General features: G+C 66.5%; 111 protein-coding genes and 3 riboswitches (1 of these 114 running past the window's edge). Of the genes, 58 read left to right on the top strand and 53 right to left on the bottom strand.

Features of this window, described 5'->3' with window-relative positions; translation table 11 throughout:
• The 3 genes from ACWF5H_RS09150 to ACWF5H_RS09140 form a co-directional block, all read left to right on the top strand.
• Window positions 1-354, top strand: partial view of an extracellular solute-binding protein gene (locus ACWF5H_RS09150; RefSeq protein WP_452036329.1) — the end only. The gene continues 843 nt to the left of window position 1, outside the view; 354 of the gene's 1197 nt are visible here — the last part of the coding sequence; its start codon lies beyond the left edge, outside the window; it ends in the stop codon at window positions 352-354.
• A 230-nt stretch (window positions 355-584) separates the two neighbouring features.
• Window positions 585-1514, top strand: a complete 930-nt coding sequence (locus ACWF5H_RS09145; RefSeq protein WP_452036327.1) for an ABC transporter permease — start codon at window positions 585-587, stop codon at window positions 1512-1514.
• A gap of 10 nt (window positions 1515-1524) precedes the next feature.
• Window positions 1525-2328: an ABC transporter permease gene (locus ACWF5H_RS09140; RefSeq protein WP_452036326.1), complete on the top strand. Its 804-nt coding sequence runs from the start codon at window positions 1525-1527 to the stop codon at window positions 2326-2328.
• 107 nt (window positions 2329-2435) lie between these two features.
• On the opposite strand, the gene ACWF5H_RS09135 is transcribed toward ACWF5H_RS09140, so the two are convergent.
• Entirely contained in the window at window positions 2436-3503 is a 1068-nt protein-coding gene (locus ACWF5H_RS09135) for an enoyl-CoA hydratase/isomerase family protein (protein ID WP_452036325.1), read from the bottom strand.
• A gap of 246 nt (window positions 3504-3749) precedes the next feature.
• On the opposite strand from ACWF5H_RS09135, the gene ACWF5H_RS09130 reads away from it, so the two are divergent.
• Both ACWF5H_RS09130 and ACWF5H_RS09125 read left to right on the top strand, forming a co-directional pair.
• Window positions 3750-3926: a DUF1059 domain-containing protein gene (locus tag ACWF5H_RS09130; protein ID WP_452036323.1), complete on the top strand. Its 177-nt coding sequence runs from the start codon at window positions 3750-3752 to the stop codon at window positions 3924-3926.
• A gap of 29 nt (window positions 3927-3955) precedes the next feature.
• Entirely contained in the window at window positions 3956-5083 is a 1128-nt protein-coding gene (locus ACWF5H_RS09125; protein WP_452036322.1) for an EAL domain-containing protein, read from the top strand.
• Here ACWF5H_RS09125 and ACWF5H_RS09120 read toward each other — a convergent pair.
• The 4 genes from ACWF5H_RS09120 to ACWF5H_RS09105 all read right to left on the bottom strand — a co-directional run bounded on the left by ACWF5H_RS09120 (window position 5080) and on the right by ACWF5H_RS09105 (window position 8687).
• A complete protein-coding gene (locus ACWF5H_RS09120) occupies window positions 5080-6933 on the bottom strand; it encodes a DUF4389 domain-containing protein (RefSeq protein WP_452036321.1) in 1854 nt (617 codons plus the stop codon). The genes ACWF5H_RS09125 and ACWF5H_RS09120 overlap by 4 nt on opposite strands.
• A 45-nt stretch (window positions 6934-6978) precedes the next feature.
• On the bottom strand, window positions 6979-7509 hold the full coding sequence (locus ACWF5H_RS09115; protein WP_452036320.1) for a flavodoxin family protein: 531 nt from the start codon (window positions 7507-7509) through the stop codon (window positions 6979-6981).
• A 32-nt stretch (window positions 7510-7541) separates the two neighbouring features.
• Window positions 7542-8078, bottom strand: a complete 537-nt coding sequence (locus tag ACWF5H_RS09110) for a flavodoxin domain-containing protein (protein ID WP_452036319.1) — start codon at window positions 8076-8078, stop codon at window positions 7542-7544.
• Window positions 8079-8249: 171 nt separating this feature from the next.
• Window positions 8250-8687 carry a glutaredoxin domain-containing protein gene (locus ACWF5H_RS09105; protein WP_452036318.1) on the bottom strand — a complete coding sequence of 146 codons (438 nt, stop codon included), beginning with the start codon at window positions 8685-8687 and terminating at the stop codon, window positions 8250-8252.
• A gap of 150 nt (window positions 8688-8837) precedes the next feature.
• On the opposite strand from ACWF5H_RS09105, the gene ACWF5H_RS09100 reads away from it, so the two are divergent.
• The 3 genes from ACWF5H_RS09100 to ACWF5H_RS09090 all read left to right on the top strand — a co-directional run bounded on the left by ACWF5H_RS09100 (window position 8838) and on the right by ACWF5H_RS09090 (window position 13041).
• Window positions 8838-9605, top strand: a complete 768-nt coding sequence (locus ACWF5H_RS09100; protein WP_452036317.1) for a SurA N-terminal domain-containing protein — start codon at window positions 8838-8840, stop codon at window positions 9603-9605.
• 314 nt (window positions 9606-9919) lie between these two features.
• On the top strand, window positions 9920-10612 hold the full coding sequence (locus ACWF5H_RS09095; protein ID WP_452036316.1) for a hypothetical protein: 693 nt from the start codon (window positions 9920-9922) through the stop codon (window positions 10610-10612).
• On the top strand, window positions 10609-13041 hold the full coding sequence (locus ACWF5H_RS09090) for a multicopper oxidase domain-containing protein (RefSeq protein ID WP_452036315.1): 2433 nt from the start codon (window positions 10609-10611) through the stop codon (window positions 13039-13041). Before ACWF5H_RS09095 ends, ACWF5H_RS09090 begins: the two co-directional genes overlap by 4 nt.
• Before the next feature lie 262 nt (window positions 13042-13303).
• Here ACWF5H_RS09090 and ACWF5H_RS09085 read toward each other — a convergent pair whose 3' ends face one another.
• The 11 genes from ACWF5H_RS09085 to ACWF5H_RS09035 all read right to left on the bottom strand — a co-directional run bounded on the left by ACWF5H_RS09085 (window position 13304) and on the right by ACWF5H_RS09035 (window position 24178).
• Window positions 13304-13873 carry a GNAT family N-acetyltransferase gene (locus tag ACWF5H_RS09085; protein ID WP_452036314.1) on the bottom strand — a complete coding sequence of 190 codons (570 nt, stop codon included), beginning with the start codon at window positions 13871-13873 and terminating at the stop codon, window positions 13304-13306.
• Window positions 13874-14063: 190 nt separating this feature from the next.
• A complete protein-coding gene (gene fmdA, locus ACWF5H_RS09080) occupies window positions 14064-15320 on the bottom strand; it encodes a formamidase (protein WP_364646198.1) in 1257 nt (418 codons plus the stop codon).
• 40 nt (window positions 15321-15360) lie between these two features.
• Entirely contained in the window at window positions 15361-15645 is a 285-nt protein-coding gene (locus tag ACWF5H_RS09075; protein ID WP_452036312.1) for an FmdB family zinc ribbon protein, read from the bottom strand.
• A gap of 31 nt (window positions 15646-15676) precedes the next feature.
• Window positions 15677-16312 (bottom strand): AmiS/UreI family transporter, encoded by a 636-nt coding sequence (locus tag ACWF5H_RS09070; RefSeq protein ID WP_452036311.1) that lies wholly within the window; start codon window positions 16310-16312, stop codon window positions 15677-15679.
• Window positions 16313-16516: 204 nt separating this feature from the next.
• Window positions 16517-16882, bottom strand: coding sequence for a fluoride efflux transporter CrcB (crcB, locus tag ACWF5H_RS09065; RefSeq protein ID WP_452036310.1), 366 nt, complete (start codon window positions 16880-16882; stop codon window positions 16517-16519).
• A complete protein-coding gene (locus ACWF5H_RS09060; RefSeq protein ID WP_452036309.1) occupies window positions 16879-17355 on the bottom strand; it encodes a fluoride efflux transporter FluC in 477 nt (158 codons plus the stop codon). Before ACWF5H_RS09060 ends, crcB begins: the two co-directional genes overlap by 4 nt.
• A 109-nt stretch (window positions 17356-17464) precedes the next feature.
• Complete coding sequence (locus ACWF5H_RS09055; RefSeq protein ID WP_452036308.1) at window positions 17465-18715, bottom strand: acyl-CoA dehydrogenase family protein; 1251 nt, start codon at window positions 18713-18715, stop codon at window positions 17465-17467.
• Entirely contained in the window at window positions 18712-20469 is a 1758-nt protein-coding gene (locus ACWF5H_RS09050; protein ID WP_452036307.1) for a dipeptide ABC transporter ATP-binding protein, read from the bottom strand. Before ACWF5H_RS09050 ends, ACWF5H_RS09055 begins: the two co-directional genes overlap by 4 nt.
• Window positions 20466-21332 (bottom strand): ABC transporter permease, encoded by an 867-nt coding sequence (locus ACWF5H_RS09045; protein WP_452036306.1) that lies wholly within the window; start codon window positions 21330-21332, stop codon window positions 20466-20468. Before ACWF5H_RS09045 ends, ACWF5H_RS09050 begins: the two co-directional genes overlap by 4 nt.
• Window positions 21329-22420, bottom strand: a complete 1092-nt coding sequence (locus ACWF5H_RS09040) for an ABC transporter permease (protein ID WP_452036305.1) — start codon at window positions 22418-22420, stop codon at window positions 21329-21331. Before ACWF5H_RS09040 ends, ACWF5H_RS09045 begins: the two co-directional genes overlap by 4 nt.
• Before the next feature lie 12 nt (window positions 22421-22432).
• Window positions 22433-24178 carry an ABC transporter substrate-binding protein gene (locus ACWF5H_RS09035; protein ID WP_452036303.1) on the bottom strand — a complete coding sequence of 582 codons (1746 nt, stop codon included), beginning with the start codon at window positions 24176-24178 and terminating at the stop codon, window positions 22433-22435.
• A 262-nt stretch (window positions 24179-24440) separates the two neighbouring features.
• Between ACWF5H_RS09035 and ACWF5H_RS09030 the strand changes: the two genes are divergently transcribed.
• Window positions 24441-25859, top strand: coding sequence for an NtaA/DmoA family FMN-dependent monooxygenase (locus tag ACWF5H_RS09030; RefSeq protein WP_452036302.1), 1419 nt, complete (start codon window positions 24441-24443; stop codon window positions 25857-25859).
• Between the two features lie 109 nt (window positions 25860-25968).
• Here the strand turns inward: ACWF5H_RS09030 and ACWF5H_RS09025 are convergent, their stop codons facing one another.
• Complete coding sequence (locus ACWF5H_RS09025; RefSeq protein ID WP_452036301.1) at window positions 25969-26529, bottom strand: type 1 glutamine amidotransferase domain-containing protein; 561 nt, start codon at window positions 26527-26529, stop codon at window positions 25969-25971.
• A gap of 200 nt (window positions 26530-26729) precedes the next feature.
• On the opposite strand from ACWF5H_RS09025, the gene ACWF5H_RS09020 reads away from it, so the two are divergent.
• The 9 genes from ACWF5H_RS09020 to ACWF5H_RS08980 all read left to right on the top strand — a co-directional run bounded on the left by ACWF5H_RS09020 (window position 26730) and on the right by ACWF5H_RS08980 (window position 34077).
• Window positions 26730-27788 carry an iron-containing redox enzyme family protein gene (locus tag ACWF5H_RS09020; RefSeq protein WP_452036300.1) on the top strand — a complete coding sequence of 353 codons (1059 nt, stop codon included), beginning with the start codon at window positions 26730-26732 and terminating at the stop codon, window positions 27786-27788.
• Window positions 27785-28753: a glycosyltransferase gene (locus ACWF5H_RS09015; protein WP_452036298.1), complete on the top strand. Its 969-nt coding sequence runs from the start codon at window positions 27785-27787 to the stop codon at window positions 28751-28753. The genes ACWF5H_RS09020 and ACWF5H_RS09015 overlap by 4 nt, the downstream gene beginning before the upstream one ends.
• Entirely contained in the window at window positions 28750-28959 is a 210-nt protein-coding gene (locus tag ACWF5H_RS09010) for a CDGSH iron-sulfur domain-containing protein (RefSeq protein ID WP_364646149.1), read from the top strand. The genes ACWF5H_RS09015 and ACWF5H_RS09010 overlap by 4 nt, the downstream gene beginning before the upstream one ends.
• Window positions 28960-29001: 42 nt before the next feature.
• The gene (locus tag ACWF5H_RS09005) at window positions 29002-29868 is read left to right on the top strand and encodes a phosphatase PAP2 family protein (RefSeq protein ID WP_452036297.1); all 867 of its coding nucleotides are present in this window, start codon (window positions 29002-29004) and stop codon (window positions 29866-29868) included.
• 86 nt (window positions 29869-29954) lie between these two features.
• Complete coding sequence (locus ACWF5H_RS09000; RefSeq protein WP_452036296.1) at window positions 29955-31703, top strand: pyruvate dehydrogenase; 1749 nt, start codon at window positions 29955-29957, stop codon at window positions 31701-31703.
• An 88-nt stretch (window positions 31704-31791) separates the two neighbouring features.
• The gene (locus ACWF5H_RS08995) at window positions 31792-32007 is read left to right on the top strand and encodes a GDCCVxC domain-containing (seleno)protein (RefSeq protein WP_452036295.1); all 216 of its coding nucleotides are present in this window, start codon (window positions 31792-31794) and stop codon (window positions 32005-32007) included.
• Between the two features lie 100 nt (window positions 32008-32107).
• Window positions 32108-33163, top strand: coding sequence for an ACR3 family arsenite efflux transporter (arsB, locus tag ACWF5H_RS08990; protein ID WP_452036719.1), 1056 nt, complete (start codon window positions 32108-32110; stop codon window positions 33161-33163).
• Between the two features lie 88 nt (window positions 33164-33251).
• Window positions 33252-33686, top strand: coding sequence for an arsenate reductase ArsC (locus ACWF5H_RS08985; RefSeq protein ID WP_452036293.1), 435 nt, complete (start codon window positions 33252-33254; stop codon window positions 33684-33686).
• A 91-nt stretch (window positions 33687-33777) separates the two neighbouring features.
• Window positions 33778-34077: a hypothetical protein gene (locus tag ACWF5H_RS08980; RefSeq protein WP_452036292.1), complete on the top strand. Its 300-nt coding sequence runs from the start codon at window positions 33778-33780 to the stop codon at window positions 34075-34077.
• Between the two features lie 6 nt (window positions 34078-34083).
• Here the strand turns inward: ACWF5H_RS08980 and ACWF5H_RS08975 are convergent, their stop codons facing one another.
• The 3 genes from ACWF5H_RS08975 to ACWF5H_RS08965 all read right to left on the bottom strand — a co-directional run bounded on the left by ACWF5H_RS08975 (window position 34084) and on the right by ACWF5H_RS08965 (window position 35994).
• On the bottom strand, window positions 34084-34632 hold the full coding sequence (locus ACWF5H_RS08975; protein ID WP_452036718.1) for a DUF488 domain-containing protein: 549 nt from the start codon (window positions 34630-34632) through the stop codon (window positions 34084-34086).
• Between the two features lie 13 nt (window positions 34633-34645).
• Window positions 34646-35077, bottom strand: a complete 432-nt coding sequence (locus ACWF5H_RS08970; protein ID WP_452036291.1) for a lipopolysaccharide assembly protein LapA domain-containing protein — start codon at window positions 35075-35077, stop codon at window positions 34646-34648.
• A 125-nt stretch (window positions 35078-35202) separates the two neighbouring features.
• The gene (locus tag ACWF5H_RS08965) at window positions 35203-35994 is read right to left on the bottom strand and encodes a hypothetical protein (protein ID WP_452036290.1); all 792 of its coding nucleotides are present in this window, start codon (window positions 35992-35994) and stop codon (window positions 35203-35205) included.
• A 118-nt stretch (window positions 35995-36112) separates the two neighbouring features.
• On the opposite strand from ACWF5H_RS08965, the gene glsA reads away from it, so the two are divergent.
• Complete coding sequence (gene glsA, locus ACWF5H_RS08960; protein WP_452036288.1) at window positions 36113-37927, top strand: glutaminase A; 1815 nt, start codon at window positions 36113-36115, stop codon at window positions 37925-37927.
• A 2-nt stretch (window positions 37928-37929) separates the two neighbouring features.
• Here the strand turns inward: glsA and ACWF5H_RS08955 are convergent, their stop codons facing one another.
• Window positions 37930-39393 carry an aldehyde dehydrogenase family protein gene (locus ACWF5H_RS08955; RefSeq protein WP_452036286.1) on the bottom strand — a complete coding sequence of 488 codons (1464 nt, stop codon included), beginning with the start codon at window positions 39391-39393 and terminating at the stop codon, window positions 37930-37932.
• Between the two features lie 426 nt (window positions 39394-39819).
• Window positions 39820-39985, top strand: a riboswitch (cyclic di-AMP (ydaO/yuaA leader).
• Between the two features lie 4 nt (window positions 39986-39989).
• Between ACWF5H_RS08955 and ACWF5H_RS08950 the strand changes: the two genes are divergently transcribed.
• From ACWF5H_RS08950 to ACWF5H_RS08940, 3 genes are all read left to right on the top strand, one after another.
• Complete coding sequence (locus ACWF5H_RS08950) at window positions 39990-40898, top strand: NlpC/P60 family protein (RefSeq protein WP_452036284.1); 909 nt, start codon at window positions 39990-39992, stop codon at window positions 40896-40898.
• A gap of 534 nt (window positions 40899-41432) precedes the next feature.
• Complete coding sequence (locus ACWF5H_RS08945) at window positions 41433-42962, top strand: MDR family MFS transporter (protein ID WP_452036282.1); 1530 nt, start codon at window positions 41433-41435, stop codon at window positions 42960-42962.
• 270 nt (window positions 42963-43232) lie between these two features.
• Entirely contained in the window at window positions 43233-45053 is a 1821-nt protein-coding gene (locus ACWF5H_RS08940) for a DUF222 domain-containing protein (RefSeq protein WP_452036280.1), read from the top strand.
• A 79-nt stretch (window positions 45054-45132) separates the two neighbouring features.
• Here ACWF5H_RS08940 and ACWF5H_RS08935 read toward each other — a convergent pair whose 3' ends face one another.
• Window positions 45133-45516, bottom strand: a complete 384-nt coding sequence (locus tag ACWF5H_RS08935) for a hypothetical protein (RefSeq protein ID WP_452036278.1) — start codon at window positions 45514-45516, stop codon at window positions 45133-45135.
• Between the two features lie 101 nt (window positions 45517-45617).
• Here ACWF5H_RS08935 and ACWF5H_RS08930 point away from each other — a divergent pair, with 101 nt between their 5' ends.
• From ACWF5H_RS08930 to ACWF5H_RS08915, 4 genes are all read left to right on the top strand, one after another.
• Window positions 45618-46241, top strand: coding sequence for a hypothetical protein (locus ACWF5H_RS08930; protein WP_452036277.1), 624 nt, complete (start codon window positions 45618-45620; stop codon window positions 46239-46241).
• A gap of 66 nt (window positions 46242-46307) precedes the next feature.
• On the top strand, window positions 46308-46691 hold the full coding sequence (locus tag ACWF5H_RS08925) for a hypothetical protein (RefSeq protein ID WP_452036276.1): 384 nt from the start codon (window positions 46308-46310) through the stop codon (window positions 46689-46691).
• A 31-nt stretch (window positions 46692-46722) separates the two neighbouring features.
• On the top strand, window positions 46723-47949 hold the full coding sequence (locus ACWF5H_RS08920; RefSeq protein ID WP_452036275.1) for a histidine kinase: 1227 nt from the start codon (window positions 46723-46725) through the stop codon (window positions 47947-47949).
• Window positions 47946-48602 carry a response regulator gene (locus ACWF5H_RS08915; protein WP_452036274.1) on the top strand — a complete coding sequence of 219 codons (657 nt, stop codon included), beginning with the start codon at window positions 47946-47948 and terminating at the stop codon, window positions 48600-48602. The genes ACWF5H_RS08920 and ACWF5H_RS08915 overlap by 4 nt, the downstream gene beginning before the upstream one ends.
• A gap of 47 nt (window positions 48603-48649) precedes the next feature.
• On the opposite strand, the gene ACWF5H_RS08910 is transcribed toward ACWF5H_RS08915, so the two are convergent.
• A complete protein-coding gene (locus tag ACWF5H_RS08910) occupies window positions 48650-49015 on the bottom strand; it encodes a DUF3040 domain-containing protein (RefSeq protein ID WP_452036272.1) in 366 nt (121 codons plus the stop codon).
• Between the two features lie 413 nt (window positions 49016-49428).
• On the opposite strand from ACWF5H_RS08910, the gene ACWF5H_RS08905 reads away from it, so the two are divergent.
• From ACWF5H_RS08905 to ACWF5H_RS08895, 3 genes are all read left to right on the top strand, one after another.
• Window positions 49429-49842, top strand: a complete 414-nt coding sequence (locus tag ACWF5H_RS08905) for a ferritin family protein (RefSeq protein ID WP_452036270.1) — start codon at window positions 49429-49431, stop codon at window positions 49840-49842.
• Window positions 49839-50660, top strand: a complete 822-nt coding sequence (locus tag ACWF5H_RS08900) for a family 1 encapsulin nanocompartment shell protein (RefSeq protein ID WP_364646099.1) — start codon at window positions 49839-49841, stop codon at window positions 50658-50660. Before ACWF5H_RS08905 ends, ACWF5H_RS08900 begins: the two co-directional genes overlap by 4 nt.
• Window positions 50661-50866: 206 nt before the next feature.
• Window positions 50867-51517, top strand: coding sequence for an SDR family oxidoreductase (locus tag ACWF5H_RS08895; RefSeq protein ID WP_452036268.1), 651 nt, complete (start codon window positions 50867-50869; stop codon window positions 51515-51517).
• A gap of 84 nt (window positions 51518-51601) precedes the next feature.
• Here the strand turns inward: ACWF5H_RS08895 and ACWF5H_RS08890 are convergent, their stop codons facing one another.
• On the bottom strand, window positions 51602-51904 hold the full coding sequence (locus ACWF5H_RS08890) for a DUF4193 domain-containing protein (RefSeq protein WP_127513562.1): 303 nt from the start codon (window positions 51902-51904) through the stop codon (window positions 51602-51604).
• Window positions 51905-52253: 349 nt separating this feature from the next.
• A complete protein-coding gene (locus ACWF5H_RS08885; RefSeq protein WP_452036266.1) occupies window positions 52254-53003 on the bottom strand; it encodes a M50 family metallopeptidase in 750 nt (249 codons plus the stop codon).
• Window positions 53004-53070: 67 nt separating this feature from the next.
• Between ACWF5H_RS08885 and ACWF5H_RS08880 the strand changes: the two genes are divergently transcribed.
• Entirely contained in the window at window positions 53071-53685 is a 615-nt protein-coding gene (locus tag ACWF5H_RS08880; protein WP_452036265.1) for a GyrI-like domain-containing protein, read from the top strand.
• 193 nt (window positions 53686-53878) lie between these two features.
• Window positions 53879-54307 carry a DoxX family protein gene (locus ACWF5H_RS08875; protein ID WP_452036264.1) on the top strand — a complete coding sequence of 143 codons (429 nt, stop codon included), beginning with the start codon at window positions 53879-53881 and terminating at the stop codon, window positions 54305-54307.
• Window positions 54308-54498: 191 nt separating this feature from the next.
• Here the strand turns inward: ACWF5H_RS08875 and ACWF5H_RS08870 are convergent, their stop codons facing one another.
• Window positions 54499-54954, bottom strand: a complete 456-nt coding sequence (locus ACWF5H_RS08870; protein ID WP_452036263.1) for a helix-turn-helix domain-containing protein — start codon at window positions 54952-54954, stop codon at window positions 54499-54501.
• 156 nt (window positions 54955-55110) lie between these two features.
• On the opposite strand from ACWF5H_RS08870, the gene ACWF5H_RS08865 reads away from it, so the two are divergent.
• The 3 genes from ACWF5H_RS08865 to ACWF5H_RS08855 are packed head-to-tail and all read left to right on the top strand — an operon-like array spanning window position 55111 to window position 56968.
• Window positions 55111-55530 carry a MarR family winged helix-turn-helix transcriptional regulator gene (locus ACWF5H_RS08865; RefSeq protein WP_364646081.1) on the top strand — a complete coding sequence of 140 codons (420 nt, stop codon included), beginning with the start codon at window positions 55111-55113 and terminating at the stop codon, window positions 55528-55530.
• A gap of 5 nt (window positions 55531-55535) precedes the next feature.
• Window positions 55536-56072 carry a hypothetical protein gene (locus ACWF5H_RS08860; RefSeq protein ID WP_452036262.1) on the top strand — a complete coding sequence of 179 codons (537 nt, stop codon included), beginning with the start codon at window positions 55536-55538 and terminating at the stop codon, window positions 56070-56072.
• 29 nt (window positions 56073-56101) lie between these two features.
• Window positions 56102-56968: a class II glutamine amidotransferase gene (locus ACWF5H_RS08855; protein WP_452036261.1), complete on the top strand. Its 867-nt coding sequence runs from the start codon at window positions 56102-56104 to the stop codon at window positions 56966-56968.
• 108 nt (window positions 56969-57076) lie between these two features.
• Here ACWF5H_RS08855 and ACWF5H_RS08850 read toward each other — a convergent pair whose 3' ends face one another.
• On the bottom strand, window positions 57077-57553 hold the full coding sequence (locus tag ACWF5H_RS08850; RefSeq protein ID WP_452036260.1) for an acyl-CoA thioesterase: 477 nt from the start codon (window positions 57551-57553) through the stop codon (window positions 57077-57079).
• A gap of 110 nt (window positions 57554-57663) precedes the next feature.
• Between ACWF5H_RS08850 and ACWF5H_RS08845 the strand changes: the two genes are divergently transcribed.
• From ACWF5H_RS08845 to ACWF5H_RS08835, 3 genes are all read left to right on the top strand, one after another.
• On the top strand, window positions 57664-57978 hold the full coding sequence (locus ACWF5H_RS08845; protein ID WP_452036259.1) for a hypothetical protein: 315 nt from the start codon (window positions 57664-57666) through the stop codon (window positions 57976-57978).
• A gap of 131 nt (window positions 57979-58109) precedes the next feature.
• On the top strand, window positions 58110-58508 hold the full coding sequence (locus ACWF5H_RS08840; protein ID WP_241913553.1) for a YidH family protein: 399 nt from the start codon (window positions 58110-58112) through the stop codon (window positions 58506-58508).
• The gene (locus ACWF5H_RS08835; RefSeq protein WP_452036258.1) at window positions 58508-58858 is read left to right on the top strand and encodes a DUF202 domain-containing protein; all 351 of its coding nucleotides are present in this window, start codon (window positions 58508-58510) and stop codon (window positions 58856-58858) included. Before ACWF5H_RS08840 ends, ACWF5H_RS08835 begins: the two co-directional genes overlap by 1 nt.
• 111 nt (window positions 58859-58969) lie before the next feature.
• On the opposite strand, the gene ACWF5H_RS08830 is transcribed toward ACWF5H_RS08835, so the two are convergent.
• Together ACWF5H_RS08830 and ACWF5H_RS08825 are read right to left on the bottom strand one after the other, a co-directional pair.
• Complete coding sequence (locus tag ACWF5H_RS08830; protein ID WP_452036257.1) at window positions 58970-59368, bottom strand: YchJ family protein; 399 nt, start codon at window positions 59366-59368, stop codon at window positions 58970-58972.
• A gap of 106 nt (window positions 59369-59474) precedes the next feature.
• Window positions 59475-60146, bottom strand: a complete 672-nt coding sequence (locus ACWF5H_RS08825; protein ID WP_452036255.1) for a TetR family transcriptional regulator — start codon at window positions 60144-60146, stop codon at window positions 59475-59477.
• 81 nt (window positions 60147-60227) lie between these two features.
• Between ACWF5H_RS08825 and ACWF5H_RS08820 the strand changes: the two genes are divergently transcribed.
• Entirely contained in the window at window positions 60228-60725 is a 498-nt protein-coding gene (locus ACWF5H_RS08820; protein WP_452036254.1) for a CarD family transcriptional regulator, read from the top strand.
• Between the two features lie 136 nt (window positions 60726-60861).
• Here ACWF5H_RS08820 and ACWF5H_RS08815 read toward each other — a convergent pair whose 3' ends face one another.
• Window positions 60862-61920 (bottom strand): App1 family protein, encoded by a 1059-nt coding sequence (locus tag ACWF5H_RS08815; protein WP_364646058.1) that lies wholly within the window; start codon window positions 61918-61920, stop codon window positions 60862-60864.
• Window positions 61921-62031: 111 nt separating this feature from the next.
• Between ACWF5H_RS08815 and ACWF5H_RS08810 the strand changes: the two genes are divergently transcribed.
• From ACWF5H_RS08810 to ACWF5H_RS08800, 3 genes are all read left to right on the top strand, one after another.
• The gene (locus ACWF5H_RS08810) at window positions 62032-62427 is read left to right on the top strand and encodes an SRPBCC family protein (RefSeq protein ID WP_452036253.1); all 396 of its coding nucleotides are present in this window, start codon (window positions 62032-62034) and stop codon (window positions 62425-62427) included.
• A gap of 205 nt (window positions 62428-62632) precedes the next feature.
• The gene (locus ACWF5H_RS08805) at window positions 62633-63103 is read left to right on the top strand and encodes a DUF4383 domain-containing protein (RefSeq protein ID WP_452036252.1); all 471 of its coding nucleotides are present in this window, start codon (window positions 62633-62635) and stop codon (window positions 63101-63103) included.
• Window positions 63104-63210: 107 nt separating this feature from the next.
• Window positions 63211-64401, top strand: a complete 1191-nt coding sequence (locus tag ACWF5H_RS08800) for a hypothetical protein (RefSeq protein ID WP_452036250.1) — start codon at window positions 63211-63213, stop codon at window positions 64399-64401.
• Between the two features lie 69 nt (window positions 64402-64470).
• Here ACWF5H_RS08800 and ACWF5H_RS08795 read toward each other — a convergent pair whose 3' ends face one another.
• Together ACWF5H_RS08795 and ACWF5H_RS08790 are read right to left on the bottom strand one after the other, a co-directional pair.
• The gene (locus tag ACWF5H_RS08795; protein ID WP_452036248.1) at window positions 64471-65202 is read right to left on the bottom strand and encodes an NADPH-dependent FMN reductase; all 732 of its coding nucleotides are present in this window, start codon (window positions 65200-65202) and stop codon (window positions 64471-64473) included.
• Window positions 65203-65435: 233 nt separating this feature from the next.
• Window positions 65436-65891 (bottom strand): Lrp/AsnC family transcriptional regulator, encoded by a 456-nt coding sequence (locus tag ACWF5H_RS08790; protein ID WP_452036246.1) that lies wholly within the window; start codon window positions 65889-65891, stop codon window positions 65436-65438.
• Between the two features lie 185 nt (window positions 65892-66076).
• Between ACWF5H_RS08790 and ACWF5H_RS08785 the strand changes: the two genes are divergently transcribed.
• Window positions 66077-67324 carry an NAD(P)/FAD-dependent oxidoreductase gene (locus ACWF5H_RS08785; RefSeq protein ID WP_452036244.1) on the top strand — a complete coding sequence of 416 codons (1248 nt, stop codon included), beginning with the start codon at window positions 66077-66079 and terminating at the stop codon, window positions 67322-67324.
• Window positions 67325-67427: 103 nt separating this feature from the next.
• Window positions 67428-67640, top strand: a complete 213-nt coding sequence (locus ACWF5H_RS08780) for a FitA-like ribbon-helix-helix domain-containing protein (protein ID WP_452036243.1) — start codon at window positions 67428-67430, stop codon at window positions 67638-67640.
• Window positions 67641-67790: 150 nt separating this feature from the next.
• Here ACWF5H_RS08780 and ACWF5H_RS08775 read toward each other — a convergent pair whose 3' ends face one another.
• From ACWF5H_RS08775 to ACWF5H_RS08765, 3 genes are all read right to left on the bottom strand, one after another.
• Window positions 67791-69101 carry an Nramp family divalent metal transporter gene (locus ACWF5H_RS08775; protein ID WP_452036241.1) on the bottom strand — a complete coding sequence of 437 codons (1311 nt, stop codon included), beginning with the start codon at window positions 69099-69101 and terminating at the stop codon, window positions 67791-67793.
• 356 nt (window positions 69102-69457) lie between these two features.
• A complete protein-coding gene (locus tag ACWF5H_RS08770; RefSeq protein WP_452036240.1) occupies window positions 69458-69946 on the bottom strand; it encodes a PIN domain-containing protein in 489 nt (162 codons plus the stop codon).
• Complete coding sequence (locus ACWF5H_RS08765) at window positions 69943-70089, bottom strand: hypothetical protein (protein ID WP_452036238.1); 147 nt, start codon at window positions 70087-70089, stop codon at window positions 69943-69945. Before ACWF5H_RS08765 ends, ACWF5H_RS08770 begins: the two co-directional genes overlap by 4 nt.
• Before the next feature lie 29 nt (window positions 70090-70118).
• Window positions 70119-70242: riboswitch (SAM riboswitch) on the bottom strand.
• A gap of 277 nt (window positions 70243-70519) precedes the next feature.
• Here ACWF5H_RS08765 and ACWF5H_RS08760 point away from each other — a divergent pair.
• The 3 genes from ACWF5H_RS08760 (at window position 70520) to ACWF5H_RS08750 (ending at window position 75609) form a co-directional block, all read left to right on the top strand.
• A complete protein-coding gene (locus ACWF5H_RS08760; protein WP_452036237.1) occupies window positions 70520-74095 on the top strand; it encodes a TM0106 family RecB-like putative nuclease in 3576 nt (1191 codons plus the stop codon).
• A 250-nt stretch (window positions 74096-74345) separates the two neighbouring features.
• Window positions 74346-74975, top strand: a complete 630-nt coding sequence (locus ACWF5H_RS08755) for a superoxide dismutase (protein WP_452036235.1) — start codon at window positions 74346-74348, stop codon at window positions 74973-74975.
• Window positions 74976-75183: 208 nt separating this feature from the next.
• Window positions 75184-75609 (top strand): pyridoxamine 5'-phosphate oxidase family protein, encoded by a 426-nt coding sequence (locus ACWF5H_RS08750; RefSeq protein WP_364652456.1) that lies wholly within the window; start codon window positions 75184-75186, stop codon window positions 75607-75609.
• Between the two features lie 96 nt (window positions 75610-75705).
• On the opposite strand, the gene ACWF5H_RS08745 is transcribed toward ACWF5H_RS08750, so the two are convergent.
• Together ACWF5H_RS08745 and ACWF5H_RS08740 are read right to left on the bottom strand one after the other, a co-directional pair.
• A complete protein-coding gene (locus tag ACWF5H_RS08745) occupies window positions 75706-76329 on the bottom strand; it encodes an FMN reductase (protein ID WP_452036233.1) in 624 nt (207 codons plus the stop codon).
• A 276-nt stretch (window positions 76330-76605) separates the two neighbouring features.
• Window positions 76606-78393, bottom strand: a complete 1788-nt coding sequence (locus ACWF5H_RS08740; RefSeq protein WP_452036232.1) for an FAD-binding dehydrogenase — start codon at window positions 78391-78393, stop codon at window positions 76606-76608.
• 159 nt (window positions 78394-78552) lie between these two features.
• Between ACWF5H_RS08740 and ACWF5H_RS08735 the strand changes: the two genes are divergently transcribed.
• From ACWF5H_RS08735 to ACWF5H_RS08720, 4 genes are all read left to right on the top strand, one after another.
• Window positions 78553-78744, top strand: coding sequence for a hypothetical protein (locus ACWF5H_RS08735; protein ID WP_452036230.1), 192 nt, complete (start codon window positions 78553-78555; stop codon window positions 78742-78744).
• A gap of 32 nt (window positions 78745-78776) precedes the next feature.
• Complete coding sequence (locus tag ACWF5H_RS08730; protein WP_364652453.1) at window positions 78777-79178, top strand: GlcG/HbpS family heme-binding protein; 402 nt, start codon at window positions 78777-78779, stop codon at window positions 79176-79178.
• Between the two features lie 103 nt (window positions 79179-79281).
• A complete protein-coding gene (locus ACWF5H_RS08725; protein ID WP_452036229.1) occupies window positions 79282-79896 on the top strand; it encodes an HNH endonuclease in 615 nt (204 codons plus the stop codon).
• Between the two features lie 204 nt (window positions 79897-80100).
• Window positions 80101-80274: riboswitch (cyclic di-AMP (ydaO/yuaA leader) on the top strand.
• Window positions 80275-80277: 3 nt separating this feature from the next.
• The gene (locus tag ACWF5H_RS08720) at window positions 80278-81186 is read left to right on the top strand and encodes a M23 family metallopeptidase (protein ID WP_452036228.1); all 909 of its coding nucleotides are present in this window, start codon (window positions 80278-80280) and stop codon (window positions 81184-81186) included.
• Between the two features lie 162 nt (window positions 81187-81348).
• Here the strand turns inward: ACWF5H_RS08720 and ACWF5H_RS08715 are convergent, their stop codons facing one another.
• Window positions 81349-82293 carry an aldo/keto reductase gene (locus ACWF5H_RS08715; protein ID WP_452036717.1) on the bottom strand — a complete coding sequence of 315 codons (945 nt, stop codon included), beginning with the start codon at window positions 82291-82293 and terminating at the stop codon, window positions 81349-81351.
• A gap of 207 nt (window positions 82294-82500) precedes the next feature.
• Here ACWF5H_RS08715 and ACWF5H_RS08710 point away from each other — a divergent pair, with 207 nt between their 5' ends.
• Window positions 82501-82929, top strand: a complete 429-nt coding sequence (locus ACWF5H_RS08710; protein ID WP_452036227.1) for a very short patch repair endonuclease — start codon at window positions 82501-82503, stop codon at window positions 82927-82929.
• A 96-nt stretch (window positions 82930-83025) separates the two neighbouring features.
• Here ACWF5H_RS08710 and ACWF5H_RS08705 read toward each other — a convergent pair whose 3' ends face one another.
• The 5 genes from ACWF5H_RS08705 to ACWF5H_RS08685 all read right to left on the bottom strand — a co-directional run bounded on the left by ACWF5H_RS08705 (window position 83026) and on the right by ACWF5H_RS08685 (window position 89143).
• On the bottom strand, window positions 83026-84837 hold the full coding sequence (locus ACWF5H_RS08705) for an MFS transporter (protein WP_452036226.1): 1812 nt from the start codon (window positions 84835-84837) through the stop codon (window positions 83026-83028).
• Between the two features lie 4 nt (window positions 84838-84841).
• Complete coding sequence (locus tag ACWF5H_RS08700; protein WP_452036224.1) at window positions 84842-85327, bottom strand: MarR family winged helix-turn-helix transcriptional regulator; 486 nt, start codon at window positions 85325-85327, stop codon at window positions 84842-84844.
• Between the two features lie 195 nt (window positions 85328-85522).
• Entirely contained in the window at window positions 85523-87169 is a 1647-nt protein-coding gene (locus ACWF5H_RS08695) for a thiamine pyrophosphate-binding protein (RefSeq protein ID WP_452036716.1), read from the bottom strand.
• A gap of 65 nt (window positions 87170-87234) precedes the next feature.
• Window positions 87235-88299 carry an agmatinase gene (speB, locus tag ACWF5H_RS08690; protein ID WP_452036223.1) on the bottom strand — a complete coding sequence of 355 codons (1065 nt, stop codon included), beginning with the start codon at window positions 88297-88299 and terminating at the stop codon, window positions 87235-87237.
• 268 nt (window positions 88300-88567) lie between these two features.
• Window positions 88568-89143 (bottom strand): helix-turn-helix domain-containing protein, encoded by a 576-nt coding sequence (locus ACWF5H_RS08685; RefSeq protein WP_452036221.1) that lies wholly within the window; start codon window positions 89141-89143, stop codon window positions 88568-88570.
• Between the two features lie 234 nt (window positions 89144-89377).
• On the opposite strand from ACWF5H_RS08685, the gene ACWF5H_RS08680 reads away from it, so the two are divergent.
• The 4 genes from ACWF5H_RS08680 to ACWF5H_RS08665 all read left to right on the top strand — a co-directional run bounded on the left by ACWF5H_RS08680 (window position 89378) and on the right by ACWF5H_RS08665 (window position 93691).
• Window positions 89378-89869 (top strand): cation:proton antiporter regulatory subunit, encoded by a 492-nt coding sequence (locus ACWF5H_RS08680; protein ID WP_452036219.1) that lies wholly within the window; start codon window positions 89378-89380, stop codon window positions 89867-89869.
• 12 nt (window positions 89870-89881) lie between these two features.
• Entirely contained in the window at window positions 89882-91045 is a 1164-nt protein-coding gene (locus ACWF5H_RS08675) for a cation:proton antiporter (RefSeq protein ID WP_452036217.1), read from the top strand.
• A 273-nt stretch (window positions 91046-91318) separates the two neighbouring features.
• Entirely contained in the window at window positions 91319-92458 is a 1140-nt protein-coding gene (locus tag ACWF5H_RS08670; RefSeq protein WP_452036216.1) for a VIT1/CCC1 transporter family protein, read from the top strand.
• Between the two features lie 129 nt (window positions 92459-92587).
• The gene (locus ACWF5H_RS08665; protein ID WP_452036214.1) at window positions 92588-93691 is read left to right on the top strand and encodes a matrixin family metalloprotease; all 1104 of its coding nucleotides are present in this window, start codon (window positions 92588-92590) and stop codon (window positions 93689-93691) included.
• Window positions 93692-93839: 148 nt separating this feature from the next.
• Here ACWF5H_RS08665 and ACWF5H_RS08660 read toward each other — a convergent pair whose 3' ends face one another.
• From ACWF5H_RS08660 to glyA, 9 genes are all read right to left on the bottom strand, one after another.
• Window positions 93840-95507 carry an MDR family MFS transporter gene (locus ACWF5H_RS08660; protein WP_452036212.1) on the bottom strand — a complete coding sequence of 556 codons (1668 nt, stop codon included), beginning with the start codon at window positions 95505-95507 and terminating at the stop codon, window positions 93840-93842.
• Window positions 95504-96130 (bottom strand): TetR/AcrR family transcriptional regulator, encoded by a 627-nt coding sequence (locus ACWF5H_RS08655; RefSeq protein ID WP_452036211.1) that lies wholly within the window; start codon window positions 96128-96130, stop codon window positions 95504-95506. Before ACWF5H_RS08655 ends, ACWF5H_RS08660 begins: the two co-directional genes overlap by 4 nt.
• A 491-nt stretch (window positions 96131-96621) precedes the next feature.
• Window positions 96622-97485, bottom strand: a complete 864-nt coding sequence (gene purU / locus ACWF5H_RS08650) for a formyltetrahydrofolate deformylase (RefSeq protein WP_364652347.1) — start codon at window positions 97483-97485, stop codon at window positions 96622-96624.
• A 16-nt stretch (window positions 97486-97501) separates the two neighbouring features.
• A complete protein-coding gene (locus ACWF5H_RS08645; protein ID WP_452036209.1) occupies window positions 97502-98995 on the bottom strand; it encodes an L-serine ammonia-lyase in 1494 nt (497 codons plus the stop codon).
• A gap of 1 nt (window position 98996) precedes the next feature.
• The gene (locus ACWF5H_RS08640) at window positions 98997-99656 is read right to left on the bottom strand and encodes a sarcosine oxidase subunit gamma (protein ID WP_452036207.1); all 660 of its coding nucleotides are present in this window, start codon (window positions 99654-99656) and stop codon (window positions 98997-98999) included.
• On the bottom strand, window positions 99649-102597 hold the full coding sequence (locus ACWF5H_RS08635) for a sarcosine oxidase subunit alpha family protein (RefSeq protein WP_452036206.1): 2949 nt from the start codon (window positions 102595-102597) through the stop codon (window positions 99649-99651). The genes ACWF5H_RS08640 and ACWF5H_RS08635 overlap by 8 nt, the downstream gene beginning before the upstream one ends.
• Window positions 102594-102947, bottom strand: coding sequence for a sarcosine oxidase subunit delta (locus ACWF5H_RS08630; protein WP_452036204.1), 354 nt, complete (start codon window positions 102945-102947; stop codon window positions 102594-102596). Before ACWF5H_RS08630 ends, ACWF5H_RS08635 begins: the two co-directional genes overlap by 4 nt.
• Window positions 102948-102961: 14 nt before the next feature.
• The gene (locus tag ACWF5H_RS08625) at window positions 102962-104179 is read right to left on the bottom strand and encodes a sarcosine oxidase subunit beta family protein (RefSeq protein ID WP_452036203.1); all 1218 of its coding nucleotides are present in this window, start codon (window positions 104177-104179) and stop codon (window positions 102962-102964) included.
• Window positions 104179-105474: a serine hydroxymethyltransferase gene (glyA, locus tag ACWF5H_RS08620; protein WP_452036201.1), complete on the bottom strand. Its 1296-nt coding sequence runs from the start codon at window positions 105472-105474 to the stop codon at window positions 104179-104181. The genes ACWF5H_RS08625 and glyA overlap by 1 nt, the downstream gene beginning before the upstream one ends.
• Before the next feature lie 170 nt (window positions 105475-105644).
• On the opposite strand from glyA, the gene ACWF5H_RS08615 reads away from it, so the two are divergent.
• Complete coding sequence (locus tag ACWF5H_RS08615) at window positions 105645-106313, top strand: GntR family transcriptional regulator (RefSeq protein WP_452036199.1); 669 nt, start codon at window positions 105645-105647, stop codon at window positions 106311-106313.
• A 25-nt stretch (window positions 106314-106338) separates the two neighbouring features.
• Here the strand turns inward: ACWF5H_RS08615 and ACWF5H_RS08610 are convergent, their stop codons facing one another.
• Window positions 106339-107844 carry a PucR family transcriptional regulator gene (locus tag ACWF5H_RS08610; protein WP_452036198.1) on the bottom strand — a complete coding sequence of 502 codons (1506 nt, stop codon included), beginning with the start codon at window positions 107842-107844 and terminating at the stop codon, window positions 106339-106341.
• 160 nt (window positions 107845-108004) lie between these two features.
• Between ACWF5H_RS08610 and ACWF5H_RS08605 the strand changes: the two genes are divergently transcribed.
• Both ACWF5H_RS08605 and ACWF5H_RS08600 read left to right on the top strand, forming a co-directional pair.
• On the top strand, window positions 108005-109591 hold the full coding sequence (locus ACWF5H_RS08605) for a purine-cytosine permease family protein (RefSeq protein ID WP_364652461.1): 1587 nt from the start codon (window positions 108005-108007) through the stop codon (window positions 109589-109591).
• Window positions 109592-109634: 43 nt separating this feature from the next.
• On the top strand, window positions 109635-110888 hold the full coding sequence (locus ACWF5H_RS08600) for a M24 family metallopeptidase (RefSeq protein WP_452036197.1): 1254 nt from the start codon (window positions 109635-109637) through the stop codon (window positions 110886-110888).
• Window positions 110889-111021 lie beyond the last annotated feature (133 nt).

Raw genomic sequence — 111021 nt, 5'->3', positions numbered from 1 at the left:
GTCGAGTCCGTGCTGCCGAAGGAAGGCGCCACCGGCTGGTCCGACACCTGGATGCTCTCCGCAAAGTCCAAGAACCCCAACTGCGCCTACCAGTGGATGGACTGGGCGTCCTCCGCCGAGGTGAACGCCAAGATCTCGCAGAACTTCGGCATGGCCCCGGCCAACGCGCTGGCGTGCGAAGGCTCCAAGGAGAACGAGGAGCACTGCGCCACCTACCACGCCACGGACGAGGACTACTACAAGCAGGTGTGGATGTGGACCACCCCGGTGGAGCAGTGCATTGACGGCCGCACCGACGTCACCTGCACCAACTATCAGGAGTGGACCAAGGCCTGGACCGAGGTCAAGGGCTAGCCCACCCCCAGCAGTCCACCCAGAGGCAGGGGCACGGCGCGCGGTGAGCACCGCCGTCGTACCCCTGCCCTGGGTGGCACTCCCCAGCACGACGCCGGTGCCCCGCCGGCCGTGCGCACCGCATCTAAGTCAGCACCGGCACCGCGAGATGCAGCACCGCGTTGACGAACACCGCACCTGATGAACACCGCACCTGAAGGAGGATCGGCGGCGAGCCCGCCGGAACCACCATGGCAGCACCCACGATCGAACCGGAGGCCGAAGCCGGCAGCGTCCCCGCGCCCGGCAGCACGCGCAGCGGATTGGGCGACAGGCTCTCCCGGCTGCTCTACGCGCGGCCCAAACTGCGGCTGACCGCGCTCCTGACCCTGCCGCTGGCCTGGCTGGGCGTGCTGTACATCGGATCCCTGATCCTGCTGTTCATCACCGCGTTCTGGACCACCGACTCCTTCACCTCCAAGGTGATCCCGGCGTTCACGCTGGAAAACTTCATCGAGATCCTCACCGTGCCGGCTTACCAACTGACCGCGCTGCGGACCATCGGCATCGCGCTGGCAGTGACCGTGCTCTGCGCGGTGCTGGCCCTGCCGCTGGGGTTCTACATGGCCAAGGTGGCCTCGCCGCGGATGCGGGCCGTGCTGGCCATCGGCATCACGCTGCCACTGTGGGCCGGCTACTTGGTCAAGGTGTTTTCCTGGCGCATCACGTTCATGAGCGGCGGCCCGCTGGACTGGCTGCTGGCGCCGCTGGGCATGACTGGGCCGGGCTACGGCACCACGGCGCTGGTGATCACGCTGGCCTACCTGTGGTTCCCGTACATGGCGGTGCCGGTGTACTCGGCGTTCCGCCAGATTCCGGACAACCTGTTCGACGCGTCCTCCGACCTGGGCGCCAAGGCGTGGTCCACGGTGCGGACCGTGGCCGTCCCGCTGCTGAAGCCGGCGTTCATTGCCGGCTCCATCTTCACCTTTTCGCTGAGCCTGGGCGACTACATCGCCGCCCAGTTCGTGGGCGGGAAAACACAGGTGATCGGCACCGTGATCGCGTCCAACATCAACCTCAACCCGCCGCTGGCCGCCGCGTTCGGCACCGTGCCCATTGTGGTGGTTGTCCTGTACCTCTTCCTGGCCCGCAAATCCGGCGCCCTCAAGCAGCTTTAGGAACCGACCGATGAGACTTTCTTCCTCCGCCAAGGTCACCTTGCGCGTTTTCGCCGGGCTCGTGATGGCCGCCATCTACCTGCCGTTGCTGCTAGTAATCCTCAACTCCTTCAACGCCACCACCTCCGGCGCCTTCCCGATCACCGAGTTCACCACCCGCTGGTGGGAGGCCGCCTTCCACAACGAGGGCGTGCGCGAGGCCCTCTGGACCTCGCTGCGGGTGGCCGCGGTGGCCACCGTGATTGCGCTGCTGCTGGGCAGCATGATCGCTTTCGCGCTCTCCCGCTACGACTTCTTCGGCAAGAACACCGTGAACCTGCTGGTGGTGCTGCCCATCGCGCTGCCCGGCATCGTCACCGGCGTCGCGCTGAACAACACCTTCAAGACCGTGCTGGAGCCGCTGGGCATCGGGCTGGGCCTGTTCTCGGTGATCGTGGGGCACGCGACGTTCTGCATTGTGATGGTGTTCAACAACGTGCAGGCCCGGCTGGGCCGGATGAACAAGGGACTGGAGGAGGCGGCCATGGACATGGGCGCCAACGTGGTCAAGACCTTCTTCCACGTCACGTTTCCGGGCTTCCGCTCCGCCTTCGTGGCCGGCGGCCTGCTCGCCTTTGCGCTGAGCTTCGACGAGATTGTGGTGACCACGTTCACCGCCCCGCCCGGCACCGAGACGCTGCCGATCTGGATCTTCAACAACATGGCCCGGCCCAACCAGGCGCCGGTGGTCAACGTGATCGCCGCCGTGCTGATCCTGGTGTCGATGATTCCGGTCTACCTGAGCCAGCGGTTGACCGGCGACGACAAGAAATAGGTACGGAGGCGGCCGGCCTTTTGCCGGCGTGATTTCCGGCCGATGTCCAACTGTTTTCGGCTGTGGCGGCGCGGGTTCCCGAGGACGGGGCCCGCGCCGTCGCCGTTTCAGTTTCCGGCTGCTGGCTCCGCTTGCACCGACGCGGCCAGCCCCAGCTCGTGCTCACCCAGATCGGCGAAGTAGGACTCGACTGTGGCACGGTCCACCTCGGCCAGGGTGGCCGGGTTCCACGTGGGGTTGCGGTCCTTGTCGATCACTTGGGCGCGCACGCCCTCGGCAAAGTCCGGGGCGGCGACCAACCGGACCCCCAGCCGGTAGTCCTGGTCCAGCACTTCCTCGAGCGTCTCCATCTTGCCGGCCCGGCGCAGGGCCTCGAGCGTAAGCTTCACCGCCGTGGGCGATTTCGCGGCGATCTCCTCGGCGGCGGCCCGGGCGGCCGGCTCCGGCGATTCCTGCAGGGCGGCGAGGATCTGCTCGGCGTCGTCGTGCGCGTAGCACTCGTCGATCCAGCCGCGCTGCTTTTCCAGCTCCGACGCTGGGACGTCCGTGCGGGAGAAGGCCGCCATGGCTTCCTGGGCCGGGGCCTCGGCGAGCGCTGCGGCCAGGGCCGGAAGCTCGGCGCCGTCCACGAAGTAGTCGGCCAGGCCGATGGCGATGGCATCGGCCCCGGTACCGGTGCCGGCGGTGAGTGCCAGGTGGGTGCCCAGCTCCCCCGGTGCCCGGGAGTACAAGAAGCAGCCCCCGACGTCGGGAATGAAGCCGATCCGGGTCTCAGGCATGCCGACCTTGGTCCGCTCGGTCACCACCCGGTGCGAGGCGTGCGCGGAGATGCCGATGCCGCCGCCGAGCACCACGCCGTCCATGAACGCGACGATCGGCTTGGGATACCGGGAGATCAACGAGTTCATCTTGTACTCGTCTTCCCAGAAGATCTCGTCGCCGCCGTCCTTCATATGCCGGTAGATGGCCACGATGTCCCCACCGGCGCAGAGTCCCCGCTCGCCGGCGCCGGAGATGAGGACGGTCTCCACGGCGTCGTCCTCCGCCCACTCGCGGAGCGCGGCGGTGACGGTGGTGATCATCGAGTCGTTCAGGGCGTTGATGGCCTTCGGCCGGTTCAGCACAATGTGCCCCAGGCGGCCGGTACGCTGCAGCAGAATCTCTTGAGTACTCATCGCAGAGAAGCCTACCGCGGCCCGGCCGCGCCGGGCAGGGCCCCGTTCGGGCCGGGATCCCGCAGGTGCCCCCGTATCGCTGTGGCCGGGTTGAGGGCGCCGGCCGCATGGATTGGTCGAATCCGGTCGGATGCACAGCTAACTTATGGTCCCTTGGCGCCGACTGTGGAAGACGTCGAGTCTAAACCCGGCGCCGGCTGAAGCACCTGACGCCGATGCTGTGGTTTGCCACCTAAAGGAGTTGTTGTGAAAGCGTTTGCTTGTGGAGATGTGGTTCCTGGATGCGAGGCACGCTGGGTGTGCAGCTCCGAGGATGAAATCCTGGTCAATGTGGCCTCGCACGCCCGTGAAGTCCACGGACTGGACCGGGTCACCGATGATCTCGAGCAGGCGGTTCGCGGGTCCATCGTGGCGGTCGCCTGAGCGGAGCTCCGCACACCGTGGCTGTGGGAATGGCGCCGGGCCGCTCCGCATGGGCTGACCTTCTGGACCAGGCCTGCCGCGGCGAGGGCTTGGGCGTGGCGTACCAGCCGGTCGTTGACACCGCCCGCGGCACCGTGGTCGGCTACGAAGCCTTGGCCCGGTTCCCGGGGTTCGATGAGAAGAGCCCCGAAGTGTGGTTCTCGGCCGCGCGATCCGAGGACCGCGCGGCCGAGTTGGAGGCTGCCGCCCTGCGGATAGCGCTCAAGGCTCGGGAGATGCTTCCGACCAACTGCTTCCTTACCGTCAATGTGTCGCCCGATCTGCTGGCCTCCGATGAGATCCGCCGCATTTGGCGTGCGCAAGGGGACCTTTCCGGCCTCGTCATTGAACTCACCGAACAAGTACCGATTGATTCCTATGGTCATCTTGCTCCGGATCTGGACCGGCTGCGGGCTGCGGGCGCCTTGATAGCGGTCGACGACGCCGGTGCCGGCTACGCGGGGCTCCGGCACCTCCTCTCCCTACGTCCTTCGATCATCAAGATTGACCGGGAACTGGTCCGCGATGTGGACAGCGATGAGGCCAAACGGGCCCTGATCGAGATGCTTGGGACATTCGCCGGCCGGGTTGATGCCTGGATCCTGGCCGAGGGAATCGAAACCGCGGAGGAACTGGAGACGGTCGCGGCCCTTGGTGTCCCGCTGGTGCAGGGCTACTACCTGGCCCGGCCGTCCGCCCCCTGGGCGTCGATCCCGTTGGAAACCGCGCACCGGCTGGCCGCCCGGGACAGAACGGGCCGCGGGAACGCTGTCCGCCATATCGTTGAGCCGGCCTTCACGGTGTCCACGGTTGCGGCCGCGGCCGATGCCTTCGCGGTGGATGCGCGGTTGCAGTTCGTGGTGCTCCTGTCAGACGACCGGCGGCCAGTCTGCATCCTCGACCCATTCGCGGCGGCCAATGGCTGGACCGCTCCCGGCTTGCGCCTGAATCTGGACACGCCCATCGCGGCCGCGCTGGCCCGCGCCGTGACGCGCCCGCAGGAGCATCGGTTCGAGCCGATGCCGGTGACCGACAATGCCGGCCGGTTTGCCGGCATCGTCCGGATGGAGCGCCTGATTACCGCGTTGGCGGGCAGCGAGTCCTCGGCGTCCGCCTAGCGCGCTGGGCCCGGCGCGCCAGGCGCCGCTCCCGGTCCGCCGGTGTCCGGTTCTGGTCCCGGCCGGGGCGCTCCGGGTGGTGCTCCCGGTCCGCCAGCCCCTGGTTCCGGCGCTGCGGGCCACGGTCCCGGTTCCCCGGGCATTGCTCCCGGGCCGGCAGCCCCTGGCGTTGAGCCCGGTCCGCCGGTCCCAGGCATTGAGCCCGGTCCGCCAGCCCCAGGAGCTACTCCCGGTCCCGGGCCGACTGGTCCCGGCCCTGGTCCCGGCCCCGCCGCCCCAGGCGTTGAGCCCGGCTCGGGGGTCCAGTTTCCCGCTGCCGTTCCGGGCACCCCGGGCATCGGTGGCCCCTCGGGCGGCGAACCGGCCGGGGGCTCGTCGGCGCCTTGGTCGAGGCGGAAGGGCGGGTACTCATCGCGCATCAGCAGCACGTAGGCCGCCAGCCGATAGGACCAGCGGTTGATCCCCATGATGAAGGCAAACAGTTCGTAGCGGTAGCGGGCGGTGAACAGCAGGATCACGGCGGTGATCAGGATGAGCAGTCCCAGCAGGGACAGACCCCACGAGGACACCGACACATCGTCGCCCCAACTGCGGCTCCAGACGAGTCCGCTGCCGCTGGTGAAGATGCCAACGATCAGCAGGTGCGGAATGGCCAGCAGCCACCACTTCACCAGCACCAGCCCGTGCGAGAGACGCTGCGGATAGGCAACGTCCAAGTCGGCGGGATATTCGGCGGTGGCCAGCGTGAACGGCGGGTACCGGTCGGTGCCCAGCGCCGAGTATCCGTAGAACCCCACCCGCCAGGACCAGCGCAACACCCCGACGTTGAAGCAGAACCAGGACCGCGGGTACCGGCCAGTGAACAGGATGACGATTCCGGCCGCGATGGTGCTGACCACCAGCGCGAACCACAGCAGTGCCAGGACAATGTAGTGCGGGATGACCAGCAACCACTTGACCAGCCACAGCCCGCGCGAGAGCCGGCTGTCCAAGTAGCCTGCGAGCCGGACGGGATACACCGTCGTCGGCGGCCTCTCCCAGCCCGCGTTGCCGGCCAAGGCGGCGCCCGGGCCTTGGCCGGGCCGGGGGCGGCCGAGGTCGATATTCCGGCCTAGCCCCGCGGAACCGAGCAGCAGCAAGGGAATTCCGATGACCAGCGCAATGATTCCGGGGATCAGCAGACCGCCCCCGATCGGCCCCAGCAAATCGGAGCGTGCGCCGGCCTGCAGGTCCACCCAGACCGGACGGCTGGCATCAGTGTTCATCACCACCAGCGACCATTGTCCGGGTTGCACCTCCCAGGAGATGGTTTGGGAACCGGTGCCGGAGGCGGATTGGGTCCAGAAGTCCTGCTCCGCCGGTGCCGCGGGGGCGCGGTTGCCGGGCGTCGTCCGGTCACGGTCCCGCCAGGACATCTGCCCTTCCCCGGTTTGGGACCACGAGGCGCCCCGGAGCGGCGTCACGGGCACGTCCCGCAGATAAGTCTGGACGTCGGAGGCCTTGGCGATGCCCACGAAGACCTCCTGATCCGGGACCACGGCCTCGGCGCGCACCTGCACACTGGCCATGTCGCCGACCGGTGGCATCCCCTCGGACCAGGGGTCCACCACCACGGACGGACTGGTCAGCGCGTAGCCGGTGCTCTGGTATTGCCGGGTGCCGCCAGTCAGGTAGCCGCCGTCGCCTTGCGCGGCAGAGGCGCCCAACACGATCGATCCGGCGATGGTCATCCCTAGCCCGAGCATGCTCAGCAGCACGCCAAGGATCAACAGGACCCAGTTGCCGGGCTTCATACGGGCCCGCGGAGGGCCGGGAGGGGGTGCGTACGATGGGGCTGGTTGGGCGGTCATGGCGATCCTTTCGCACCGCGCCAATACCGTTGTCGGCGCGGCCGCCTAGGGCTGGATGGGTAGAATCTTGGCGGCCAGATCGGCTCCCCACTGACGCGCCCGGGCCTCCTCCTCCGGCATCAATTGGTTGGTAGAGGTAACCAGAAAGCTCTCCGGCTCGGCCAATAGCTCAAAACCGTGCCGGCGCAGGGCCTTGGCAATCGTGTGGCTGGCCCGGCCGGTGAACAGCGCCGGAGCGTTGACCCTGGTGTCGAATGCCGCGGCCTTGCCGGTGGTCTTGTCCAGCGACGCCAGCCAGTCCCGCACCGCCGGCCCGTGGGCCGCGGGGTCCAACTCCAACTCATCCTTCGGGGCTTCCTTCACCGCAGCCTTGCGGGTGGATTCCCGGCTAAGTCCGTGCACGTGGGTGGGTGCACCCACCACCAGGACGTCGCCGGGACGGATCCCCCGGTCACGTGCAGCTTCCACAGAGAATACTTCTGCCGGGCAATGCGCCTCGGTCAGCCCGCGGCCGATGGCTCCCGCAATCTGGTGGGTATTGCCGTACATGGATTCATAAACCACGACTACAGCCATGCTGTGCTCCTTCTGCCGCGTCCCTGAGTCGTTTACGCCCCAGCGGACGTCTGTGGCCGGGCCGAACGGAGGTCGTGGGCGATCCCCCGTGCCCAATCCTCGATCTGGTCCCAGTCCCGAAAGTCCCCGAAGCGTGCGCCCAGCATGCGGAACAGGACGCCGGTCCAGCGCGGAAAATCTTCCTCCCGCGCCACCCCGGAGAATAAGCCGTGCCCACGCGGACGCACCAGATCCCGCAGCGCCCCGGCCAGGCGCCGGTCCTGCGCCTTGCGTGCCGACGCGCGGACCGGACGCGGCAAACTGGCGGACATCCCCACACTGAAGAGCCACACGGGACGGGCCGCCAGTTCGCTCGCATGCCGTTGGACGAAGGCCATGGCCTCCGGCAGCCACGCTTGGTGGTGAATCGCACTGCCCAGCACCACGGCATCGTAACCTTCGAGGCCGCCCAGCTGGCTGACGGGAAGAACGTCCGCTTCCAGGCCTTCTTGTGCCAGCACTCTCGCGATTCGCTGCGCGATGTCCACGGTCGAACCGTGGGCGCTGGCATGACCGATCAAGACCTGCACTGCGGCACCACCCCCCTTGGCGTGCTTCCCCAATCCGTCGGACGGTTGGCCCCCACCGGTCCCGTACGGCTGCAGGCACCATGCTACTCAGCCGCCCGGTACGTGAATAGGGCTGGGTGTGCTGCAGGCGCACCGGATGTTGTGCCCGCTGGCTGACGACGACGGCGGTGCTTACCTTCCGGCCAGCGCTCGGCTGACAATCCGGGGTTCCGGATTGGTCAGTACCTCGCCGCCCACCAGCACGGTGGGGACGGTTTCGTTCCCTTGGTTGTGTTCGCGCACGAAAGCAGCGCCCTCCGGGTCCCGCCAGATGTTCACCCAGTGGGCGCCGCGGCCGCTGCGGCCCAAGGATGCCTTCAACCGCAGGCAGTAGACGCAGCCGGGCCGCCAGAAGATGACCACACCGCCGTCGTCGATCTTGGCTTTAATCGACGCCCACGGCTCCTGCCGGCCGCCGAAGAACGGGCTGACCGCCCACGCGGCGGCCAGCAGCACTATGGCAAAAACGATGCCCGCCAGCCAGTCGCCGTCCCGTCCGGACGAGACCAGCAGTGCCACCGCCGCAGCGGCGAATACAACTGCCCCAAACCAGCGCTCAAAGCGTTTCATGGCCACAGACTACCCGGCTGTGAGACCGTTCTTTTCGCCGCGCCGGACGACATTCCGCGCGGGCGCCAAGGTTTCTCCCAGCTTTTGCCATGCCGACGCCCATCTGGGCCGACTAACGTCGCACACTGGCCACCGAGATGGGAGATCAGTGTGACGAAGAAATGGTTGTTGAGCCTGGCTGTTGCCGGCTCCATCGCCGTCCTCACCGCCTGCGGCGGAGCGCCCGCGGACGGCGGCGCCAGCCCGGCCGCGTCGGCCGAAGCCAGCGCCGGCGCCGAGGGACAGGCGCAGATGCCTGAGCCGGACCTCAAGGACATCCCGGATGTAGTGGCGGAAGTCAACGGCACCAAAATCACCAAGGACAAATTCACCACCGCCTACGAAGGTCAGTTCCAGCAGATGGCCATGCAGTCCCAGATGACGGGCCAAGAGGTGGACCAGGACGCGCTGAAGAAGCAGACCGCCGAGGCCCTGGTCGGCACGCAGCTGCTGATCCAGGAGGCCGACCACCGCGGCATCAAGGCACCGCAGAAGGATGTGGACGCCGAACTGGAGAAGATGGCCAAATCCAACGAGTTCAAGACCGTCGACGAGCTCATGGCCGCGATCAAGAAGCAGGGCATGGACGAGAACGAGGTCAATGCCGAAATGCAGACGCAGGTCAAGGTGAACAAACTCATCGCGGAGGAGACCGGCAACACCAAGCCCTCCGAAAAAGAGCTGAAGGCCGCCTACGATCAGGCCAAGCAGCAGCAGGAGGCGATGGGCGAACAGTCCGGCCAGAAGGCCGAGGTTCCCTCCATGGAGGAAATGCGCCCGAACCTGGAAGAGCAGGTGAAGGCGCAGAAGGAGACCGAGGCCACCCAGGCACTGGTCACCGGGCTGCGGGAAAAGGCGGACGTCAAGATCCACCTCTGATTCTTCCCTAGCCAGCAGCGTTCGACGCCGGTGCCCGCCTTAGGTGGGCACCGGCGTCGTTATCTGGGCGCTGCACCCGCGCTGTCTGGACTGAGGCATGTCTGCTCAATCTGCGGCCTCCGAGTGTTCCACGCTGCGTGGATGGATCGATTCAACCCCATTTCGGATGAATTGAAGGGCGATGCTGCTCGCCGGAAAATGCTGCGTACGGCCAGTCGCGGGGCGGCGGGACTAACGGGCGGTGAACAAGTTTTTTTCAAGTTCTGCATTTCACCATGATGAAGTCAGCAAAGGTGAAAAAGACGGGTTCATTCATGACGAGAATCCAAGCAAGCGGTCCTGTCAGTGGCGGGGACGGGCTGGTGCTGACCCGGCGGCAGCTCGGGTTGCTGTTCGGGGGCGGGGCAACTGTCCTCATCGGCGGCGTCGGCTTCGCTGTGGTGGCCAAGACCGTTCAGCATGCGCAGACCGAGGCGACGACGGCTTTCGGTTCCATCCGGCTGCTGCGTGCGGCGCGGCTGGCGCGACTCTCAGCGGACGGAATGCCATCGCCGCTGGTGGGCCAGACGGCACTGGCCAAGATGTCCGGCGGCGGGACGATCACGGCCGCGGGCACCGGAATCGGTGCCGGGTTGAGCGCGGCCGGCACAGGGCATGGCGGCCACGGCGGCGCGGTGCCGGGCCTGCGCTGGCCGCAGCCTGAAAACCACACGTGGGGCGATGTGGTTCTGCTCGAGCTTGAAGTCCACAACACTGCGGCCGAGGCCGTGCCGTTCTCGCCGGGCCAGTTGCGCTTGCGTCCGACGATCAGCTCCGCCAGCATCAGTCTGCAGGACGCGGCCCGGGACGCAGGGCCGCTGGCACCGGGCGTGCCGGAGCGGCTGTGGGTCAGTTTCCTAGCGCCTGAGACGGCCGGCCGCTTCGTCGTGGAATTCGCTGACCCACTGCAGGACACCGTGGTGGATCTACGCGTGCCCGAACTCGTCATCGTGATGGAGCAATCATGAAGGTTCTGGAAATCCACATCAATGACGGCTACCTGCCGATGGTCGATGGCTCGCTGGTCTACCATCGCGGCTATGGCGAGCGGCGGACCGCCACTACGGATCCGAAGCCGGCGCTGGCGCTGATCCCGCACGTTTTCACCCGGAGCGGCGACGTAGTCAAGAGCCGGCACTACCCGCTGGATGCCGAGAAACCGCCGCTTGGCCGGCCGGAGCCGGCCTACAAGGACCCGTTCAATCCCGGCGAGTACCTGGTTCACAAGGAGTTCTGGGCCAGCATCTACCCCGAGCGCGGGCTGATCGCGGAGGCCGGCAGCACCATCCGACTCCGCGTGACCAATCATCTGGCCGAACCGCACGCGCTGCAGTTCGTCGATGCTGAAGGCGCAGGTCGGCATGTCGGCACGGGCCGCATTGCTCCGGGGCAGTACAAGGACCTTGAGTTCGAGGCGCCGGCGCCGGGCACGTACGTCTTCTGCGATCCGGGCGGCGACGAGGACAATCCGACGGCGGACCCGGTCCAGCGCATCCTCGGGCTCTATGGCGCGCTGCTGGTCACCGACCCGGACCATGCCTGGCGGCTGCAGCCGGACGGGCCGGAGTTCGAGCGGCAGTGGCTGTGGATCCTGCACAATGTGGACCCGCAGTGGGCGCGGCTGGCGTCACGCGGGCAGGCCGTGGACCCGGACAAGACACCGGCCTTCCCGCGCTACTTCACGCTGAACGGGCGCGCCGGCTTTCAGTCGCTGGCGGTGACCACCGACAAGGCGCTGAACGAGCAGCGCGAAGAAGACTCGCTGATGTCCGGTTCGGCTAGGTCCGTCGACGTGCGGGACTTCAGCCAGCAGGGCACCGAGGACACCATCCGGACCGGGCAGCTGATGCGCTTCGTCAACGCCGGGGTGGTCCACCACCAGCTGCACTTCCACGGGAACCATCTCTGGACGGTGCGCCGCAACGGGACGTTCTTCCCGCGCAGTGGCGGCTTTATCGACGATGAAGGCCACATCGTGCTGCAGCAGTGGGAGGACGTGGTGGAGGTCCACCCGCTCGACCGCAAGGATTCGATCTTGCCGCTGCGCCGCCCGCCGGAAGCCACAGACCAGATCTGGGACGCCCGCGCAGGCGACTGGCACTACCCGATGCACTGCCATGCGGAGCCGTCGCAGATTGCCCGCGGCGGCATGTACCCCGGCGGGCTCGTGGGTCATTGGACTATCGCGGGTCCGGCGGAGGCGCCGGAGCCGCCGGGAAAGGTGACGCCGCCGCCCGGCCCGGACGGGGACAAGCAGCGAGCGCTGACTGCGAAGCCCGGCAGCGCCATCAAGCCGCCGGACCACAAGCTCTACCGGACGCAGGTGGACTTCAGTTCGGACCAGATCCACGAGGGCAGCCCGAAGACGGAGTTCCGGCTCAAGCCCGACCGCAGCGAAGAGTTCGATTTCTTCAACCGCAAGATGGAGTTCGACGACGGCGCCAAACACGAGATGTGGACGTTCCAAACCAGGAACTCCGGCCGGATCTTCCCCGCGCCGCTGATCCGGATCACCGAGGGGCAAGTCTTCCACGGGACGGTGAAGCCCAGCAAAAAGGTCCACACCATCCACTGGCACGGCATGGAACCCGACCCCCGGAACGACGGTGTCGGGCATACGTCCTTCGAGGTATCCGGGCACTACACCTACCAGTGGCGGCCGGAAAAGGGGCGGCCGGGCAATCCGAACTTCGGCGCCTCCGGCACGTACTTCTACCACTGCCACGTCAACACCACGCTGCACGTGCAGATGGGCATGTTCGGTCCGCTGATCATTGACCCCTATGTCCACCCGAACTATCCGATTAGCAAGGGCGCCCGGAGGGCGTTCGTGGACGGACCGGAATACGACATCGAAACCGAGACCATTCTGGTCCCGTACTCGCTCGACCCGCGGTGGCACGAGTTGAATCACGCCGCCGGGCTCTCCGGCGAAGACGTCGGTCTGGACGACTTCCGGCCGAAGCACTTCTATCTGGTCGGCGGCAATCTCGCGGCGCGGCCCAGGAAGGAAGGACCGCTGCTGCTGTCCTCGATGAAGGCCAACGTGGCAGGCAATGGCCGCAAGCCCACCCTGCTGCGCCTGCTCAACGCCAACTACTACCCGGTCAACGCGAGGTTCACCGACATGGCCGGCAAGCCCGTACGCATGGCCGAACTGATCTCACACGACGGTCGCGCCTTCCGCGATACCTCTGCCCCAACCGGTCCAGCGCTGCCCATCGGCGAGACGGACAGTCCACTGATCACATCCCTGATCAACTTCGGGGCGGCGGAACGGTACGACATGCTGCTACGTCCGCCGAAGCCCGGCAAATACAAGCTGACCGTCGAACTCACGCACTGGATCACAACGAAGGTGCTCTTCAAACGGGAAATCACTATCACCGCAAGCTAGCGCCATGTCGCCAGCTCCGGGGTCAACGCGGAGCTATTGAAAAGGCGCTCCCCTGACTACCGGTGCCCCAGCGTATTTGCATCTGCAGAGAGTCCGTTGCGCGCTGCCGGTCCCAACTTGGCGGTGACGTCACTGACCCAGTAAACCTCTGACTTGGGAAAATGCGGGGCTGAGGTTTGGAGGTCGTGCTGGTGTCGTAAGCGCCGGTATAGGAAAAACGGAGTCTTCGTGCTGCTTGTCGTGAGATTTGAGGTGGCAGCTGTCAAAGGAGGCGGGCCGGCTGCCGAACCGCCGCGTAGAGCAGCATGTCCCGGCGTTGGCCACCGATGACCTGGTAGCTGCGCAGCAGGCCTTCGCAGCTGAAGCCGGCCGCTTCGGCGGTGCGGAAGGACGCCGTGTTCCACGGCTCAATGTAGAGCTCCAGCCGGTGCAGCTCCGGGATGGACCAGCCGAAGGCTGCCAGGGCAGCCAGCGCGTCCGCCGCGCGGCCCCGTCCGCGGTGCGCTGGCGCCATCAGGTAGCCAGCCGTGGCCCGGCCCTCCGGCAGGTAGGTCAGCCACAGTCCAATCTGGCCCAGCGCCCGGTCCGTCTGCGCGTCCGCCACGGCAAACGAGTATCCCGCGCCGGAGGTGAACCGCCCGTTCTGGCGCAAGATCCATTCCACCGCCTCGTCCTGTGGGCACGGCGACGGAATGGAACTGATCAGCGGAATGTACGGGTCTTCGGCCAGCTCCATGGCCAGGTGTGCGTCCTCGCTGCGGAACTGGCGCAGCAGCACCCCGCCGTGCGCCGGCGGAACCTCTGGCCAAGCGAGTGGCAGGCGTGCATCCATGGATTCGATTCTGCCAGCTGCCGCCGGGTTGACCAGCGGTGGCGTCACCAGGCCGGGTCGCTAAGCCTGAAGAATCCGGCGAGCGACTCCTGCGGGAATCACCGCCAGTGGCCCCGATCCTTCCGTTCGGGGCCACTCGCAGCGATGCTGGGCTCCTGGCTCGGCAGCTGCCGAGCCAGCCGAGCCTGTGTTACTTGTTGGCTGCCGTGGGCGCCGCCATCTTCGATTCGACTTGGTGCGGCCCTCCGGTAGAGGGGCGGACGTCGAAGTCGAAAATTGAGGTGGGCAGGTACACGGTGGAGCACGAGTTCGGGATGTCAACGACGCCGGAAAGCCGGCCCTCGATCGGCGCGGCGCCGAGCAGCAAGTAGGCCTGCTCCCGGCTGTAGCCGAACTTGGTGAGGTAGTCGATGGCGTGCAGACACGCCCGCTGATAGGACAGGTGCGAATCCAGGTACTTCTGCTCACCGTCCAGGGTCACCGAGGTGCCGGAGAACGCGAGCCATTCGCTGAACCGGGGATCCACGATGCCCGGCATGAAGATGGCGTTCTCGCTGACCCCGTAGGTGTCCATGCCACCCTTGATCAGATCGACACGCAGGTCCAGGAAGCCGCCCATTTCGATAGCACCGCAGAAGGTGATCTCGCCGTCGCCCTGGGAGAAATGCAGGTCGCCCATTGACAGGTTGGCACCGTCCACGAAGACCGGGTAGAAGACCCGGGTGCCCTTCGAAAAGTTCTTGATGTCCTGGTTTCCGCCGTTTTCACGAGGGGGCGCGGTGCGGGCCGCTTCCCCGGCCACGCGGTCGAAATCAGACTGCGGCACGCCACCGAGAACAGCGTCTTGGGGAAGGGGAGGCAAGGCCAGCGGCGGCACCCGGTTCGGATCCGTCGCGATGAGGTCGCCCTCGCGCTTGTTCCACTTGGCCAGCAGTTCCGCGGACGGAGCCGTGCCCATCAGTCCGGGATGGATCAGACCGGTGAACGAAACCTCGGGAATGTGCCGAGACGATGCCACTTGGCCGGTGAAGTCCCAGATGGCCTTGTAGGCATCCGGGAACTGTTCGGTCAGGAACCCGCCGCCGTTGTTCCGGGAGAAGATACCGGTGTAGCCCCAGCCTTGCCCGGCCAATGGCCCCGAATCTTCCTGTGGGACTGGACCAACATCAAGGATGTCCACCACCAGCAGGTCGCCGGGCTTCGCCCCTTCGACGGCGAAGGGGCCACTGAGTTTGTGCACTGTCGGAAGCGGGGCGTTGAGGATGTCCTCCGCCGAGTCGTCATTGACGATCGCGCCGTCAAACCATTCACGGCAATGCACGCGGAAAGAATCACCGGGCCTGACCGTGGCCACCGGCGGGATCTCGGGATGCCATCGGTTGTGACCGACTTTCTCCTGGTCCTCGAATTTCTTTGTCGAATCAAGGGGGAATATAACCTCGGGCATTGTTCTCTCTCCTTAGGATGTTCGGCAAAAACGGGTTTCCTCAGGGCCTGGGCAGCTTTTGGTGCAGCGGGTTGGCGGTGTAGGCAGGGCGGTTCTTTCCCTGACCGGGCAGTCCGGTGACAACCGGCGGTTCGTGCGCACTGCGTTTGGAGTTGTCGATGAGCCGGAATTCTGCCGAGCCGGCAATGGAAAGGTGCGGAGCGCTCATCTTCCGACGTGACGTTGTGCCGCAGGACGGACAGGGCGTCGAATCAGGCGCTTCCCCCATTCCGCAGATCAGGTCGAAAACCGCGCATTCGGGGCACCGATATTCGTACGTAGGCATCAGAGGCGGTTTCCTTCCTACAGCTTGTCCCTTAAGCGGTGGTGGCCGTGGCCGTATCTTCGCTGGTACTCGTATGCGGAAAGCCCCTGCTGGCCAGGAAAAAGGCCACGGCCAGGCAGATTGCTCCTGCCACTGCCATGATCAGGGCACTGCCCCCGCCGGTCTCATATCTGTTCAGCAACAGGAGGAACGCCGGGATGGTGCCGGTCAGGAAGCTGACGAGGATAGTGAACCAACCGGTTGCGAGGGTAAGCGTTTCCTTGTGCAACCCCAGCACCAGGAAGAACATGAACCAGAGCACCGCCCAAATGAGCCAGATGGAGCCGAAGACCGGATCATTGACGGAGGTGAACTGGATCACTCCAATGATGACGGCGCAAATGGCGACGAACAGGGAGAACCAGCCCAGCCCTTCTCCGGGGTAACCAGTGACCTGAAGAATTCCGACGTACAGGTACGTAAAGCCGAAAAGGTACAGCCCGGCCGCACCGAAAATCACTGCAGGATCGTTATTTGCCTGCAGAATAATGAGCGTCGGGAAGATGACCTGCATGGTACCGACAAAAAAGTTAAGGATGGCAGCTGATTTTCCCGGAATGAGCCCCACCAGCATTAAGCCGTTGATGAACAAAACGGCACCAACATACAATAAACCGACACTGCCCATGTTCGCTCCATCGCGATACAGGTGATGCTTGAGGTGTAGCACTGACGAGTATGGTGTAAAACCCCGTTTGGAAGGCTAAACACCACGCACCGCAATCGGCGCCTAAATAGCACGTGTTGGATAGTGCGGCCCAGCATAGTGGGCCAAATTCTGGAGTGTCAACGACGTGGCGTTTAACCTGCGTGGACGGCCGAATCCGTCGGGTTAAAGCAGCGCCAGGGCCAGTCCGGCGGCGGCTGCCGCAAAGGTAAGGATCAGCGTGCCCGCCGCATTGATCAGGGCAAGGATTGGGCGGCGGGCCTGCAGGAGGCGGACGGTGTCCACGCTCGCCGTGCTGAAGGTGGTGTAGCCGCCCAGGAACCCGGTACCCAACACGGTCTGCAGGGCGGCCGGGGCGCCGTGGAAAATGACGGCTCCGGCGAGCAGTCCCATGAGCAGCGAACCGCTGATGTTGACCAGGATGGTGCCCAGGGGCAGCTCGCCGCGGAAGCGTGAACTGATCAGCCCGCCGATCACAAAGCGGGCAACAGCGCCCGCCCCGCCGGCAAGCATCACCAGAAAAATGGTCATTCCACGTCCGTTTCGGCGCCGCCGGCGTTCCCAGGACCTGCGGCACGGCGAGCCGCGGCCACCCACACCCCGGCCGCACCGGTTACCAGCCCGCCGATCACGGACAGCAGCATGAAAGCCACGGCGTCGGCAATCCGGTCGGCTGCCAGGAGAAGGTTGGCGTCCAAGGCAAGGGTGCTGTACGTAGTGAAGGCTCCCAAAAAACCAGTGCCGGCGAGCAGCCGCAATGTCTGCCGCGCGCCAACATCCGGCCCGCGCCGTGCGAGTGCTTCCAGTAACAGTCCGAGCGCGAAAGCCCCGCCGAGATTAATAATGAGGGTCGGCAGCGGCCACCCGTCGGGTGTGGGGATGGCCGTGTTGAGCAAGTACCGGCACAGGGTGCCCAAAGCCCCACCGCCCATGACAATCAAGATGGCGGGCAGCTGCAGGTGCAGCGGTCTGGAGCCGGGGCGTTCTCGGCCGCCGCGGCTCATGGGTTTACCCTGCTGGGCAACTGGCTACGCAACAGCACATCAGCCAGTCTAGGGTTTCCCGGCCGGGTTCAAGGGATAACCGACACGGCGGAGTTCCGGCTCGACGCCTCTACCCGCTGTGCGCGGCAGGGACGGCGGTCAACAGCGTCAGCAGCGCCTCGCCGGGGGCCACGCCGTTAATAACGTAATCGCCCACCGCTTGTTGCCGGTAGATGGCGGGGTTGTGCGAGGAGATGGTCCTGGCGTTGCGCCACAGCCGGTCCAGCTGCCGCGAGCTGGAGGTTGCGGACGCGCCGCCGACTTCGAACACCCGCGAGATCAGCCGCAGCACCTGGTCAATAACGATGGGCTGGATCCCAAAGACGTGTGCATCCGCACGGGAAAAATCGCCGACGACGGCGGTGCCCTCCTGCTGCGCCGCGCTCGCCTGCTGCACCGTGCGCGCCGCCGCGAGGACCGCGGCCTTCACCGTTTCCACGGTGCCGAACGTCTCGCCGATGACCTGCAGGGACACCTGGTCCTTGGTGGGTGCGATGCCCGGATTGAACAGATTGCGGGTGCGCGACCGGACAAAGCCGGTGATCTCCTCCAGTGCCGCCGCAGCGATGCCGGCCAAGTTGGCCAGGTGCACCAACTGATACACCGCGTGCTGGATGCCGCCGCCGGCTTCCTCACTCCCGCGGAAATGCAGGAAGCGCGGGTCCACTTCCACGTCGACGAACTCCGCGGTGCCGGAGCCGGTCAGCCGCTGGCCGAAGCCATCCCAGTCGTCGTGGACGCTCACGCCGGCGGCGCCGGCGCTGACCTGGACGGTGGCGAAGCCCTGTTCCCCCGTTTCCAGGTGCGTCGCGAGCACACTCACCACGATCCAGTCGGCAAAGATCGATCCGGTGGTGTAGTACTTGGTGCCGTTGAGCAGCAGCTTTCCGTCCTGTTCCACCACCCGGGTGGACTGGGCGGCGAAGGTCCCAGCGCGCTCGCTCTCCGCGTTGCCCACCAGGGCGCCCGCGGAGAGCTCGGCCAGCCAGTGGTCACGGTAGGCGGTCTCCGGATGTGCCAGCACAAACTCGGTGAACCCGATGTGGCCGCGCAGCGCCTGCGGGATGTTCGAGTCCACGGCGCCCAGCTCAATCAGCAGCCGGGCCAACTGGTCCACGGTGACGCCGAAGCCGCCGGCCCGCACCGGCACGCGGAGCCGGCCGAAGCCTGCTTCACGCAGCCAGCCGATCTGGTCAAACGGCAGCCTGCGGTCCCGCTCCCGCTCAAGGGCGCCTTCGCGGATCCGACTGAACACCGGTTGGAAAATCGCATCCAGCTCCTGGTCCGTGACGGCGCGGGCTGCGGAAAGGGTGTGGGTCATGAGTGGGCTCCTTCAACGGTCGGTGTCCCGGCGGCAGCGGGCGTGTTCCGGCTGCCCGGTACCAGTCCAAGCTGGGGCAGCGAGGCCAGCAGCTCGCGGGTGTAGGGGTGCCGGGGTCGGTTGAAGACCTCCTCGGCGCTGCCTTGCTCCACGGCCCTGCCGTCCTTCATCACCAGCACCCGGTCGCTCATGTGGTGGATCACGCCCAGATCGTGGGAAATGAACAGGTAGCTCAGGCCCAGTTCCTGCTGCAGGCCGGTGAGCAGGTCCAGCACCTGGGCCTGCACGGAGACATCCAGGGCGGACACCGCCTCATCCAGCACGATGACTTCCGGTTCCGGCGCGAGCGCCCTGGCGATGGCGAGGCGCTGACGCTGGCCGCCGGAGAGCTGGAGCGGGTGCTTGGCCAGGTGTTCCACCTGCAGGCCGACCTGGCCGGCCAGCTCCCGGACGCGCGCTGCCCGCTCGGCTTCGCCGGGATAGTCCTGCCGCGCGATGGCGTCCAGGAGAATCCGTTCGGCGTTCCAGCGCGGGTCGAACGAGCTCAACGGGTCTTGGTAGACGACGGTGACCGAGCGGCGGCGGGAACGACGGGCCGCCGTCGAGATTCCGGTCCACGCTGCACCGTCCAGCAGGACCCGACCGGCATCCGGTTCCAGCATCGCCAGCGCGATCTTGGCCGTGGTGCTCTTGCCCGAGCCGGATTCGCCGACGATCCCCAGCGTCTCCCCCGCCCGGAGCTCAAAGGAGACGCCGGCGACGACGGTGCGCAGCACGCCGTCGTGGTCTTGGTAGCGCTTGACCAGTCCCTCCGCTTGCAACACCGGCGGGGCGTCCGTGGGGCGTACGGTCCGGGGTCGCCGGCTGGTGGCGGTGATCCGTGCACGGCCGTCCTTGCTCAGCGGGGTCCCCTTGGTGTGCTCGGACGGAATGGCGTCCAGCAGCGCCCGGGTGTAGTCGTGCTGCGGGTGGTACAGCACCTGTCGGGCCGGGCCCTGCTCCACGATGGCGCCGCCCTGCATCACGGCTACATGGTCGGCCAGCGTGGCCACCACCGAGAGGTCGTGGCTGATCAGCACAATCCCCGTGCCGCGTTGCTTCATCCGGCCCAGCAGCTCCAGGATCTGCGCCTGCACGGTCACGTCCAAGGCGGTGGTGGGCTCGTCGGCGATCAGGATCTTGGGGTCCAGCGCGATGGCGGAGGCGATCAACGCCCGCTGGCGCAGCCCGCCGGAGAGCTCATCCGGGCGCTGCCCGGCGCGCAGTTCCGGCTGCGGGACGCCCACGCTGGCCAGAAGCTCCACGGCCCTCGCCGTGCGCGATCGCTTATTGCCCCAGCCATGCAGCCGGAGCGCCTCTTCGATCTCCTTGCCCACCGGGCGCAGCGGATCCAGCGAGACCAGGGCGTCCTGCAGCACGAAACCGATGTCCTTGCCGCGCAGCTGGCGCCACTGCCGCTCCCCCAGCGTCCCGATCCGGTGGCCGGCCAGTTCCAGCCGCTCGGCCTGCACCGATGCGTTGGCACCGGGCAGGCCCACCAGGGTGCGCGCGGTGACGGACTTGCCGGACCCGGATTCGCCCACGATGGCCAGGCATTCGCCCGCGGCCAGCCGCAGGTCCACGCCCTTGACCACGTGGTTCAGCCCGGCGTCCCGGCCGCGGCCGGTGCGGAAGGAGACGTTCAGGTTCCGGACGTTCAGCAGTTCCTGCCGGAGGGTGCCGGCGGTTGCGGTGTGTTCCAGCGTGGCGGTCATGATCGGGCTCCTTCAAGCTTCTTCTGCAGGTGGTGTCCCAGGACGGTGGCAGCCAGGGCAATGGCGACGATGGCCAGGCCGGGCATCACTTCCAGCCACCAGGCCCGGGTGATGAACATGCGGCCGGCATCCAGCAGCGCACCCCATTCCGGCGACGGCGGGGCAACGCCCAGGCCCAGGAAGGCCAGCCCGGACGCCCAGACAATGGATTGGCCGATGCCCAGGGTGACCACGGCGACCAGGGGGCGCATGGCGTTGGGGAAAACGTGCTGGCGCAGCACCGTCCAGCGGCTGTGCCCGAGCGCGTGCGCCGCCTCCACGTACCCGGAGTTCTTCACGGCGAGGACCTGGCCGCGGATCATCCGTGCGTAGCCGGGCGCGGTGCCCAGCCCCACAGCAACAATCTGGGTGGTGACGCTGGGCCCGTAGACGGTCACGAACAGCATGGCCAGCAGCAGCACCGGGAACGCGAACAGGACCTCGAGGCCGCGGCTGATCAGCCCGTCGAACACTTTCCCGCCGAGCCCGGAGACCACGCCCAGCACCACGGCGATGGTCATAGACAGCCCGGTGGCGCCGAGCCCGATCAGCAGCGACTCCCGGGTTCCGTAGACCACCCGGGTGTACAGGTCGCGGCCTGACTGGTCGGTGCCGAACGGATGGGCCAGGCTGGGTGCCTGCAGCGCGTTGGGCAGGTCGATGACGAACGGATCGCGGCCGGTGAGCAGCTGCGGTGCCAGCGCGGCCAGCACAAAGAAGATCACGACGGCGGCCGCCACCGCCGGGAGCAGCGGAACCTCGCGCAGCCGTTGCCACGCGACGGCGGGGACGTTGGCGGAGGCGTTCAGGGTGGAGGTGCTCATGCGTTCTTCAACCTCGGATCAATGAGTGTGTAGGCGATGTCCACCAGCAGGTTGGCCAGCACATAGATGGCGGCAATCAGGATGACAATGCCGCAGACCACCGGCAGGTCGCGGGAGTTGACCGCGGTGACCAGCACCTTGCCCAGCCCGGGGCGGCTGAAGATGCTCTCGGCGATCACCGCCCCGGAGAACAGCGAGCCCAGCGCCCAGCCGGACAGCGTGACGCCGGGCAGTACCGAATGCCTCAGCACGTGGCGGAGCCGCACGCCGGTATCCCCCATGCCGCGCATCCGGGCGGACAGGGCAAACGGTTGGTCCATGCCCTTTTCGAATTCCGTCCGGGTGACCTGGCCGAGGAACCCGGCCAGCGGGATGCCCAGCGTCAGGGCGGGCAGGACCAAACCGTCCGGTCCGGTGCCGCCGACCACCGGGAACCAGCCCAGATTCAGCGCGAACACCACCAGCAGGATCACGCCCAGCCAGTACTGCGGCAGCCCGGCCGCCACCGCCTCCAGCCCGGAGGCCGCCGAGGAGATGAGTCGGCTGCGCCGGGCGGTGCCCACGATCACCACGGCGGAGATGAGCCAGGCGACCAGCAGCGAGGCGAAGGTCAGGCCGATGGTGGGGCCCACCTGGTCGCCGATCACCTCGGTGACCGGCTTGTGCAGCTGGTAGGAGATGCCCCGGTTTCCGCTGGCCAGATCGCCCAGGAAGCGGAAGTACTGCACGATCAGCGGGTCGTCGAATCCGTATTTCGCGTTGATTGGTGCCAGTTCCGCCGCGGTGCGCTGTTGGACCTGCCCGGCGAGCTGGTTCAGCAGCAGCGTGGCACGGTCGCCGGGCAGCAGCGCCTGGATCAGGAACGTGAAGGTGGCTGCTGCCCAGACCACGCCGACGGCGGTCAGCAGCCGGCCGCCGGCCCGGCGCAGTCCCGGCGAGGTCAGCAGGTTGTTCGGCCGCGGCCGGCGGCGTTGCTGGCGGCTGGCGGGGTCGCCCGCGCCGCCGGTGCCGACGCCCGCGGCGGAGGCACCGCCGTCGTGCGCTCGGTCCTGCAGGAGCAGGCCGGTGTTGTGCTTGAGAGTGCTCATGGCGGCCGCTCCTTACTCGGTGAAGAAGGCGTCGTGGAAGACCGGCTCGCCCTGCGATGCCTCCAGCCAGACGTCTTGCAGGTTCTGGCTGGTGGCCACGGTGGAGGTCTGCGTGTACAGGCCCACGGCCACCGCCTCGTCGCTGAGCCGCTGCTGGGCCCGGGCGTAGAACGTGTTGGCCTCTTCGGTGCTGGCCGCCGAGTTCGCCTTCAGGATCAGGTCCTCGATCTCCGCGTTGTTGTAGAACGCCGTGTTCGCGTAGTTCGGGTTCTTGGCGGTGTTCTGCCGGAAGTTGATGTAGAGGATGCCGGCGGTGGGGCTCGTCCAGTAACCCAGCTGGGCATCGTAGCTGTCCGGCGTGGAATAGGCCCCGCCGAACAGGTCCGCCTGGGTGACCGGCACAAGGTTCACCTTGAAGCCGACCGGCTTGACCTGTTCTTGCAGGTTCTGCAGCGCGGTGGCGCCCTCGGTGGTGACGATCGAATTCAGGCCGAAGGCGATGTCGATCGCCAGCTCCTGCCCGTCCTTGGTGCGGACGCCGTCCGCGTTGCGTTCGGTCCAGCCGGCCTCGTCCAGCAGCGCGTTGGCCTTGGCCTGGTCGAACGGGTAGTCGTCGGCGATGTCCGCGTTGTAGCCCGGAGTGCTCTGGCTGACCGTGCCGTTGGGCTCGAACGGGACCACGCCCAGAAATGCCGAGTCCACCACGGCCTTGCGGTCCGCGCTGTAGGCGAAGGCCTGGCGGACCTTGGTGTCCGTGAACGGGCCCTCCACGGTATTCAGCGAGAGCGTGACCGGCCGGCCCGGCGTGATGTACTGCTGCACCTGGAACTGGGACTTGGCGGTTTCGAAGTCCACCGTGGGCACTTCGCCGATGGCGTCCGACTCGCCGCTGGCCAGCGAGCCGAAGCGCGAGGTGTTGTCCTGCACGAAGGACCAGACCACCGAATCCACGTAGGCCGGGCCCTGGTGTTTCGCGTTCTGCGGGGCGGAGTTGTAGTCCGGGTTCTGGTTGAACGTGACGGATTCGCCGCGCTTCCACTCGGCCACTGTGAACGGCCCGGAACCAATGGGAGCCTCGCAGTTCTGCTGTTCGGTCCGCTCTTCGAGGGCGGCGGCCGACTGGATGCCGAAGTAGCCCTGGCTCAGCGCGGAGAGCAGCGGCGAGTACGGCGCGGACAGCTTCACTTCCAGCGTGCTGGCGTCCACCGCTTTGCTGGACTCGTAGTACTCCTGGATGTAGGCCTGCACGGTGCCGTTGCCGCCGCTGGTCCAGTATTCGAAGTTGTCGCTCACGGCCTGCGCATCCACCGGCGTGCCGTCGGTGAATTTCACGCCCTCCTTGAGCTTGAAGGTCCAGGTCAGCTGGTCCTCGCTGACGCTCCATTCCTCGGCCAGCCAGGGCACGATGCTGCCGTCCTCGGTCTGCGACACCAGCGAATCCAGCACTTGCCGTGACAGGTAGGCCTGCTGAACCCAGCCGCCGTAGATGCAGGGCGGTTCCTGCAGGTGGGCGTAGCGGATGGTCCCGCCGTCCACTTTCTCCCCCGCCGCGGCGCCGGCCGCTCCGCCGGAGCCGCTGCCGCACGCCGTCAGTGCCAGCACGCCAAGGAGCGCGACGGCTGAGGCTGCCCTGCCGCCCGGCCCCTTGCCGCGTCGGTTGCCTCGTTCGCTGCTCAGGCTGGTGCGCAGGCTGGTCCGCAGCCGCGAACGGCTCGAGTCGGTGGTGGACGGCTGGTACGCCGGCTGGCGATTTGTCACAGTGCTGCTCCTTGGGACGGCCGATCTGGATCGGTCAGCTGGATGGGTGGAGACAGTCCAACCCACCCCCGGCACCCGGCCAAAGTTTGTTGCGGCAGCAGGCCTCCGCCGTCGTCATCCCGTCACCGCGGGACACAAAGGGGCAATGTTGCGTCACGCGGCGCCTTGGAAACCACGACGGCGACACACAACTTCCGCTGCCCCGGGGACGGACGCCAGCATCGAGGGCACAAGGAAACACACGAGGACAAGGACAGCCGTCATGCCCAAGCCACTGCATTTCAACGCGTTCGTCATGAACACCGCCAGCCACATCCACCACGGCCAGTGGCGCCGGCCCGATGCCGGCCAGACCGAGTTCAACGACGTGGACACCTGGATTGGCCTGGCGCAGACGCTGGAGGCCGCCAAGTTTGACGCGATGTTCTTTGCCGACGTTTCGGGACTCTACGGCGATCCGGAGGCCGACTTCGACGTTTACGCACGCGAGGGCCTGCAGATCCCGTCGAACGATCCTACGGTGCTGCTCGCGGCGCTTGCGGTGCACACCGAGCACATCGGGTTGGCGACAACGTCGAACGTCGTGCAGAACCACCCGTTCAATTTCGCCCGGCAGATGAGCACGCTGGACCACATCTCCCGCGGACGGATCGCTTGGAACATCGTCACCGGGATCAATGAGAACGCCTCGCGCAACTACGGCCTCCCGGCGCTGACGGACCACACCGAGCGCTACGCCTGGGCCGACGAGTACGTCAACATCGTGTACAAGCTCTGGGAAGGATCCTGGGACGAGGGCGCGCTGCTGAAGGACAAGGAGGGCGGCCGGTTCTCCGACCCGTCGAAGATCCATAAGATTTTCCACCAGAGCGCCCGTTACCGGGTGGAGGGCCCGCACCTGCCTGCGCCATCGCCACAGCGCACACCCGTGCTGTTCCAAGCTGGGTCGTCCACCTCCGGCCGCGAATTTGCCGCGCGTAACGCCGAGGCCGCGTTCATCATCGCGCCGACCCGGGATGTCGCACGCCAGATCGTCGAGGACACCCGGCGCCGGGCCGCCACCCATGGCCGGCTGCCGGAGGACATCAAGTTCTTCGCCGGGCTGTCCTTCATCATCGGCGAGACGGAGGCTGAGGCGAAGGCGAAGGAGGCAGAGTACGACCGTTACGTCTCCGTCGAGGGCTACCTCGCACACATGGCCATCCTGGACCGGACGGGCCGGGTCTACCCGCCGAAGACTCCGCTGTCGGAGGTAGACACGAACACGTCAAAGGGCTTCACCGAGTGGCTCTCCAAGGCCATCACCGACCGCGAGCCGCTGATCGAGGACCTGGCCTGGCTGCAGGCCCGCAACTCGCGCATTGTGGGTACGCCGGAGCAAATCGCCGACGAACTGGAGCGGTGGCGCGATGCCGGCGTAGACGGCATCAACGTGATCAGCTGGGTGATCCCCGGCTCCTTCGAGGAGTTCGGCGAGAAGGTCATGCCGGTGCTGCGCGAGCGCGGCCTGGCCCAGAGCGAGTACGCCGAGGGCCCGCTGCGGCAGAAGCTGTTCGGCGCTCCGCTGCTCAACGACCGCCACCCGGCAGCCAGCTACCGCGGCGCCTTTGCCAACGGCCCGGCCAGCTGGGAGGAAGCCGACGCCGCAGCCGAAGGCTCATCCGCGCCGGCCACGGTCTAAGGACGGACGCAGATCCGGCTCTCACGAAATGCAGCCGGATCTTCCAGCAAGAAAGTGTGCGGTGTGAAATCGACTTTCACACCGCACACCCTTATTCCTTCGGGGCCGCTCAAGTGGTCTCGGCGAGTACTTCCTTGATCCCGTCGACGAACTGGTCCAGGTCGCCGGGGTTGCGGGAGGTGATCAGCGTCCAGCCGTGTTCACGGTCGATCACCACGGGTTTGTCGTCCCATTGGCCGCCGGCGTTCGTGATGTCTGCCTTGAGCGAGCTGTACGAGGTCAGCGTCTTGCCTCTGGTGCGTTCGGTTTCCACCAACAGCCACGGGCCATGGCAGATGGCCGCGATCGGCCGGCCGGATGCGGAGAAGGACCGCACGATTCCCTGGGCATCCGGGTCCAGCCGCAGCGCGTCCGCATTCAGCGTGCCGCCGGGCAGCACCAGCAGGTCGTAGTCGCCCTCGGACACCTCGGGCAAGGGCTTGTCCACCGGGATTTTCTCGCCGCGTTCCCAGTCCCCCACCATTGTTTCCACCTGGCCGGCTTCGGGCGCCGCGATGAGGACATCCACTCCGGCTGCCCGGAGTTTTTCCACCGGAACCTTCAATTCGTCCTGCTCAACGCCGCGGTTGCTGACCGCAACCAGGACTTTTTTGCCTGTAATTTCGGGCATGGTTTTCCGTCCTTCCTTTGGGATCTTCGGACCCTTTCCACCTTGCCACCGCTGGGAAGCGAAGCCAAGGGCCCCCTCCACGGCTCGGCCCGCCAAGTGCCTTCGGCGCCGCGGGGCCTCTTGACGTGGCGAAACCGCGGGGATGCACTTGAAATCAGCGACCCGCCGCTTTCCCTGCGCCGGTTCAGTAAGGAGACGCCGTGAAGCTTCCACATCCCCGGGGTCCGGTCAGCGAGACCCTGCTGAACGCACTGCCACGCAACGATGCTGCGGATGCGCTGCCGCAACTGCTGGCCGCCGCTGGGGACGCCGTGGCCGCAACTGAAGATGTGCTGTACGACGACGATCTGCAGTTGGCGCTGTTCTGCCTGTACGAACTGCATTATGGCGGGTTCGACGGCGTGGACGACCGCTGGGAGTGGGATGTCCAGCTGCTGCAGGTCCGCGCCCTGATCGAGCAGCGGGTGGAGGCCACGCTGCGCGAATCCGTGGCCGTGTCCGCCCCGGAAAAGCCGACGCCGCAGGCCGTGGCGGACCGGCTCTTCGAGCTGGCGGCGGACGACGACGGGCCGAGTGTCTCCGCGTTCCTGGCCCGGGAAGCCACACCGGAGCAGGCCAAGGAATTCGTGATGCTGCGCTCGGTGTACCAACTCAAGGAGGCCGACCCGCATACCTGGGCCATCCCGCGGCTGCGCGGCCGGGCAAAGTCGGCGATGGTGGAAATCCAGGCGGATGAGTACGGCGGCGGCAAGCCCGGCCGGATCCACGCGGAGCTTTTCGCCAACACCATGCGGGGCCTGGGGCTCGATCCGTCCTTCGGAGCCTATGTGGACTGCATTCCGGCCATCACCCTCGCGTCGGTCAACACCATGTCCCTCTTCGGGCTGCAGCGCCGCCTGCGCGGAGCGATCTGCGGTCACCTGGCCATCTACGAAATGACCTCATCGATTCCCAACGGCAAGTACGCCCGCGGGTTCCGCCGGCTGGGATTCGGCGACGAAGTGACCGAATACTTCGACGAGCATGTCGAAGCCGATGCGGTACACGAACAGATTGCCGGGCGGGATCTGGCCGGCGGACTGATCGCCGGGGAACCGGCGCTGGCCGCGGACGTCTTCTTCGGCGCCGGCAGCGCGCTCTATCTGGACGGACTGGCGGGCGGTTGGCAGCTGGATGCGTGGACCGCCGGGCGCTCCGCGCTGCGGCAGCCACTCGATCCGGGCCGGGAGGTGGCGGTCGCCGTCGGTGCATCGGCGTGAGGATCGAGTACGTCCTGCCGCTGAAGTGGCAGGACAGTAGCGGCGACGCCGAACTGACCGCCTATTTCCAGTCGCTGCCGGAGTGGGCCGACCTGACGGTGGTGGACGGCTCGCCGGATCCGGTTTTCGCCCGGCATCACCGGCTCTGGCGGCAGCGTGCCCAGCATCTGCGCCCGGACGGGCCGGCCACTCCCAACGGGAAGGTGCAGGGCGTGCTCACCGGATTGCGGCACGCCCGGCATGAGTGGGTGGTTATTGCCGACGACGACGTCCGCTACACGCCGGAGTCTTTGGCCTCGGTGGCGGAATTGCTGGAGCACGCCGAACTGGTACGCCCGCAGAACTACTACGAGCCCCTGCCCTGGCACACCCGCTGGGACACGGCCCGGTCGCTGCTGAACCGGGCGTTCGCCTCCGACTACCCTGGCACGCTGGCGGTCCACCGCTCCGTGCTGCTGCAGACGCAGGGGTACCGCGGCGACGTCTTGTTCGAGAACCTGGAGCTGATCCGGACCGTCCAAGCGGCCGGCGGTCGCCAGATCAGGGCCGACGGCCTCTATGTCCGCCGGTTGCCTCCGACGCTGCGGCACTTCGTAGGCCAGCGGGTCCGGCAGGCCTACGATTCCCAGGCGCAGCCGGTCAGGCTGGCCGTTGAACTGCTGCTGCTGCCACTGATGCTGGTCTTGGTCCGCCGCCCCGCGGCCTGCAGCGCGCTGGCAGCTTCCGCCGTCGTACTGGCGGAAGCAGGACGGCGGCGCGCCGGCGGTACGCAGGTGTTCAATAGCTGGGCTGCGCTGTGGGCGCCGCTCTGGCTACTGGAGCGGGCGGTGGCCGCTTGGCTTGCACTGGCCTGGCGTTGCGCGGGAGGCGTGCCGTACTCCGGCCGGCGCCTGCGGACCGCGGCCAGCAGCCCGGCGGCGCTGCGGCGGCAACTGAGCCATCCCAACCGAGGAGAAGCAAAATGACGAGCAAGGAACCGACGGAGATCGTGGTCTGCCCCGACGGACCGCTGCTGGTGCGCGGCGACTTCGACCTGGTGGACGGCGACGGCGAGGCGGTAGCCCGGTCGCGTGAGACCGTAGCGCTGTGCCGCTGCGGCGGATCGGGCATCAAACCGTACTGCGACGGCACGCACAAGCTGCTGGCGGCCCGGCGCAAAGCGGCGCAGTAGTGCGCCGGCGGCACCGTGCCTCCGTGGCGCTGAGAGCTACCAATGCCTGAGGACTTCAACCGGGGACCCGTCAAAGAGCCATCGGTGCCGTTCCGCGGGACCGCTGACGAGCGCTTTGTGGGCGGGCGGGACCTGACCAGGTGGACCACGCCGCTAGGAAAGTTGCTGGCGCGGTGGATGGACCGGATCAGCAGCATCTTGGGCCCGCACGCGGCGCTGATCCTCACGCTGGCCGCCGGCGCTTTGGTCGCCGTGCTGCTCACGGTCGCATCGACGGAGATCTATGAGGCCGTGACCGAGGGCGACGGTGTTGCCGAATTGGACCGTCCGGCCCTCGATGCGGCCGAAAGCCTCAGGTCACCCTGGCTCAACACGGCGGTGACCGCGTTCACGAACATCGGCGGCCCCATCGGCATGCCTGTTATCGCGGTTCTGGTCTTGGTCATCCTGACGTTCCGGCGGCGGTCCTGGACACCGGCCATCTTGATGCTCACTGCTGCCGGGGGGTCCTTGTTGATGACGGTGGTGGCCAAGCAGTTCATTGGCCGGGCCCGCCCGGCGCTCGCCGATGCCGTGCCGCCGTTCGAATCGTCTGCGTCCTTTCCCAGCGGTCATTCCCTGAACGCGGTGGTCATCGCCGGCGTAGTGGCGTATCTGCTCATGCTCCGCCAGGCGAGAAAAAGATCCCGGTTCCTCACGGGCGGTGCCGCAGTGTTGTTTGCGCTGGCCATGGGGCTGAGCCGGGTCTACCTTGGCCATCATTGGTTCACTGACGTTCTGGTGGCCTGGACGCTCGGCGTAGCGTGGCTGGCTCTGGTCGTCACCGCCCACCGGCTGTACCTGACCGTCTGGTACCGCCGGGACGGGCCGGTAGGCACCCATCAGGGGTCTCCGCCCGCGGCACACTGACCAGAGCCCTGCCGCGTCACACGGGCGGCGGCTATATTGGCCACATCAGCCAGCCCGCACCGCAACGGATCAGGAGTGCATCCGCCATGGCCAAGGAACTCGCAGTACAGCTCATCGAACAGCTACAGGCGGCCGGGGTGCGCCGTATTTATGGCATCGTCGGGGACAGCTTGAATCCGATCGTCGACGCCGTGCGGCAGACCGGCGGTTCGGCGGCCGGCGGGATCGACTGGGTGCATGTCCGGCACGAGGAAGCCGCCGCGTTCGCTGCCGCCGCCGAGGCCCAACTGACCGGACAGCTGGCGGTCTGCGCCGGCTCCTGCGGACCGGGCAACCTGCACCTGATCAACGGCTTGTACGATGCCAACCGGTCGGATGCCCCGGTGCTGGCCATCGCCTCGCACATTCCCAGCAAGCAGATCGGCAGCACTTACTTTCAGGAAACGCACCCCGACCGGCTGTTCAACGAGTGCTCGGTCTACTCGGAAATGGTCAGCACGGCAGAACAGGCTCCGCGGGTGATGCACAGCGCCATCCAGCACGCCCTCGGACTGCGGGGCGTCGCCGTTGTCACGCTGCCCGGGGACATCGCCAGCCTCGACGCGGTGGCTCCGACTCCGAAGCCTGCCTTGTGCCGGCCGGGATCGCTGAGTCCGGATCCGGAGAGTGTCAGGATGCTGGCCGAGGCCATTAACGACGCCGGCAAGGTCGCCATTTTTGCCGGCGCCGGCGTGGCGGGCGCGCACGACGAAGTCATCGCCCTGGCCGAGTTGATCGGCGCCCCGATCGGCCACTCGTTGCGCGGCAAAGACTTCATCCAGTACGACAACCCCTTCGACATCGGGATGACCGGCCTGCTGGGCTACGGCGCGGCCGCCGAGGGCATCGAGGACGCCGACCTGCTGATCCTTCTCGGCACTGACTTCCCTTACGAGCAGTTCCTGCCGGATACGAAGACCGCCCAAGTGGACCGGGCCGCCGAGCATCTGGGCCGCCGGACAAACGTGGACATCGCCGTCCACGGCGACGTGCTGCCCACGCTGAACGCGCTGCTGCCCCTGGTCAAACACAAGCGCAGCCGCCGGTTCCTGGAAAAACTGCTGAAGAAGCACGACAAGCTGATGAACAAGGCCGTTGGCGCCTACACGCGCAAGGCGGAGGAGATGGTGCCGATCCATCCCGAGTACGCCGCTTCGGTGCTGGATCAGGTGGCGGCGCAGGACGCGGTGTTCACAGCCGACACCGGCATGTGCAACGTCTGGACCGCCCGCTACATCCGGCCCCTGGGGACGCGCCGGCTGATCGGGTCCTTCCTGCACGGCTCCATGGCCAATGCCCTGCCGCACGCCATCGGCGCTCAGTTCGCCTATCCCGGCCGGCAGGTCATCTCGGTCTCCGGCGACGGCGGGCTGTCAATGCTGCTGGGCGAGCTGATCACCGCGGCTTCCTACCGGTTGCCGGTGAACGTGGTGGTGTTCAACAACTCCACGCTGGGCATGGTCAAGCTGGAAATGCTCGTGGACGGGCTGCCGGACTTCGGCGTGGACGTGCCAGACGCCAATTACGCGGCCGTGGCCCAGGCCCTGGGTTTCCACGCGGTGCGTGTTACCGACCCCGCCGAGATCGAAACCGCTTTCCGCACCGCCTTTGCCCACGCCGGGCCGTCCTTGGTGGAGCTGATCACCGACCCGAAAGCGCTCTCGCTGCCGCCTAAGATCACCGGCGAACAGGTCTTCGGATTCGCGACGGCCATGTCCAAGGTGGTGCTGAACCGTGGCGCCGGCGAAGCGGTGAGCATGGCCCGCAGCAACCTGCGCAACATCCCGCGAGGTTGACCAGGCGGCTGACGGGCGGGGCCGGGCTGGCGGGTGACCGTCCCCGGCGCCGATCTGGCGGCCGGCCTCGGGCTGGGATACTGGAGACGTGGAGATCGAACTGGAATCAGTGCTGACGTGCCCGGACTGCGGGCATGCGACTAGTGCGCAGATGCCCACTGATGCCTGCCAGTTTTTCTGGTTCTGCCCGCACTGTAACTCCCGGATCCGACCGCTCAAGGGGGATTGCTGCGTGTATTGCTCTTACGGCACTACACGGTGCCCGCCGAAGCAGGCCGAAGGTTCCCAGGCAGCCCATTGTTAGGCCGCCGTTCGTGACCGTCCGGGGCTACCCCCGTCCCCGTCTCAGGAGCCTTGTGAGTACGACCGTTGCAGCACCGGATACCAGCCACGTGGCGGCCCGGATGTCCACCCTCGACCGTTTCCTGCCGGTGTGGATCATCGCAGCGATGGTCGCCGGCCTGCTGCTCGGCCGCTTCGTCCCCGGTATCGGACCGGCGCTCGATTCCGTCCAAATAGCCGACGTTTCGCTGCCCATCGCCGTCGGGCTGTTGGTGATGATGTATCCGGTGTTGGCCAAGGTCCGCTACGACGAAACCCGCCGGGTGGTCGGCGACAAGAAGCTGATGGTCACTTCGCTGGTGATCAACTGGCTGGCCGCACCCGCGTTGATGTTCGCGCTGGCGTGGATCTTCCTGCCGGACCTGCCTGAATACCGGACCGGCCTGATCATCGTGGGGCTGGCCCGCTGCATCGCCATGGTGATGATCTGGAACGATCTGGCCTGCGGTGACCGCGAGGCAGCGGCCGTGCTGGTGGCGATCAACTCCGTGTTCCAGGTCGTCGCCTTCGGCGCGCTGGGCTGGTTCTACCTGCAACTGCTGCCGTCCTGGCTGGGCCTGCCGACCAGCAGCGCCGAGTTCTCCTTCTGGGCGATCACGGTGTCCGTGCTGGTGTTTCTGGGCATTCCGTTGTTGGCCGGATTCTTGACCCGCACGCTGGGCGAAAGGGCCAAGGGGCGTCAGTGGTACGAAGGCAAGTTCCTGCCGAAGCTGGGTCCGTGGGCGCTGTACGGCCTGCTAATCACGATTGTGCTGTTGTTCGCGCTGCAGGGCGACGAAATCACTTCCCGCCCCCTGGACGTGGCCCGGATCGCGCTGCCGCTGCTGGTCTACTTTGTCTTGGTGTTCGGCGCCGGCATGGTGGTGGGCAAGCTGCTGAAATTGGGCTACGAACGCACCACCACGCTGGCCTTCACCGCGGCCGGCAACAACTTCGAACTGGCCATCGCGGTGGCGATCGGCACCTACGGGGTGACCTCCGGGCAGGCGCTGGCCGGCGTCGTCGGCCCTTTGATTGAAGTTCCGGTGCTGGTGGCCCTTGTCTACGTGGCGCTCTGGGCACGACGGCGGTTCTTCGCCTCGCCTGCCGAGGCGCCGCCTGCCGCTGTGTTCCGCTAACCCGACGTCCGGCCCGCGTCCCCCCGGCCACGTCTCCTTACCGGCCACGGTCGACATCCAGACTTCCTCCCCCAGGAGCATCCAGCACATGACCGCCGAAACCACCCAGAAGCCTTCCGTCCTGTTCGTCTGCGTGCACAACGCCGGCCGGTCGCAGATGGCCGCCGCCTACCTCAGCCATCTGGCCCAGGGCGCCATCGAAGTCCGCTCCGCCGGGTCGCAGCCGGCCGGGCAGGTGAACCCCGCCGCGGTCGAGGCGATGCGTGAGGAAGGTATCGACATTTCCGCCGAGCAGCCCAAGGCCCTCACCACCAAGGCAGTCAAGGACTCCGACGTGGTGGTGACCATGGGCTGCGGCGACGAGTGCCCGTATTTCCCCGGCAAGCGCTACGAGGACTGGGTGCTGGAGGACCCCGCAGGCAAGGGCGTGGAATCCGTCCGGCCGATTCGGGACGAAATCAAGGGCCGCATCCAGCAGCTGATTTCCGAGCTGCTGCCCGCCGCGCACCCGGACGCCGGCTGAGATCCGCTTCCTTGCTTCCGCGCCGACCCGAGCCCATGGCAGCCGGCAGCGTGGGCGATAGGCTGGAAGTCCCGAATTTAAGGAGAGGTCCATGAACTCCGTTGCCCCTACCCTGTTGACCAGCGCCGGCCTGATCGGCGGCTTCCAAACCGCCCGCGCCACCAAGAACCGGCCACTGGGCGGCGCTGTGCTGGCCGCGGCCGGTGCCGCCGCCTTCGCGCTGTGGAAGCGCAACGCCGGTGCGGGCCGGGCAGCGGCGCTCACCGCCGGATATTTGGCGGCGTTCGGGCTGTCCCACCCGCTGGCCAAGAAGCTCGGCGCCTGGCCGTCTGTCTATACAGTGACGGCTGCGACGGCGGTCGCGTCCCTGGTCTTCGGCCGCAAGCGCTGACCTTACCTACTCCTCCGGGCTATCCCAGACAAGCTGGCCGTCGTCGCTTCTGGCGCCGGCCGACGGCTCATGGATTGATTCCTTGCCGCCCGGCAGCAGATGCACGACGTCAATATTGTGCAGCACCACCAGCACATCAGCGATGAGCCGGCGATGGCACCGCCACCACACGCTCTCGCTGCACATGATCGCCACCTCTGTGGCCTCGGCATCGGCCAGCAGGCGTGCCAGGCCGCCGGCGAATTCTGGCGTCCGGGTATAGGCGGCGTAGGCGCGGAACGCAGCGACCCGCCACCAGCCGTCGGGCTCCGGCTCCCCCGCCGGTATCCGCCGCCGTCCGCCCAAGGCTTCTTCCCAGCGGTAGCCGACACCGGCGTCGCGAAGCCATCCGGCGAGCGCATCACTGCCCATCTCCGGGTGCTTGCGGCTGCCCGGGAAGCGACGGACGTCAACGACCTTCTGCACGCCGGCCCTGGTGAGCAGTGCGGTCAGTTCGTCGGACGTGCTGGTGCCGTGACCGAACGTGAACAGCCGGCGCGAAACGCCCTGATTCATCGGCAAACCGGCGCTACTTACGGACCGTTCCGCGCGTCTTGCGGTCCCGCAGGCGCAACTGGATGATCCGGGCCGCACCTGCGGCCGCCACCACAATCCCGCCCGCGACCGCAGCAATGAACAACGCAAGCCCCAGTCCGACCTGCCCCTCGAAGCCAAAGTAGCGCAATAGGACTTGGTCCTGGTTCTGGGCAATGAAAATGATCAGCAGCACCAGCAGAATCAGCGCGATAACAACCGCCGTCCAGATCATCCCCAGGCGGGTGTTGTGTTGGTTCGCCGGTTTTCCCTTCGGTCGGCCGCTGACCGGCCCGCCTGACCCGGGTTGAACTGCGTCGGACGCACCGCGGCCGAAACCGCCGGACGGCTCCGTGCCCGATCCGCTGGCTCCCCCGCCTTCAGACTCGACGCCGTCCGGTCCCGTGCCCTGCGGATTCGAAGTCATTACTGTCCCGCCTTTCGCCACTGCCGCCGTTTCCCACAGCGTAGACGAACAGCCCGTCGGGCAACACCGGACCCAAGCGGTAGTAGCCCCGTTTGCCGCTCCTTCTCAGGCTGGTTTTCGACCATTTATTCCGCGAGGTTGCTGCGCAGCAGTTTGAAAAAGCGCTTTTGGTACTCCGGCCATTCGTCGCTGGCCAGCACTAGTTCGATCCGCTGCCGGACCCACTCGCCGTCCCAGTAGCCCAGCTTGACCAGTTGCGGCAGCAGGAAGGACAACCGGCGATCCTCGGTGTTGGCCTCGTCGAACTGCATGGCGCTGGCGCCTTTGACTCCTGGCACGCGGAACAGCTCTTTCAGCGTCACGTCGACCAATCCGGGCCGTTCCCGCAGGAACTTTAGGAAGTTGATGCGCTGCGCCTGCGTCTCGCTCAGCAGGAGCAGCATTGCGCCGCGCTGGGCCGGCGCGGGAATCAGCCCGTCGCGGACCCAGTCAAACATCGCTTCAATACCTCGGTTGCGGTCCCAGCCTTTCGGGCTCCGTTCGTACCGTGCCGACCAGGCTTCAACGAACAGCTCCAGTTGGCCGGGAAACAGCACCGGCGGCGCATCGCGGGCCACCTTGCGGTCCGTGTAGGACAGGTCGGCCGAACGTTCCGCACCGATGCAGGCCATGTGGGCGATGTCCGCGGCGGCCCAGTGGTCCGCCGTCAACCCGCCCAGCCACCACCCGTCCGGAGAGCGTGCGCCGGTTGGCTCCGCCGACACCACCAAGTGGAGCCGGCGGACCAAGGACTTCTGCCGGCGCTTTTCGCCGTCGTCCATCGCTGCCGCGTAGGCGAGCGTCCCTGCCCGGTCGCCGGCCGCCAGCAGGTCGAACAGCCGATTGTCGGCCGCCGACGTCGGCAAAGAATCACTCATGCAGCAAATTTAGCCCGCCCGAAGGCCGGATCGCGTGAGCGGCGAAATCCAGTCCGCGGGCGATCTACACGTCCCGCGCGATCTGGCCCCTGCTCGCCAACCGCATAGGGTGGCAAGCATGGACTCCCCTATCCAGAGCTACCTGCGCACCCTGCACGCCGAGCTCGCCGGGCTCAAGGACGGCAAGCCCTACGCCGGCATTCCCGCGATGGCGGGGGTGGACCCTGACAGGTTCGCCATCTGTCTGGCCACGGTGGACGGCTACGTGTACGAGGTCGGCGACTCCGGCGAAGAGTTCACCATCCAGTCCATTTCCAAACCGTTCACCTACGGGCTCGCGCTGTCCGATCTGGGCCTGGAGGCCGTAGACCGGAAGGTGGACGTGGAGCCGTCGGGGAACGCGTTCAACGAGATCTCACTGGCTCCCGGTACCGGCCGCCCCGCCAACGCCATGATCAACGCCGGGGCGCTGACCGCCACCTCGCTGATCAAGGGCAGCGGCGGCAAGACCGGCTTCCGCCGCATCTTGGAGCACTATTCGGCCTTCGCCGGCCGGGAGCTCTCGGTCAGCGAGCGCACCTACCAGTCGGAGGCGCGGCACGGCTACCGCAACCGGGCGCTGGCCCACCTGCTCCGCTCCTTCGAGATCATCGAGCAGGAGCCGGACCCGGTGGCGGAGGACTACTTCCGCCAGTGCTCGGTGCTGGTCACCTGCCGCGATCTGTCCGTCATGGCCGCCACGCTGGCCAACGGCGGCACCAACCCGCTGACCGGCAAACAGGTGCTGGACCTGGAAGTGGAGGAACGAGTCCTCTCCGTCATGGCCACCTGCGGCATGTACGACGACGCCGGGGCATGGCTCTCGGACGTGGGCATGCCGGCCAAATCAGGGGTCGGCGGCGGCCTGCTCGCGGTGCTGCCGGGCCAGCTCGGCCTGGCCGTCTATTCACCGCCGCTGAACGATCACGGCAGCAGCGTCCGCGGCGTGGAGGCCAGCCGGCGGATCTCGCACGACATGGGGTTGCACTTTGTCCGGGCGGCCCGCACCGGCCGCAATGCCATTCGCGCCAGCTACGACATCGCCGACGCGCCGTCCGGCATCCGCCGCACCGACGCGGCCGCCGACGTGCTGCGGGACAACGCCCACCGCGCCCGGGTGATCGAGCTGAACGGGGACCTGCTGTTCGCCGGCACGGAATCCATGGTGCGCGAGGTCAGCGACCTGGACGAGTCGGTGGAACTGATCATTCTGGACATGCGCCGGGTCGATGAAACCGCCCCCGTCGCCCTGGACATGCTGGAGCAGCTCCGGAAGTCGTTGGCCCAAGACGGACGCGGTCTGGTGCTCATCGACGGCGAGGGCGCCCTGGCGCAGCGGTTCGAAGAGGACGGGCGGGCGGTGCCGTCGTTCGCCACCCGCACTTCGGCCGTCGAATTCGCGGAAAACCAGTTGATTGCCAGCTACGGGGACGAGCTCTGCCAGCCGGCCACCGTGGACGTCGCCGACTCGCCCGCGCTCAGCCCGCTCGCCGCCGGGGACGCCGCTGCCTTGGCCGCACTGATGGAAGAGCACAGCTACGACGACGGCGACGTCATCCGCCGCATCCGCCAGCGCTTCGGCGGTGTCTACTTCATCCTGTCCGGCAGTGTCGTCACCACGTCGCCCGGTCCAGAGAACAGCCGGGTCAAGCTCTCCACCCTCAGCGCCGGCATGACCTTCGGCGAAATGGCGCTGGGCAGCGCCGACCGACAGGAAACCACCGTGCGCGCCCACGGCACGGTACGGGCAAAACTCCTCCCGGCCGAGACGATCAGCCGATTGGAGAGCGAAAACCCGCGCCTCGCCGTCGAGCTGTGGAAGGCACTGACCCGCGACGCGTACGCCCATGTGGACCGCTACATGCGCGAAACCGCCGTGCGCATCCGCGACTGAAACTAGAACGGGTACTGCGCGTGCCCGCTTTGTTGGATGGTGATCCAGCGCTCCTCGGTAAACGAATTGATGCCGGCCTGGCCGCCAAACTTGCCGTAGCCCGACTCGTGGATGCCGCCGAACGGGGCCATCGGCTCGTCCTGCACGGGCTGGTCGTTGACGTGGCTGATTCCGGTCTTGAGCCGCTGCGCCACCTTGAGGCCTTCGGCCAGGTTCTCGGTGATCACCCCTGAGGTGAGTCCGTAATTCGTATCGTTGGCCAGCTTCACCGCCTCTTCCGGGCCGTCCACTTCCATCACCGTGGTGGCTGAACCGAAGATCTCCTCGTCGTAGACCCGCATCTCTTCCGTGATGCCGGAGAGGACTGTTGCCGGCACCACGGCTTGGCCCGCCTTCTCTCCGCCGGCCAGGACCTGTGCGCCCTTGGAGACGGCGTCGTCGATCAGTGCGTACTGCCGGTCCGCCGAGCTCTGGTTGACCTGCGGTCCAATGACGGTGGCCTGGTTCATCGGGTCGCCGGTGGGCAGCTTGGCCACCTTCTCCGCAAAGCGGCTGGAGAATTCCTCGACGATGCTGCGGTCCACGATCACCCGGTCGACGGACATGCAGATCTGCCCGGCGTTCATGAACGAGCCGAAAGCCGCAGCTTGGACGGCGTAGTCGATGTCTGCATCTTTCAGGACCACCAGCGAGTTCTTGCCGCCGAGCTCCAGCACCGCCGGCTTCAGGTTCTGCGCCGCCAGTGTGCCGATGATCCGGCCGACTTTAGTGGAACCGGTGAAGTTCACGTTCCGCACCCGCGGGTCGGCGATCAGGGTACCGACGACGTCGTTCGCGTCCGCGCGGTCGTTCGTGATCACGTTGAGCACTCCCGGCGGCAGGCCTGCGTCCAACAAGGCGTCCGCGAGGAACAGGCCGCAGGCCAGCGGTGCATCCTCGCTGGGCTTGAGCACCACAGTGTTGCCAACGGCCAGCGGGATGGCCATGGCGCGGATGCCAAGAATGAAGGGCGCGTTCCAGGGCGAGAGCGCCGCCACCACACCGTAGGGCTGGCGGACCGAGAGCGAGAACTTGCCCGGTAGGTCGGTGGCGAGCACATCGCCCCGCGGAGCGGTAGTGGCCGCCGCGGCAGAGCGCAGGATGTTGGCGGCAAGTTGGACGTTGAAACCGGCCCAGACCGCTACTCCCCCGACCTCGCCGGCCATCAATTCGATGCCCTGCTGCATCCGTTCCTCCAGCAGATCGGCAGCTTTCAAGAAGATCTTCGCCCGCTGGGTGGGCGCCGTGGCGGCCCAGGAGTCAAAGGCAGAGGACGCAGCCCCGACGGCGCGCGTGACATCCTCCGGACCGGCCGCGGCGACGGTGGCGTAAGTGGCACCCGTGTAGGGGCTGATGTCCTCGGCGGTCTTGCCGGAAACCGCCGGGACGTGCTCGCCGTTGATGATCAGATCGCGCGTGATGGGCATGGCGCTTCATTCCTCTCCGAAGTGGCTGGGCCACGCCGCCGGCCGCAAGCCGGAGCGCCGGTCGTTTCTCGCGGCCCGGTTAATCCGGAGCCTACTCCCGCCGTCGGGCTCCGACAATGGCAGTTGACTGCCCTGTGGAGCCGGCCCAAACGGCCCGATTTGGTGATGATGTTCACTCCAAAGGGCCGAAAATTGGCCCAAAAGCGTTTCGAATTCCGTCGGTCTGTTCCAAGGGATGTAGCAATCCGGTGCTTTCGATCCGGTGTAAAACGGCCCTTGGAACGCCAAAGTTTTCGGGCTTTCAGGTTATCCACAGGTAAATTTCAGGTCTTGGACAGTTATCGAACCGTTATGTAGTGTGATCATCACGTCGGCGATCATGCGCCGTCGTCCTCGGAAGGTATTGCTGAGCTCTGCCAACCTTCCCGAGTTTGTTCGCTAGACATCTGGCAGAGGCGGGGGACCCACTTTTCCGGGCCCCTCTTGGGGCCCTTGGGGTTAAGTCGCGTGGAGTGCATGCCGCACTGCCGCACGACCGGGTGACTCCCATCCGAATCCGACAGCTCACCTCGTAAGCATTGGGAGAGGTCTACTTCTTGCTGCTCAAAAACAACCGTGCCCGCCACCGCGCCACCCCCGTCCGCAACACCACCGTGGCCGGCCTGTCCAACGCTGTTTCGACCCACGCCGGCACCGTCGGCCGCAGCGCCGCCGTTGTCACGGCCGCCGGTGGCCTGATGCTGGGCGTCGGCATGCCGGCCAACGCCGCCGCCGATGTCACCGTCCCGACTTACGGTGCAGCCGATGTGGCGGACACCGTTGCCGCCCCGGCCACTGCCGCCGCCGAGGTGGAGCAGGCTTCCGTTACCACCGAAGCTGCTTCCGACGCCGCCACCCACACCGTGGTTTCCGGCGACACCGTAGGCACGATCGCCGCCCAGTACGGAAAGAACGTGCAGGATGTGCTGGCCGCCAACGGTCTGGACACTTTCACCATCATCTACCCGGGCGACGAGATCGCGCTGACCGGTTCCGCTCAGGGCACCCAGTCCGGCGGCCAGGTTGCGCAGGGCTCCGGCGCTGGCGTTGCTGCCGCGGCGACGCAGGCTGCACCGGCAGACACCGCCACCGTCTCGCTGGCCAGCACCAACATCAAGCCCGCTTCCACCGCCGGCAACCAGAGCATCGTGGACATCGCCATGCAGGGTGTGGGAACGCCCTACGTCTGGGGCGGCACTTCCACTTCCGGTTGGGACTGCTCCGGCTTCACCCAGTGGGTTTACGCCCAGGTGGGCGTCGACCTGCCCCGCACCAGCCAGACTCAGGGCAGCGCCCTGACGCCCACCAGCAGCCCGAAGGCCGGCGACCTGGTAGTGCAGAACGGCGGCGCCCACATCGGAATCTACTTGGGCGGCGGCAAGATGATCAGCGCGCTCAACCCGAGCCAGGGCACCTTGGTTCACGACGTGAGCGCCATGCCGGTCACCGGCTACTACACCATGTAGTCACCACAGTCTCCTGGCCCGGCTATTCCCCCAACGGCCGGGCCAGGATCACAGGGAGCCCCGTCGGCCATGCGCCGGCGGGGCCTCTCCCCTTTTAAGGGAGGCGATTCCTGCAGGAATGCCGCCGCGTTTGGCGCTTTCTCGCGGTACGAGTCCCTCCTCCTCAATCTGCGGCAGCAGCCTCTCAAACAGGGGATGCTGCTCCTCTTTAAGGATGCCGCCGCCACCTCCTCTTTAAAAGCCGCCACCTCCTCCTTAAAAGGGGGAGGTTTTTCCTCACTTAAAGGAGCCCACGGCACGTTTCCGCCCATACTCACTGGGAGGCATCAGAGCCCGTCCGCCTACCTCCCCGCGCGACTCCCAGGCGAGGTGGCCCCGGCGGCGAGCACCGCCGTCGTTATTTGGCAGGGCTTGAGGGGCAGCGGGAATAGGCGCTGATGGCCGAGGGTTAGACTACTATTCCGCCGTTTTGGGGGGCGTTTCTGGCCCTACCGGCCGACCACAACAGCACGTACTCCACCCGAGGATTCTCCCGTGAGCAATGAACCGTTGACGAATAGTGCCTCGGCGCAGCCCAGACCGGCCCAGGACGGGGGTCTGACGGCTGATGAGTCGCGCCGCAACCGCCGGGTGATCGGCATCCTGCTGGTTTCCGCGTTTGTGGTGATCCTGAACGAGACGATCATGTCCGTGGCCCTGACCGACCTGATGGAAGACCTGCACATCAGCGCCCGAGCAGCCCAGTGGCTGACCACCGCGTTCATGCTGACCATGGCGGTGGTCATCCCGGTGACCGGCTTCCTCTTGCAGCGTTTCACCACGCGGCAGGTTTTCACCGCCGCCATGCTGCTGTTCTCGTCGGGCACGCTGCTGGCCGGGCTGGCTCCGGGATTCGAGGTGCTGCTGGTGGCCCGCGTGGTGCAGGCCTCGGGCACCGCGATTATGATGCCGCTGCTGATGACCACGCTGATGAACCTGGTGCCGGCAGAGGACCGCGGGAAGACCATGGGCAACGTCTCGATTGTCATTTCGGTGGCGCCGGCGATCGGCCCGACCATCTCCGGCATCATCCTCAACGCGCTGTCCTGGCGCTGGATGTTCTGGTTGGTGCTGCCGATCGCGCTGGCCATGCTGTTGGTCGGCAACCGGCGGATCCAGAACGTCAGCGAGCCCCGGCAGGTGCCCTTGGATGTGCCGTCAGTGGTGCTGTCCGCCATTGGCTTCGGCGGGCTGATTTACGGCCTCAGCCAGGTGGGTTCCGGCCACGGAACAACGACGGCGGAGCCCACCTCGAGTGCCGCGATGTGGATTGCTTTTGCGGCCGGCGGGGTGGGGTTGCTGGTGTTCCTGCTGCGCCAGGTTCGGCTGCAGCGTGCGGATAAGGCGCTGCTGGATCTGCGGCCCTTCCGCGCAGTCAATTTCTCCATGTCCGTAGGCCTGATGGCCGTGAGCATGGCGGCGCTGTTCGGCACCATCATTCTGCTCCCTATATATATGCAGCAGGTTCTGGGGCTGGAACCGCTGCAGATTGGCCTGATGCTGCTGCCCGGCGGCCTGCTGATGGGCCTGCTGGCGCCCATTGTGGGCCGGCTGTACGACAGATTCGGGCCAACGGTGCTGTTGGTGCCGGGAACAGCGGTGGTCAGTGCCGTGCTCTGGTACCTGTCCACGGTCAGCGAGAATACTGCTCCGCTGACACTGCTGGCCGCGCACATAGTGCTCAGTCTGGGCCTGGCGCTGCTATTCACTCCCCTGTTCACCGCGGGACTGGGTTCGGTGCGGCGGCAGCTGTATTCACACGGAAGTGCGATTATCGGCACCGTTCAGCAGGTGGCCGGCGCTGCGGGGACCGCCATGTTCATCACCGTAATGTCCATGCAGACAGCTGCGCTGACGGCTGGCGGCGCAGAAACGTCCACGGCGGTGGCCGGAGGCGTGCGGGCAGCCTTCCTGGTGGGGGCAATCATCTCCGTGGTGGCCGTGGCGGCCGCGTTCTTCGTCCGGAAACCGGTGGAAGAAGAAACCGCCGAGGCTGCCCGGGACGGTGCACGAGCAGCGCACTGAGCCTGCTCGAGGTGCGGCCACGGTGCGGTGGCGCGTCTGCCAAGCGCTGGTCACTGAGCAGCAGCGTGTCGCCCTTGGTCACTGAGCAGCAGCGCGTGCCTACCCTTGGTCACTGAGGCGCTCGGCCTCCAGCCTGCTTGAGCTGTGTCCGCCGCACCGCGAGGCACCTTCCTGCCAACCCCACCTCCACAGGCACCATTCACGGGCGCCTCTTCCACATCCACATTTCCACCTCTCCTACAAGTTTCGAACCCTCCATAGGCTGGATTTATGGCGATCGAGGTGCTGGATGCGGCTCCGGGAGCAGGGCAGGATGATTCCGCTCTGCTGGCCCGGCTGCGCGCCGAAGTCGCCGGTTTCAACGACCGACTTCGTGCAGGCGGGCTGACCCGCAGCACCAAAAGGGTGGCCCGCACGGCAGCGCAAGTGGAAGAGCTGGCCAATACCGTTGCCCAGACGCAACTGATCCTGGCCCGGATTATCAAAGAGCAGAACATCGCGGCCGTGGGCGAAACGGATAAGCCGCACGATCCTGACAACCCGGACCGGCCGAAGCGCGGCGCCTTCACATCGAATGAGGATTTTCTGCGGGCGAAGCTGGGCATTGCCCGGCAGGAGGCCGTGCGCCGGTTCCAGCTGGCCGAGGCCACGGAGCCGCGGCCGGTTCCCAACGGCACACCGACCGCCCCGCCCCGGCTTCCGGTGCTCGCCCGCGCTTTGGACGAAGGGCAGGTGTCCGGCCAAGCCGCAAACCTGATCCGGCGGGCCGTCGACGGGCTACGCCGGATCGCTGAACCGGAGCAGTTGCGCAAGATGGAAGAGGCACTCGTGAAGCACGCCGCCGATTACGACGCCGATTCGCTGCGGGACCTGATCCGGCAGTGGGAAGGTGGCCTGAATCCCGGTGGCGCCGATCCGACCGCGGCGGAGCTGAAGGCTCGCCAGGGCTTGTTCTACCGCGGCCGCCGCAACGGCCTGCATTGCTACGAAATCAACGCCACCGATGAGCAGAACGAGGTCCTGGCGACCGTGTACAACACGGCCACCAACCCGCGTTTGCGGGAAGGCACCGCCACCGCCGGCACGGTCGGGTTTGACGGCACCGGTACGCCCCTTGCCGCCCCCGGCACCGGGGATGTTGCCTCCGGCGAAGGCACCGCCGCGTCCCTGCCAGGGGGCTTCGAACCGGACGCCAGAACCGCAGCCGGCGCGCGCCGACCAGCCGATGCTGACCCTGCCGCCGCATCAGGTCATGAGCTGGACGGGCGGACCCGTCAGCAAAAGCAGCTCGACGGATTGATCGGTGCGTGCAAGGTCGCTCTGACCACGGACCTGCTGCCCGCAGCCGGCGGACTCCGGCCTCAGCTGCTGGTCACTATTGACTACAAGGACCTGGCCTCCGATCTCGGCCGCCCGGGATCCAGCACTTTCTCCGGACCGCTCAGCGCCAAGACCATCCGCCGGATAGCCTGCGATGCGGACATCATCCCGGTAGTCTTCGCCGGCATGGGCGTGATCCTCGACGTCGGCCAATCGCAGCGGCTGTTTCCGAAGTACATGCGGCTGGCGATCATCGCCCGGGACGGAGGCTGTGCCTTCCCCGGCTGCACCGCACCGTCGCCTTGGACCGAGGTGCACCACATCCGGTGGTTCGAAAAGGGCGGCCCCACATGCACCGACAACGGCGTTCTGCTATGTGGGCACCATCACCACCTCATCCATGAAGGAGACTGGCGGGTTGAAGTCATCAGCGGTGTCGCCTGGTTCTTCCCACCGCCCGATATGGATCCGGCACAAAAACCACTACGCAACCACATCTGGCTGAAGAACGCCCAACTGCCCGAACGCCAGCCGAAACCGGCAACTGTAGGACAGGGGTCCGGACTATCCGACGACCCACCCCGTCCAGACTTGGTTGGTTCTGACGCTGATGTTCGAGGCACGAACGCCCTCCATACGGGCGTTCTGGGGGCCGCTGGGCAAGAAGAACTTGATCTTGGCTGGGCCTCCGGCTCAGAGGCCCACAGCCCTGGCAGACATTCGAGCCCGGTCCGCGGGTGGTCAGATCAGCCAGCAGCGCCGCCATTCTGAGGGCGCTGGGCCTCTACGCACCCGGGCGCCGGCAGGTCCTTCCGCCATCCGCAGATGAAATGGTGCGGGAGACGGAACTCTAGCCAGCGCTGTAGTTATCGCATGCCTCTTGCATGGAGGCGACGGTTTCGGCCGGGATCTGGTCGCCGGATTCGGCGATCTGCGACATCGGGCCGGTGATCTCCGCCGGAACGCCGGCAGCGTCTGCGGCCGTGACCAGTCCGCCGAGTAGCTTCTGGTCTTCTGCACCGATGTTGCCGTCCCGGATCGGAGCGCATGCCTGCTTGACGGCTTCGCCGACGGCTGCGTTAGTCAGATCAGACGCGGCTTGGCTGACGGCTTCGGAAGCAGCGTTTGCGGCTTGGTCGGCGGCGTCGGAGGCGGCCTGTTCGATCTGTCCACAGCCGGTGGCGACCAGGGCCACGAGCGGGAGCATCAGCAGGGCAGAGTATCGGCGAATCACCCCGCAACTTTACTATGCGGCCCTCTCTTTCCCTCATTCGGGGGATGCTGCTCGCCCGGCAGCGGGATCCGCGGCCGAGCACCGGTGAGAAGACTGGGATCATGACCACTACAGAAGTGCAACACAGTCCCCCAACCGCAAGCGTCCAGTTCATAGAACGGGCACCGTTAGTCACGGCCTTGGCTGCCGGCCTATACGCGATTGCCTCGTTTTTCTTCCTGCTGACGTACGGTTCCCTGCCTCTGGTTCCCGCCGAGGCGCTATCCCACGAGCTGAACGGACCGCTGGGCGCCGTCCTCAACTACGTCCTCCCGTCCCTGGCGATGCTGGGTTCCTTACTAGGATTTGCCATCCACTACCGGCTGCATCCGGCCCGGGTCCTGGCAGTCGGCTCCACGGTCTTTGCTTCAGTTTGTGGCGCTGTCGTGCTGCTGGCGGTCGTCGATAGCAATATCTTGGCGACTCTTGGCTATCTGCCGTTCCTCACGGTCAAGTCCTTAACCGACCCTGAATTCATACAAACAGCGCTCGACCTACCGTGGCCAATTGTTGGCCATCAGTTGGTTTGCATCATTGGCGTGACGCTGTGGATTCTGACCGCAGCCGTGGCCGTCCGCAGAAGTTCGGGCGCCTGCGTCGCGTGTGGGCGCCGTTCCTCTGTTGCAGCCGCCAGGCGGTGGGGAACGCCGGTGACCATCGCCGCAGCCATGATTCCAGGAGTCTAAGCGGTCACGCGCTTTGCTTGGGCCGCGGGCATCCCGCTCGGAATTGAGCAGGCCTTCCTGCAGCAGATGCAGAACACCGCCCTAATCTACGCCGGTCTTGGCCTGGCTTCCATGGCGCTGCTTGGCGTCTTGCTGACGCTGGGCCTGATCCAGCGCTGGGGCTCGGTGTTCCCCCGTTGGATCCCCTTCCTGGGTGGACGAGGTGTCCCGGTCCTGTTGGCTGTCATTCCGGCCGGCTTTGTATCCCTCATCGCGATTCCCGCCGGGGCCGAGATGATTCGGGTGTTCACCATACGCGGCGCGGGCGGCATCCCGATCGACTGGGCCAACTGGGCGACGATCGGCCCGACCCTCCTGTGGATTCCTTGGGGTGTGCTGCTCGGCGCCGCGACACTGGCCTATTACCTCAAACACCGCGGCTCCTGCCGCCGGTGCGGGGTCAACGGATGACGGCCGGCAGCCGATGGCCGAGAATGAGCCCATGACAGAAACGGGCCGAGGGCCCTCACAACGGGCAGGGCGGATCTTCAGGCACTTCGTGTTCATGATGATCGGCGCCCTGCTCGCTGTGCCGTACATCGTTGTCTTCATCTGGGCCACTCAACTAGCCGCCGTAAGCCCGGCCAACGCTGCCGTGGCATTTACAGTGCTGGTCCTGCTGCTCGCCGTGCCCGCCGCGCTCTCCGCTACCCGAGCGTTAGAGCGGACCGCCGTCGGTGAACTACTGGCGGTCAAACTGGCCGAACCTGCCGGTCCCGTGACCCGGCAACGCCGCCTCAGGGGCGCGGTTTGGTACCTCGTTCATCTCATGGCCGGTGGCCTCACCCTGGTGGCTATTGCGTTCGCGGCCCCGCTGGTCATCAGCGTGGTAATCCTGCCGCTGCTCGGCAACGCGAACTCCGCCAACGAACTCGCTGCCGCAGTTGTCCCCTTTACCGACGGCACGACGGCGGCGCTATGGTCGCTTGGCCTGGGCACCGGAGTCATCATTTTCACCATATTGACCGCCCTCGCGTTGCCACATTGGGCCACGCTTCTACTGGGCCCCTCTCCCGCAGAGCGTCGGGTACTAGACGAAGAGCAGGCGAGGTTGGAAGCCAAACGGAACGAGCTTGCCCGCGAACTCCACGACTCGGTGGGCCATGCCTTGACCGTGACCACGCTCCAGGCGACGGCCGCCGAAGCCTTGATGGGCCGTGATCCCGATGAGGCAGCGCGGGCTATGCGCGCCGTAGCCGACACTGGCCGAAGCGCGCTGGCCGAACTCGATCGAGTGATCGGCATTTTGCGGGCGCCCGGAGTTCCAGCCGAAAATCCCGCGGGACTTCGGCAATTGCCCGGTTATTTGGACCACATGGAAGACCAAGGCCTGCAAGTGAAACGCGAGTTCGAGACCCAGACGCTGGAGCAAGTGCCGGCAGCAGCATCGGCGCCCGCATTCAGGATCCTGCAGGAGGGGCTTACGAACGCGCTCAAATACGCTTCACCGCGGGAGGCGGTACTTCACATCGAACTCAATGGCCAGCGCCTGCAGATCCAACTCGTGAATCCAGTAGTGCAGTCCGCGACTGCACGGAGGGCCAGTGGCCGCGGCATCGCGGGCATGCAGGAGCGGGCCAGGCTGGCCGGGGGCAGCGCCCGGTCCCAGCTAGCCCAGGGCCGCTGGACCTTGTCCGTGGACATTCCATTGCAGGAGCGAGCCTGGTGAACCAGCCCATCCGCGTATTACTGGTTGACGATGAGCCTTTGGTCCGCTCCGGTCTTGCCGCCATTCTCGGTACACACGCAGACATCGAAGTCGTCGGTGAAGCCTCCGATGGGACGGACGTATGGCAGGAGACGCGGCGACTGCAGCCCGATCTGGTGATGATGGACGTGCGGATGCCGCAAATGGATGGGATCGAAGCGACTGCTCAGTTGATGGCCCTCGGAGTCGATCGCCCCAAGATCCTGATCCTGACCACCTTCGAAAGCGACGACTACGTATACCAAGCGCTGAAAGCCGGCGCCGACGGCTTTCTGCTCAAACGAGCCCGGCCGGAACAACTCCTTCACACCGTGCGTGCGGTAGCCGCTGGCGACTCCATCGTTTTCCCGGCCAAGCTTCGCGAGCTGGTCGCAGCCCACGGCAACAAGTCCCGCGACCGCGTTGCTGCTGCCGGCCTCAGTATCCGTGAGGCGGAGGTCCTCCGTCACTTGGCCAGGGGATACAACAATCTGGAGATTGCGCAGGCGATGTTTCTCGGCACCGAGACCATCAAGACCCACATCGGGTCGATCCTCTCCAAGCTCCGGGTCCGCGACCGCACGCAAGCCGTTATCGCGGCCTATGAATCCGACTTCATGCGGCCAGGCGCCTGACTCTCCGTCTTGGATCGAGGGTGCTGGGGGCTCCGCAACGCTCGGTTTTAGACGTCGGCGAAGTATTTGCCGGCGGCGATGAGCAATAAACCGCCGACGGCGACGACCACGGTCCCGGTCAAGAGACTGGCAGCCACTGTTGCCACTCCAGAAACCATCACCCAGCGGCCCAGCCCGCGCCGCTTGGGCTGGGGCTTTTCGGGCACCGGTGCCGCCTGCTGGACGACGAGCGGAAGTGACAAAGTGATCACCGCGCCTGCCCCGCCCTGCGGTTCAGCCTCGCTTGGATGCCGGGTCCCAATAGGCCACGGCCTGCCCGGCATCGACAGCATCCGGGCCAATACCGGATTCTCGGCGGCAAGATGCCGTTCAATTCTTGCTAGTTCACGCTGTTCTGCGTCAGAAAGTTTCATCGTTGGTGCCGGCCCAATCTGATACGGACGCGGGCACCTGCGTGTGGCTGTTCATGGGAATCTCCCGGTGGGGCAACTGCTAAGGGCCTTTAGAGTATGAAAATCAAAGCCCGCATAACAGTCGGTTTCAAAGTGTTACGCGGAGAGCCGGCGCAGCATGACTTCCGGGCCATTTCCACTGCGGACGCCGCCGTAATGCCCGTGGCAAGGCGCGCGTATACGCAGAGGTCAGCCACCGGTAAACACAGGGAGAAGCCGCGGGTTACGCCGGTCCTGAGCGGCCGGCAGGGTTAGTGGGCCCGCACCCAACCGAGCTTCCTGGGACCAGCCGAGCTCCGCCGTCGTTGGGGGTAGTCAGGTGGCTGGGCCGTGGCTACGCTGGCTCAGAGGCACAACCTCACGGAGGAATCCAGATGGGCTTTGACCAGTATCACGAACCCGCCCAAGAGCTCTCCGCCGAGACGCGGACGTTTGCTCGCATGTGCGCCAACCTCACAGAGGAAGCCGAGGCCATCGGCTGGTACGAGCAACGGATGTCGCTGGAAAAGGATCCGGAATCGGTCGCCATCATGGAGGATTCCTTGGCCGAGGAGTTCAAGCATTTCAGCATGGACCTGGAGTTCCTGCTGCGGCGAAAGCCGAAATGGCGCCAAATTGCCAGGGGGACGTTGTTCCAAGACGGCGACATTGTGGCCAACGGCGGTGCCGCGGAGGCGGCCGCCGCAGCCGGATCGAGCGCCGAAGCGCCGGCCGAAGATTCCGGCTCCGCGCCGGGGCGCCCTGATTCGTCGCTGGGGATCGGCAGCCTCCGGGAGGACTTCTCATGACCGCTAACCACCTGCTGCGCGAGCATGCCCCGATTTCCGACGGCGGGTGGAAGCTGTTGGACCAGGAAGCCCGGGAGCGGCTCACCGTGGCATTGGGTGCCCGCAAGATGGTCGATTTCGCAGGACCCTATGGCTGGGAGTATTCCGCCACGAATTTAGGACGCACGGAACGGGTGACCGGGCCGGCGCCGGCCGACGGCGTGTCGGCGCGACGGCGCGGGGTGCTGCCGTTGGTTGAGGTCCGGGCCCCGTTCAAGGTTTCCCGCATGGAATTACTCGATCATGATCGAGGAGCGGCCGATGTGGACCTCACCGATCTGGATGAGGCGGCACTCCAAATTGCCATCGCGGAGAACTCAGCCGTCTTCCACGGGTGGAAGCAGGTGGGCATCACCGGCGTCACCAGCGCCACTCCGCACGCACCCATTCCGCGCGTACCGGACTTCAACGACTACCCCAAGCGCGTGGCCAAGGCTGTCTCGGCGCTGCTGCAGGTAGGCATCGGCGGCCCGTTCGGGCTGGCGCTAGGCCCCGGACACTACACCGCCGTGGTCGAGGCGACGGAGCGCGGCGGATATCTGCTGTCGGAGCACCTGCGCAAGCTGCTGGGCGGCCCGATTATCTGGGCACCCGGGGTCCGCGGGGCGATAGTGATGAGTCTGCGCGGCGGGGACTTTCTGTTCGAATCTGGCCAGGACCTGTCGGTCGGCTACAACCGGCACGACGAAGAGTTCGTTTACCTGTACATCGAGCAGTCGTTCAGTTTCCGGGTGGCCACTCCGGAGGCCGCGATCCATCTGACCGGCAGCGACGGGTAGGCAGGCGGAAGTCTACGACAGAGGCCCCTGCGTGGCGGCGCGGACTGGACAGCTCATGAGGACACCGCTGAGCAAAACAGTGCGACGTCCAGCCGGGCGGTCCTGCCCAAGGTGAGCACCGCCGTCGTACTTCCGGACGTACTGGGCGCTGGCGTTGGCAGGTTTCCGTGCCTAAGTTGGAGAGAGACCGCAACGGAAGGAAGCATATGTCCCGCATTGCCATTATTGGCGGCCACGGCAAGGTCGCACTGCACCTCTCCCGCATCCTCACCGGCCAGGGCCACGAGGTCAGTTCGATGATCCGCAATCCCGATCATTCCGGCGATGTCCGGGACGCTGGCGCCACGCCGGTGATTGCCGACGTCGAGACCGCGTCCGCCGTGGAGTTGGCCGATCAGCTGCGCGGGCATGACGCCGTTGTTTGGTCGGCCGGCGCCGGCGGGGGCAATCCGGAACGCACCTATGCAGTGGATCGCGACGCGGCCATCCGGTCGATGGATGCCGCGGCCGCGGCCGGCGTACAGCGATACATCATGGTGTCATATCTGGGCGCAGGCAAGGATCATGGGGTTCCGGAAGACAATTCGTTCTTCCCCTACGCCGAGGCGAAGGCGGCCGCGGACGAGCACCTGAAGTCAACGTCGCTGGACTGGACGATCCTTGGTCCCGGAGCGCTGACGCTGGAACCGGCGACCGGGAAGATCCAGGCCGGACCGGGCACGCCCGGCGGCCAAGTGAGCCGGGAGGACGTGGCGATGGTCGCGGCGGAGGTACTGGCCGATCCGTCCACCGCCGGCAAAGTGATCGAATTCATCAACGGAAGCACGCCGATTCCCCAGGCCGTCCGCGACATCTGAGGCGCGCGGCCCCGGCAAACCGTTGCCCCGGATTAACAACAGAACCCCGCGCTGCCATCAGCGCGGGGTTCGGAATTATGAGATTTAGCCTTCGCAGTCGCGGCAGTACTTCTCGCCGTTCTTTTCGCGGGCTACCTGGCTGCGGTGGCGGACCAGGAAGCAGGAGGAGCAGGTGAATTCGTCCTCACGGGGAGGAACAACCTGCACTACCAGTTCTTCGCCGGAGAGATCAGCACCAGGAAGGTCAATGCCCTCGGCGGTGTCCGAATCCTCGACGTCGATTAGCGCGGTCTTCGCACCACCGGAGCGCTGGGCCTGAAGGGCTTCGAGCGACTCATTGTTGTTGTCGTCGTCCTTGTTGCGCGGTGCGTCGTAATCGGTTGCCATGGGGGGTTTAGAACTCCTGATGCTCTAGTTTGTTTTGACCTATCTGCGAGCGCCCATCATAGCCGCTCATCCAGACATTTCAACATCGATTCCACAACGTCTCGCGCAGGGCGATAATTCCCGTCCGTCGGGAACCGCCGCAGCACGCCTTAAGGCGGAAACGACTGTGGGCAAGGCCACCACCCCGAGCCGTTGCAGTCGGAGGGGTTTCCGCAGAACGGGTGGACGTGCGCGCGGCACCGGTCGGAGGGTTTCCGCGGAACGGGAGGAGGTGCGCGGCACCGGTCGGAGAGGTCCGCAGAACGGGAGGAGGTGCGCGCGGCACCAGTCGGAGAGGTCCGCAGACCTGTCAGAGGCTGACCAGGTCGCCGACGCCGGCCACGGTTGCCACCGCCCCGGCCCAGCACGCCAGGATAACCAGCGCGAATCCGGCCAGCCAGAACGCGGAGGGAATCCCCGTCCGCTTGGCGATGATGAACGCGTCCGAGTTGGCCAACTGGTGGCGGCGCCGGGTGTGGACGCTCAACAGGTTCAACCAGTCCCGCACGGCACCTACCAGCAATGCGACGCCAATGGCCAGAGTGAGATGGCCCAGAAACTCCGCGGGCGCAAACCAGACCAACAGTTGGGAGGCGACCGCCAGCCCCACGGCGATCACGATGCCCTCAAGATTCCGGATGAACAGCAGCGTGGCCAGCAGCAGGAGCGCGCTCACCGACAGCGCCGCGCCGGACCAACCGGTGAAGGCGGCCCACACCAGCACCGCACCCACCAGCGCGGGCACCGGGTAGCCCCAGAACCCTGCCCACGCGGCCGAGGCCCGGCCCGCCCCACGGCTGATCATGGCGCCGGATTGGTCGAACCGCAGATGGATTCCGCGGACCAGGCGACCAGTGGTCAGCGCCGCGAAAGCGTGCCCAAGCTCATGGACCGCTGTGACAAACAACCCGAAGTACCGCCAACTGCCGCGTGGAACCGACAGCACCAACGCAACAGCAAGGATCAGCACCAGTTCCAGGATTCCGGTCTCGAGCGGTTCACCGCGCGTGAACCCGTCGGTGATCCTGCGCCACCATTCGGCGGCGAACTGCTGCAGCATTTTCCCTCGTCTCAGCCGTGACTACGCGATATAACTAGACCACATTCCTCCACTCCGGAAAGCAAACATGGACAAGCTGGATTTCAAGAAAGACCAGAAGGAGCTCTACTCCCCCGGCAAGGATTTCCGCTTGGTCACCGTCCCGCCGATGCAGTTCCTGGAGGCGGACGGCCACGGCAACCCGAACTCGTCCGAGTGGTACGGCCAGGTGATCGACGCCCTGTATTCCGTCTCGTACACGTTGAAGTTCGCCAGCAAGAAGGAGCTCGGCCGCGACTATGTGGTCGGCCCGCTGGAAGGCTTGTGGTGGGCCAAGGACATGTCCGCCTTCACGCGCCGCGCCAAGGACGAGTGGTCCTGGACGATGATGATCCGCCAACCCAACTGGCTGGGAGCCGACCAGATCAAAGACGCCATGCAGCAGGCCGCGGCCAAGAAAGAACTTCCGGCCGTGGACTCGCTCCGGTTCGGATCGCTGGATGAAGGGCTGAGCGTTCAGGTCATGCACGTGGGACCGTACGACGACGAAGGACCCGTGCTGGCCCGGCTGCACGATGATTACCTGCCGGCAAACAAGCTGGAACCGGCGGGCCGCCACCACGAGATCTACCTCAGCGACCCCCGGAAGACCGAGCCAGCCAAGCTTAAGACCATCCTGCGCCAGCCGGTCCGCAGGGCTTGATCAGCTTCGCCAATCCGCCTGCGCGGCCCTTCCGCTCGAGGAGGCCATACCCGGTGAGCACCGCTGCCTCCACCCGAAAGTTGACACTTCAACATTATTTCTGTCAAGATTTAGTTGAAGCGTCAACCTACTGATGCTTATCGCTCGTTCTAGACGGCCGAGTTCCCCTGACCATCGAAACGGTGACAACATCATGACCAATTCAGCTTTGATTACTACCGCCCGTACCGTCCTCCGCGTTATCTTGGGCTTCCTCTTCGCAGCCCACGGCTGGCAGAAGTTCAACGAATGGACCATTGCCGGCACCCAGGCCGCCTTCGGCCAGATGGGCATCCCGGCCGCCGACATGGCTGCCCCGGTCGTCGCCGCACTGGAACTGGGCGGCGGCATCGCCCTGATCCTCGGCGTCCTGACCCGAGTGGTCGCCGCCCTGCTGGCACTGGACATGATCGGCGCCCTGGTACTGGTTCACGCTTCCGCCGGCGTCTTCGTCGATGGCGGCGGCTACGAACTGGTGCTGCTGCTCGGCGCTGCCGCGCTGGCTCTGGCACTCGTCGGCCCCGGCCGGATCTCGGTTGACCGCGCCATCTTCGGCAACACCAAGCTCGCGGCCATGGCCTAATCTCAGCCACGCAGCAACCGCAACGGGCAGGCGCAGCCGCAAGGCCGCACCGGCCCGTTGTGCTGTCCCCGGAGACCAAGGCGGCCATCCCGCCGCCCATGTCGCCGCAGGCGAATGCCGCAGGCGAATGCCGCAGGCCGATGCCGCAGGCCGATGCCGCAGGCCGATGCCGACCGCCGTGGGGCCGCGGTCTAGGCGGCCATCAGAATGGACGACGGCGGCGCCCCGGCTTGGGCGCCCCGGTCCGGCTCCGAGACGGCACCCGATTCTGGGCCGGGGGCCGGTTCCGAGCCGATGCCGAGGTCCAATCGAGCCGATCTCGACGAACCCGGCGGCACGGTTCGGGTCAGATCCAGTACCGGCCTGCGTTCGGCCGCGGCCAGTTCACGGTGCGCCACTGCCAGGAAAGCAGCCAGTCCGGAGCCCAGCGAAGCGCAGACTGCGGCGAGGATCTCCGAGGAGGCTTCTTTGCGGCCGCGCTCAATCTCCGACAGGTATTGAATGGACACCCCGGCGCGGCTGGCAACGTCGCCGAGCGTGCGTCGCTGGCGGCGGCGTTCCCGGCGCAGCACGGTCCCGTAGACGTCACGGAGCAGCGGCGCCGGTCCCGAAGCGGGATAGCGGTGAAGCTTTTGAAGTTCGAGCACGGTGGAACTCCCTCCTGGCTGGTTCCATCGTAGGAAGCTGCGGCACCGGCGTCAGCATGCTCTGCTGACGGCAGAAAAGCATCCAAACATGCAGTTCCACGGCAAATTCGACGTTTGAGGTCGATCAGCAGGAGGCCTCCCTTGTAGGGTGACGGCATGGCACCTCTACGACCCATCGGATTTTGGCTGAAGCTCGTTGACCGCCTGATCGACGAACAGTTCATCGAGACCATGGAAGAACACGGCATCACGCGCCGGCAGTGGCAGCTGATGAACCTTTTGGCGGACAAACCCTCCACCGCCGATGAGCTGACCGAGGCCCTGGGCCCGTTCATCCCGGAGACGGAAGACGAAGGGCCGCAGGCCCCGGTGGAAGAACTGGTGGAAAGCGGTTGGGTCAGTTCCGTGGACGGGCACTACGCCCTGACCGACACCGGCCGCGCCAGCCTGTCCTCGCTCGGCGACGTGGTTGACCGCACACGGGCCGTCATAGCCAAGGGCATCAGCGACGACGAGTACGCGGCCACCCTGGACGTCCTGGAACGCATCGCCCGCAATCTCGGCTGGGACGGATAGCAGCCATGGCAACGCCGGCCCAGCTGCGGAAAAGCGCGCTGGCCCTGCCGGAAACTTCCGAGGCCGTGCGCTCCGGTAAGGCCGCTTTCTCCGTCCGGAAGCAGGAGTTTGCGACGCTGGGCCAGGACGGCCTGCTCCACCTACCTCTGAGCGACGACGACGCCGATGCCGCCTTGGCTGCCCACCCGGCGGCCGAGCGGTGGGCACCCAAGGGAACACCCACGGGCGTGCAGCTGCCCTTGGCCAAGATCAACGGCAAGGACCTCAACTGGCTGCTCCGCCGCTCCTGGCTGGTTTGCGCTCCGAAACGGCTGGCAATGCAACTTGAAGCCGCCGATTCCGGCACCACGCCTCACACGTTGCCAGCGGTCGGCGGCCCGGCCACCCGGGCCCTGCTCTCCGCGGGCATAACCGACTTGGACACGGTGGCCCGCCACAGCCAGGCCGAACTGCTGGCGCTGCACGGCGTCGGTCCCAAAGCCGTGCGGATCCTGACGGAAGCACTCGCTGCCTCCGGGCAGTCGTTGCAAGCGGACGGATAGCCAGCGCGACAGGGCGGAGGGCAGCACGGATGTGCAGGTTGTTCGGACTCCATGCGGGCGGACACCGGGTCCATGCCACCTTCTGGCTGCTGGGTGCCCCTGACAGCCTGTCCGAGCAGGGCAGGCGCCAGCCCGATGGAGCAGGCATCGGCATCTTCACGTCGCTCGGCGCGCCGATTGTCAGCCGGCAAGCAGAATCGGCCTGGCACGGGCGGACGTTTGAACTCGCCGCGCGCGACTTCACCTCGACCACCTTTTTGGCCCACGTGCGGTATTCGTCGGGCAGCAAGGACTCGGTTGCCAACACCCACCCCTTCGAGCAGGACGGCCGGTTGTTCGCTCACAACGGAGTCTGCCGCGGCCTGGAGCTGCTGGATGAACGGCTGCAGCGGCTCGGTGCCGCGTCCCTGGTGCGAGGCCAGACTGATAGCGAACGGATCTTCGCGCTGATAACGGCCGAAACACGCCGCAGCCACGGCGATGTGGCCAGGGGCATCACCGCCGCGCTGGGCTGGATCATCGACGCCCTGCCGCTGTACAGCCTCAACATGGTCATCACGACGCCGGACCACCTGTGGGCGCTCCGCTATCCGGACACCAACGAGCTGTACATCCTGGAGCGGACGCCCGGCGATCCTGCCGGCCAAGAACAGCTCGATGCCCGAAGCAGCCGCATCCGCGCGCACTTTCCCGACCTAGCCCGGTACCCGAGCGTGGTTATTGCCAGCGAAGTCATGGACAGCGAAACCGGCTGGCGGCTGATGGGACCGGGCGAAATGGTCTGCGTCGGACCGGACCTGATCGTCGAGTCGAGCAAGCCGTTCCCATCCAGCCCCGCGTTCCCGCTGGCACTGCCCGATCTTGGCCGGCATGCCGTCAGCCAACGACCCGACTGAAGCTAGCCGACGTTTTGAACCAGGCCAAGCGGCCGGGCACGCGGAGCCCTACTCACGCCAGACGGTCGGTGCGCGGCGATCCGCAGCCGGCCCACCGCCGTCGTTGTTTCAGCGGAAGTTGGGCTCGCCCAGATAAGGTTCCAGGATCTTCCGCTGCCGGTCGCTCAGGCGCAGCAGTCGGCCGGAGTCGGTATGGAAGAACGCCAGCGTGGTCTCGGCCAGCACGCACTGCTCGGCGGTGACCGGGTCCATGATCATGTACGCGATGGTCAGGCTGGCGCCCTTGATCGCGCTGATCCAGACCTCCACGTGGGCCGGGATGTTGCGGTAGTTCAGCGGCCGGACGTATTTGACCCGGTGCTCGGCCACCAGCGCCTGGGTGGATGCGGGCAGGTCGGAGAAGACCGGCAGGTCCACCTCGAGACCGGGTCCTCCGGTCCCGGCCGGCGGGCCGAACGCGTGGATGCGCGCTTCCTCCAAGATCCGCAGGATCTCTACGTTGTTGATGTGACCGTAGGCATCCATGTCGCCCCAACGCATCGGAACGTTACAGGACAGTCGCTGGGCGGAAGGTGTCTCGGTCATGGCCCGATTTACTTTACCGGCCGTTTACGTTGTGGAAACTGTTTGGCATTCCGGATCCGGGACCCTATAGTAGGAGGGCGCCGCAGAGTGTGATGCGCAACACAAGTCTCATGATGAATACATACGAAACAGAAAATACAGCCAGCGAGGCACCGGGATTCGACGTTTGGGTGGACGTCGAACTCCATGTCGATACCCAACTGGGCCTCATTCAGTTCTGCCTCGAAGGCGAGCGCGTCCTGGGGTGGTCCGACAATATTGCCGCCATCGCGGCGGCGATGGCGGACTCCGTCGGCACCGCCCAGTGGTGCGAAAAATACTCCAAACTCCTGGTGCCGAGTTCCCGCAAGGGTGCGGGAAACCGCTTTTTCACCGTGACGAGGATGGACCCAGAGCACGACGACGGGGACCGCCCGGCGGCGTAACCGTGCACTGCCCAAAGGCCGCGGCCGGTTGGCGCGGGCTCGCTCTCTTGCCGACGCTTGGTATGAACGCGCCCGGGCCGACATGACCGTCATGAACGCTGCCCTGCCGCGGACATGACTACCATGAAGCCGTGCCTACTTCATCGCCTTCGCCCCGCCCGGAACGCGGCAAGTTCGCCGCCAAGCTGCTCCGCGGCGGCACCGAACCCGATCCGCGGTTCACGCTGGCCAACGAGCGCACGTTCCTCGCCTGGATCCGCACCTCGCTGGCCCTGGTGGCCGGAGGCATCGCGGTGGAGGCCTTCACCACCGACATTTTTGATCCGGCGATCCGCACCACCATCGCCGTCGTCCTCTTGGTGCTGGCGATGGCGATCGGCTGCGGTTCCTTCTTCCGCTGGCTGAACATTGAACGGTCCATGCGGCACAAGACTCCCCTGCCGCTTCCGCTGATCGCCCCGATCCTGGCCATTGGCGGCGGCGTGGTGGCCGCGCTGCTGCTGGTCTTTGTCCTGCTGCGCCTGACGTGATGCGACGCGCCCGCCCCCTGCCCGAGCCGGGACATCACGACGCCGGCCTGCAGCCCGAGCGCACCTCGCTGGCGTGGAGCCGGACAACCCTGGCCATGATCGTGGCGACGGCCATGTTCCTGCGCTGGTTTCCGGCATACGGCTGGTTCACCGGAACGCTCGTGGCCGTGTCGCTGTGCACGGCCATGGGCATCTACATCACCCAGCAGTTGCGCTACCGCCGGGCGGTCTCCGGCATCGCCCACGAAAGGATCCACGCCGATGCCGCCGCGGCCGCCTGGGTCGCCGGCAGCGTAGTGGTGCTGGGCGCGCTCGGCCTCTTCGCCGTCCTGTTCCTGGCCTTGGACTAAGCTGCTACGACGGCGGCGCGCCACTGCGGCGGGCGGTCGTGGGTGCGCAAGGCTGGCGCGGACGGGCGTGGGCGCGCAAGGCTGGCGCGGCCGGTCGTGGGGCGGCGAGAGTCAGGACTGTGACAGTGCGTCGCGGTAGACCCAGCGGCCGTCCTCGCAAACGAACGTACTCTTTTCCTGCTGCGCATGTTCCTGGCCGCCCTCGCGGTAGGTAGCGCGGAATTCCACCGTGCCGGCCCGGTCCGATTCACCGCCGCGCCTGGTCCTCAGGATCTGCAGGCCGGTCCATGCCAGCGCGGAATCCAACTCAAGGCCCGCCGGCCGCGTTTCCGGATGCCACGTCCGCAGCAGATAGTCGACGTCGCCCGCCACAAACGCGGTGTAACGCGAGCGCATCAGGGCTTCCGCCGTCGGGGCCTCGGCGTCGCCGCGGTGGAACGGCCGGCAGCATTGGCCATAGGTGTGGCCGCTCCCGCAGGGACAGGGCATATCGATGGGCACGGTCTTCATTCAGGCACCTCCGCGGTCTTCACGCAGCAGGGACTGCACGGCGTCGGCGCCACCTCGTTGACGCCCGCCCCGCTCGTACCGCACGTCCAGGCTCCGCTCGTCACGTTCAGTGGGCCAGCTGCAGGGCCGAAGCGTAGATGTCAGGCAGGTTGTCGTTCCGGCCGGCCTCGCGCCGGGTCACCCACACTTCGAAGGCGACGCGGACCACTGCCGCGCAGGTCTCGAACGCCAGCCGGATCTGCAGATCGCTGATGCCGTCGCGGCCAAATCTGTCCATCAGGGCATCCACCAGCCCGGTGGTCCGGGTGGCATTGTGCTTGAGCAGGGCCGCCCTCAGCAGCGGCTCCTTCCGGATGAGCTGGTTGACCAGCAGCATGCTTCGGGCCTGCGGCGCATCGTTGTCCGCATACCCCTGCATCACCTGCTGGTAGACGCGCTCCAGCTCTTCGCGCGGATTGCCGGAGGGGTCGATGGCCAGCAGACCGACCTCAAGGGCGGCGTCGAAATCCTGATGCGCCGGCAGCGCGGCTTCTTCCTTGCTGGTGAAGTACCGGAAGAACGTGCGCTGGGAGATCCCGGCGGCGTTGGCAATGCCGTCCACGGTGGTGGCATCAACGCCGTATTCCTGGAACAGGCGCAGCGCGGCCTGGCTGATTTCCGCCCGGGTCTGGCGCCGCCGTCGCTCCCTTAATCCGGGTGCAGCAGCAGGGAGCTCAGCCGTGGAAGGGCCGGGCACATCGGTTCTGGAAGCGTCGCTGAACGACGATTTCTGTGGCATAGCAGCTTCCAAGATACCCCAATATTTGAGTATTCGCTGCCAATGTGGCAGTATCTGCCATAATGGCATGAAAGGGCATCAATGAACATTAAAGTTGGCGACACCCTCGTCTACCCCCCGCACGGCGCCGTCACCGTGACCGATCTCCGCACCCGTCCGTTCAAGGACTGCCAGACCAAGTTCGTGCAGTTCCGCGCGCATCATGACGGACTGATGATCGAACTGCCGCTGGGCAACGCGGAAACGGTCGGCGTACGCAAGGCCATCAGCAAGAAGGGCGTGAAGGAGGTCTTCGCGATCCTCAAGGCGAAGGTGCCCGAGGACCAGGAGAACTGGTCGCGCCGCTTCAAGGCCAATCAGGAAAAGATCAACAGCGGCGACATCTACAAGGTCAGCGAAGTGGTCCGCGATCTCTCGCTGCGGGCGCTCGGCCGCGGCTCCTCTGCCGGTGAAAAGCACCAGCTCGAGCAGGCCATGCGGATCCTGTGCTCCGAGATTGCGCTGGCCGAAAAGACCGACAACGAATCGGCCCGCGACATGATCGAAGCCGTCTTCGGCCCGGTCGACGCCACGGTCTAACCACTCACTATTCAACAGGCGGCCTTCTCAGCTCTGAGAAGGCCGCCTGTTGAATATTCGATTCCGGGCCACACGGCGCCGCAGTTCGCAATGAACTGGGGGCCATGCCCGCAGCCCTGCCGCCGGCGCGGCGGTGCTACAGGATGCCCAGCTGCTGGAGCTGGTTCGCCAGACCCTTCCCGTCCGGGGCGTAAATCCAGGGGATGCTGCGCGCCGGACCGCTGGGACGGTCCTGTGAACGGCCGCCGGCCAGCACCGCTTCACTGACGGAGAGCTGCCGGATGGCGATGGCCGCCACATGCCCCGGATAGCGCAGCGCGAAGCCGGCGTAGATGGCTTCGTCGTGCTGTCCGTCGTCGCCGATCAGCAGCCACTTGATGTCCGGGAACTCCTCGGCCAGCCGCCGCAGCTGGTCCACCTTGTGGCCCTGGCCGCTGCGGAACCAACGGTCCTTGGTGGGGCCCCAGTCGGTGAGCAGCAACGCGCCGTCCGGATACAGGTTTCGGGAAAGGAACCTGGTCAATGTCTGCGCAACATTCCACGCGCCGGTGGACAGGTACAGCACGGGGCTGCCCGGATGTTCACGCGTGACCCGTTCCAGCATCACGGCCATGCCCGGCGTGGGGTTGCGCGCATGCTCATCCAACACAAAGGTGTTCCAGGCCGCCAGCAGCGGACGCGGCAGCGCCGTGACCATCACCGTGTCATCGACGTCGGAGACCACGCCGAAGCGCTCCCCCGGCGGCACCACATACACAGAGGCTCCCACCGGCTCGGAGTCCTCGCAGCGCAGCGTGACGGTATGCCAGCCGGGCTCCAGATCCACTGACACTTTCGCATCCACCACGCCGCCGCGGTCGGCCACCACATGATGTTCGACGCCGGCGGCTGAGATGGTCACCCGCGCATTGGCCACCGGCGGGCTGATGAAGTTCCGCCAGCCGCGGATGCCGTCGGCCACCAGTTTGGAGGGCATCCGGCCGTTGTCGAAGGCGCCGGGCCGGGCCATGACCACCCGGCCGAGCACACGGATCCAGCCGGCCGTACCGTAGCCGGTAAACGGCATCACGGTAGCCACATAGCCGCGCCGGCGTGCCCGCCGTTCCCGGTACGCCTGCCACCGGTCTTCAACGCGCATGCCGATGTGGGCTGCCTTCTCCTGGAGATCGTCGCCGTTGCCAGTCCTGAATGCCATGGTCCAAGTCTGTCATGGGCTGCGGCCCGGCCCTCCATCTTTGGCGCTTGCGGCCCAGAGGACGGGCCGTGGGGTCTTGTCCGCGCCGAAGTGAACCTGAAGACTGGTCCCATGACCTTTGCAGCGCGGCATATCAGCATTGCCATCAACCGCCCCGTTGGGGAGGTCTACGAGTTCGCCGGCAACCCGGAGAACCTGCCGAGGTGGGCCGCCGGCCTCAGCTCCTCCATCGGCGTGGTCGACGACGACTGGGTCGCGGAAACGGCCGCGGGACCGGTGCGGGTGAAGTTTGCCGAACGCAATGAGTTCGGCGTGCTGGACCACTTTGTCATCACCGCGTCCGGCGAGTCGATCTACAACCCGCTGCGGGTGCTCGGCAACGGCGACGGCGCCGAAGTGGTTTTTACGCTGTTCCGCCGCGCCGGCATGGATGAGTCGAGCTTCGAGGCCGATGCGGCCGCCGTGGACCAGGACCTGCATACGCTCAAGCGGCTGCTCGAGGCCTGAGCCGGCCCACCGCCGTCGCGCTCCACAGGTCCACCAGCGCCGCCGCGCCGACGCACCCAAGCCGGCCGCCGTCGTCGTGATTTTTCCCTGCCGGAGTGCGCAAACGGACGTACACTGAAAGCGCTGGTTCCGACGTCAGATACGCCCTACCAACGGCCGAGTTGCACCTCGACAAAGTTTCGAAACTCATTGTTTGGGAGGAGAAATGACAACCGCTTCACCGCATGCCGGTCACGCCCACGTTTCCCGCGGGAATGTGCGTAACGCCGCGATGACTTCGGGAATTGTTCTCTTTGTAATCGGTGTCCTGGGCTTCATCCCCGGCATCACTATGGCCTACGGAGAGATGGCCTTCGCCGGCGGCTCCGAAGCCAAGTTGCTCAACGTGTTCCAAGTGTCCGTGTTGCTCAACATCATCTACCTGGTGGTAGGCGTGGTGGGCTACATCATGAGCCGCACCGCCAGTGGCGCCCGGGAATTCCTGATGGGAGCAGGCATCCTGTACCTGGCGATGTGGCTGTACGGCCTGATCGTCGGACCCGGCGAGTATGGGGCCAACTTCCTGTCCGCCAACACAGCCACCAACTGGCTGCACTTCGTCCTCGGCGCGGTCATGCTGGCCCTGGGGATCACCTACATGATGCGCCGCGGGGACGAGGCACACGAAACAACATAATCGCTGCCTGCCCCCCGCCGGAGCCTCCGGCAGGACGGTTAGCGCGCGGACCCCAGTCGGCAATGACTGGGGTTCGCTGGCGTCCGGGCCCATCGGATACTAACCGCGTGATGATCATGATCGCCTGCGGCTTGCTGCTGGCCGCCGGCCTGGCTGCGGTGGCCCTATGCGGCGGGGAGCGCTTCCGGCTCCCGACGGATAACAACGACGGCGGCACCCGCCTGGGCGGCACAGGTCCCGTCCCGTACCACCGCCGCTTTTCCGCGAACGACGGCGGCGCCCTGCTGGTGCACGTTGCGCGCCGGGTGCTGTGGTGGGCGAACGTGCTGCTGGTCGGCGGCGGAGTGGCCGGACTGTGCATGGCCGGCGCCGGCGGACGGCTGGTGATGCGCCTGCTGGCGGTGACATCGCCGGAAGACGATGGCAGGCTCACCGACGCCGGGGAGACGATCGGCGAAATCAGTCTGGAAGGAACCTCCGGCTTCATCGTGTTCGGCGTCGCCATCGGCTGCGCGACGGCGCTGCTTTACGGCCTGGTGCGCTGGTGGCTGCCCGCCGGTTGGATCGGCGGAGCTGCCTTCGGACTGCTGTTGCTGCTGGGGCTCAGCACGGTATTCGGGCCGCTGGAGCCGGACAGCCGGGACTTCGGTGTGGTGGGCCCGGCCTGGCTGTCGATCGCCGCGTTCTCCGCGCTGGCTATTGCCCACGGCATGCTGGTTGCGACGGCCAGCAGCTGGCTGTCCCGGCGCGTGCCTTTGCTGCAATCGGCGAAAGATGTGCGGTGGTACCTTCCGCTGGTGCTGGTGCTGGTTCTGCTGGGCGCTGGCGCGGGAGTTGTCGTGGCATGGATGGTTGCCGCCGTCGTCGTGAGCTGGGCGGTGGCGGCCCTCAGGCTGAAAGTGTTGCGGGGTCGGCGGCGTGGAGCGGATGTGGTGCCCGGGGCACCGGGCCCGCCGAGCGGGCCAGGCAGGCTAGGCGGGCCGGGCGGGCCAGGCAGGCTAGGCGGGCCGGGCGGGCCGGAACCGATGCCAGGTGAGCCCGAACTGTCGGGGGTGGCACCGGGTGGCGCGTCGGCACAGGCCGGGGCGCGCGCAGAGCCCGGATCGACGGCATGGACTGGGACCGCGGCACAGCCGGGAGCGCCGGCGCTCAGTGCCGAGCCCGGGACGGGACAGGGGCCCCTGCAGGGACGCGGGGTGCTCGTCGGCGGACGGATTGCTTTGGCTGCGCTGGCCGTGGCTTGGTTGCCCGGTTTTCTGACCTCGATGGCCGCCATTGTGGCGGCCGGCAGCCCGTAGCCGGCCAGCTTAAAGCGAATCGCTCCGCCGGATGAGGATACGGCGGAGCGATTCGGTCAGCAGGCTGGCTTAGACAGCTGCGGCCTGCGGGGTGCGGATGGTGGCGAAGCCCTGGGCCCAGGGAATGAGCTGGTCGATCATCGGGGCAAGCGTTCCGGCGTTCTGCTCGGTCGGCTTGAAATCGGCGAAGTTCTCGAAATCGGTGAACAGCGAGAACATCACCTGGTTGCGGACCACGGCCATCTGCAGCTCGGCCAGGAGGTTGCGCAGGTGTTCGGCAGCGCGGACGCCACCCATCGAACCGTAGGACACGATGCCGGCGGCCTTGTTGTTGAATTCCGCGTTCAGGTAGGAAAGCGCGTTGGCCAGTGCCGACGAGACGGTGTGGTTGTATTCGTTGGCCACGAAGACGTAGCCGTCGAACTCGGCGATCTTGGCCGACCAGGCCTTGGTGTGATCGCCCTGGTAGTTCTGGTAGGCGGCGGGGTACGCCTCATCCAGCAGCGGAAGGTTGAAGTCGGCGATGTCGACCACCTCGAAGGTGGCGTCGGTCCGGCCGGCCAGTTCAGCGGCCACCCACGCGGCCACCGAGTCGTTGACCCGTCCGGGACGGGTGCTTCCGGTGACGATGGCGATCTTGGGGAGGCCGGCGACGGCTGCTGCCGGGGCCGAAGCAACCGGGGCCGTCGAGGCAGCAGCGCTGACCGTTGCCTTCTCTTGGGGTTCGGCAGCTGCCGGCGCGGGGTTGGCGGCAGACCGGCGGGCGCTGGACTTGCTGAAAAGATTCTTAAACCAGGACATGGCAGCCTTCGATAGATTGCTTGACGTTTCAACAATCTTAGCGCCGCAAAGAATGACATGTCAACAAATGGTGGTAGTGGAGCACTGCACCTTGGCGGGGTGCGGACGCGAACGTCACCGCGGGCCGCCGGCGGCGGATCGATCACCGTGCGAACGGGCACCGCCGGAGGCCGCACTCGCTACACCGACCACAGGCCAGCGGGCACCGCCGAAGGCCGCACTCGCCGGGTCGATCACGGGGCCAGCGAACTTCCCGGCGGGCGGACATGTTCGAAGATGACGGTGGTGTTGGTCCCGGCCACCTCCGGGCGGACGCTGAGGTTGTTGGCCACCAGATCGCGCAGCGCAGCGGAGTCCGGCACCGCCACATGGATCAGGAAATCGCGGTCTCCGGTGACAAAGAAGATCCCCTCCACCGCAGGCAGTCCCGCCAGGTAGTCCTTGAATTCGGTCAGATTTGACCGGGCATGGGCCTGCAGCCGGATGGAAATCAGCGCCTGCAGACCGCGCCCCACCGCAGCAGGATCGACGTCGGCATGGAAGCCCCGAATCACCCCCCGCTCGCGCAGGGATCGGATCCGGCTCAAGCAGGTCGACGGAGCAATGCCTGCGGCCGCCGCGATCGCATTATTGGGGGTCCGGGCATCGTTCTGGAGCAGCTCGACGATCAACCGGTCTATGCGGTCCAATCCGGACCCTGCTGGAGCCCCGTAAGGGCGTCGAACATCATTCGATTCCACCATGTGACAGCCACCACTTCCTGAACTTTAGGTTAGCAATACCCAGTCTCGCAGAATCTTCTCCAGATCACTTGAGATACAGCTAAACATTGTTCACGATGGTGCCGAAAGCAGATACAACCCGAGGAGCACCCATGTACTCGCGCGCACACACCCCGAGCACCGCCGTCGTCGTTGGCGCCGGCATGGTGGGACTGGCCACCGCTTGGCACTTGCAGGAACGCGGCGTGGAAGTGACCATCCTGGACAGGTCCGGCGTCGCCGCCGGTGCTTCCTGGGGCAATGCCGGCTGGCTGACGCCGGGCATGGCCATGCCGTTGTCGGACCCGAGCCTCTGGACCTATGGTCCGAAGGCTCTGGTTGACCCCGCGGCGCCGCTGCACGTTCCCGCCCGGATGGACCCGCAGTTGTGGCAGTTCCTGGCCCGCTTCGCGCTGCATGGCACGCAGAAGGCGTGGGACCGGACCATGGCCGCGCTGACCCCGATCGACAAGATGGCGCTGGAGAGCTTCGACGAGCTGACGGACAACGGCGTCGAATCCTGGACGCGGAAGGGCCCTTTCATCGTCGGCTTTGAGGATGAGAAGGAGAGCCGGCATTTTGTCCACGAGCTTGCCAACGTGGAGAAGGCCGGCCAGTCCGCTCCGTTGACCCGGCTGGACGACGCCCAGATGAAGGTGCCGCAGCTGTCCGCCGCCGTCTCCACGGTGTTCGAACTGGAGGGCCAGCGCTTCCTTGAGCCCGGCCCCTTTGTTGAGGCCCTTGCCGCAGCGGTGGTGGAACGGGGCGGGAAGATCATCCCCGGCGCGGAGGTCCGCTCGCTGCGCCACGGCCACACCGGGATCTCGGTGGAGACCTACGCCCAGGAGCCGTTCCACGCCGACGTCGTGGTGCTGGCCACCGGGGCCTGGCTTCCCGAGCTGGCCAAGCCGCTGGGCGTGCGCACCATGGTGCAGGCCGGCCGGGGCTACTCCTTCAGCGTGGCCACCGACCAGCCGGCCGAGTTCCCCATTTACTTCCCCGCCCGCCGGGTGGCCTGCACCCCCTACCAGGGGCGGCTGCGCATCGCCGGAACCATGGAGTTCCGCGGCCCGGACGAGCCGCTGCAGACCGGGCGGATCGACGCCATTCTGGCCTCGGTCCGGCCGCTGTTCACCAACATGGATCTGGAGCATCTCGAGGACATCTGGGTGGGGCCGCGCCCGGTCACCCCGGACGGGCTGCCGCTGGTCGGCGCCACCCGCTCCCCCGGCGTCTACGTTGCCGGCGGCCACGGGATGTGGGGCATTGTGCTGGGCCCGGCCACCGGCAAGCTGCTGGCCGAGCAAATAGTCACCGGTCGCGTGCCGGACGAGATCCGGCCGTTCGACCCGCTGCGCTGACGGGAGGGCGCGGGCATCCAATACGCGGCTGACAGCCGGCCCGCCGCGGGTCTATCATGGTCGGCATTCGGGCCGCGGTACGGCCCGAGGAAGGGTGGCTGTCATGGAATCGCTCACCGTGCCGGATCTGGATGCGAGGACGCTGGAAGGACTCCGCATCCTCGCCGATTCGCACCACCGCACACCCGAGGCCGAAGCCCGGGCCATCTTGGTCCAGGTGGTCCGGGGGCTGGGCGAAGCCGATGATCTCCTGGCGTCGATGGTCGGCGGCGACGAAACAGAAAACCTCGGGCACCGCCGGACCAGCCTGCAGTAATCACGGGGCCGGCAGGCGAGGCCTGGTGCGCTGGTACCTATGCGGCACCGCTTCCGTGCCACCCGCGCACTGCGGGGCGCACCGCCGTCGTCGTTTTAAACAGTGCTGCCCCGCACCAAACAGGCACGGGGCAGCAAATAGTGTCCGAAATCAGCCGCCGAAGGCCGGCGCGATGGCGGTCCACAGCTGGCGCACGCCCAGGATGATGAACAACAGCGCACAGATGCCCAGCGCAATGTTCGTGTGGAGCCGGTTGGCCCACTCCTTCGGGATGCGCTTGCCGTTGAGCAGACCCAGCAAGGTCACTGCCAGGAACGGCATGAACAGGGATCCCAGCGCACCATAGAGCAGGATCAGCGCGATCGGCTTGCCCAGGGCGAACAGGATCATCGGCGGGAAGGTCAGCCAGAGCACGTAGAACTTGAAGTACTTGCCGCCCACGCGGGTGTCCGGGTGTCCGGACTCCTTCTTGCGCATGTTGCCCCAGAAGTCGGCGAACATCAGGGACACGCCGTTCCAGACGCCGATGATGGAGGAGAACGATGCCGCCCAGAAGCCGACCAGGAAGCCGGTGCCGACCACGTCTCCGTACTCGACCTTCAGCACTTCGTAGAGGTCCAGCAGGCCCTCGTCGCCCGCGCTCAGCGAAACGCCTGCGGTACGGACTACCTCGGCGCCGACAATCAGCATGGCAACCACGAAGATGCCGGTCATGACGTAGGCGACGGAGTTGTCGATCCGCATGACGCGCATCCACTTGGGGGTGATCCAGCCCTTCTCACGCAGCCAGTAGCCGTAGGCCGCCAGGGTGATGGTGCCGCCGACGCCGCCGGCCAGCGCCAAGGTGTAGAACATCGCACCCTCTTCCTGCGGGATCATCGGCACCAGGCCGCCGATCATCTCCGGAATGTTGGGCACGGCAATGACGGCCAGGCCGACCACGGTGACGAACATCAGCCCGACGAAGAAGGCGGTGATCTTCTCGAACATGGCGTACTTGCCGAACCACACCATGACAAAACCGGCCAGGCCCATCAGGATGGCCCAGGCCCACAGCGGCAGCACCGGGAACACCGCGGCCAACGGCAGCGCCGCCGATGACATCGCGGTGGCACCGTAAACGAAGCCCCAGATCATGATGTACGGACCGAAGTACCAGGTGGTCCAGCGGCCCAGCGAGCGCCAGCCCTCGAAGATCGTCTTGCCGGTCGCCAGCGAGAATCGCCCGGCGCCTTCAACCAGGATGATCTTCAGGATGACACCGACGATCACCGCCCAGAACAGGCCGTAGCCGTAACGGGACCCCGCCACCAGAGTGGCGACCATGTCCGCGGCACCGACGCCGGTGGCCGCAACAACGAGGCCGGGACCGACGATCTTCCATTTGGCGGGCGCCCCGCCGTCGTTGTCAACGCGTACAGCGGGATCCACCGCACCCGTGATGTTGTTCTCAGTGGCCATGAGCCATGTATTCCTTACCGTGATGGAGCTTGTCCGCAGAAAACGGGCGGCACGAGTGCCGCCCGTCACCGGACCCCGTTTAGTTTCTCACGCGTTCCGAACGCCCGGTCAGTAAAGCACCGAAGGGGCCACAAGGGGAACCGTTGGACGCCGGGAAGGCTCCGTTGAGCGGAAAATAGCGGCGCTACTGTGGCTTTTCGCACATCCGCTTTCCCTCCGTCATACGGGCCGGGCGCGGCCACCGGCGATATCCACCGGCGCCATCCGCCAGCACTATCCGTCGGCGCACTCCAGTTGGGGCTATCAGCCGGGGTTCATCAGCCGGGGTTAATCCGCCGGGGTTCATCCGCCGGGGTTCATCCGCCGGCGGCAGACTTCCACGGGTCGCATGCCTCAACCGACAGCCGCCGGTAGCCTTCGGCGTTGCCGGACACCACGGTCAGGCAATGCTTGACGGCCGTCGCGGCAATCAGCGACTCCACGGCCGGCACATCCTGGATGGCCAGCGGCGCCCAAGCCTCCGCCACCTGCTGGTCCACCGGAAGGATGTACGCGGCGAACCGGTCGGTCAGCTCGGCCAGCCAGCTGTCCGCCTGCCCGGCCAGGGCGCTGTCCTGAGTGCTGAGCGCGTGCAGCTCCCCCAGCGTCAGCGCTGAAATGTAGACGCGGGAGCGGCGGCGCCGCTGCAGGAACTCCACGACGGCGGGGTCTGGGTTCTCGCGCCTGAGTTCGGCGACCACGTCGGTGTCCAACAGCAGCCCGCGGGCACGCCGCGGCCCGGTGGTCTCAGCGGCTGTCGGCGCGGGACCGGCCGCCGATGGTGTTGATTCGGTCCTGCTGGTCATCGGGCCGCGACGGCGCGCTGCTGCCCGCGGGTTTGCACCGCCGCATCCAGTAAGAAATCCACAAAGGCTTCCCTTGCTGCGGAGATCTGCTCGTAGTCGGCCAGACTCAAGACCTGGAGTTGCGGGGATTCAAGGGTTTCCATGGCAGCCGGCGCCGGGCGCCGCGTCCTTTCGGGTGCTCTTGCCCGCACCGGTAGCCAGTGGCTGATGCAGGCCGCTTCGTCATCCGAACCACCCAACGAGCGTGGGGTTGGTATGTGGCCAAAGTCGGAGCTTGGCGGCCACAATTCTTGAAGCTAGGGCTACTTTAGCTGGTCCGGGCGCCGGCTGTGAGAGATCGTGGTCACATCGCGTAACAGGGCACCGTAACGTTTCATCTTGGAGCGGGGATGCGGCGAATGATGACCGCGCACGGGGCATTTTGGCGGCCTGCCAAGCGCATCCTTCCGAAACTGTCCGCACCGGCTGGTACATCTTTAACTGCCGGCAGGCACCGGACGGCGGCGGGATATCGTTGGGGGGACCCCGCCGCCGGCCGGGTTGGCAGCTGCCGTACTTGTGCAAGGAGGCACCGTGTTTCTGCTCGACTCCGACGCCGCCGGGGCTGACCGGGACCTGGTCTACACGGCCACCGACCTGGTCACCGCCGCCCAGTGCGAGTACCAGTTGCTGCGCAAGCTGGACGAGAAGCTGGGCCGCTCCCCGGTGCCGGACTTCGGCCGGGACGAGATGCTCGAGCGCACTGCGGCGCTGGGCGATGTGCACGAGCACCGCGTCCTGCAGCAGTTCCGCAACGCTTTCGGCTCCGGCGTGGTGGAGATCGCCGAGACCCGCAGTTACACGCGCGAAGACCTCTTGGCCAAGCATGCCGAATCCATTGCGGCGCTGCAGTCCGGCGCGGACGTGGTGTTCCAGGCCTCCTTCTTTGACGGCGGATTCCATGGCCGGTCGGATTTTTTGGTCAAGACCCAGCACGACGGCGGTGCCCCGGCTTACGCCGTCTACGACACCAAGCTGGCCCGCCACGCCAAGGTCACCGCGCTGCTGCAGCTGGCCGCCTACGGGGACCAGCTCCTCCAGGCCGGCATCAGCGCGGCTCCGACGGTGACGCTGGTGCTCGGCGACGGCCGGCACAGCGACCACAGCCTGACCGACCTGCTGCCGGTCTTCCGCGAACGCCGCGGCCGTTTCCTGGACCTGGTCGCCGCACACCGCGGGCAGCCCGCGGCGGTCCGCTGGGGAGACGAACGGGTTAGGGCCTGCGGCCGCTGCGACTACTGCGCCGAACAGGTTGAGCTGCACCGCGATCTCCTGCTGGTGGCGAACATGAGCACGGTACGCCGCCGCAAACTCCATTCGGCGGGAATCCGCACGATCGACCAACTGGCCGCGCTGGAATTGCCGGCCGGCGAATCGTCGACCGGCGCGCTGGCCCGATTGCGCGACCAGGCGCGCATGCAGACCGGCACCGCGGAGCCGGACGGCAGGGTCACCTTCCGCAAGGACGGTGACGAACACACCGTGGCGTACCGCGTGCTGGAACAGCACACCTTGGTCCGGTTGCCCGAGCCGGACCCGGGCGACATCTTCTTCGACTTCGAGGGCGACCCGCTCTGGCAGGACGAGGACGCGGTCTGGGGGCTGGAGTACCTGTTCGGCGTGGTGGAGAACCCTCCGGCGGGTGGCGGCCCCGCACCGTTCAAACCCTTCTGGGCGCACAGCCGCTCCGGTGAACGAAAAGCGCTGGCGGATTTTTTGGACTACGTGTCCGAACGGCGCCGCAACCACCCAGGCTTGCACATTTACCACTACGCCAACTACGAGAAGGCCGCCCTGCGCCGGCTGTCGTTGCAGCATCTGGTCGGCGAAGAGGCTGTGGATGAACTGTTGCGCGAGGGCGTGCTGGTTGACCTCTACGACACGGTCAGGCACAGCCTGCGGATTTCGGAGAACTCCTACAGCATCAAGAAACTGGAACCGCTCTACATGGGCAATAACCTGCGCTCCGGCGACGTGACGGACGCCGGTGCATCCGTCGTGGCGTACGCGCAGTACTGCGCCGCCCGGGACGCGGGCGATGACTCCGAAGCCGACACGATCCTCAAGAGCATTGCGGACTACAACGAGTACGACTGCCTGTCCACGCTGGAATTGCGCAACTGGCTGCTGGGGCTGGCCGCCGAACGCGGAGTTGTCCAGGGACAGGCAGCGGAGTCCGCTCCTGCCCTCCCGGCGGGAACAGCCGCTGACGACGGCAAACCGGTCCTGCCGCAGGAACAGCGGCTGCTGGACTACGTGGCGGCAGCCGCCGCCGAGGCCGCCTCACGAGGCGAGGAGCTGTCCGCGGACGAACAGGCGGTTGCCATGGTCGCGGCGTCCGTCGGCTACCACCGGCGCGAAGCGAAGCAGTTCTGGTGGGCACATTTTGACCGGCTGGATGCCCCGGTCGAGGACTGGGCCGACGTGCGCGACGTCTTCACTGTCGATTCCGTCCGCGTGGTTACCGAATGGGCGAAGCCGACCTCCCGCAGCAACCCGGTCCGCGTTCTCGCGCTGACCGGCCGGCTGGCTCCCGGTTCCACCATTAAGGAAGGCAGCCTGCTCTGCCGCCTCTACAACCAGCCGTACCCGGCCTTTCTCTGCGATCAGAAAGACGGCGTCAACCACCGTGCCTACAGCTTCGGCGCCGAGGTGCTGGAACTGGGGGCGGACGGCGGGAAGGACATGCTGGTCATCAAGGAGCGGTTGCCGCGCGGCGCCGACCCGTACACCGAGTTCCCGGTGGCGCTGACACCCGATCAGCCGGTGCCCACTACATCCATCCGTCAGGCTCTGGCCGATTTAGCGGCCGCCGTTGCCGGCACGCTGCCGAACTTCCCCGCCGAACCGGCGCTGGATCTGCTGCGACGGCGGCCGCCTCGGCTGGCAACGCTGGCTCAACTGCCCGCAGTCCAGGGCCACCCGGACGGTTACGTTGATGCGATCACCGCCGCCGTCGCCGATTTGCAGGACTCCTACCTGGCGGTTCAGGGGCCGCCGGGCACCGGCAAGACCTACGTCGGGTCGCACGCCGTCGCCCGGCTGGTGGCACTGGGCTGGAAAGTCGGCGTGGTCGGCCAGTCGCATGCCGTGGTGGACAACATGCTGCGCGCCGCCATCGAAAAGGCCGGTGTGCCGCCGGAATTGGTTGCCAAAAAACCGAACGGCGACCATGACCTTCCCTGGCCCAACCGAAGCACCACAGATGTGACCCGGTTGCTAGAGTCGCCGGGAGGTGCGCTGATCGGCGGCACGGCGTGGACCATGACCGGTTCGGCGGTCCCGCCCAAGTCGCTGGATCTGCTGGTCATTGACGAAGCCGGCCAGTTCTCGCTGGCGAACACCCTGGCCGTTTCCCGCGCGGCCAAGCGACTGCTGCTGCTCGGCGATCCGCAGCAACTGCCGCAAGTCACCCAGGGCACGCACCCGGAACCGGTGGACGAATCCGCCCTCGGTTGGCTCTCTGCAGGTCATGCCACCTTGCCGCCGGAGCTGGGCTACTTCCTCGCCCGGAGCTGGCGCATGCATCCGGACCTTTGCCGGGCAGTGTCAGTCCTGGCCTACGACGGGCGGCTCGAATCGGCACCCGCTGCCGCCGCGCGGCACCTGACGGGAGCCATGGCCGGAGTGGAGTGCGTCTACGTTGACCATCAGGGCAACGCCACGTCGTCACCGGAGGAAGCCGCCGAGGTGCTGGCCCAGGTCCGCAGGCATGTGGGTCTGCCCTGGCGCGAAGATGGCACAGCGAAGCCCCGCCCGCTGGCCGGTGCGGACATCCTGGTGGTGGCACCGTACAACGCCCAGGTCCAGCTGATCCGCTCGGTACTCGATGACGCTGGCCTGCCGGACGTGAGGGTCGGCACGGTAGACAAGTTCCAGGGCCAGGAAGCGCCCGTCGTGATCGTTTCCACCGCTGTGTCCGCGGCTGCCGAAGCTCCGCGCGGGATGGAATTCGTGCTGAACCGGAACCGCAACAACGTGGCGGTCTCGCGGGGACAGTGGCGCGCGGTCATCGTTCGCTCCCGAGCGCTCACCGACTACCTGCCGGCGCGGCCCGCCGGCCTTGAGGAACTCGGTGCCTTCGCCGGGCTCTGCGACTGCCCTGCTTAAATCGACCTCGGCTTGAATTGACCTCAGCTTGGCCCGCGGGCCAGAGGTGAAACGGGTCGGAAGGCCAAACTGCCCCGGCATGCTGCGGATGTCGTGCTACGTTACGGGCGAAATCCGCTACGGTGCCGGGCCCGAACATGCTTGAATGAGAAGCGGCAGCCCGGCGGGCCAACCACCCCGTTGCCCGTGCCGGCTGGAAGTGTGCACGTAGTAGTTTACGCACAGTAATTCCGACGAGAAGAGGAAGAACATGAGCAAGTACGAACTGCCCGAGCTCGACTATGATTACGCAGCCCTGGAGCCGCATATCTCGGCCCGGATCATGGAGCTGCACCACTCCAAGCACCACGCCACCTACGTGGCCGGCGCGAACACCGCACTGGAGCAGCTGGCCGACGCCCGTTCCAAGGGCGAGTTCGGCAACGTGCCGAAGCTGTCCAAGGACCTGGCCTTCCACCTCGGCGGGCACACCAACCACTCGATCTTCTGGAAGAACCTCTCCCCGGAAGGCGGCGACAAGCCCACCGGCGAGCTGGCCTCGGCGATCGATGAGTACTTCGGTTCCTTCGACGCGTTCCGCGGCCACTTCGGCGCCGCAGCGCTGAGCCTGCAGGGCTCGGGCTGGGCCGTGCTGGCCTACGAACCGCTGGGCGGCAACCTGGTCATCGAACAGCTCTACGACCAGCAGGGCAACATCCCGGTGGGCACCATCCCGCTGCTGATGCTGGACATGTGGGAGCACGCCTTCTACCTGGACTACGTCAACGTCAAGGCCGACTACGTCAAGGCGTTCTGGAACATCGTCAACTGGGCCGACGTCGCCGCCCGCTTCGACGCCGCCCGCACCGGCGCTTCCGCACTGATCACCCCCGCCAAGTAACACCGGCCTGCCGTGCCACTGCACGGCGATTGACCCTGCAGGCACCGCCGTTGGCCGGACACCCGGCTGAACGGCGGTGCCTCGCCGCTTAATCCGCTGCTGCCCCACCCGACGGGCGGCAGAAGACGGCCCCGACTCTTTCCAGTCCGGTGCCCCAGTGTTCCCCCAAAGGCTTCCCTTCTTCTACGGAACTGTAGAAGATAGCGGCATGATGTTTGAACATGACGACCCGATCCTTGAGCTCACCGACGAGCAATCTTGGAAGCTGCTGGAGAACACCAAGCACGGACGCCTCGTCCTCACCGCCGCCGGCGAAACGGACATCTTTCCGATCAACTTTGTAGCCCGCGACGGCAGGCTGGTCCTGCGGACGGCGCCGGGCACCAAGTTGGCCGAGCTGACCATCAACGAACGGGTGCTGTTCGAGGCGGACGGCATCGGTAGCGGCGAAGCGTGGAGCGTGGTGGTCAAAGGCACCGCACGGGTGCTCCAGACCCAGGAGGAGATAGCGGCTGCCGAGGCGCTGCCGGTCGAGACCTGGATTCCCACCCTCAAGGACTTCTATGTGGAGGTGAAGCCGGCAAGCATCAGCGGCCGGCACTTCAAGTTTGGCGAGCAGCCCGAACGCTTTTAGCAACACGAAAGGCCCGGTCCGGGGCGCGACGCGGCGTTGGTGCGCCGGGGACGATCCCTGACCGAGCCCTCGTCGGGCTCAGTGTTGGACGCTGACTCAGTGGCCGACGCTGGCGAGGATCTCCTCGAAGCTCTTGGACTCGACGCCGCCGCGGCCGCGCTCGGTCACCGGCGCGCCCTGCACCAGATCAACCAGTTCGGCAGCCGCGCGGTCGGAACGCTCGGACAGTCCGCTGGTTCCGGCCTCGCCCGCACCCCAGTCTTCCGGTGCGGCGAAGACGGTGGTCTGCACGGTCCGCGCCCGCAGGTAGCTGAACAGCGGGCGGACAGCGTAGTCCAGCGCCAGCGAGTGCCGGGCGCTGCCGCCGGTGGCACCCATCAGCACCGGCTTGCCGGCGAGCGCGCGCGGCTCAACCACATCGAAGAAGGACTTGAACAGGCCGCTGTAGGAAGCGCTGAAGACCGGGGTCACTACGATGAGCGCATCCGCTGCAACCGTCGCCTTGAGCACCTCATCCAGCTTCGGCGCCGCGTAACCGGTCACCATGTTGTTGGCGATATCGACCGCATAGTCTCGCAACTCCACCATCTGGATCTCGGCTTCAACACCCTGCAGACGGAACTGGTCCGCCGTGGAAGCAGCCAACTGGTCGGCCAGCATCCGGCTGGAGGACGGTACGCCGAGTCCGGCTGAAATGACTACGATCTTACGTTCTGACACTGCGGCTCTCCTTGATAGTCCATGCAATCGCATCTACAGGGAAAACCGATGTCTGCTCCGGTTTATTCCGGCCACCCGCGACCTCGTTCTCACGGCCCTGCTCGGCGGCGGTTGTGGCTTGGACTCGCGGGGACATCGCAGCGGAGCGGCCCGGCCCCGACCGCGGCCCGAATGGGCGGGCGGCCACCGGAGCAGGAACCGGGCGGAGCGGTTGCCGCCTCGGGAACGGCCGCGTCGGGAACGGCTGGGGCTGTGCCCGCGTCGGGAACGGATGCGTCAGGAACCGGCTGCACGGCCGGCAGCGCGGCCGCTGAAGAGGCAGCCGCCCAGGAAGGTTCCTTCCAGCGAGCGGTAGCCGTGCATGCCGCCGCCGCCAAACCCCGCCGCCTCCCCGGCTGCATAGAGTCCGGGAACCGGCTGCCCGTGCGCTGTCAGCACCCGTGACTGCAGATCCGTTTCCAGGCCGCCGAGCGTCTTGCGGGTCAGCACCGACAACCGCACTGCAATGAGCGGCCCGGCATCGGGATCCAGCAGTCGATGCGGCTTGGCCGTGCGCACCAACTTGTCGCCCAGATAGCGTCTCGCCGCGCGGATGGCCATCAGCTGCGCGTCCTTGCCGTAGGCATTGCCCACCTCGCGGTCCCGCGCCTGAATCTCGGCCTCAACCACGGCCGGGTCCAGCATCGGCCCGTCCCGGTCTTCGCTGAATGCCGGCAGCACGGGTTCGGCCGGTGTCATGGTGTCTTCAGACCCGCCCGGCGCGTCTGCGACCGCGGCCGATCCATCCGGTTCGCCGAGCGGATGCTTCCTGACCAGCTCGTTCATTTTGGCCACCAACTCCGGCACGGTGTCCGCCTGCAGGAAGTCCACACCGTGGTCCAGAAAGGCCTGCACCGGGCCGGGCACGTCCGTGGTCGCCCGCTTGAGTACTTCCTTCACCGACTTTCCGGTCAGGTCCGGATTCTGCTCCGAACCGGAGAGCGCAAACTCCTTCTCGATGATCTTCTTGTTCAGGATGAACCAGCTGTAGTCGTGTCCGGTGGAGCGCAGGTGCGCCAGCGTGCCCAGGGTGTCGAACCCGGGAAACAGCGGCGCCGGCAGCCGCTGTCCGGTTGCATCCAGCCAGAGCGAGCTGGGACCGGGCAGAATCCGAATGCCGTGCCGGGCCCACACCGGATCCCAGTTCCGGATGCCCTCCACGTAGTGCCACATCCGGTCCGGGTTGATCACCCGGCCACCGGCCGCCTGCGCAATGCCGAGCATCCGACCGTCCACGTATTCGGGTACACCGGCGACCATGTGGCCCGGCGGCGTGCCCAGGCGCTGCGGCCAGTTCCGCCGCACCGCGTCCAGGTCCGCACCGATGCCGCCGGAGGTCACCACGACGGCGCCGGCCGGGTATTCGAAATCCCCCACCACGGTGCGTGAGGACGCGTGGCCGCGCTCCGCCGTCGTCGATTCCAAAATGCTGCCGCGCACCCCGGTGACCGCGCCGTCTTGCGTCAGCAGCCCGTCCACCCGATGGCGGAAGGCGAAGGTGACCAGTCCGGCGTCGGCGGCTTCCCGCACGCGGCGCGCGAACAGTTCCACGAGGCCGGGACCGGTCCCCCACGTGATGTGGAAGCGGGGCACCGAGTTGCCGGGTCCGCTCGCCTCGTAGCCGCCGCGTTCGGCCCAACCCACCACCGGGAAGATCCGGTGCCCGCGCTCGCGCAGCCACGCCCGCTTCTCGCCCGCGGCGAAGTTCACGTAGGCCTCGGCCCAGCGGCGCGGCCAGTAGTCCTCCGGCCGGTCGAAGCCGGCGGTGCCCAGCCAGTCCTGCCAGGCCAGCTCTACCGAATCCTTGACACCCAGCCGGCGCTGCTCCGGCGAATCCACTAGAAACAGGCCGCCGAAGCTCCACCAGGCCTGGCCGCCCAGGTTGGCCTCCGATTCCTGCTCCACCAGCAGCACATGGCGCCCGGCCTCGGTCAACTCGGCGGTGGCCACCAGGCCGGAGAGCCCGGCACCCACCACGATGACATCCGCGCCCACCATCCGGCCTGCCGCTGTGTTCGCACCCATGGGGTCCACCCTTGCGGATCGGGTGCGGAGCCACAAGGGGGCCGGGCGGAATCGCTGCGTCGAGGACGCGGAGATGCAGCCCTAGCCAGCCCTGCGCCTCGAGGGCTACGGTGGCACCTATCCACCCGTGGCTCCGGTCCGGATCAGAGAGGATCCTCCATGAGCAGCACTCGAGCGGTCGCTGACCAGGAAACCGGCACGGTCGAAGCGATGGGCTGCGACAGGGTGCCGATCGCCAAGGCGGTCAACGCGACAGCCCTTCCTCTGGGGGATGCACCGAAGGGCCACGCGACCTTCGGCACCGAAGCCGCCGCCACCTACGTGCTCAGTCCCAACGATTACATCCACTAGGACCGCCCGCGGCCTTCGATCAAGGAGCAACCATGCACACCGTCACTCTGGAAGATGCGCGCCGGGTCATTGCCGCCGCGGAGGCCAAGGCCGCGGAGATCGGCCAGCCCATGAACATTGCCGTGGCCGACGCCGGCGGAAACCTGGTCTCGCATGTGCGGATGGATGGAGCGTGGCTGGGCAGCATCGACATCTCGATCAACAAGGCCTTCACATCCCGGGCCTTCGACATCCAGACCAAGGACCTGGGCGACAATTCCCAGCCGGGCAATCAGTTCTACGGGATCCACGCCAGCAACCACGGCCGGATCATGATCTTCGCCGGTGGCATTCCACTCTCCCGGGACGGCCAGGTGGTGGGATCGATCGGCGTTAGCGGCGGCTCCGGCGAGCAGGACCAGTCGGTGGCCGAGGCCGGAGCGGCCGCGTTGTAGGCCGGGCTGGTGGGCCGGGCTGGTGGGCCGAGGAATTCACAGGGTGCCTCGGCTAACCTGATGGCGGATTGACTCGCGGAGCTGGGGGACTTCGGGTGGGGAGATGTCTGAACTTGGGATGATTTACTGGTCGCGGCGGATCACGCTGTGGGCCTTCGTCGCTGCCTTGGCGTGGCTGGCCTATGCGGTGGTCTCGGCCATCCTGGGTACCGGCCTGCTACAGGGGATCCGGCAGCTTCTCATGGGCGACGGCGCCGAAGCGCTGGTCCGGGCGGCGTGGCCCGTGCTGGGCTGGATCGGTCCGCCGGTCCTCGCGTTGGTGGCGGTGGCCGTTGTTGCACGAATCCGGCGCTCCCGCGATGTGCGCCGCCGGGATCCGCTGCGCAAATTTAACCGGGAGCAACGCCGCGAAGGGTTGGCACGAGCCGGCGGCCAGTGCGAACTGGAGGTTGCGCGGCGCCGCCGTTGCCCCAACCCGGCCACCACCGGCGACCATTTCTTCCCGTGGAAGAAGGGCGGGTCCACCGTGATGACCAATTTCGTGGCGGCCTGCGCGAGCTGCGACCGGAGCAAGGGCACCTCGATTCCCTCGCCGAAGTCCCGTCAGCGGCTGGAAGAACGGCGCCACAGCTACTTTCCGGCCGGCGTTCCGGTACAGGCCGGCGAGCGCAATGAGATCTCCGGCCGAACGCAGACCGCGGCCTGGTTGATGGGGTGAGCGGCCAGATGACGGCAATGAGCGGCTTGTATGGCGGCCGGATCACGGTTGGTCGTTGGAGCGACTCCGGGACCACCGGCACTTCCCCGTGACAAGGAACACGGATAACGAAGTTGTAACGCCGCGTGTCGCTCCAGTAAATTGGATGCAGTTCCTACTATGAAGGTAGGCCCGGTCCGCCCGTCGAACCCTGCCGGCGGACCATAAGATATCGAGCTTTATGTCGAAGGCAGGGGCGGAGGAACCACGTACGGTGCTTGGGGGCACCATGGGGTGAAGTCCTCAGAGGCAAGCCGGCTTCCCGCGGCTATGCCGGCAGGACCGAGTGAGCTCTCGCTCGAATCCGACAGCTAACTTCGCAGGCGCATGAGAGGAATCCCTGTGAACACTCCTGTCCGCGGTCGTCGCCGTTCCGACACCCGTACGTCGCCCCTGTCCCTGATCTCCCGCTCTGCCGGAGAACCCGCTGGCCGCCGCCGCGCAGAAGCGCCCGCCGCGGCCCACTCGGTTGCCCGCAAGGCGGGCATTGCAGCCGCAACCGCCGGCATGCTGGCAGTGATTGCCATCCCGGTGGCCCATGCTGGCGACGCGAAAGAACTGGTTCGCACCGAACCCGTATCCAACATCAGTGCGGTCAGCGTCCAGGCTGCCAAGGGAGCCGACCTCCGGTTCGACCGGCCCTGGGCTGCCAGCAAGGCCGCCCAGGAAGAGACCAAGGTTGCCGCCGCGTCCGCCGAAAAGAAGAAGGCTGACGACGCTGCCAAGAAGGCCGCGGCCGATCAGAAGGCCGCCGCGGACAAGAAGGCAAAGGCCCAGGCGGCCGCCAAGAAGAAGGCGGCGGCCATCGCTGCCGCGAAAAAGGCCGATGCGGCCAAGGCCAAGACCGCCGGCTTCGCGACCGGCAGCCTGAAGGCCCCCATTCCGCATATGAAGCAGACCTCCGGCTTCGGCTACCGGTCGAATCCGATCACCGGCGCGGCCGGCGAACTGCATACCGGCATCGACTACGCGATGGGCTGCGGCACCCCGGTCAACGCTTCCGACGGCGGCAAGGTCGTTGAGGCAGGCTTCCAGGTGGGCGGCGGCGGAAACCGCATTGTGGTCCAGCACCGCGGAGGCCTGAAGACCACCTACAACCACCTGCAGTCGATCGGTGTTTCGCTGGGCCAAAAGGTCGCCCAGGGCGAGCGCATCGGCGAGCTGGGCACCACCGGCAACTCCACCGGCTGCCACCTGCACTTCGAGGTTGTGAAGGACGGCCAGACCGTGGATCCGGCCGGCTGGCTCTAAGCCCCAGCAACGACGGCGGAGCTTCCGCCACCTGACGGCGATGCCCACCTACGCGGTGGACGTCGCCGTCATTCGTTTAAAGCACGACGACGGCGCCCACCCGGCGGTTTCAAGGGGTGGACGCCGCCGTCGGTCGGTGTGGACCGGCCTCAAGCGGAGGGTTCAGGCGAAGGGCCGCGACGCCTGGTCCAAGGCGGAAACTTCCTCGGCGGTCAGATCCACGTCCGCGGCAGCCATCAGCTCCGGCAGCTGCTGGGGCGTCCGTGCGCTGGCCAGCGGCGCGGTGATGCCCGGCTTGCTGAGCAGCCAGGCGAGTGCCGTCGTCGTGATGGAGATCCCACGGGAGGAGGCGATGGTCTCCACGGCATCCACCACCGCGAAGCCTTTGGCGGTGAGGTAGTCCCCCACCATGCCGCCGCGCGGGCTAGCCTCGGCGTCATCGGTGCTGTGGTACTTGCCGGTCAGGAAGCCTGCGGCCAGGGAGAAGTAGGGGAATACCGAGAGATTGTGCTCCCGGGCCAGCGGCGCGTAACCCTGCTCGTAATCCTTGCGGGCCACCAGGTTGTAGTGCGGCTGCAGCGCCACCGGCAGCGCGAAGCCGTTTTGCAGGGCGATGCTGATCCACTCAGCGATCCGCTCCGGAGACAGGTTGGACAGACCGATCTGGCGGACCTTGCCCTCCTTCACCAAAGCGTCAAAGGCTGCGGCCGCCTCGATCAGCGGCGTGCCCTCGTCGTCGTGGTGGGCGTAGTAAAGGTCAATATGGTCCGTGCCCAGCCGCTGCAGCGAAGCCTCCGCGGCGGCAGCGATGTTCACCGCCGAGAGGCCCTGAAGCTCCGGGTGTCCACCGACTTTGGTGGCAATGACCATCGAATCGCGGTTCTTCCGCTCGGCCATCCAGCGGCCAATGATGTACTCGGACTCACCGCCGGTGTTTCCCGGAACCCAGGAGGAGTAACTGTCCGCGGTGTCGATGAAGTTGCCGCCGGCATCGGCGAAGGCATCCAGTACCTGCTGCGAGCCGGGCTCATCGGAGGTCCAGCCGAAGGTGTTGCCGCCCAAAGCGAGCGGGAAAATCTTGAGGTCCGAAGTGCCGATCAAGCGCATCGAGAGTCCTTTCGAAGGGAAGGGCAGCGGATCTTCGCCCGCCGCTACAGCGTTAAAGGATAGTGCGGCGGCTGCCGCTCCGGTCGCGAATGAGAGCGCAGTCACGCGCAAAACGTCACGTTTCTAGGGTCCGGGCCCCAGTCGAGCCGCCGAAACCGCCGGCGGCAGGCCTCCGGCTTGCCTGTCCGTGCAACCTAGACTTAAACCATGGCTGACTTGCTGACACCCCAGCAGCGCAGCGCCAATATGGCCAAGATCCGCGGCAAGAACACCAAACCGGAGTTGCTGGTCCGGAGGCTGCTGCATGCCAGGGGCTACCGCTATCGCCTGCATGGCAGCGCCGGGGGCCAGAAGCTGCCGGGCAAACCGGATCTGGTGTTCGCGGGGCGCCGCAAGGTCATCTTCGTCAACGGCTGCTTCTGGCACGCTCACGACTGCAGAGTCGGCCAGCATGCGCCGAAGTCCAACGCCGAGTTCTGGGATGCCAAACGCACCCGCACGGCCGCCCGGGACAGGATCCAGCAGGCGGCACTGCAGGAGGCGGGCTGGCAGGTCCTCACCGTGTGGGAGTGCGAATTCAAGAAGGTTGGCGACCTGGCCGCCTTGGCGGACCGACTGGTGGAGTTTTTGGACTGAAACGGCTGGGTGACCGGATACCGGGCCAGTTTTGGTTGCCGACGCGAAAGCGCCCCGCCCCGGTGGTTTCCACCAGGGCGGGGCGCTCCGCCATCGTTATTTTCTGCTCGACCCGCCGACGGCCGCGTCATGTTGGCCGGGGACCGCGTCGGGCTGCCCGCCGCCCGTGGGCTGGGCGCCCGTGGGGCCGGCTCCGTCAACTAGCGGGAGCGAACCGGTCATCACCGGTCCGGCGCCGCCGACCATGCCGGGTTCCACCGGGCTTGCTGTGGTCGGCTTGATGTCGATGGTGCGGCGCAGCGGCCGTTCCTTGATGAACAGCACCGCAATCAGCGCCACAACCGCGATGACGGCGGACAGTTGGAAGATCAGGGCCGTGCCGTCCCCATAGGCAGACCGCATGATCTCTGCGGCCGCGGGAGGCAGGGCCGCGAAGTCCAGCGTGGCACCGGCACCGTCTCCGGAGACCGGGATGCCCGCGTCCCGCATGCCGGCGGTGGCCAGGGTATTGACCCGGCCGGCGAGCACGGCGCCGAGCACCGAGACGCCGATGGCGCCGCCGAAGGAGCGGAAGAACGCCACGGAGGCGCTGGCCGCGCCGATGTCCTTGGCCCGCACGGTGTTCTGCACGCCGAGCACCAGGTTCTGCATCAGCAGGCCCATGCCCATGCCGAGCAGCAGCAGGAAGGTGCCGGCCAGCCACAGCGATGTTTGGTGATCCATCATGCCGGCCAGACCGGTTCCGCTGATCACCAGGATGGCCCCGATGACCAGGAAGCGCTTCCATTTGCCATAGCGGGTAATCAGCTGCCCGGAGACTGTGGCGCCGATCAGGTTGCCGGCAACCATGGGCAGCATCAGCAAGCCAGCTTCGGTCGGCGTCGCGCCGCGGGCCACTTGGAAGTACTGGCCGACGAACGTGGCGGAGCCGAACATCGCCACCCCCACGGAGATGGAAGCGATGATGGACAGCGCCGTGGTGCGCTCGGTGATGATCTTCAGCGGGATGATCGGCTGGGCAGCCTTGGACTCCACCCACACCAACACCACCAGAAGCAGGACGCCGATGCCCACCATCAGCGCACTGGTCCCGGAGAGCCACGCGTAGTGGCCGGGCTGGCCGGCGAAGGAGACCCAGATCAGCAGGATGGAGACGCCGGCTGTGAGCAGCACGGAGCCGAGCCAGTCGATCTTCACCTGACGGCGCACGTGGCTCAGCTTCAACGTCTTCTGCAGCATGAGTAGCGCGATCACGGCCAACGGGACGCAGACGAAGAAGGTCCAGCGCCAGCCCAACGGGCTGTCCACGATGAAGCCGCCCAGCAGCGGGCCACCGGCTGTTGCCACGGCCATGACGGCACCCATGTAGCCGGCGTAGCGTCCGCGTTCGCGCGGCGGAATAACGGTGCCGATGATGGCTTGGACCAGCGCGGTCAGGCCACCCATCGCGATACCTTGGACCACCCGCGCGGTCAGCAACGTGGTCATGTCCGGGGCAAATCCAGCCAGCACGGAGCCGGCCACAAAAATGACGATGGAGAGCTGGACCAACAGCTTCTTGTTGTACAGGTCGGCGAATTTGCCCCAGATCGGTGTGGTGGCCGCATTCGCCAGCAACGCCGCGGTGACCACCCAGGCGAAATCGGTCTGGGTGCCGTGCAGGTCGGCGATGATGGTGGGCAGCGCGTTGCCCACGATGGTGCTGGACAGCATCGCGGTGAACAGGGCTGCGAGCAGGCCGGTGAGGACCTGCAGGATCTGCTTGTGGCTCATCAGGTCGCCGTCGGCGGAGGTCCGCTTGGCGGGCGCGTGTTCGGCATCTGCCCGTTCGGCGGGAGAGTTGCCCGGCAGCGGGCGCTCCTTGAGCAGCACGTCCGAGGCCTGGTTTGGTTCAGTAGATTCGTTCACCGGGTCAGACTCCTGCGGGTTCGTAGCGGTGGGTTCCCGGCTTCGTTGACAGGATCGAGGTGTGGAGGGCCTCGGCCAGGCGGCCGACGGCGGTGATGGCGGCTTGGGCTTCGTCCTCCGACCAGTCGCCAAGCATGCCCTGCATAAGGGAAGCCCGGCGGATCGCCTCGGCCCGCATGCTGGCTTCGCCGGCCTCGGAAAGCGAGATCAGCGATGCCCTGCCGTCGTCGGGATGCGGTCTCCGCAACACGAAACCTGACGCCTCAAGGTCCGCGATGTGCCGGCTGAGGGCCGCCGGACCGATGCCCAGCTTGGCCGCCAACTCAGTGGCACGCAGCTCCCCCGCTTCGCCAATGATCCGCATCACGCCCTGCAGCGCGAAGCCCGGGCCGGACGGATCCGCCATGTGGTGCGTCGCGGCACGCAGGGACCGCTGCAGGGAAAAGACGCAGGCCACCAGCTCTTGGGCGGTTTCAGTTTCGACAGCCACGGCACACCTCATTCTTATACTTGCCTAAAGCAACTATAACTCCAACTAGTTGTCTCGGCAAACTAAATGAATGGGATCTGGCACACACCCTCACCGCATCGAAGAGTCAGCAGCCGGCCTTCTCGGGTCTGAGAAGGCCGGCTGCTGATACCTCGATTGGGCTGCCGGACCGGCCCACGCCGGCCCTGCCGCGGGTCAGTTGTCCAGATGCGTGGGCGCGAACATCTTGAGCAGGGTCTCCACGACGACGACGTTCGGGCCCTCGGCGGCGAAGCTCTCCTCAAGCGCAGTGCGGATACCCTCGGGCGCTACCCTCCGGGCGGGCACGCCAAAGGACTCCGCTAAGGCGACGAAGTCGGGCCGGGCCAGCTCCGTGGCCGTGGCCTGGCCGAAGGCACCTTCCATGTACTCGCGCAGGATGCCGTAACCGCCGTCGTCCACAATCAGCCAGGTCACCGGCAGGTTGTGCTGGCGCACAGTGGCCAGTTCGCTGATCGAATACATGGCCGACCCGTCCCCGGAGACGGCCAGCACCCGGGCCGGCTTTCCCTGGCTGGCCAGGCCCACACTGCCGCCGATGGCGCCGGGGAAACCGAACCCGAGGCCGCCGGCACCCTGGGCGGAATGGAACTGGCCCTGGCGCGAGTCCCAGCAACTCCAGGCCCAGTAGGCCGAAATGGTCATGTCCCAGAAGGTCTGCATGGCGTCCGGGACGGCCGCGCGGATATCGGCCATGAAGGCCCGCTCCTTGGCCAGGTCCTGACTGTCCAGCCGGGCCTGAACCTTGGCCAGCGTGTCCTTGACCAGCTGCTCGGGGGTCTGACCGTGCCAGTCCGGCCGGTTCCGCAGCTCGCCGGAGAGGGCGTCGTCGAGGGCGTGCAGCGCCTGGCCGGCGTCGGCGCGGATGCCCAGCGCCGGACCGTTGGACTCGAGCACGCGAGGTTCGGCGTCGATCTGGATGATCCGGCCGCGCGGCTCCATGGTGAAGTAGTTGCTGGTCACCTCGCCCAGCGACGAACCCACCACCACCAGGACGTCGGCCTCTTCAAGGACGTCGGTGACATACCGGTCCTCCACCCAGGACTGCAGCGACAGTTCGTGATTCCACGGGAACGCACCGTTGCCGCCCGGAGAGCAAACCACCGGCGCATGCAGTTTCTCCGCGACGGAGAGCAGCCACGGTTCGGCTTTACCCCGCCGGGCGCCGCCGCCGGCGATGATCGCCGGCCGCTTGGCTTCGGTGAGCCAACGCACCGCTTCCTTGACCAGTTCGGTCCGCGGCGGGTTGTCGAACGCTTCGGCCAGCGCATCCTCCACCGGCGGCACCATGATGGGATCCAGCAGGACATTCTGCGGCACCTCCACCCAGACCGGCCCCTGCGGCGAGGAGATGGCCTCGGTCCAGGCATCCTGGATGGCGGACGGAATGCCGGAGGCGTGCTGGATCAGCCGCTGGCTCTTAGTGACATTTGCGGCCGAGGCCTTCTGGTCGTCGAGTTGGTGCAGCATGCCCTTGCGGCGGGCGCCGAGGCCTTCCAACGGGATCTGGCTGGCGATCACCACCATCGGCACCCCCGTGGCGTAGGCTTCCTGCAGCCCGGCCAGCGAGGTCAGCGCACCGGGGCCCGTGGAGAGGAACAGCACGCCAACATCGCCGGTGGCACGGGAGAACCCGTCGGCGGCAAAAGCCGAGTTGTTCTCCACTCGGGAGGAGACGAAATGAAGCGGCGACCTGGACAAAGCGTCAAACAGGCCCAAGGCATGCTGCCCCGGAATGCCGAACACCGTCGTCGCGCCCAAAGCACTGAGAGTTTCGACGACGAGGTCCCCGCCGTTGCGCACGGCCGGTTTGGAAGGCCCGGCGTGGGCCGCGCCGGCGCCGGGAAGGGCCCCGCTCTTCGGTGCCGTCACTCGAAGGACTCCTGGTCCGACTCGATGTCCTGCGGCTGCGACGGCCGCGGGGCCGCCAGCGCCTGCGCGTCGTAACCATTGCGGGAGCCGCCGCCTACTGCGTTGTCGGCCATCAAAGAGACGAGTTCGTAGGCCACATGGCTGCCGGCCACCCCGGTGATTTCGGCGTGATCGTATGCCGGCGCCACTTCCACCACATCGGCGCCGATGAGGTTCATGCCGCGGAAGCCGCGGATGATTTCCAGCAGTTCGCGACTGCTGATGCCGCCAGCTTCCGGGGTGCCGGTGCCGGGCGCATGGGCCGGGTCCAGCACGTCGATGTCGATGGAGATATAGAGCGGGGTGTTGCCGATCCGGTCGCGCAGCTTGGCCACTACTTCCCGGACGCCTTGGTAGTAAACGTCGGCACTGGTGACGATGCCGAAGCCGAAGCGGTGGTCGTCGTCGAGGTCCTTCTTGCCGTAAAGCGGGCCTCGGGTGCCCACATGGCAGATGGATTCGGTATCCAGGATGCCTTCCTCCACCGCGCGGCGGAACGGCGTGCCGTGCGTGTATTCGGCGCCGAAGTAGGTGTCCCAGGTGTCCAGGTGCGCATCGAAGTGCAGCATGGCCACCGGCCCGCCGGCGCGCTCGGCAGCCGCCCGCAGCAGAGGCAGGGCAATGGTGTGGTCGCCGCCAATCGTGACCAGCTTGGTGCCGGAGGCGGTCAGGTCCAGCGCGTTCTGCTGAATGGTTTCGATGGCCTCGTTGATGTTGAACGGGTTGACGGCCATGTCGCCGGCGTCCGCCACTTGGACCGCTTCGAACGGGCTGATGTCCCAGGCAGGGTTATACGGGCGCAGCAGCCGCGAGGCCTCGCGCACATGGTTGGCGCCAAAGCGGGCACCCGGGCGATAAGAAACGCCCGAATCGAAGGGAACACCGACGACGGCGATGTCCGCCTGTTGTACTTGATCCAAGCGGGGCAGCCGGGCGAAGGTGGCGGCGCCGGCGTAGCGCGGAATCCGGGATGAGTCGATCGGACCGAGGTGCCCGTTGGCTTCAATACGAAGCTCTTCCATGGTTCTCCTTCGATGCGGCGGACGGCGCGGGATGCGCGGCGCAGCCCGGCGCGGGGCAAGGTTGCCCTATGTGCAACATCTGTTGCCTGAAATGGTATTTGTGGCACCGGTAACAGTCAAGGTTGCCGGTGCGGCGCGCGCGGTTCGGGCGTGCACGCAGGCGCGCACCATGAACGGCACAGCGCAGCGGTCAGGGGACCGCCGGCACAGCGAGTCAACGAGCCACCGGCGCAGCGCGGCGGGTCAGGAGTCGCTCGTGCAGCGCCAACTAACGGGCGGCGGCGGGAACCAACGTCCAGGTGACGATGGCTTCTTCGTCGGTCTCGTTGATCCAGGTGTGTGGCTCGCGGCCGGAAAAGGAAATGGTGTCGCCCGCGGCAAGCTCGTAGCGTTCGGACGTGAAAACCAGCGTGATGCGGCCGGCAATCACATGCAGGACATCCACGTCGCAGTCCACCGCGTAGAGGTCGGTTTCGCCACGGCCTCGCGGTGCGATCACGGCGCGGATGATCTGGAGCCGGCGCTCGTGCCGGGCGGTCAGCAGTTCCTCCTTGATACCTTCGCCGCCCAGACTGATCCGCGGCCCCTTCCCTGCGCGCGTGAGCTGCGTTTCCGGCATGGAGAAGAGGTCGCCGATGGAGATGGACAGCACCTGGCACAAGGTGACGAGCGACGCGACCGACGGCGAGGTCAGGTCCCGCTCCACCCGGCTGAGGAAGCCCTTGGTGAGCCCCGTAGAGTCAGCCACCTGCTCGATGGTCATCCGCTGACCCTGGCGGGCTGCACGGATCCGAGACCCGATGGCCACCGGGTCATTGCTGGGTTCGACGGGCAGTGCCTTCACTAGACATCCTTCTCGGGCCGAGGTGGTGGGAGCAGGTAGGCAGCGACCGGGATAGACCGGCGCCGCGGGCGGCCGAAGTCGACGTGCCACAGACCACAAATAGCTTAACACTCAACACTTGTTGCCTGCTGGGCAAGTAGGGGTCTTTCCGCCGTTACGGTGTTCTCCGCTCGATGCCTTGCCGAACCGCCCGGGCCTATCCACGGCGCTAGCTCGCGAGCCTAAGATCGTGGTGTGGACATCGAGGAAACCATCCTTCCGGGCGTCGGCATCCGCTATGACTTCACCGCCAATTCCGGGGTCAGACTCGCTCTGGTTATTGACCGGGAGGGCGGGGCCGACCTGTTCACGTTCGACGAGGCCGATCCGGACCGGGCGGTCAGCCGCCTCCAGCTGGAACCGGAAGAAGCGTCACAGCTCGCAGAACTTCTCGGCGCCCCGCGGATAACCCAGCGCTTCGCCCAGCTCTCCAAGGAAATACCGGGGCTGGAAACCAGACGCATCACCGTTGGACCGGATTCGCCCTACGCGGGCCACCCCCTGGGCGACACCAAGGCCAGAACACGAACGGGCTGCTCCATTGTGGCGGTCATCCGCGGCGAATCAGTGATCACCGCGCCGACTCCACAGCAGCGCCTGCTGTCCCACGACGTCCTCATCGCCGTGGGCGGAGCCGACGGGCTGTCCGCTCTTGAAGCACTGATCAGCCCACCGCCAACCGGATAGCCGTCCGCCGCCGTGCAGCATCTCTCGCTTCTACTCATCGAACTGGGGATTCTGTTCGCCGTCCTGTCCGGGCTCGGTCTGCTCGCGCACCGGCTCGGCCTTTCACCAATTCCGTTTTACCTGCTGTCCGGGCTGCTCTTCGGCGAGGGCCGGCTGCTGCCGGTGAACGCGGCGGGCCCCTTCGTGGAGGCCGGAGCGGAGATCGGCGTCATTCTTTTGCTGCTCCTGCTCGGGCTCGAATTCTCGGCGACCGAACTGATGCACAGTCTCCAACGGCACCGAAGCTCTGGCCTGGTGGATTTCCTCTTGAACGCTGTGCCCGGGTTCCTTTTCGGACTGCTGCTGGGACTGCCTTGGCAGGCGGCCTTGGCCCTGAGCGGGGTTATCTGGGTCTCCTCTTCGGGCATCATCGCCCGGCTGCTCGATGATCTCGGACGCTTGGGGAACAGGGAGACTCCGGCTGTCCTGTCGGTGCTGGTACTGGAGGACATTGCGATGGCCTTGTACCTGCCGATGCTCGTGGTATTCCTCTCCGGCGGCGGGGCCTGGCAGGCAGCTGGCGGCGTTGCCCTGGCGCTTGGTGCTGTCTCCCTGATCCTGGCCGCGGCGCACAAGGCGGGGCATAGGGTGGGGCGTCTGCTCTCCCACCCGAAGGACGAACAGGTCATGCTGCGGCTGCTGGGCATTGCGCTGGTGGTGGCCGGGATCGCCGAAGGAGTAGGAGCCGGAGCGGCCGTCGGTTCCTTTTTGGTGGGTATCGCGATTCCGCAGAGTTTCGCGGACCGCGCACGGCAGATCCTGAGCCCGTTACGTGACCTCTTCGCGGCGTTTTTCTTCCTGACCTTTGGTCTGTCGATCAGTCTGGCCGATGTCTTGCCGATCCTGCCCGCGGTGCTGCTGCTGGCGGTTGTCACCACCGCCACCAAGATCGGCAGCGGCTGGTATGCGGCGGGGAAGGAGGGAGTCCAACTCCGCGGACGGTTGCGGGCGGGGGCCGCGCTGACGACCCGTGGCGAGTTTTCCGTGATCATCGCCGGGCTGGCTGTTTCAGCCGGCTACACGGCGGTCGGACCCTTGGCTGCTGCCTATGTTCTGATTCTGGCCGTGGCCGGCCCCGTCCTGACCCGGTTCATTGACAGCTGGACAGACCCGAACCGGCGTAAACGCGCGCATTAGGAACCTGAGGCGTCGCCGCTGGCTGAGAGGCCTGCTCGCCCCGACCAGCTACAATGGAGGTTGCGAAGGGGAGTAGCTCCACCGCCGCGCGGCTTGCGCGCAAGGGCGTGGAGGCCTGTCGACATACTGGCCAGCATGAGCGGCCCGGCAGTCCACCTGGGCGCACGAAAAGGCACGACCTGATCCTGCGCATAGGCGAGCGAGACCTTCGGTCAGTTGATTGTTAACTGACCGGAGATCATCGAACCGTCTCCGGTCCGACTCAGGAGCAACGTGACAACGAGCCCCGATCCAGCCGGCCCCGCCCCTCTGGACCCCCACTCCGACGGCCAAGCAACGCCGTCGAAATCCGACATCAGGCTATGGCGCCGCTATTTGGCCGACGAACGTGCCGAAGCCGCCATCTACCGTGACTTGGCCCAGCGCCGCGACGGCGAAGAACGCGAGATCCTGCTCGCCCTGGCCGAGGCGGAAGGCCGGCACGAAAAGCACTGGCGCGACCTGCTGGGCGAGCACGGCGACCAACGGCTCCGTCCGTCGTTCCGCCGCACCGTGCTGCGTTTCCTGGCCCGCCGCTTCGGCTCGGTGTTCGTGTTGGCCCTGGCACAACGGGCCGAGAGCCGCTCCCCGTACGCCACCGAACCCGCCGCCACCGAGGCCATGGCCGCCGACGAACTGATCCACGAAGAGGTCATCCGCGGCCTGGCCACCCGCGGCCGGGCACGGCTCTCCGGCAACTTCCGAGCCGCGGTCTTCGGCGCCAACGACGGCCTGGTCTCCAACCTGGCGTTGATCATGGGCATCGGAGCCACCGGCGTATCGAGCGGGTTCATCCTGTTCAGCGGCTTCGCCGGACTGCTGGCCGGCGCGCTCTCCATGGGTGCCGGCGAATACGTGTCAGTCCGCTCCCAGCGGGAACTGCTCTCCGCCACCCGGCCCACCCAGATCACACTGCAGGCTGCACCGGACCTGGACCTGAAGGCCAATGAGCTGGTGCTGGTGTACCGCGCCCGCGGCATGACCTTGGAAGCGGCCGAGCACCGCGCCGCCGAACGAATGGGCTATCTGGACTGCGACTGTGATCCGAGCCTGTCGCTGCAAGCGCCGGAGTCCTACGCGAACGACTATCAGGAGATCGGCACCGGCTGGAATGCCGCCGTGTCCAGCTTCCTGTTCTTCTCCTCCGGCGCGCTGATCCCGATCCTGCCGTACATCTTCGGCCTGCAGGGCACAGCAGCCGTGGTGGTCGCACTGATTCTGGTCGGCCTGGCGCTTTTGGTGACCGGTGGCATCGTTGGATTGCTCTCCGGTGCTTCACCGGTCAAGCGTGCCTTGCGGCAACTGGCGATCGGTTTCGGCGCCGCGCTGGCCACCTACCTGTTGGGCTCGTTGTTCGGCACCGGCGCAGCCTGACACCTCGGCCCTGGCCGGCCAGTTCATCTGCCGGCCATCTGGCAGACACCTACCGTTTGTCCCAAGGCTTGGTTACTCTGAGGCGAGCGGGGCAACGAGGCTCCCGCTGTCCGCCATGCGAGGGGGACCATGGGCTGGCCGCCGACAGACGGCCCGGGCGAGGCGCCGGGTCCCAGCTGGCCCGCGCCCAGATCCCGGACCGGACGGGTGCCGCAGTGGGCCCAGGCCGATTCCGACGGACGCCAGCGCCCTGATGCCGCCACGGAACAGCCGGATGTCTGGGTCAACCCGACCGCGCGGCAGGGCCCGGTTCCGTGGCAGCTGCCCGTCCGGCCACTGCCGTCGGCGCGGCACATCTCGGTCACGCGGCCGGAGCTGAAGCCCAGCGGCGGTCCGTCACCGTTCGGCAAGCTGATGCTGCTTGCCGCCATCGCTGCCTTGGTGGCTTGGGCCTTCGTCTGGCTTGCCCAGCCGCGGTTCGCATCGGCGGTGCAACCCAGCGAGGCGGCCCACGCCGCCCCGTTCGACGGCGGATCCACGGCCGAGGGCTTGGGCCACGGCGGGTTTCCGCCGTCGGGCGTCGACATCGCGGAGGCACCGCTGGGCCTTCCCGCGCCGCTGAACGAGGAGAGCAATTCGTATCGCTTCCTCGCCTCACCGACAGCGGGGCAGGACTACATCGCGTACGACCCCTGCCGTCCGATCCGTTACGTGGTCCGCACGACGGACTCCCCCGCCGGCGGCGCGGATCTGGTCCAGCAGGCGGTGCAACGCGTTTCCGATGCCACCGGCCTGCAGTTCATCTACGAGGGCACGACCACCGAGCGGCCCACCGAGCGACGCCCCTCCTACCAGCCCGACCGCTACGGCGAGCGCTGGGCTCCGGTGCTGATTGCCTGGTCCGACCCCGAACACAGCCCCGCGCTGGCCGGCCCGACCATTGGGCTGGGCGGAAGCGGCTGGGCCTCACGGGGTGGGGTTTCCGCGTATGTCTCCGGCCAGATAGAACTGGACACCCCGCAGTTCCGTCAGTTGCTCGGCTCCCCCGCCGGCAAAAATTCCGCCCGGGCCATCATCATGCACGAGCTGGGCCACCTGATTGGCTTGGACCACGTCGATGACCCCAACCAACTGATGTATGCACAGGCGTCCCACGACATCCTGGAATTTGCCGACGGGGACCTCTCCGGCCTCTCCTTGCTGGGCCAGGGCGAGTGTGTTCCCGAGCTTTAGGACGTCGCTGGAGGACGTTTAGGGCCTGGTGCATGCTCTTCTATAGCCGCGGGCCCGGGCTGCCGGAGCGGTTCCGGGGACGGGCACTCCGAGCGTGCCGCCACTGCCTGAGCGGCGGCACGCTGCGAGACGGATGCTGAGACGGATGCTACCGGCGGCCTGCTTCGGCTCCGCGCAGGTCCGTGTTCGCCGGATGGTTGCCCTCGGTCTCGGCGGTGATCATCACATTCCCCTCCGAAATGGCCTCCGGCATGACATCGGGTTCCAGCGTCGTGGCCAGCGGCTTTTCCACCACGAACAGGCAGAGCACGGTGGCGGCCAGGGCCAGCGGGACCATGTAGAGGAACAGCGGCATCAGCGCTTCGTTGTAGGACGCGACTATGACGTCATGCACGGGTGCCGGCAGGTGCTCCACCATGTCTGGCGTCAGCGAGTTGCCGCCGCCGGTGGCTGCGACCGCGGCAGACGGCAGCCGGTCGGTCAGCAGGTCGACGAGGCGGTGGGCGAACAGGCTGCCCACGACGGCCGAACCGAGCGTGGCGCCAATCTGGCGGAAGAAGTTGTTGGCCGCCGTCGCTGTGCCCACCTGCCGCAGCGGGAAGGAGTTCTGCACAATGAGCACCAAAATCTGCATGTTCAGGCCCAGGCCAAGACCAAGCAATCCCAGGTAGACGCAGAGCACCCAGACACCGGTATCCGCGTGAACAAAGCTCATCAGCAGCAGGGCAACCGCCACTATCGCGGAGCCAGCCATCGGCATCCACTTGTAGCGGCCGGTTTTGGACACCAGGACGCCGGAGATCATTGAGGAGGCCAGCAGCGCAGCCATCATCGGAATCATCAGCAGGCCGGCTGCGGTCGCAGTTACCCCGGTAGCCATCTGGAAGTAGGTGGGCATGTAGCCGAGCGCGCCGAACATGGCCACGGAGACAAACAGGCCCGCGATGGTGGTCATGATGAAATTGCGGTCGCGGAACATGGACATGGGAATGATGGGTTCGGCCGTCTTCCGCTCCACCAGCACAAACCCGACGGCGGCCAGCACGGTCCCGGCGATCAGCCCGATCATCATCGGATCCGACCAGGCATAGGTACTGCCGCCCCAGCTGCTCACCAGGACCAGTCCGGTGGTGGCGGCAGCCATCAGCAGCATGCCCCAGAAATCCAGCTTCGGCCGCACCGTGACCGGCCGCGACTTCAGGAAGAACAGCGCGCCAGCCAGTGCCAAGGCGCCCACGGGGAGATTGATCCAGAAAGCCCAGCGCCAACCCGGCCCCTCAGTGAACCAGCCGCCCAGCAGCGGGCCCACCACGGAAGCGAACGCGAAGACGCCGCCCATCGCGCCCATGTACTTGCCGCGCTCCCGTGCCGGGACCACGTCGGCGATGATGGCCTGCGACAGGATCATCAACCCGCCGCCACCCAGGCCCTGGACCACGCGGGAGGCAATCAGCCAGCCCATGTCCGGGGCCAGGGCACCGATCACGGAGCCGATCAAGAACACGATGATCGCGCCGACCAGCAGATACTTGCGCCCGATCTGGTCGCCCAGCTTGCCGTAAATCGGCATCATGATGGTGGCCGCCAAAATGTAGGCGGTGATCACCCAGAGCATCAGGTTGGCGCCGTTCAGTTCGCCCACGATGGTGGGCAATGCGGTTGCCAGGATGGTCTGGTTCAGGGCGGCCAGCAACATGGCCATCATCAGCGCAACGAATACCAGCAGCAGGTTGCCATGGCTGTGGCCATGCTGACCCGGCTGGGACGGTGCGGATGCCGCGGGGCGCTGTTGCGCCTGCAGGCTCTCTTTCTTCATTCGGATTCCTTCAGGACTGCGCGCAGCAGGGCCAAGCTATGCTCGAGCGCCTCGGTCTGCGATTCCAGGGTGGGTTGGGACATGGTCTTTTGAATGGCAAAGCGAAGCGCCGTGCCTGCCGTTAGCACGAGCATGCGGGCGGTGTCTTCCGCGGTGTACTGCCCACCGACGGGATGCGCGGCCAGAATCCGTTCAGCGTCCGCGAGCCGGTCGGACCCGGCGAGCAGTTCGGAGACAGCCGTGGTTACCAACTGCTCCACCTTGACCACGTACTGAACGCGGCGGTGCAGCAGGTGCGGATACTTCTGCATGATTCGGTGGCGGATCGCGTCGTCTCCCCCTTGAATGGAACGGGTTACCGCCAGCATCAGCTTGCCGACTTCGTCCAACAGGTTGGCGTGGACGTCGAATCCGGACAGCATGGCTTCGTCGAGCACAGGCTCACGAAGGCCCAGCACCGCGTCTTCCTTGCACGGGAAGTAGTTAAAGAACGTGCGCGGGGAAACCCCGGCGGCGTCGGCTACCCCGTCCACCGTGACGCTCTCAATTCCGTCTTCCAGCGCCACCTCGGCTGCGGCATCATGCAGCGCGGCCCAGCACTCGGCGCGCTTACGCTCACGCAAGGAATTTAGTTGACTCACCGAACCAGTGTGCCAGCGCGAGAAAACATTCACAAGTGCAAACTTGCACTCCTGCAAAAACTTAGACGAACATCACACCCGCTAGCGGGCCACGGCATAAGGCGAGAGGTATCGCTGACGAACGCGCCGGACGGGCCGCAGCCGGAAAGTGACGGCAGTCCATAAGCGCGCACCACCCAACCAGAAACGTGCTCAGTGGGATGGGCAGGTTTCATATGCGCGCATCACCCACCGAGGAACGCGCGTGTTTCAGAGGCTTGGGTGGCTTTTTCATCAGCACGCATCGCCGAACGTGCTGCATATGTCAGCACAGCGGTCGGAGGGATGGGTGGTTTCCATAAGCGCGCATCGCCGAGCGAGGAACGAGCGAGGAAGGCCAGGCGGCAGGGTCCCTGCGTGGCGACGGGAGTCGACACGAAAGGGTCCGCCGTGGCCGCTAAGCGCGTTGGAAATTACCCACCCGAAGCCGAAAACTACCGCAACACCACAGTCCGGTTTCCGTGCAAAATCACCCGTCCCTCGCAGTGCCACTTGACCGCATTCGTCAGCGCCTTGCACTCCGTATCGCGGCCGGCGGCCACCAGATCCTCCGGACCGAATGTATGGTCCACCTCCACCGTCTGCTGGGCGATGATCGGGCCCTCGTCCAGCTCGGCGTTGACGTAGTGGGCAGTGGCGCCCACGGTTTTGACGCCCTTTTCATACGCCTGGTGGTACGGCTTGGCGCCCTTGAAGCTCGGCAGGAATGAATGGTGGATGTTAATGGTGCGCCCGGTCAACTCGCGGCTGAGGTGGTCGCTGAGCACCTGCATATAGCGGGCCAACACCACCAGCTCCACGTCGTGCGCGTCGATCAACTCCAGCAGTTCGGCTTCGGCGGCAGGTTTGGTATCCGGGGTGACCGGCACATGGTGGTACGGGATGTTGTGCCATTCCACTAGGCCCTTGTGGTCCAGATGGTTGGAGACGACGGCGACGATCTCCACCGGCAGCTCCCCCATTCGGGAGCGGAACAGCAGGTCGTTTAGGCAGTGCCCGAACTTGGACACCATCACCAGCACCCGCCGCTTGCGGCCCTTGGGCTCCAACTGCCAAGACATGCCGTATTTCTCGGCCAGCGGCGCAAAGGCCGCGCGCAACTCCTCGGTGGATGTGGCCCCGCCGCTCTGCCCGGCGAAGTCCGTGCGCATGAAGAAATGCCCGGACCGCCGGTCGTCAAACTGCGTGAGTTCCTGGATGGTCTGCCCATACTCCACCAGGAAGCCGGAGACGGCATGCACCAGGCCCAGCCGCTCCGGGCAGTCAAGCGTCAGGATGTGCTCATTGTGGATCGACATGGTGTTCCCGTTCTGATCAGCATTCAACGACGTTCACCGCCAGCCCGCCGCGGGACGTCTCCTTATATTTGGCTTTCATGTCCGCGCCGGTATCGCGCATGGTCTTGATCGCCATGTCCAGGGATACCCGGTGGTCGCCGTCGCCGGCCAGCGCCAGCCGCGCGGCATTGATCGCCTTCACGCTGGCAATGGCATTTCGCTCGATGCAGGGAATCTGCACCAGCCCGCCCACCGGATCGCAGGTGAGGCCCAGATTGTGCTCAATGCCCACCTCTGCAGCATTCTCCACCTGCTCGGGGGTCCCGCCCAGCACCGCACAGAGGGCACCGGCGGCCATCGAACAGGCCGACCCGACCTCGCCCTGGCAGCCGACTTCGGCCCCGGAGATCGAGGCGTTGGTCTTGAACAGGATGCCGATGGCGGCCGCGGTGAGCAGGAAGTCCACCACCGCGTCGTCGTCGGCGCCGGGCACGAACCTGGTGAAGTAGTGCAACACGGCGGGCAGGATTCCGGCCGCGCCGTTGGTGGGCGCGGTGACAATCCGGCCACCGGAGGCGTTCTCCTCATTGACCGCGAGCGCGTACAGGTTCACCCATTCCATCGCCCACAGCGGGTCCGCGTCAGGCGTGCCCTCCGCGGCACGCGCCGCCTCGGCGGCGCGCAGCCTCCGCCGCAGTCCCGGAGCACGACGGCGGACCAACAGTGAGCCGGGCAGCCTCTCCTCGGTGCGGGTGCAGCCGTTTTCGACGCATTCCTGCATCACGGCCCAGATCCGCAGCAGCGCGGCCCGGAGTTCTGCCTCGGTCCGCCAGGTGAGCTCGTTGGCCAGCATCACGCCGGCAATGGACGTCCCGGCCTCGCGGCAGCGGGTCAGCAATTCGGCGCCGCTGCTGAACGGATACGGGATTTGCCCCTCCGCAGCACCACGCACCTTGGCGCCGGCCGCATCGGCGGAAGCGTCCGCGCCGGTCGCACCGGTCGCGCCGGTGGCATCCGTCGCCTCGCTGGTGTCGGTCGCGCCGGCCGCTTGCTCGGCCTCCTCTGCCGGCACAACGAATCCGCCGCCCACCGAATAATAGGAGGATTCGCGCAGCGGCGAGCCCCCGGCGTCGTACGCGGTGAAGGTCATCCCATTAGGGTGGGCTGGCAGCGAGCGGCGGCGGTGCAGCACCACGTCCGCCGCCCGGTCGAACTCCACCGGGTGGATTCCGGCCAACTGCAGCTTCCGGCCCGACGCAGCTTCCTCCACCTGGGCATCCGCCGCGTCCGGGTCCACGGATTCCGGGTCCTCGCCCTGCAGACCCAGGACCACCGCCTTGTCCGAGCCATGCCCGACGCCGGTGGCACCGAGCGAGCCGAACAATTCCGCTTTGACCCGGGCCACCGACTCCAGCAGCCCGTCCTCGGCCAGCGACTCGGCGAACTGCCGGGCCGCCCGCATCGGACCCACCGTGTGCGACGACGACGGTCCGATCCCGATGGAGAACAGGTCCAGCGCGCTCAGTGCCATCTCAATCAACCTCGGGCGCAGCAAACTCCGTCATCGCATCCAGCAGCCACCGGGCGGTGAAGTCGGCGAACGATGCACGGGGCATGATCCGGTAGACCGGGCCGCCGTCACGCTCTGCGGTCTGCCACAGCAACACCGGCACCGTGGCCAACTGTGTGCTGATCGCCGTGCCGGGACCGAAGACCCGGGGATGCAGGTCCGCATGGCAGCCCTTTTCCAGCACCAACCGAGCCGACGGCCCGGACAGCTCCAGCGTGGTGCGGTTGGCGGACAGGTCGACGACGGCGCCCGGCTCAGCGCCGAGTGCGGCAGCCAGATCCGCGCCGGCTGTCGCTCCGTCCGGGGCGACCAACAGGTACTCGTCCGGGCCCAGCCAGAGCACCGCCGTGCCCTCCGGATCGCCGGTCACCTGGCCAACCTTGGTGGGCAACGGGACTCCGGCTGCAGCCTCCAACGAGGCCGAGGTGGCCGAGCCGGGCTCGGCGCGCAGGCCCACCATGGTCAGGAACGGGACTTCGCGCAGCGCCACGCCTCGCTCCCCCGCCACCTGGCCGCCGCGGATGGCTTCGGTCAAGTGGGCCAGCGGGCTGCGCCGCAGGTGCACCGGCTCGGCGGCCTGCGTTTGCTTGTGTTCGGACTGTTCCATCAGCTGCTCAGCCATCTCGGCGGCTTCCTTCCGGGTCGAAGAGTACTGTGTCTGCCACGGTGACCTCCACCAGCTTCCCGCCCAGCGGGGCCAGCAGAGTTTCGCCGATGCGGTCGCGGCCGTTCTTGATCAGCGCCAGGCCGAAGGTGCGGCCCAGGGCCACGCTGCGGTAGCTGGAGGTTACATGGCCCTCCATCGGGACCGGAGCCTCGGCCGGAGCGATCCGCGTGCCCTGTTTGACCAGCTGCGACCCCTCGGGCAGCAGCACGTCCTGGTCCACCGGGAGCACCCCGACCAATTGCTTGCGGTCGGCGCGCACGTTGTCGGCCCGGCTGTAGGAGCGGTTGCCCACAAAGTCCTTGGCCTTGGAGACAATCCATTCCATGCCGGCGTCCTGCGGGGTCACGGTGCCGTCGGTGTCCTGGCCCACGATGATGAAGCCCTTTTCGGCGCGCAGCACGTGCATGGTTTCGGTGCCGTAGGGCGTGATGCCGAACTCGGCGCCGGCTTCGGCCACCGCGTCCCACACCACCCGGCCGTACCAGGCGTCCACGTTGATTTCGAAGGCCAGTTCGCCGGAGAAAGAGATCCGGCAGATCCGCGCGGGGATACCGTTGGCCAGCGTGACATCGCGGAAGTCCATGAAGGCAAAGGCCTCGTTGGAGACATCCAGGTCCGGCGCCAGCTTGGCCACCACCGCCCGAGACTTCGGCCCGACAACTGCCACAGTAGCGAACTGCTCGGTGACCGAGGTACAGACCACATCCAGTTCCGGCCACTCGGTCTGCAGCCATTCTTCGAACCAGTCCAGCACCTTCGCCGCACCGCCAGTGGTGGTGGTGAGCAGGAACCGGTCCTCGGCCAGGCGCATCACGGTGCCGTCGTCGAAGATCATCCCGTCCGGCGTGCACATCACGCCGTAGCGGCATTTGCCCACCTTCAGCTTGGTGTAGCCGTTGGTGTAGATCCGGTTCAGGAACTCGGCCGCGTCCTTGCCGCGGACCTCGATCTTGCCCAGGGTGGTGGCGTCCATAAAGCCCACCGAGGAGCGCACCGCGGCGCATTCGCGCAGCACTGCGGTCTCCATATCCTCGCCGGGCTTCGGGAAGAACCACGGCCGCTTCCACTGGCCAACGTCCTCGAACTCCGCCCCGCTGGCCAGATGCCACTCCTGCATCGGGGTCAGCCGCGCCGGATCGAACAGCTCGCCGCGCTTGCGGCCGGCAAGCGCCACGAAGGCCACCGGTGTGTACGGCGCGCGGTACGTGGTGGTGCCGATCGAGCCAATGTCGCCGCTCTTCAGCGCATGCCCGATCACGCCGATCACGTTCACGCCGGAAGTCTTGCCCTGTTCGTCGCCGGTGGAGATGGAGGTGTAGCGCTTGACATGCTCCACGCTCCGCATGCCGGCTCCGGTCGCCCGCAGCACGTCGGCCACGGTCTGGTCCCGGTGCAGGTCCACGAAGTGGTTGCGCCAATCCGGCTCGCCGCTGTCCTGGACCACGGCCGGCACCAGCCACAGTTGGCGGAAGTTGCCCGCTGCGGCCTTCTTCTCTGCCGCGGAAAGAACGACGGCGGCACCCGGCTCGGCGCGATGCCTCGCCTGCGTCCCGGCTGCCGGGAAGCCGGCGGCCCGGGCTGCCGCACGGCCGGCGGCCGCACCTTCCAGCACGCAGTGCGCGGTATCGAAGGTGCCGTTCAGCGCACCGGCCACCTGCTGGCCCGCGACCGGAGCAACCGGCACAAACGCGGCAAGGTCCTCGTCCCAGCGGGACTTGCCCTGGCGCTGGCTGTGCAGGTGGATGGTCGGCGTCCAGCCGCCGGAGACGGCCAGCAGATCGCACTCGATCCGCCGGGTAGCGCCGACGGGGGCACCGCCGTCGTCAATGGCGCTGACTGTGACCGCGGAGATCCGGCCGCCGTCGGCGGCCTCCGTGTCCACCACGGCGGAACCGGTGATGACCTCGATTCCGGCGTCGCGGGCCGCCGCCGCCCTGGCGGACAGCTCGGCGCGGGCGTCCACCACGGCGGAGACCGCGATGCCCGCGGCGCGCAGGTCCGCCACGGCGTCGTACACGCTGTCGTTGGTGGTGAAGAAGACCGGTGCGCTGCCCGGGGCCACGGCGTAGCGGTTGAGGTAGCTGCGTACCGCGCCGGCCAGCATGATGCCGGGCCGGTCGTTGTTGGCGAAGGTGACCGGCCGCTCCAAGGACCCCGGCGCGAGCACAATCTGCTGGGCCCGGATGTGCCAGAGCCGGCTGCGCGAGACACCTTCCGGAGCGTCGCTCAGGTGGTCGGTGCGGCGCTGGCTGGCCAGCAGGTAGTTGGAGTCGTAGCTGCCGAAGGCCACGGTGCGGCGCAGCAGCGTGCAGTCTTCGGCCGCGGCGAGCTCGGCCAGCACCTCCGCGGTCCACTCGGCTGCCGGCTTACCCTCGATCAGCTGGCCGGGTGCCGACAGCAGCGAGCCGCCGAAATCGATGTCCTGCTCGATCAGGATCACCCGGCCGCCGCCGAGGACTGCCTCACGGGCGGCCGACAGGCCAGCCGGGCCGGAGCCGACGATCACCACGTCGGCGTGGACGTATTTCTTGTCGTAGCGGGCGGTGTCGTCGCGCGGATCCAGCGTGCCCAGCCCGGACAGGTAGCGGGCCTGCAGACCGTCGCGCAGTTCCACCGTGGTGGCGGTCAGCATGGACTCGTCCACGGGGTTGGCCGGGCCGGAGGCGGAGACGTGGATCAGCGCATTGGCCTCTTCCACGCCGGCGCTCATGATGCCGCGCGGGCGGTCCAGGTACATGGAGTTCCCGCAGCGGATCACGCCGTTGGCCAGCAGCGCGCTGGCCACGGTGTCGCCGCGGTAGCCGGTGTAGGCGGTGCCGTCCACGGTGAAGCTCAGCGGGGATCCGCGGTCGATGCGGCCGCCGTCGGCCAGGCGGTGGGTCTGGGTGGTGCTCACTTCGCGGCTCCTTCCGGTGCGGTGGCGGTTGGTGTGGCGGTTGCCGGGGCGGCACTTGCCGGGGCCGCGAGCGCGGCCAGATCGGGCTGCGGTTCGCCGGCCTTGTAGACGGCTTTGATTTCATAGCTGACGGTGTCGCGGACGGCGTTGAACCAGCGCCGGCAGCCGCCGGAGTGGGACCACCGCTCGGCGAAGAGGCCCTTGCGGTTCTCCCGGTAGAACAGGTACTGGGCCCATTCCTTGTCGCTCAGCGCGTGCGGGTCGGCGGGGTAAGCCACATGCGCCTGGCCGCCGTAGTGGTATTCGGTTTCGTCGCGTGGCCCGCAGTAGGGGCATTCGATCAGGATCATCGAGGAAGTCCTTCCTAGTGGGCCACGGCAGCGGCGCCGTGCTCGTCGATTAGATGGCCGGTTTCGAAGCGGTCCAGCGCGAACGGTGCGTTCAGTGGATGCGCTTCCCCGGTGGCGATGGTGTGGGCGAAGGTGTAGCCGGCGCCCGGGGTGCCCTTGAAGCCGCCCGTGCCCCAGCCGCAGTTGACGAACATGCCGTCCACCGGCGTCGGGCCGATGATCGGCGAGGCGTCCAGGGTGGTGTCCACGATCCCGCCCCAGGTACGCAGCAGGTGTGCGCGGGCAAAGATGGGGAACAGTTCGACGGCGGCGGCCATCTGTTCCTCGATGACGTGGAAGGCGCCACGCTGGCCGTATCCGTTGTAGCTGTCGATGCCCGCGCCCATCACCAGTTCGCCCTTGTGCGCCTGCGAGACGTAGACGTGGACATGGTTGGACATCACCACGGTGGGGTGCACCGGCTCGAAGAGTTCGGAGACCAGGGCCTGCAGCGGGTGCGACTGGATCGGCAGCCGGAAGCCGGCCAGTTCCGCCAGCACCGAGCTGTGCCCGGCGGCCGCGAGGCCCACCTTGTCCGTCAGGATCCGGCCGCGGGTGGTTTCGACGCCGGTCACGCGGTCGCCGTCCTTGAGGAAGCCGGTGACCTCGCAATTCTGGATGATGTCCACGCCCATCTCGTCGCACTTGCGGGCGAAGGCCCAGGCCACATGGTCGTGCTTGGCGATGCCGGCACGCGGCTGGTACGTGGCGCCCATGACCGGGTAGCGGATGTCATCGCCGATGTTGACGATCGGGCAGACCTCTTTGACCTGCTCGGGCGTCAGCCATTCGGCGTCCACGCCGTTGAGCTTGTTGGCCTCCACCCGGCGGACGGATTCGCGGACGTCGCCCAGCGTGTGCGCCAGGTTCAGCACGCCGCGCTGGCTGAACAGGAAATCGTACTCGAGTTCTTCCGGCAGTTGCTCCCAGAGCTTCAGCGAGTGCTCGTAGATGGCCGCCGACTCATCCCACAGGTAGTTGGAGCGGATGATCGTGGTGTTGCGGGCCATGTTGCCGCCGGCCAGCCAGCCGCGTTCCAGGATGGCGATGTTGGTCATGCCGTGGTTCTTGGCCAGGAAGTAGGCCGTGGCCAGCCCGTGGCCGCCGCCGCCAACAATTACGGCGTCGTAGGAGGATTTCGGCTCCGGATTCCGCCACAGGAAATCGGGATGCTCGGGCAGCAGATCGGCCATTATGCGGCTCCGTTCGGCTCGGCGTTGAGAGTGGGGTATAGCGGGAACTTCTCCGCCAGCACGGCGACGCGGCTGCGCAGTCCGGCCAGCAGGTCCGCGGCGGGTTCGCGGCTCAGCGCGGTGGCGATGATGTCGGCCACCTCGGTAAATTCGGCGGCGCCAAAGCCGCGGGTGGCCAGCGCCGGGGTGCCGATCCGCAGGCCGGACGAGACCATCGGCGGGCGCGGATCGAAGGGCACGGCGTTGCGGTTCACCGTGATGCCGATGGAGTGCAGCCGGTCCTCGGCCTGCTGGCCGTCCAGTTCCGAATGGCGCAGGTCCACCAGGACCAGGTGCACGTCGGTGCCGCCGCTGACCAGGCTGATGCCGGCGGCAGCAACGTCATCGGCCAGCAGGCGCTTGGCCAGCAGCTGCGAGCCTTCCAGCGTGCGGCGCTGCCGGTCGGCGAACTCGTCGGAGGCGGCGAACTTGAAGGCCACGGCCTTGGCCGCCACGACATGCTCCAGCGGGCCGCCCTGCTGGCCGGGGAACACCGCCGAATTGATCTTCTTTGCCAGCTCCTGCTTGGAGAGGATGACTCCCCCGCGCGGGCCGCCGAGCGTCTTGTGCGTGGTGGTGGTGACGACGTCGGCGTAAGGCACCGGATTCGGGTGCAGTCCGGCGGCGACAAGCCCGGCGAAGTGTGCCATGTCCACCATCAGGTAGGCGCCGACCTTGTCCGCGATGCGGCGGAACGCGGCGAAATCCAGCTGCCGGGTGTAGGCGGACCAGCCGGCCACAATCAGCTTCGGTTCGTGCTCGACGGCGAGCCGCTCAACTTCCGCCATGTCGATCTGGTGGTCGGATTCGGACACTCCATAGGAGACAACGTTGTAGAGCTTGCCGGAGAAGTTGATCTTCATGCCGTGGGTCAGGTGGCCGCCGTGCGCCAGGTCCAGGCCAAGGATGGTGTCGCCGGGCGTGAGCAACGCGAACATCGCCGCGGCGTTGGCCTGGGCGCCGGAGTGCGGCTGCACGTTGGCTGCTTCTGCTCCGAAAAGTTCCTTCACCCGGTCGATGGCCAGCTGCTCGATCACGTCCACGTGCTCGCAGCCGCCGTAGTAGCGCCGGCCCGGGTAGCCCTCGGCGTACTTGTTGGTCAGCACCGATCCTTGGGCTTCCATCACGGCCTGGGGCGCGAAGTTCTCCGACGCGATCATTTCCAGCGTGGTCTGCTGGCGTTCCAGCTCGCGGCCAATGGCTGCGGCAACCTCGGGATCCGCGGCTGCCAAGGTGGCGGAAAGTGTGTTCGCCATCCGATAACTCCTTTGAAGAAACTGTTCCAACACGACTAATGTGTGACTGATATATCAGAACTGGTTGCAATAGTATGATGGAGATCACCGCGAGTCAAGGGTTGTTCCAATGCCCATTTGATCCGACAACCCGTCCGACCACCAACGGCCCCGACCCTGCAAGGAGCACCATGAGCATCACCGCCGAAACCGATGCCGGCACCGAGCCCCTGTCGCTGGCCGAACAGGCCTACCGGGCATTGCGGGACAAGCTGATCATGCTGGACATCCGGCCCGGCGCTCCGATCAACGACGGCCAACTGGCGGCCCAACTGGGCTTCGGCCGCACCCCAGTGCGCGAAGCCCTGAAAAAACTGGAGATCGACCATCTGGTCATCTCCTATCCGCGGCGCGGCACCTTTGCCACCATCGTGGACATCACCGAGCTGGCCGCGGTTTCCGAAGTGCGCCGCGTACTGGAGCCCCTCGCCGCCCGCAAGGCCGCAGAATCCGCAGGCGCAGCCATGCGCGCGGAACTCTCGGAACTGGCCCGGGAGATCGAGAAGCTCGAGGACGACCGGCCGGAGACGCATGACCTGATGCGCTATGACCTCAGCGTGCACAGGGCCATCTACCGCGCCGCCGGCAACCCGCATCTGGAGGACACGCTGATCCGACTGGACAACCTGGCCACCCGGATCTGGTGCCTGGTGCTGGACAGAGTGCCCTCCGTCGCCGGCCACATCACCGAACACGTGGAACTGCTGGATTCAATCGTCGACGGCGATGCGGACCGTGCCTCCAGCCTCGCTCTGGAGCACATCACCAGCTTCGAAAAGACCATCCGCGCCGTGCTCTAGCCTTCGTGCTGTAGCCGCGCCGACCTTAGATGCCGACGTCAACCGGCGACGGATTCTTCGCCAGGTGGACTGCCAAATAGAGTCCGGGCAGTTTGGCGCTGCCGCGGGGGTCGCCGCCGATCAGTTCAAAAATTTTCCGCAGCCGCTTGTGCAAAGTTTGGCGCTCGATGAAGAGGACCCGGGCCGCCTCGGCAGAGTTGCAGCCACTGATCAGCCAGGCATCGAGCGTATCCAGCAACCGTGTTCCTCGCCTGCGGTCATAGTCCATCAGTTCGCCCAGCAGTTCTTGGGTGATACGCCCGGCCACCGGCCCGGAAAGCTCACGGGCCGCGAGCCGATCGAGGAGGAAATCCTCACAGTCGCGGAGGTTCGACTCCAGATCGTCGGGAGCCCCCACTGCCTGGGTGAGCCGGGCTTCGACCAGCGACGAGTGGGCGTGCAACGGCGTGGCGACTGTTGGCCCGAGCGCCCCCGCCACCGCCAGGCCGCGAAGGTCCTCGCGCAGCCCCTCCAGAATCTCCCTCCGCTCCTGGCGCGTCCCGCTGACACTGAGTTGGACCATGGCCCAGAGGCTTTCGCCGTCCAGGTAGGTCAAAGCGTCGGGACACCTGACCCGGAGAATTTTTTCTGCTACCCCTCGCACGCTGCTCAGTCCGATCCGGCGAAACACCATGACGAAGGCCGGCTTGGCCGTCGATACGCCGGCCGCTGTGCACAATTCATGGATCTGGGAACCAGCGGCCCCGCTGACCACGGCCCGCATTAACGCTGTATGGGCAATCTGCTGCGCTGTGGGCCGATGCTGCTGGGATACTGCCAGCGCCAAGATGCTGCCGATCCGCTCGCCCACCGTCCTCAGCAACTCCGGGGGAACTTCAAGCCGACTCTGCAGCCGTAGCCGCGCGGACAGTAGGCTGCCCACAAAAACGTCGGATTCCACGTTGATGGAGGTGGAATCGGGAGGGAAGCCGCCAGCGAATTCCAGCACGCTTCCACTGGGATCCAGCAACGCCACTTCGATCCGCAGCGCCTGCGAGATCAACTCAATCAAGGGGCTCAATGCGGGACCCGAGGTAGCTAGATGTTCGGCCAGGCGCTGCGAGATGGAATCCGCGGTCTGAAGCGCCGTGACGTGCTCGGATACCACCGTCCGGTTGACCTCTTCCGCGATCTCCACGAACGGCACCACACGCCGCAACTCAATGAGCGGCAACCCGGCCTCCTCCGCTGCTCCGATGAGTTCGGACGAGAGGGAGCGACCGCCGGCGGTTTGAATCGCCAAGGCGGTCACGTGCCGCGCCGCCAGGCTCCGAACGTACTCCTGCTGAGCGGCCGGTCTCAGGCTCAATAAGGCGTCCCCGCCGCTGAGCAGCAACTCCTGCCCGCGCAACAGCGGCGCGATTTCGAGCACTTCGCTCGAATGGACCCACCGCACTTTGCTGGCGGGAATCAAGGACGCGCCCGCCCGCACCAAGGGGCTGGCTCGCTGCATCAGCTCAAGCTCCAGCACGTCCGACAACTTCACGACCATGGAAGGCTCCGTCTCTTAGTGCCGGATACCTAGGCGACAGAGTGTCACCCACCGGGCACTCAAGTGGTTACGTTCCGAATATACGCTGTGAGCTGGATCACCTCTACTCTGGATGCAGTCCTGCTCCCGCCTCATGTTCCAAACCATCAGGAGAACAGCCATGAGCCAGCGATCCGCCACCAAATCCGAACAAAGTACCCACAACGTAGAAGACATCCTCCAGCCGGTTCCCGAATCGGCCCGCACCACCAAGCTCTCCGGTCAGTTCTGGATCTGGGCAGGCGCCAATGTCGCGCCTATCAACTGGATCCTCGGCGCACTGGGCATCACGCTGGGCCTCAGCCTGGCGGACACGCTGACAGTCCTGATCGCCGGCAATGTCATCGGCATGCTCGGGTTCGGCTTCTTCGTCATCTTGGGCCAGCGCACCGGCGCCACCGGCATGCTCCTAGCCCGGGGTGCCTTTGGCCGCCGCGGCGCCTACTTGCCGGCCGCCATCCAAGCCGTGATCGCCATTGGCTGGTCTGCAGTCAACACTTGGGTCATTCTGGATCTCATCATGGCCCTGTTCGGAATGATCGGCTGGGTCGACCCCGAGCAATCGAACCTGGGTTGGCGGATCGCCACCGCAGCCGTGATCATGGGAATCCAGGTAGCCATCTGCTACCGCGGCTACCGGGCCATCTCCCGGTTCGAGCGCATCACCATGCCGCCGACAGTGCTGGTGCTGATCGCTATGTCCGTCGTGGCCTGGACCCAGCTCGATATTGACTGGTCGTACCAGGGCCCGGTCGGCGAGGTGCTCACCGGAATGCCCCGAATCGCAGCCATGTCCTCCATCATGACCGCCATCGGCATCGGCTGGGGCATCGGCTGGTTCACCTACGCTCCTGACTACTCACGCTTCGTCAGCAAGAAGATTCGGCCGTCCAAGCTCTACATCGTCAGCGTCTTGGGCCAGTTCCTCCCGGTTGTCTGGCTCGGTGTGCTCGGTGCAAGCCTGGCAACGAAGAATGGCAGCGCCGACCCCGGCCAACTCATCGTCGAAAACTACGGAGCCTTCGCGATCCCGGTGATCCTGCTGGTCATCCACGGCCCCATCGCCACGAACATCATCAACATGTACACCTTCAGTGTGGCCACGCAGGCTCTGGACATTCAGGTTTCCCGCAAGAAGCTCTCCATCCTGGTGGGTTGCCTCGCCATGGGAGCGGTCATCGGTTTCATGTTCGCGACCGACTTTGCCCACCTGCTGCATAACTGGATCATCGCGATCGCAGCGTGGGTGGCCACCTGGGGCGGCATCATGGCCGTGCACTATTTCGTCTTCGAGCGCCGCCACAAGAACTTCAGCTACCTGTTCCGTTCGGTTGATGACACCCAGCTGAAGGCCTTCAACCCGGCAGCTTTCATCGCCTTCTTCGCCGGTATCTTCATGACCTGGATGTGCATGTACGGCTCCGTCCCCGTGCTGCAGGGTCCGATCGCCACCGCAGTCGGCGGCATCGACTTCTCCTGGCTCGGCGGAACCGTGACGGCTGCAACGGTCTACTTCGTCCTCGGCTACCCCCGGTTCAAGTCACGCATCGCAGCCGGCATCCCGCTGGGCCTCAAGGAGAGCAGCTCCGACGAGGAGTTCCTGAAGAAGTACGGAAGCTGCGAAACCGCCTTGGCGGATTCCGAAGAGCCAGTCCCCACGGACACTCCGCCCGCTCCCGAGACCCGGACGGCTGCACCCACCCCCTAAGACCACAACGGCCTCACGTATCAACAGCACTAAAGGAGAACCCATGACCATCGCTACCAGCTCAGCCAACAGCGTTTCCGAACTCGAGCGCCTGAAAGTCCTGCATAACGGAGAAAAGCAGCAACTGACCTTCTCCGATGCAGAGTTCGAACGCCGCCTGACCGGGCTGCGCGCCATCATGGCCGCCAAAGAGCTCGACGCAGTCATCCTGACCAGCTACCACGGCATCAAGTACTACTCGGACTTCCTCTACACCACGTTCGGCCGCAACTACGCCCTGGTAGTCACCGCCGACGACTCGGTCACCGTCACCGCAAACATCGACGCCGGCATGCCGTGGCGCACCAGCTACGGCGAGAACATCGTCTACACCGACTGGCGGCGGGACAACTTCTACTTCGGCCTGCAGGAAGCCCTGCGCCAGCGCGGTATCAGCGCCCGCCGCCTCGGTGTCGAGGACGACGCACTGCCGCTGATGACCCGCCAGCGCATCCAGGCCGCCTTCGAAGGCGCCGAACTGCTCGACGTCTCGCAGGACGCCATGCGCCAGCGGATGATCAAGTCGGCCGAGGAAATCGAAGTCATCAAGCACGGCGCACGGATCGGCGACCTTGGCGGCGAGGCCATCAAGGCAGCCATCCGCGAAGGCATCAGCGAGTACGAAGTGGCGCTGATCGGCACCGAAGCCATGGTGCACGAGATTGCCCGTACCTTCCCGCACCGTGAAGTCCGCGATACCTGGGTCTGGTTCCAGTCCGGCATCAACACCGACGGCGCACACAACTGGGCCACCACCCGCAAGCTGCAGCGCGGCGACATCCTGTCCCTGAACTGCTTCCCGATGACTTCCGGCTACTACACCGCACTGGAGAGGACCCTATTCCTGGGCGAGCCGGACGAGCGCTCCCTGGAACTGTGGAACGTGAACGTGGAGGTCCACCGCCGCGGTCTGGAACTGATCAAGCCCGGCGCGGTCTGCAAGGACATCGCCGCGGAGCTCAACGAGATCTACATCGGCCACGGGCTGCTTCCGAACCGCACCTTCGGCTACGGCCACTCCTTCGGCGTCCTCTCGCACTACTACGGACGCGAAGCCGGTCTGGAACTGCGCGAGGACATCGATACCGTCCTGGAACCGGGCATGGTCGTTTCCATGGAACCGATGATCACCGTAGCCGACGGCGAACCCGGTGCCGGCGGCTACCGCGAACACGACATCCTCGTGATTGGCGAGAACAGCGTCGAAAACATCACCAAATTCGGCTTCGGCCCGGAAAACAACATCATCCAGGCCTGACCTAACCCTGCTGTGGGGGGGGGGGGGGGGCCCCCCCCAACCAAAAACCCCCCCCCCCCCCCCAAAAACCCCTCTCCCCTCTGCCGGACCGCAACCCCCACTCTTTTCGGAGCCCCTCCCCCCTCCTTTATCC

It is taken from the genome of Arthrobacter sp. NPDC055138 (assembly GCF_053607305.1).
Note: the sequence above shows the minus strand (reverse complement) of the source record. Positions and strands in the feature narration are given on the sequence as shown.

What these genes read in the sequence shown, in the direction of transcription:
- ACWF5H_RS08740 (WP_452036232.1), bottom strand. Translation starts at nt 78,393, where the DNA reads ATGGGTGCGAACACAGCGGCAGGCCGGATGGTGGGCGCGGATGTCATC.
- ACWF5H_RS08825 (WP_452036255.1), bottom strand. Translation starts at nt 60,146, where the DNA reads ATGCCACAGAAATCGTCGTTCAGCGACGCTTCCAGAACCGATGTGCCC.
- ACWF5H_RS09135 (WP_452036325.1), bottom strand. Translation starts at nt 3,503, where the DNA reads ATGAGTACTCAAGAGATTCTGCTGCAGCGTACCGGCCGCCTGGGGCAC.
- ACWF5H_RS08885 (WP_452036266.1), bottom strand. Translation starts at nt 53,003, where the DNA reads ATGCTGCAGCAGTTCGCCGCCGAATGGTGGCGCAGGATCACCGACGGG.
- ACWF5H_RS09010 (WP_364646149.1), top strand. Translation starts at nt 28,750, where the DNA reads ATGACGAGCAAGGAACCGACGGAGATCGTGGTCTGCCCCGACGGACCG.
- ACWF5H_RS09125 (WP_452036322.1), top strand. Translation starts at nt 3,956, where the DNA reads ATGGCGCCGGGCCGCTCCGCATGGGCTGACCTTCTGGACCAGGCCTGC.
- ACWF5H_RS08890 (WP_127513562.1), bottom strand. Translation starts at nt 51,904, where the DNA reads ATGGCAACCGATTACGACGCACCGCGCAACAAGGACGACGACAACAAC.
- ACWF5H_RS08600 (WP_452036197.1), top strand. Translation starts at nt 109,635, where the DNA reads ATGACCATCGCTACCAGCTCAGCCAACAGCGTTTCCGAACTCGAGCGC.
- speB (WP_452036223.1), bottom strand. Translation starts at nt 88,299, where the DNA reads ATGGAAGAGCTTCGTATTGAAGCCAACGGGCACCTCGGTCCGATCGAC.
- ACWF5H_RS08660 (WP_452036212.1), bottom strand. Translation starts at nt 95,507, where the DNA reads ATGAAGAAAGAGAGCCTGCAGGCGCAACAGCGCCCCGCGGCATCCGCA.
- ACWF5H_RS08725 (WP_452036229.1), top strand. Translation starts at nt 79,282, where the DNA reads ATGTCTGAACTTGGGATGATTTACTGGTCGCGGCGGATCACGCTGTGG.
- ACWF5H_RS09075 (WP_452036312.1), bottom strand. Translation starts at nt 15,645, where the DNA reads ATGCCTACGTACGAATATCGGTGCCCCGAATGCGCGGTTTTCGACCTG.
- ACWF5H_RS09120 (WP_452036321.1), bottom strand. Translation starts at nt 6,933, where the DNA reads ATGACCGCCCAACCAGCCCCATCGTACGCACCCCCTCCCGGCCCTCCG.
- ACWF5H_RS08780 (WP_452036243.1), top strand. Translation starts at nt 67,428, where the DNA reads ATGGAATCGCTCACCGTGCCGGATCTGGATGCGAGGACGCTGGAAGGA.
- crcB (WP_452036310.1), bottom strand. Translation starts at nt 16,882, where the DNA reads ATGACCATTTTTCTGGTGATGCTTGCCGGCGGGGCGGGCGCTGTTGCC.
- fmdA (WP_364646198.1), bottom strand. Translation starts at nt 15,320, where the DNA reads ATGCCCGAGGTTATATTCCCCCTTGATTCGACAAAGAAATTCGAGGAC.
- ACWF5H_RS08845 (WP_452036259.1), top strand. Translation starts at nt 57,664, where the DNA reads ATGATGAATACATACGAAACAGAAAATACAGCCAGCGAGGCACCGGGA.
- ACWF5H_RS08880 (WP_452036265.1), top strand. Translation starts at nt 53,071, where the DNA reads ATGGACAAGCTGGATTTCAAGAAAGACCAGAAGGAGCTCTACTCCCCC.
- ACWF5H_RS08665 (WP_452036214.1), top strand. Translation starts at nt 92,588, where the DNA reads ATGGGCTGGCCGCCGACAGACGGCCCGGGCGAGGCGCCGGGTCCCAGC.
- ACWF5H_RS09070 (WP_452036311.1), bottom strand. Translation starts at nt 16,312, where the DNA reads ATGGGCAGTGTCGGTTTATTGTATGTTGGTGCCGTTTTGTTCATCAAC.
- ACWF5H_RS08765 (WP_452036238.1), bottom strand. Translation starts at nt 70,089, where the DNA reads ATGGAAACCCTTGAATCCCCGCAACTCCAGGTCTTGAGTCTGGCCGAC.
- ACWF5H_RS09145 (WP_452036327.1), top strand. Translation starts at nt 585, where the DNA reads ATGGCAGCACCCACGATCGAACCGGAGGCCGAAGCCGGCAGCGTCCCC.
- ACWF5H_RS08875 (WP_452036264.1), top strand. Translation starts at nt 53,879, where the DNA reads ATGACCAATTCAGCTTTGATTACTACCGCCCGTACCGTCCTCCGCGTT.
- glsA (WP_452036288.1), top strand. Translation starts at nt 36,113, where the DNA reads ATGGACTCCCCTATCCAGAGCTACCTGCGCACCCTGCACGCCGAGCTC.
- ACWF5H_RS09095 (WP_452036316.1), top strand. Translation starts at nt 9,920, where the DNA reads ATGACGAGAATCCAAGCAAGCGGTCCTGTCAGTGGCGGGGACGGGCTG.
- ACWF5H_RS08750 (WP_364652456.1), top strand. Translation starts at nt 75,184, where the DNA reads ATGATGTTTGAACATGACGACCCGATCCTTGAGCTCACCGACGAGCAA.
- ACWF5H_RS08920 (WP_452036275.1), top strand. Translation starts at nt 46,723, where the DNA reads ATGACAGAAACGGGCCGAGGGCCCTCACAACGGGCAGGGCGGATCTTC.
- ACWF5H_RS09005 (WP_452036297.1), top strand. Translation starts at nt 29,002, where the DNA reads ATGCCTGAGGACTTCAACCGGGGACCCGTCAAAGAGCCATCGGTGCCG.
- ACWF5H_RS08905 (WP_452036270.1), top strand. Translation starts at nt 49,429, where the DNA reads ATGGGCTTTGACCAGTATCACGAACCCGCCCAAGAGCTCTCCGCCGAG.
- ACWF5H_RS08980 (WP_452036292.1), top strand. Translation starts at nt 33,778, where the DNA reads ATGAACTCCGTTGCCCCTACCCTGTTGACCAGCGCCGGCCTGATCGGC.
- ACWF5H_RS08970 (WP_452036291.1), bottom strand. Translation starts at nt 35,077, where the DNA reads ATGACTTCGAATCCGCAGGGCACGGGACCGGACGGCGTCGAGTCTGAA.
- ACWF5H_RS08855 (WP_452036261.1), top strand. Translation starts at nt 56,102, where the DNA reads ATGTGCAGGTTGTTCGGACTCCATGCGGGCGGACACCGGGTCCATGCC.
- glyA (WP_452036201.1), bottom strand. Translation starts at nt 105,474, where the DNA reads ATGGCGAACACACTTTCCGCCACCTTGGCAGCCGCGGATCCCGAGGTT.
- ACWF5H_RS08940 (WP_452036280.1), top strand. Translation starts at nt 43,233, where the DNA reads ATGGCGATCGAGGTGCTGGATGCGGCTCCGGGAGCAGGGCAGGATGAT.
- ACWF5H_RS09025 (WP_452036301.1), bottom strand. Translation starts at nt 26,529, where the DNA reads ATGCCCGAAATTACAGGCAAAAAAGTCCTGGTTGCGGTCAGCAACCGC.
- ACWF5H_RS09030 (WP_452036302.1), top strand. Translation starts at nt 24,441, where the DNA reads ATGCCCAAGCCACTGCATTTCAACGCGTTCGTCATGAACACCGCCAGC.
- ACWF5H_RS08805 (WP_452036252.1), top strand. Translation starts at nt 62,633, where the DNA reads ATGACAACCGCTTCACCGCATGCCGGTCACGCCCACGTTTCCCGCGGG.
- ACWF5H_RS08710 (WP_452036227.1), top strand. Translation starts at nt 82,501, where the DNA reads ATGGCTGACTTGCTGACACCCCAGCAGCGCAGCGCCAATATGGCCAAG.
- ACWF5H_RS08610 (WP_452036198.1), bottom strand. Translation starts at nt 107,844, where the DNA reads ATGGTCGTGAAGTTGTCGGACGTGCTGGAGCTTGAGCTGATGCAGCGA.
- ACWF5H_RS08715 (WP_452036717.1), bottom strand. Translation starts at nt 82,293, where the DNA reads ATGCGCTTGATCGGCACTTCGGACCTCAAGATTTTCCCGCTCGCTTTG.
- ACWF5H_RS08785 (WP_452036244.1), top strand. Translation starts at nt 66,077, where the DNA reads ATGTACTCGCGCGCACACACCCCGAGCACCGCCGTCGTCGTTGGCGCC.
- ACWF5H_RS09140 (WP_452036326.1), top strand. Translation starts at nt 1,525, where the DNA reads ATGAGACTTTCTTCCTCCGCCAAGGTCACCTTGCGCGTTTTCGCCGGG.
- ACWF5H_RS08815 (WP_364646058.1), bottom strand. Translation starts at nt 61,920, where the DNA reads ATGGCATTCAGGACTGGCAACGGCGACGATCTCCAGGAGAAGGCAGCC.
- ACWF5H_RS09090 (WP_452036315.1), top strand. Translation starts at nt 10,609, where the DNA reads ATGAAGGTTCTGGAAATCCACATCAATGACGGCTACCTGCCGATGGTC.
- ACWF5H_RS08900 (WP_364646099.1), top strand. Translation starts at nt 49,839, where the DNA reads ATGACCGCTAACCACCTGCTGCGCGAGCATGCCCCGATTTCCGACGGC.
- ACWF5H_RS08775 (WP_452036241.1), bottom strand. Translation starts at nt 69,101, where the DNA reads ATGGCCACTGAGAACAACATCACGGGTGCGGTGGATCCCGCTGTACGC.
- purU (WP_364652347.1), bottom strand. Translation starts at nt 97,485, where the DNA reads ATGTCGATCCACAATGAGCACATCCTGACGCTTGACTGCCCGGAGCGG.
- ACWF5H_RS08755 (WP_452036235.1), top strand. Translation starts at nt 74,346, where the DNA reads ATGAGCAAGTACGAACTGCCCGAGCTCGACTATGATTACGCAGCCCTG.
- ACWF5H_RS08730 (WP_364652453.1), top strand. Translation starts at nt 78,777, where the DNA reads ATGCACACCGTCACTCTGGAAGATGCGCGCCGGGTCATTGCCGCCGCG.
- ACWF5H_RS08955 (WP_452036286.1), bottom strand. Translation starts at nt 39,393, where the DNA reads ATGCCCATCACGCGCGATCTGATCATCAACGGCGAGCACGTCCCGGCG.
- ACWF5H_RS08975 (WP_452036718.1), bottom strand. Translation starts at nt 34,632, where the DNA reads ATGAATCAGGGCGTTTCGCGCCGGCTGTTCACGTTCGGTCACGGCACC.
- arsB (WP_452036719.1), top strand. Translation starts at nt 32,108, where the DNA reads ATGTCCACCCTCGACCGTTTCCTGCCGGTGTGGATCATCGCAGCGATG.
- ACWF5H_RS09040 (WP_452036305.1), bottom strand. Translation starts at nt 22,420, where the DNA reads ATGAGCACTCTCAAGCACAACACCGGCCTGCTCCTGCAGGACCGAGCG.
- ACWF5H_RS08925 (WP_452036276.1), top strand. Translation starts at nt 46,308, where the DNA reads ATGCAGAACACCGCCCTAATCTACGCCGGTCTTGGCCTGGCTTCCATG.
- ACWF5H_RS08860 (WP_452036262.1), top strand. Translation starts at nt 55,536, where the DNA reads ATGGCAACGCCGGCCCAGCTGCGGAAAAGCGCGCTGGCCCTGCCGGAA.
- ACWF5H_RS08605 (WP_364652461.1), top strand. Translation starts at nt 108,005, where the DNA reads ATGAGCCAGCGATCCGCCACCAAATCCGAACAAAGTACCCACAACGTA.
- ACWF5H_RS08830 (WP_452036257.1), bottom strand. Translation starts at nt 59,368, where the DNA reads ATGAAGACCGTGCCCATCGATATGCCCTGTCCCTGCGGGAGCGGCCAC.
- ACWF5H_RS08965 (WP_452036290.1), bottom strand. Translation starts at nt 35,994, where the DNA reads ATGAGTGATTCTTTGCCGACGTCGGCGGCCGACAATCGGCTGTTCGAC.
- ACWF5H_RS08865 (WP_364646081.1), top strand. Translation starts at nt 55,111, where the DNA reads ATGGCACCTCTACGACCCATCGGATTTTGGCTGAAGCTCGTTGACCGC.
- ACWF5H_RS09085 (WP_452036314.1), bottom strand. Translation starts at nt 13,873, where the DNA reads ATGGATGCACGCCTGCCACTCGCTTGGCCAGAGGTTCCGCCGGCGCAC.
- ACWF5H_RS08895 (WP_452036268.1), top strand. Translation starts at nt 50,867, where the DNA reads ATGTCCCGCATTGCCATTATTGGCGGCCACGGCAAGGTCGCACTGCAC.
- ACWF5H_RS08930 (WP_452036277.1), top strand. Translation starts at nt 45,618, where the DNA reads ATGACCACTACAGAAGTGCAACACAGTCCCCCAACCGCAAGCGTCCAG.
- ACWF5H_RS08630 (WP_452036204.1), bottom strand. Translation starts at nt 102,947, where the DNA reads ATGATCCTGATCGAATGCCCCTACTGCGGGCCACGCGACGAAACCGAA.
- ACWF5H_RS08985 (WP_452036293.1), top strand. Translation starts at nt 33,252, where the DNA reads ATGACCGCCGAAACCACCCAGAAGCCTTCCGTCCTGTTCGTCTGCGTG.
- ACWF5H_RS08735 (WP_452036230.1), top strand. Translation starts at nt 78,553, where the DNA reads ATGAGCAGCACTCGAGCGGTCGCTGACCAGGAAACCGGCACGGTCGAA.
- ACWF5H_RS08615 (WP_452036199.1), top strand. Translation starts at nt 105,645, where the DNA reads ATGAGCATCACCGCCGAAACCGATGCCGGCACCGAGCCCCTGTCGCTG.
- ACWF5H_RS08645 (WP_452036209.1), bottom strand. Translation starts at nt 98,995, where the DNA reads ATGGCACTGAGCGCGCTGGACCTGTTCTCCATCGGGATCGGACCGTCG.
- ACWF5H_RS09105 (WP_452036318.1), bottom strand. Translation starts at nt 8,687, where the DNA reads ATGAAACGCTTTGAGCGCTGGTTTGGGGCAGTTGTATTCGCCGCTGCG.
- ACWF5H_RS09115 (WP_452036320.1), bottom strand. Translation starts at nt 7,509, where the DNA reads ATGGCTGTAGTCGTGGTTTATGAATCCATGTACGGCAATACCCACCAG.
- ACWF5H_RS08770 (WP_452036240.1), bottom strand. Translation starts at nt 69,946, where the DNA reads ATGACCAGCAGGACCGAATCAACACCATCGGCGGCCGGTCCCGCGCCG.
- ACWF5H_RS09055 (WP_452036308.1), bottom strand. Translation starts at nt 18,715, where the DNA reads ATGACCCACACCCTTTCCGCAGCCCGCGCCGTCACGGACCAGGAGCTG.
- ACWF5H_RS08795 (WP_452036248.1), bottom strand. Translation starts at nt 65,202, where the DNA reads ATGTCCTGGTTTAAGAATCTTTTCAGCAAGTCCAGCGCCCGCCGGTCT.
- ACWF5H_RS09000 (WP_452036296.1), top strand. Translation starts at nt 29,955, where the DNA reads ATGGCCAAGGAACTCGCAGTACAGCTCATCGAACAGCTACAGGCGGCC.
- ACWF5H_RS08625 (WP_452036203.1), bottom strand. Translation starts at nt 104,179, where the DNA reads ATGGCCGATCTGCTGCCCGAGCATCCCGATTTCCTGTGGCGGAATCCG.
- ACWF5H_RS08910 (WP_452036272.1), bottom strand. Translation starts at nt 49,015, where the DNA reads ATGAAACTTTCTGACGCAGAACAGCGTGAACTAGCAAGAATTGAACGG.
- ACWF5H_RS08810 (WP_452036253.1), top strand. Translation starts at nt 62,032, where the DNA reads ATGACCTTTGCAGCGCGGCATATCAGCATTGCCATCAACCGCCCCGTT.
- ACWF5H_RS09060 (WP_452036309.1), bottom strand. Translation starts at nt 17,355, where the DNA reads ATGAGCCGCGGCGGCCGAGAACGCCCCGGCTCCAGACCGCTGCACCTG.
- ACWF5H_RS09050 (WP_452036307.1), bottom strand. Translation starts at nt 20,469, where the DNA reads ATGACCGCCACGCTGGAACACACCGCAACCGCCGGCACCCTCCGGCAG.
- ACWF5H_RS08820 (WP_452036254.1), top strand. Translation starts at nt 60,228, where the DNA reads ATGAACATTAAAGTTGGCGACACCCTCGTCTACCCCCCGCACGGCGCC.
- ACWF5H_RS08850 (WP_452036260.1), bottom strand. Translation starts at nt 57,553, where the DNA reads ATGACCGAGACACCTTCCGCCCAGCGACTGTCCTGTAACGTTCCGATG.
- ACWF5H_RS08640 (WP_452036207.1), bottom strand. Translation starts at nt 99,656, where the DNA reads ATGGCTGAGCAGCTGATGGAACAGTCCGAACACAAGCAAACGCAGGCC.
- ACWF5H_RS08835 (WP_452036258.1), top strand. Translation starts at nt 58,508, where the DNA reads ATGCGACGCGCCCGCCCCCTGCCCGAGCCGGGACATCACGACGCCGGC.
- ACWF5H_RS09045 (WP_452036306.1), bottom strand. Translation starts at nt 21,332, where the DNA reads ATGAGCACCTCCACCCTGAACGCCTCCGCCAACGTCCCCGCCGTCGCG.